This is a genomic window from Xanthomonas sp. NCPPB 3005 (assembly GCF_041228095.2).
Classification (GTDB): Bacteria; Pseudomonadota; Gammaproteobacteria; order Xanthomonadales; family Xanthomonadaceae; genus Xanthomonas_A; species Xanthomonas_A bonasiae.
Genome location: NZ_CP166096.2, coordinates 4,205,900 through 4,317,411 on the forward strand (window position 1 = coordinate 4,205,900; position 111,512 = coordinate 4,317,411).

111 protein-coding genes and 5 tRNA genes (2 of these 116 running past the window's edge) are annotated in these 111,512 nt (G+C 68.0%); 33 read left to right on the plus strand and 83 right to left on the minus strand.

All coding sequences use genetic code 11. The features are described 5' to 3' along the window. On the minus strand, positions 1-286 hold the beginning of the coding sequence (gene cysT / locus AB8810_RS18130) for a sulfate ABC transporter permease subunit CysT (RefSeq protein WP_206258447.1). 575 nt of this gene lie to the left of the window's left edge; the window shows 286 of its 861 coding nt (coding positions 1-286); the start codon lies at positions 284-286; its stop codon lies beyond the left edge, outside the window. 4 nt (positions 287-290) lie between these two features. Then, positions 291-1,313, minus strand: coding sequence for a sulfate ABC transporter substrate-binding protein (locus AB8810_RS18135; RefSeq protein ID WP_369914448.1), 1,023 nt, complete (start codon positions 1,311-1,313; stop codon positions 291-293). A 198-nt stretch (positions 1,314-1,511) separates the two neighbouring features. Between AB8810_RS18135 and kbl the strand changes: the two genes are divergently transcribed. Continuing rightward, complete coding sequence (gene kbl, locus AB8810_RS18140) at positions 1,512-2,714, plus strand: glycine C-acetyltransferase (protein WP_206230645.1); 1,203 nt, start codon at positions 1,512-1,514, stop codon at positions 2,712-2,714. A 2-nt stretch (positions 2,715-2,716) separates the two neighbouring features. Beyond that, a complete protein-coding gene (locus AB8810_RS18145; RefSeq protein WP_191825050.1) occupies positions 2,717-3,109 on the plus strand; it encodes an HNH endonuclease in 393 nt (130 codons plus the stop codon). Here the strand turns inward: AB8810_RS18145 and AB8810_RS18150 are convergent. The 4 genes from AB8810_RS18150 to AB8810_RS18165 all read right to left on the minus strand — a co-directional run bounded on the left by AB8810_RS18150 (position 3,060) and on the right by AB8810_RS18165 (position 7,023). Then, on the minus strand, positions 3,060-3,851 hold the full coding sequence (locus AB8810_RS18150; protein WP_191825096.1) for a pseudouridine synthase: 792 nt from the start codon (positions 3,849-3,851) through the stop codon (positions 3,060-3,062). The two genes, AB8810_RS18145 and AB8810_RS18150, sit on opposite strands and share 50 nt — an antisense overlap. Before the next feature lie 91 nt (positions 3,852-3,942). Continuing rightward, positions 3,943-4,449 carry a hypothetical protein gene (locus tag AB8810_RS18155; protein WP_179570604.1) on the minus strand — a complete coding sequence of 169 codons (507 nt, stop codon included), beginning with the start codon at positions 4,447-4,449 and terminating at the stop codon, positions 3,943-3,945. 292 nt (positions 4,450-4,741) lie between these two features. Further along, a complete protein-coding gene (locus AB8810_RS18160; RefSeq protein WP_145701647.1) occupies positions 4,742-5,836 on the minus strand; it encodes an OmpA family protein in 1,095 nt (364 codons plus the stop codon). Positions 5,837-6,111: 275 nt separating this feature from the next. Further along, positions 6,112-7,023 carry a LysR family transcriptional regulator gene (locus tag AB8810_RS18165; protein ID WP_369914449.1) on the minus strand — a complete coding sequence of 304 codons (912 nt, stop codon included), beginning with the start codon at positions 7,021-7,023 and terminating at the stop codon, positions 6,112-6,114. Between the two features lie 95 nt (positions 7,024-7,118). On the opposite strand from AB8810_RS18165, the gene AB8810_RS18170 reads away from it, so the two are divergent. From AB8810_RS18170 to AB8810_RS18185, 4 genes are read left to right on the plus strand one after another with little or no spacing between them, the layout of a single operon-like run. Next, positions 7,119-8,354: an MFS transporter gene (locus AB8810_RS18170; protein WP_369914450.1), complete on the plus strand. Its 1,236-nt coding sequence runs from the start codon at positions 7,119-7,121 to the stop codon at positions 8,352-8,354. Then, a complete protein-coding gene (locus AB8810_RS18175) occupies positions 8,351-9,616 on the plus strand; it encodes an SGNH/GDSL hydrolase family protein (RefSeq protein ID WP_369914451.1) in 1,266 nt (421 codons plus the stop codon). Before AB8810_RS18170 ends, AB8810_RS18175 begins: the two co-directional genes overlap by 4 nt. A 51-nt stretch (positions 9,617-9,667) precedes the next feature. Next, a complete protein-coding gene (locus tag AB8810_RS18180) occupies positions 9,668-10,702 on the plus strand; it encodes an aldo/keto reductase (RefSeq protein WP_369914452.1) in 1,035 nt (344 codons plus the stop codon). 50 nt (positions 10,703-10,752) lie between these two features. After that, positions 10,753-11,778, plus strand: a complete 1,026-nt coding sequence (locus AB8810_RS18185; RefSeq protein ID WP_369914454.1) for a zinc-binding alcohol dehydrogenase family protein — start codon at positions 10,753-10,755, stop codon at positions 11,776-11,778. 187 nt (positions 11,779-11,965) lie between these two features. On the opposite strand, the gene AB8810_RS18190 is transcribed toward AB8810_RS18185, so the two are convergent. Then, positions 11,966-13,018 (minus strand): hypothetical protein, encoded by a 1,053-nt coding sequence (locus AB8810_RS18190; protein WP_369914455.1) that lies wholly within the window; start codon positions 13,016-13,018, stop codon positions 11,966-11,968. 261 nt (positions 13,019-13,279) lie between these two features. Here AB8810_RS18190 and AB8810_RS18195 point away from each other — a divergent pair, with 261 nt between their 5' ends. Continuing rightward, complete coding sequence (locus AB8810_RS18195) at positions 13,280-15,328, plus strand: FAD-dependent oxidoreductase (RefSeq protein ID WP_369914456.1); 2,049 nt, start codon at positions 13,280-13,282, stop codon at positions 15,326-15,328. Between the two features lie 6 nt (positions 15,329-15,334). Here AB8810_RS18195 and AB8810_RS18200 read toward each other — a convergent pair whose 3' ends face one another. Continuing rightward, a complete protein-coding gene (locus tag AB8810_RS18200) occupies positions 15,335-15,739 on the minus strand; it encodes a Rap1a/Tai family immunity protein (RefSeq protein ID WP_369914458.1) in 405 nt (134 codons plus the stop codon). A gap of 100 nt (positions 15,740-15,839) precedes the next feature. On the opposite strand from AB8810_RS18200, the gene AB8810_RS18205 reads away from it, so the two are divergent. Beyond that, the gene (locus AB8810_RS18205; RefSeq protein WP_369914459.1) at positions 15,840-17,147 is read left to right on the plus strand and encodes an MFS transporter; all 1,308 of its coding nucleotides are present in this window, start codon (positions 15,840-15,842) and stop codon (positions 17,145-17,147) included. Here the strand turns inward: AB8810_RS18205 and AB8810_RS18210 are convergent. Further along, a complete protein-coding gene (locus tag AB8810_RS18210; RefSeq protein WP_369914460.1) occupies positions 17,116-18,237 on the minus strand; it encodes an ROK family protein in 1,122 nt (373 codons plus the stop codon). The genes AB8810_RS18205 and AB8810_RS18210 overlap by 32 nt on opposite strands. 113 nt (positions 18,238-18,350) lie before the next feature. On the opposite strand from AB8810_RS18210, the gene AB8810_RS18215 reads away from it, so the two are divergent. The 6 genes from AB8810_RS18215 (at position 18,351) to AB8810_RS18240 (ending at position 26,158) form a co-directional block, all read left to right on the plus strand. Beyond that, complete coding sequence (locus AB8810_RS18215; RefSeq protein ID WP_369914461.1) at positions 18,351-20,846, plus strand: TonB-dependent receptor; 2,496 nt, start codon at positions 18,351-18,353, stop codon at positions 20,844-20,846. Between the two features lie 2 nt (positions 20,847-20,848). Continuing rightward, the gene (locus tag AB8810_RS18220) at positions 20,849-21,763 is read left to right on the plus strand and encodes a glycerophosphodiester phosphodiesterase family protein (RefSeq protein WP_369914462.1); all 915 of its coding nucleotides are present in this window, start codon (positions 20,849-20,851) and stop codon (positions 21,761-21,763) included. 216 nt (positions 21,764-21,979) lie between these two features. Next, positions 21,980-23,137 (plus strand): glycerophosphodiester phosphodiesterase family protein, encoded by a 1,158-nt coding sequence (locus AB8810_RS18225; RefSeq protein ID WP_369914463.1) that lies wholly within the window; start codon positions 21,980-21,982, stop codon positions 23,135-23,137. A gap of 240 nt (positions 23,138-23,377) precedes the next feature. Continuing rightward, on the plus strand, positions 23,378-24,712 hold the full coding sequence (locus tag AB8810_RS18230; RefSeq protein ID WP_369914464.1) for a hypothetical protein: 1,335 nt from the start codon (positions 23,378-23,380) through the stop codon (positions 24,710-24,712). Positions 24,713-25,009: 297 nt separating this feature from the next. Beyond that, positions 25,010-25,471 carry a cell wall hydrolase gene (locus AB8810_RS18235; RefSeq protein WP_145701667.1) on the plus strand — a complete coding sequence of 154 codons (462 nt, stop codon included), beginning with the start codon at positions 25,010-25,012 and terminating at the stop codon, positions 25,469-25,471. 78 nt (positions 25,472-25,549) lie between these two features. After that, the gene (locus AB8810_RS18240; protein WP_206230659.1) at positions 25,550-26,158 is read left to right on the plus strand and encodes a glutathione binding-like protein; all 609 of its coding nucleotides are present in this window, start codon (positions 25,550-25,552) and stop codon (positions 26,156-26,158) included. 189 nt (positions 26,159-26,347) lie between these two features. Here AB8810_RS18240 and AB8810_RS18245 read toward each other — a convergent pair whose 3' ends face one another. From AB8810_RS18245 to AB8810_RS18275, 7 genes are all read right to left on the minus strand, one after another. Beyond that, positions 26,348-26,908 (minus strand): hypothetical protein, encoded by a 561-nt coding sequence (locus AB8810_RS18245; RefSeq protein ID WP_369914465.1) that lies wholly within the window; start codon positions 26,906-26,908, stop codon positions 26,348-26,350. A 68-nt stretch (positions 26,909-26,976) separates the two neighbouring features. Beyond that, complete coding sequence (gene prpE / locus AB8810_RS18250; protein ID WP_369914466.1) at positions 26,977-28,854, minus strand: propionate--CoA ligase; 1,878 nt, start codon at positions 28,852-28,854, stop codon at positions 26,977-26,979. A gap of 132 nt (positions 28,855-28,986) precedes the next feature. Beyond that, positions 28,987-31,497, minus strand: coding sequence for a prolyl oligopeptidase family serine peptidase (locus tag AB8810_RS18255; protein ID WP_369914467.1), 2,511 nt, complete (start codon positions 31,495-31,497; stop codon positions 28,987-28,989). A 229-nt stretch (positions 31,498-31,726) separates the two neighbouring features. Continuing rightward, positions 31,727-32,458: a DUF4189 domain-containing protein gene (locus AB8810_RS18260; protein ID WP_369914468.1), complete on the minus strand. Its 732-nt coding sequence runs from the start codon at positions 32,456-32,458 to the stop codon at positions 31,727-31,729. Positions 32,459-32,573: 115 nt separating this feature from the next. Continuing rightward, positions 32,574-33,560: a malate dehydrogenase gene (locus tag AB8810_RS18265; RefSeq protein WP_009607498.1), complete on the minus strand. Its 987-nt coding sequence runs from the start codon at positions 33,558-33,560 to the stop codon at positions 32,574-32,576. Positions 33,561-33,593: 33 nt separating this feature from the next. Further along, positions 33,594-33,968 (minus strand): glutaredoxin family protein, encoded by a 375-nt coding sequence (locus AB8810_RS18270; protein ID WP_255432834.1) that lies wholly within the window; start codon positions 33,966-33,968, stop codon positions 33,594-33,596. A 90-nt stretch (positions 33,969-34,058) separates the two neighbouring features. Next, a complete protein-coding gene (locus AB8810_RS18275; RefSeq protein ID WP_179570582.1) occupies positions 34,059-34,553 on the minus strand; it encodes a peptidylprolyl isomerase in 495 nt (164 codons plus the stop codon). Between the two features lie 189 nt (positions 34,554-34,742). Between AB8810_RS18275 and typA the strand changes: the two genes are divergently transcribed. The 3 genes from typA (at position 34,743) to AB8810_RS18290 (ending at position 38,763) form a co-directional block, all read left to right on the plus strand. Then, on the plus strand, positions 34,743-36,572 hold the full coding sequence (typA, locus tag AB8810_RS18280; RefSeq protein ID WP_064538334.1) for a translational GTPase TypA: 1,830 nt from the start codon (positions 34,743-34,745) through the stop codon (positions 36,570-36,572). Between the two features lie 13 nt (positions 36,573-36,585). Beyond that, positions 36,586-37,068 (plus strand): DUF2127 domain-containing protein, encoded by a 483-nt coding sequence (locus AB8810_RS18285; protein WP_191825071.1) that lies wholly within the window; start codon positions 36,586-36,588, stop codon positions 37,066-37,068. Between the two features lie 87 nt (positions 37,069-37,155). Continuing rightward, the gene (locus AB8810_RS18290) at positions 37,156-38,763 is read left to right on the plus strand and encodes an amidase (protein ID WP_369914470.1); all 1,608 of its coding nucleotides are present in this window, start codon (positions 37,156-37,158) and stop codon (positions 38,761-38,763) included. A gap of 220 nt (positions 38,764-38,983) precedes the next feature. Here AB8810_RS18290 and AB8810_RS18295 read toward each other — a convergent pair whose 3' ends face one another. Further along, the gene (locus AB8810_RS18295) at positions 38,984-40,153 is read right to left on the minus strand and encodes a mechanosensitive ion channel family protein (RefSeq protein WP_191825098.1); all 1,170 of its coding nucleotides are present in this window, start codon (positions 40,151-40,153) and stop codon (positions 38,984-38,986) included. A gap of 505 nt (positions 40,154-40,658) precedes the next feature. Further along, positions 40,659-42,056: a class II 3-deoxy-7-phosphoheptulonate synthase gene (locus AB8810_RS18300; protein ID WP_179570579.1), complete on the minus strand. Its 1,398-nt coding sequence runs from the start codon at positions 42,054-42,056 to the stop codon at positions 40,659-40,661. 225 nt (positions 42,057-42,281) lie between these two features. Between AB8810_RS18300 and AB8810_RS18305 the strand changes: the two genes are divergently transcribed. Next, on the plus strand, positions 42,282-44,417 hold the full coding sequence (locus tag AB8810_RS18305; RefSeq protein WP_369914471.1) for a TonB-dependent receptor: 2,136 nt from the start codon (positions 42,282-42,284) through the stop codon (positions 44,415-44,417). Between the two features lie 253 nt (positions 44,418-44,670). Here the strand turns inward: AB8810_RS18305 and AB8810_RS18310 are convergent, their stop codons facing one another. From AB8810_RS18310 to AB8810_RS18570, 53 genes are all read right to left on the minus strand, one after another. Then, positions 44,671-45,183 carry a disulfide bond formation protein B gene (locus tag AB8810_RS18310; RefSeq protein ID WP_191825075.1) on the minus strand — a complete coding sequence of 171 codons (513 nt, stop codon included), beginning with the start codon at positions 45,181-45,183 and terminating at the stop codon, positions 44,671-44,673. 179 nt (positions 45,184-45,362) lie between these two features. Further along, positions 45,363-45,749 (minus strand): 50S ribosomal protein L17, encoded by a 387-nt coding sequence (gene rplQ / locus AB8810_RS18315; RefSeq protein WP_003470628.1) that lies wholly within the window; start codon positions 45,747-45,749, stop codon positions 45,363-45,365. A gap of 292 nt (positions 45,750-46,041) precedes the next feature. Beyond that, on the minus strand, positions 46,042-47,040 hold the full coding sequence (gene rpoA / locus AB8810_RS18320; protein ID WP_003470629.1) for a DNA-directed RNA polymerase subunit alpha: 999 nt from the start codon (positions 47,038-47,040) through the stop codon (positions 46,042-46,044). 50 nt (positions 47,041-47,090) lie between these two features. Next, complete coding sequence (rpsD, locus tag AB8810_RS18325) at positions 47,091-47,720, minus strand: 30S ribosomal protein S4 (RefSeq protein ID WP_010340454.1); 630 nt, start codon at positions 47,718-47,720, stop codon at positions 47,091-47,093. A gap of 14 nt (positions 47,721-47,734) precedes the next feature. After that, positions 47,735-48,127, minus strand: a complete 393-nt coding sequence (gene rpsK, locus AB8810_RS18330) for a 30S ribosomal protein S11 (RefSeq protein ID WP_179570576.1) — start codon at positions 48,125-48,127, stop codon at positions 47,735-47,737. Positions 48,128-48,136: 9 nt separating this feature from the next. Then, on the minus strand, positions 48,137-48,493 hold the full coding sequence (rpsM, locus tag AB8810_RS18335) for a 30S ribosomal protein S13 (protein WP_145701687.1): 357 nt from the start codon (positions 48,491-48,493) through the stop codon (positions 48,137-48,139). A gap of 339 nt (positions 48,494-48,832) precedes the next feature. Continuing rightward, positions 48,833-50,203 (minus strand): preprotein translocase subunit SecY, encoded by a 1,371-nt coding sequence (secY, locus tag AB8810_RS18340; RefSeq protein ID WP_179570575.1) that lies wholly within the window; start codon positions 50,201-50,203, stop codon positions 48,833-48,835. A gap of 7 nt (positions 50,204-50,210) precedes the next feature. After that, positions 50,211-50,654, minus strand: a complete 444-nt coding sequence (gene rplO, locus AB8810_RS18345) for a 50S ribosomal protein L15 (protein ID WP_003470637.1) — start codon at positions 50,652-50,654, stop codon at positions 50,211-50,213. A gap of 6 nt (positions 50,655-50,660) precedes the next feature. Beyond that, positions 50,661-50,852, minus strand: coding sequence for a 50S ribosomal protein L30 (gene rpmD / locus AB8810_RS18350; protein ID WP_005408214.1), 192 nt, complete (start codon positions 50,850-50,852; stop codon positions 50,661-50,663). Next, a complete protein-coding gene (gene rpsE, locus AB8810_RS18355; protein WP_104557639.1) occupies positions 50,845-51,390 on the minus strand; it encodes a 30S ribosomal protein S5 in 546 nt (181 codons plus the stop codon). The genes rpmD and rpsE overlap by 8 nt, the downstream gene beginning before the upstream one ends. 157 nt (positions 51,391-51,547) lie before the next feature. Beyond that, positions 51,548-51,907: a 50S ribosomal protein L18 gene (gene rplR / locus AB8810_RS18360; protein ID WP_003470642.1), complete on the minus strand. Its 360-nt coding sequence runs from the start codon at positions 51,905-51,907 to the stop codon at positions 51,548-51,550. 90 nt (positions 51,908-51,997) lie between these two features. Then, complete coding sequence (gene rplF, locus AB8810_RS18365) at positions 51,998-52,525, minus strand: 50S ribosomal protein L6 (RefSeq protein WP_179570574.1); 528 nt, start codon at positions 52,523-52,525, stop codon at positions 51,998-52,000. A 16-nt stretch (positions 52,526-52,541) separates the two neighbouring features. Further along, positions 52,542-52,940 (minus strand): 30S ribosomal protein S8, encoded by a 399-nt coding sequence (rpsH, locus tag AB8810_RS18370; protein ID WP_003470646.1) that lies wholly within the window; start codon positions 52,938-52,940, stop codon positions 52,542-52,544. 260 nt (positions 52,941-53,200) lie between these two features. Beyond that, complete coding sequence (rpsN, locus tag AB8810_RS18375) at positions 53,201-53,506, minus strand: 30S ribosomal protein S14 (RefSeq protein WP_179570573.1); 306 nt, start codon at positions 53,504-53,506, stop codon at positions 53,201-53,203. Positions 53,507-53,617: 111 nt separating this feature from the next. Then, the gene (rplE, locus tag AB8810_RS18380; protein ID WP_145701692.1) at positions 53,618-54,160 is read right to left on the minus strand and encodes a 50S ribosomal protein L5; all 543 of its coding nucleotides are present in this window, start codon (positions 54,158-54,160) and stop codon (positions 53,618-53,620) included. An 11-nt stretch (positions 54,161-54,171) separates the two neighbouring features. Further along, positions 54,172-54,489: a 50S ribosomal protein L24 gene (gene rplX / locus AB8810_RS18385; protein WP_009607346.1), complete on the minus strand. Its 318-nt coding sequence runs from the start codon at positions 54,487-54,489 to the stop codon at positions 54,172-54,174. A gap of 15 nt (positions 54,490-54,504) precedes the next feature. Further along, on the minus strand, positions 54,505-54,873 hold the full coding sequence (rplN, locus tag AB8810_RS18390; protein WP_003486699.1) for a 50S ribosomal protein L14: 369 nt from the start codon (positions 54,871-54,873) through the stop codon (positions 54,505-54,507). 14 nt (positions 54,874-54,887) lie between these two features. Next, positions 54,888-55,157, minus strand: a complete 270-nt coding sequence (gene rpsQ, locus AB8810_RS18395; RefSeq protein WP_179570572.1) for a 30S ribosomal protein S17 — start codon at positions 55,155-55,157, stop codon at positions 54,888-54,890. An 11-nt stretch (positions 55,158-55,168) separates the two neighbouring features. Beyond that, a complete protein-coding gene (gene rpmC, locus AB8810_RS18400) occupies positions 55,169-55,354 on the minus strand; it encodes a 50S ribosomal protein L29 (RefSeq protein WP_039007513.1) in 186 nt (61 codons plus the stop codon). Further along, a complete protein-coding gene (gene rplP, locus AB8810_RS18405) occupies positions 55,354-55,767 on the minus strand; it encodes a 50S ribosomal protein L16 (protein ID WP_003470657.1) in 414 nt (137 codons plus the stop codon). Before rplP ends, rpmC begins: the two co-directional genes overlap by 1 nt. Before the next feature lie 5 nt (positions 55,768-55,772). After that, positions 55,773-56,507 carry a 30S ribosomal protein S3 gene (rpsC, locus tag AB8810_RS18410; protein WP_003470660.1) on the minus strand — a complete coding sequence of 245 codons (735 nt, stop codon included), beginning with the start codon at positions 56,505-56,507 and terminating at the stop codon, positions 55,773-55,775. 17 nt (positions 56,508-56,524) lie between these two features. Beyond that, the gene (gene rplV / locus AB8810_RS18415; RefSeq protein WP_003470663.1) at positions 56,525-56,860 is read right to left on the minus strand and encodes a 50S ribosomal protein L22; all 336 of its coding nucleotides are present in this window, start codon (positions 56,858-56,860) and stop codon (positions 56,525-56,527) included. Positions 56,861-56,872: 12 nt separating this feature from the next. Continuing rightward, positions 56,873-57,142 carry a 30S ribosomal protein S19 gene (gene rpsS / locus AB8810_RS18420; protein WP_003470666.1) on the minus strand — a complete coding sequence of 90 codons (270 nt, stop codon included), beginning with the start codon at positions 57,140-57,142 and terminating at the stop codon, positions 56,873-56,875. A gap of 6 nt (positions 57,143-57,148) precedes the next feature. After that, complete coding sequence (gene rplB, locus AB8810_RS18425; RefSeq protein ID WP_046979791.1) at positions 57,149-57,976, minus strand: 50S ribosomal protein L2; 828 nt, start codon at positions 57,974-57,976, stop codon at positions 57,149-57,151. 10 nt (positions 57,977-57,986) lie between these two features. Then, positions 57,987-58,286: a 50S ribosomal protein L23 gene (rplW, locus tag AB8810_RS18430; protein WP_003470672.1), complete on the minus strand. Its 300-nt coding sequence runs from the start codon at positions 58,284-58,286 to the stop codon at positions 57,987-57,989. Further along, positions 58,283-58,888 carry a 50S ribosomal protein L4 gene (gene rplD, locus AB8810_RS18435; protein ID WP_047325541.1) on the minus strand — a complete coding sequence of 202 codons (606 nt, stop codon included), beginning with the start codon at positions 58,886-58,888 and terminating at the stop codon, positions 58,283-58,285. The genes rplW and rplD overlap by 4 nt, the downstream gene beginning before the upstream one ends. A 12-nt stretch (positions 58,889-58,900) precedes the next feature. Continuing rightward, positions 58,901-59,551, minus strand: coding sequence for a 50S ribosomal protein L3 (gene rplC, locus AB8810_RS18440; protein ID WP_046979794.1), 651 nt, complete (start codon positions 59,549-59,551; stop codon positions 58,901-58,903). A gap of 11 nt (positions 59,552-59,562) precedes the next feature. Further along, the gene (gene rpsJ / locus AB8810_RS18445) at positions 59,563-59,898 is read right to left on the minus strand and encodes a 30S ribosomal protein S10 (RefSeq protein WP_003470680.1); all 336 of its coding nucleotides are present in this window, start codon (positions 59,896-59,898) and stop codon (positions 59,563-59,565) included. A 488-nt stretch (positions 59,899-60,386) separates the two neighbouring features. Next, positions 60,387-61,577, minus strand: a complete 1,191-nt coding sequence (tuf, locus tag AB8810_RS18450; protein WP_228319180.1) for an elongation factor Tu — start codon at positions 61,575-61,577, stop codon at positions 60,387-60,389. 90 nt (positions 61,578-61,667) lie between these two features. Then, complete coding sequence (fusA, locus tag AB8810_RS18455) at positions 61,668-63,758, minus strand: elongation factor G (RefSeq protein WP_179571227.1); 2,091 nt, start codon at positions 63,756-63,758, stop codon at positions 61,668-61,670. Between the two features lie 140 nt (positions 63,759-63,898). Then, positions 63,899-64,366 carry a 30S ribosomal protein S7 gene (gene rpsG, locus AB8810_RS18460; RefSeq protein ID WP_179571228.1) on the minus strand — a complete coding sequence of 156 codons (468 nt, stop codon included), beginning with the start codon at positions 64,364-64,366 and terminating at the stop codon, positions 63,899-63,901. 14 nt (positions 64,367-64,380) lie between these two features. Further along, positions 64,381-64,755: a 30S ribosomal protein S12 gene (gene rpsL, locus AB8810_RS18465; protein WP_003469157.1), complete on the minus strand. Its 375-nt coding sequence runs from the start codon at positions 64,753-64,755 to the stop codon at positions 64,381-64,383. Between the two features lie 222 nt (positions 64,756-64,977). Next, positions 64,978-69,195, minus strand: a complete 4,218-nt coding sequence (gene rpoC, locus AB8810_RS18470; RefSeq protein WP_179571229.1) for a DNA-directed RNA polymerase subunit beta' — start codon at positions 69,193-69,195, stop codon at positions 64,978-64,980. 89 nt (positions 69,196-69,284) lie between these two features. Further along, complete coding sequence (rpoB, locus tag AB8810_RS18475) at positions 69,285-73,436, minus strand: DNA-directed RNA polymerase subunit beta (RefSeq protein ID WP_369914475.1); 4,152 nt, start codon at positions 73,434-73,436, stop codon at positions 69,285-69,287. A gap of 294 nt (positions 73,437-73,730) precedes the next feature. Continuing rightward, complete coding sequence (gene rplL, locus AB8810_RS18480; RefSeq protein WP_003469142.1) at positions 73,731-74,102, minus strand: 50S ribosomal protein L7/L12; 372 nt, start codon at positions 74,100-74,102, stop codon at positions 73,731-73,733. Between the two features lie 64 nt (positions 74,103-74,166). Next, positions 74,167-74,706: a 50S ribosomal protein L10 gene (rplJ, locus tag AB8810_RS18485; protein WP_064537966.1), complete on the minus strand. Its 540-nt coding sequence runs from the start codon at positions 74,704-74,706 to the stop codon at positions 74,167-74,169. Positions 74,707-75,191: 485 nt separating this feature from the next. Next, a complete protein-coding gene (gene rplA, locus AB8810_RS18490) occupies positions 75,192-75,890 on the minus strand; it encodes a 50S ribosomal protein L1 (protein WP_179571231.1) in 699 nt (232 codons plus the stop codon). A 3-nt stretch (positions 75,891-75,893) separates the two neighbouring features. Beyond that, positions 75,894-76,322, minus strand: coding sequence for a 50S ribosomal protein L11 (rplK, locus tag AB8810_RS18495; RefSeq protein WP_145699993.1), 429 nt, complete (start codon positions 76,320-76,322; stop codon positions 75,894-75,896). 201 nt (positions 76,323-76,523) lie between these two features. Continuing rightward, entirely contained in the window at positions 76,524-77,081 is a 558-nt protein-coding gene (gene nusG, locus AB8810_RS18500; RefSeq protein WP_179571232.1) for a transcription termination/antitermination protein NusG, read from the minus strand. A 13-nt stretch (positions 77,082-77,094) separates the two neighbouring features. After that, positions 77,095-77,508 carry a preprotein translocase subunit SecE gene (gene secE, locus AB8810_RS18505; RefSeq protein WP_179571233.1) on the minus strand — a complete coding sequence of 138 codons (414 nt, stop codon included), beginning with the start codon at positions 77,506-77,508 and terminating at the stop codon, positions 77,095-77,097. A gap of 50 nt (positions 77,509-77,558) precedes the next feature. Next, positions 77,559-77,634, minus strand: a tRNA-Trp gene (locus AB8810_RS18510). 134 nt (positions 77,635-77,768) lie between these two features. After that, positions 77,769-78,959, minus strand: coding sequence for an elongation factor Tu (tuf, locus tag AB8810_RS18515; protein WP_228319180.1), 1,191 nt, complete (start codon positions 78,957-78,959; stop codon positions 77,769-77,771). Positions 78,960-79,004: 45 nt separating this feature from the next. Beyond that, positions 79,005-79,080 (minus strand) — tRNA-Thr (locus tag AB8810_RS18520). 30 nt (positions 79,081-79,110) lie between these two features. Next, positions 79,111-79,184: transfer RNA gene (locus AB8810_RS18525), tRNA-Gly, on the minus strand. 32 nt (positions 79,185-79,216) lie between these two features. Next, positions 79,217-79,302, minus strand: a tRNA-Tyr gene (locus AB8810_RS18530). Positions 79,303-79,470: 168 nt separating this feature from the next. Beyond that, positions 79,471-80,562, minus strand: coding sequence for a redox-regulated ATPase YchF (gene ychF, locus AB8810_RS18535; protein WP_369914478.1), 1,092 nt, complete (start codon positions 80,560-80,562; stop codon positions 79,471-79,473). 80 nt (positions 80,563-80,642) lie between these two features. After that, positions 80,643-81,224: an aminoacyl-tRNA hydrolase gene (gene pth / locus AB8810_RS18540; protein ID WP_191826826.1), complete on the minus strand. Its 582-nt coding sequence runs from the start codon at positions 81,222-81,224 to the stop codon at positions 80,643-80,645. A 54-nt stretch (positions 81,225-81,278) separates the two neighbouring features. Next, positions 81,279-81,926, minus strand: a complete 648-nt coding sequence (locus AB8810_RS18545; protein WP_179568113.1) for a 50S ribosomal protein L25/general stress protein Ctc — start codon at positions 81,924-81,926, stop codon at positions 81,279-81,281. A gap of 168 nt (positions 81,927-82,094) precedes the next feature. After that, positions 82,095-83,054 carry a ribose-phosphate diphosphokinase gene (locus tag AB8810_RS18550; RefSeq protein ID WP_179568115.1) on the minus strand — a complete coding sequence of 320 codons (960 nt, stop codon included), beginning with the start codon at positions 83,052-83,054 and terminating at the stop codon, positions 82,095-82,097. A gap of 148 nt (positions 83,055-83,202) precedes the next feature. Continuing rightward, a tRNA-Gln gene (locus AB8810_RS18555) sits at positions 83,203-83,279 on the minus strand. 14 nt (positions 83,280-83,293) lie between these two features. Beyond that, positions 83,294-84,157 carry a 4-(cytidine 5'-diphospho)-2-C-methyl-D-erythritol kinase gene (gene ispE, locus AB8810_RS18560; protein ID WP_369914479.1) on the minus strand — a complete coding sequence of 288 codons (864 nt, stop codon included), beginning with the start codon at positions 84,155-84,157 and terminating at the stop codon, positions 83,294-83,296. Next, the gene (lolB, locus tag AB8810_RS18565; protein WP_369914480.1) at positions 84,154-84,807 is read right to left on the minus strand and encodes a lipoprotein insertase outer membrane protein LolB; all 654 of its coding nucleotides are present in this window, start codon (positions 84,805-84,807) and stop codon (positions 84,154-84,156) included. The genes ispE and lolB overlap by 4 nt, the downstream gene beginning before the upstream one ends. Then, a complete protein-coding gene (locus AB8810_RS18570; protein ID WP_369914482.1) occupies positions 84,804-86,501 on the minus strand; it encodes a tetratricopeptide repeat protein in 1,698 nt (565 codons plus the stop codon). Before AB8810_RS18570 ends, lolB begins: the two co-directional genes overlap by 4 nt. A gap of 66 nt (positions 86,502-86,567) precedes the next feature. Between AB8810_RS18570 and hemA the strand changes: the two genes are divergently transcribed. The 7 genes from hemA to ppk2 all read left to right on the plus strand — a co-directional run bounded on the left by hemA (position 86,568) and on the right by ppk2 (position 93,296). Next, complete coding sequence (gene hemA / locus AB8810_RS18575; protein ID WP_179568123.1) at positions 86,568-87,851, plus strand: glutamyl-tRNA reductase; 1,284 nt, start codon at positions 86,568-86,570, stop codon at positions 87,849-87,851. Next, entirely contained in the window at positions 87,829-88,914 is a 1,086-nt protein-coding gene (gene prfA, locus AB8810_RS18580) for a peptide chain release factor 1 (RefSeq protein WP_053836197.1), read from the plus strand. Before hemA ends, prfA begins: the two co-directional genes overlap by 23 nt. Positions 88,915-88,963: 49 nt before the next feature. Further along, positions 88,964-90,673: a tetratricopeptide repeat protein gene (locus AB8810_RS18585; RefSeq protein WP_369914483.1), complete on the plus strand. Its 1,710-nt coding sequence runs from the start codon at positions 88,964-88,966 to the stop codon at positions 90,671-90,673. A gap of 254 nt (positions 90,674-90,927) precedes the next feature. Next, positions 90,928-91,554, plus strand: coding sequence for a hypothetical protein (locus tag AB8810_RS18590; RefSeq protein ID WP_369914484.1), 627 nt, complete (start codon positions 90,928-90,930; stop codon positions 91,552-91,554). A gap of 98 nt (positions 91,555-91,652) precedes the next feature. Next, positions 91,653-92,171, plus strand: a complete 519-nt coding sequence (gene moaB / locus AB8810_RS18595; protein ID WP_053841088.1) for a molybdenum cofactor biosynthesis protein B — start codon at positions 91,653-91,655, stop codon at positions 92,169-92,171. Positions 92,172-92,184: 13 nt separating this feature from the next. Continuing rightward, positions 92,185-92,523: a helix-turn-helix domain-containing protein gene (locus AB8810_RS18600; RefSeq protein WP_206230675.1), complete on the plus strand. Its 339-nt coding sequence runs from the start codon at positions 92,185-92,187 to the stop codon at positions 92,521-92,523. Beyond that, positions 92,520-93,296, plus strand: a complete 777-nt coding sequence (gene ppk2 / locus AB8810_RS18605) for a polyphosphate kinase 2 (RefSeq protein WP_369914485.1) — start codon at positions 92,520-92,522, stop codon at positions 93,294-93,296. The genes AB8810_RS18600 and ppk2 overlap by 4 nt, the downstream gene beginning before the upstream one ends. Positions 93,297-93,546: 250 nt before the next feature. On the opposite strand, the gene AB8810_RS18610 is transcribed toward ppk2, so the two are convergent. The 3 genes from AB8810_RS18610 to AB8810_RS18620 are packed head-to-tail and all read right to left on the minus strand — an operon-like array spanning position 93,547 to position 95,719. Further along, the gene (locus AB8810_RS18610) at positions 93,547-93,813 is read right to left on the minus strand and encodes an acylphosphatase (protein WP_369914486.1); all 267 of its coding nucleotides are present in this window, start codon (positions 93,811-93,813) and stop codon (positions 93,547-93,549) included. Further along, on the minus strand, positions 93,813-94,448 hold the full coding sequence (locus tag AB8810_RS18615) for a TlpA family protein disulfide reductase (RefSeq protein ID WP_369914487.1): 636 nt from the start codon (positions 94,446-94,448) through the stop codon (positions 93,813-93,815). Before AB8810_RS18615 ends, AB8810_RS18610 begins: the two co-directional genes overlap by 1 nt. Beyond that, positions 94,445-95,719 (minus strand): YihY family inner membrane protein, encoded by a 1,275-nt coding sequence (locus AB8810_RS18620; protein WP_179568133.1) that lies wholly within the window; start codon positions 95,717-95,719, stop codon positions 94,445-94,447. The genes AB8810_RS18615 and AB8810_RS18620 overlap by 4 nt, the downstream gene beginning before the upstream one ends. 80 nt (positions 95,720-95,799) lie before the next feature. Here AB8810_RS18620 and wrbA point away from each other — a divergent pair, with 80 nt between their 5' ends. The 4 genes from wrbA to AB8810_RS18640 all read left to right on the plus strand — a co-directional run bounded on the left by wrbA (position 95,800) and on the right by AB8810_RS18640 (position 97,812). After that, positions 95,800-96,396, plus strand: coding sequence for an NAD(P)H:quinone oxidoreductase (gene wrbA / locus AB8810_RS18625; protein ID WP_369914488.1), 597 nt, complete (start codon positions 95,800-95,802; stop codon positions 96,394-96,396). After that, complete coding sequence (locus tag AB8810_RS18630) at positions 96,393-96,761, plus strand: DUF2069 domain-containing protein (RefSeq protein WP_369914489.1); 369 nt, start codon at positions 96,393-96,395, stop codon at positions 96,759-96,761. Before wrbA ends, AB8810_RS18630 begins: the two co-directional genes overlap by 4 nt. A gap of 79 nt (positions 96,762-96,840) precedes the next feature. Next, positions 96,841-97,326, plus strand: coding sequence for an asparaginase domain-containing protein (locus AB8810_RS18635; RefSeq protein WP_179568138.1), 486 nt, complete (start codon positions 96,841-96,843; stop codon positions 97,324-97,326). Between the two features lie 6 nt (positions 97,327-97,332). Beyond that, positions 97,333-97,812 carry an aminoacyl-tRNA deacylase gene (locus tag AB8810_RS18640; RefSeq protein ID WP_369914490.1) on the plus strand — a complete coding sequence of 160 codons (480 nt, stop codon included), beginning with the start codon at positions 97,333-97,335 and terminating at the stop codon, positions 97,810-97,812. Positions 97,813-97,818: 6 nt separating this feature from the next. Here AB8810_RS18640 and AB8810_RS18645 read toward each other — a convergent pair whose 3' ends face one another. The 4 genes from AB8810_RS18645 to sufT all read right to left on the minus strand — a co-directional run bounded on the left by AB8810_RS18645 (position 97,819) and on the right by sufT (position 104,016). Beyond that, positions 97,819-99,522 (minus strand): S8 family peptidase, encoded by a 1,704-nt coding sequence (locus AB8810_RS18645; RefSeq protein ID WP_369914491.1) that lies wholly within the window; start codon positions 99,520-99,522, stop codon positions 97,819-97,821. A gap of 386 nt (positions 99,523-99,908) precedes the next feature. Then, positions 99,909-101,672, minus strand: coding sequence for a S8 family peptidase (locus AB8810_RS18650; protein WP_369914492.1), 1,764 nt, complete (start codon positions 101,670-101,672; stop codon positions 99,909-99,911). Between the two features lie 590 nt (positions 101,673-102,262). Continuing rightward, entirely contained in the window at positions 102,263-103,363 is a 1,101-nt protein-coding gene (locus AB8810_RS18655) for a branched-chain amino acid aminotransferase (protein ID WP_179568152.1), read from the minus strand. Positions 103,364-103,464: 101 nt separating this feature from the next. Continuing rightward, on the minus strand, positions 103,465-104,016 hold the full coding sequence (sufT, locus tag AB8810_RS18660; RefSeq protein ID WP_191826810.1) for a putative Fe-S cluster assembly protein SufT: 552 nt from the start codon (positions 104,014-104,016) through the stop codon (positions 103,465-103,467). Between the two features lie 106 nt (positions 104,017-104,122). Here sufT and AB8810_RS18665 point away from each other — a divergent pair, with 106 nt between their 5' ends. Continuing rightward, the gene (locus tag AB8810_RS18665; RefSeq protein WP_179568156.1) at positions 104,123-104,542 is read left to right on the plus strand and encodes a hypothetical protein; all 420 of its coding nucleotides are present in this window, start codon (positions 104,123-104,125) and stop codon (positions 104,540-104,542) included. Positions 104,543-104,643: 101 nt separating this feature from the next. Here the strand turns inward: AB8810_RS18665 and AB8810_RS18670 are convergent, their stop codons facing one another. From AB8810_RS18670 to AB8810_RS18680, 3 genes are read right to left on the minus strand one after another with little or no spacing between them, the layout of a single operon-like run. Beyond that, complete coding sequence (locus AB8810_RS18670; RefSeq protein ID WP_369914493.1) at positions 104,644-106,092, minus strand: NAD(P)(+) transhydrogenase (Re/Si-specific) subunit beta; 1,449 nt, start codon at positions 106,090-106,092, stop codon at positions 104,644-104,646. Then, positions 106,089-106,586 (minus strand): hypothetical protein, encoded by a 498-nt coding sequence (locus tag AB8810_RS18675; protein ID WP_369914494.1) that lies wholly within the window; start codon positions 106,584-106,586, stop codon positions 106,089-106,091. The genes AB8810_RS18670 and AB8810_RS18675 overlap by 4 nt, the downstream gene beginning before the upstream one ends. Further along, positions 106,583-106,882, minus strand: a complete 300-nt coding sequence (locus tag AB8810_RS18680) for an NAD(P) transhydrogenase subunit alpha (protein ID WP_145705660.1) — start codon at positions 106,880-106,882, stop codon at positions 106,583-106,585. The genes AB8810_RS18675 and AB8810_RS18680 overlap by 4 nt, the downstream gene beginning before the upstream one ends. A gap of 169 nt (positions 106,883-107,051) precedes the next feature. Here AB8810_RS18680 and AB8810_RS18685 point away from each other — a divergent pair, with 169 nt between their 5' ends. From AB8810_RS18685 to AB8810_RS18695, 3 genes are read left to right on the plus strand one after another with little or no spacing between them, the layout of a single operon-like run. Further along, a complete protein-coding gene (locus AB8810_RS18685) occupies positions 107,052-107,633 on the plus strand; it encodes an RNA polymerase sigma factor (protein WP_369914495.1) in 582 nt (193 codons plus the stop codon). 38 nt (positions 107,634-107,671) lie between these two features. Then, a complete protein-coding gene (locus AB8810_RS18690; RefSeq protein WP_369916684.1) occupies positions 107,672-108,028 on the plus strand; it encodes a hypothetical protein in 357 nt (118 codons plus the stop codon). A 5-nt stretch (positions 108,029-108,033) separates the two neighbouring features. Continuing rightward, positions 108,034-108,507: a DUF3106 domain-containing protein gene (locus tag AB8810_RS18695; RefSeq protein WP_369914496.1), complete on the plus strand. Its 474-nt coding sequence runs from the start codon at positions 108,034-108,036 to the stop codon at positions 108,505-108,507. A gap of 496 nt (positions 108,508-109,003) precedes the next feature. Here the strand turns inward: AB8810_RS18695 and AB8810_RS18700 are convergent, their stop codons facing one another. Then, entirely contained in the window at positions 109,004-110,083 is a 1,080-nt protein-coding gene (locus tag AB8810_RS18700; protein WP_179568166.1) for an NAD(P) transhydrogenase subunit alpha, read from the minus strand. Between the two features lie 233 nt (positions 110,084-110,316). Continuing rightward, positions 110,317-111,512, minus strand: partial view of a DUF1631 domain-containing protein gene (locus AB8810_RS18705; RefSeq protein WP_369914498.1) — the 3' portion only. 1,135 nt of this gene lie beyond the right edge of the window; 1,196 of the gene's 2,331 nt are visible here — the last part of the coding sequence; its start codon lies beyond the right edge, outside the window — the gene reads right to left on this strand; the stop codon is at positions 110,317-110,319.

Sequence of the window (111,512 nt, forward strand, 5' to 3'; positions counted from 1 at the left end):
AGCGCACGAACACCCAGGCCACCCAGGTGCCCATCACCGCATTGAACGCGGCGGCGGCGAAGGCGGTGCCGAAGCTGACCCGCAGCGCCGACAGCACCCGCGGTTCGCTCCACACCTGCCATACGCCGTGCCAGCCCAGGCCGCTGGTCTTGAGCACCACGCCCAGCAACGGGATCAGCACCACCAGTCCCAGCCAGGTCAGGGTGATGCCCAGGCTCAGGCCGAGCCCGGGAATCACCCTGCGCCGCGACGGAGCGCGCGTGGCCGCGGCGGCATTCACTCCCATCGCGTCACTTGCTCGCCTGGATCTGGTCGAACAGGCCGCCGTCGTTGAAGTGCTCGGCCTGGGCCTTGGCCCAGGAGCCGAACGCCTGGTCGATGGTCACCAGCTGCACCTTCGGCAGGCGCGCGATGTCGGCGCGGTCGGCGTATTCGGGATGGCGCGGGCGGTAGTAGTGCTTGGCCGCGATCTTCTGCCCTTCCGGCGAATACAGGTATTTCAGGTATTCCTCGGCGACGTCGCGGGTACCGTGCTTGTCCACGTTCTTGTCGACCACCGCCACCGACGGCTCGGCCAGGATCGACAGCTTCGGCACCACGATCTCGAACTTGTCCTTGCCCAGTTCCTCCTGCGCCAGGAACGCCTCGTTCTCCCAGGCCAGCAGCACGTCGCCGATGCCGCGCTGGACGAAGGTGGTGGTGGCGCCGCGCGCGCCGGTGTCCAGCACCGGCACGTTGCGGAACAGCGCGCGCATGTAGCCGAGGATGCGCTCGCGGTCGCCCTTGAAGATATGGTCGGCGTAGGCCCAGGCGGCCAGGTAGTTCCAGCGCGCGCCGCCGGAGGTCTTCGGATTCGGGGTGATCACCGACACGCCGGTGCGCAGCAGGTCCGGCCAGTCCTTGATCTTCTTCGGGTTGCCCTTGCGCACCAGGAACACAATGGTGGAGGTGTACGGCGCGCTGTTGTCGGGCAGGCGCTTGGCCCAGCCCGGATCGATCAGCTTGCCCTTGTCGGCGATCGCGTCCACGTCGTAGGCCAGCGCCAGCGTCACCACATCGGCCTCGACACCGTCGATGACCGAGCGCGCCTGCTTGCCGGAACCGCCATGCGAGGTTTCCACCGTCACCTTGTCGCCGCTGTGGGTCTGCTCCCAGTGCTTGGCGAAGGCGGCGTTGTAGTCGCGGTACAGCTCGCGCGTGGGATCGTAGGACACGTTGAGCAGCTGCACGTCGCGCGCGGCGGCGGTGCCGGCGAACGCGCACAGCGCGAGCGCGAGCAGCGGGCTGAATCGGCGCGACAGGAGGCTGGGCATGGACGGATCTCCGGAAGAGGGTCAGGGGGCACGGGCGGTCCGGCCATGCGACCACGGCCAGTGCGCCATGCTGCGCAGCCGCATTGGTCCGGTGAAATGACTTCGCCGTCGATGCTTATGCCATTTTTGCATGACGCCCGCCGACCTTCGCACACGCCGCGTTAAAATCTCCACCTCTCCCGCCTGCGCGTGCCCGTCATGACCGATTCCCGCCTCACCCAGCACTACGCCGACGAACTGGACGCGATCCGCGCGCAGGGCCTGTTCAAGTCCGAACGCATCATCGTCGGCCCGCAGTCGGCCGAGATCGTGCTGGCCGACGGCCGCCGCGTGCTGAACTTCTGCGCCAACAACTACCTGGGCCTGGCCGACCACCCGGCGCTGATCGCCGCGGCCAAGGACGCGCTGGACACCCACGGCTTCGGCATGGCCTCGGTGCGCTTCATCTGCGGCACCCAGGACCTGCACAAGCAACTGGAAGCGCGTATCGCCGAGTTCTTCGGCACCGAGGACACCATCCTCTACGCCGCCTGCTTCGACGCCAACGGCGGCCTGTTCGAGCCGCTGCTCGGCGAGGCCGATGCGATCATTTCCGACGCGCTCAACCATGCCTCGATCATCGACGGCGTGCGCCTGTGCAAGGCCAAGCGCTTCCGCTACGCCAACTGCGACATGGCCGACCTGGAAGCGCAGCTGCAGGCCGCCGACGCGGCCGGCTGCAAGACCAAGCTGATCACCAGCGACGGCGTGTTCTCGATGGACGGCTTCATCGCCCCGCTGGACGAGATCACCGCGCTGGCGAAGCAGTACGGCGCGCTGGTGCATATCGACGAGTGCCACGCCACCGGCTTCCTCGGCGCGACCGGCCGCGGCTCGGCCGAGGTCAAGGGCGTGCTGGACCGGATCGACATCTTCACCGGCACCCTGGGCAAGGCCATGGGCGGCGCGCTGGGCGGCTTCACCACCGGCCGGCGCGAGGTGATCGAACTGCTGCGCCAGCGCTCGCGCCCCTACCTGTTCTCCAATTCGCTGCCGCCGCACGTGGTCGCCGCCGGGATCAAGGCCTTCGCGATGCTGGACGCGGCCGCCGACCTGCGCGCGCAACTGGTCGAGAACACCCGCCACTTCCGCGAGCGCATGGCCGCGGCCGGCTTCGACATCAAGCCCGGCACCCACCCGATCTGCCCGGTGATGCTGTACGACGCGCCGCTGGCGCAGCGCTTCGCCGAGCGGCTGCTGGAGGAAGGCATCTATGCGATCGGCTTCTTCTTCCCGGTGGTGCCCAAGGGGCAGGCGCGGATCCGCACCCAGATCAGCGCTGCGCACACGCGCGCGCAGCTGGACCGGGCGATCGACGCCTTCGTCCGCATCGGCCGCGAGTTGAACGTCATCCCCGCCTGAGCATGCGCACGGTCCTGCGCCAACGGCTGTTGCTGGCGGCGCGGACCGATGCACACGCGCAAGCGCTGGAGGACGGCTGGGAGACGCGCTGCCTGCATTGCCGCCGGCGCCTGCGCCTGCGCGCCGACGGCGAACCGCTCGGGCACAGCACGTTGGAGCACGTGGTGCCGCAGGCCTGGTTCGGCCGCCGCGCGGCAGCGCCGCTATGCGCCCTGGTCGGCGGCGACCCGAACGATGCGCGCAATCTGGCGCTGGCCTGCGCCAGCTGCAACCACACCAAGGGCCGCCATCACGATGCGCGCGGCCCGCAGGATGCGCGCGCCTACGCGGTGGTCGCCGCCCTGCTCAGCGCACGGCTGGCGCGCTGGCGTCCGCTGCCGGCGCCAGCGCCCTGACCTCGGCGGCACTGAGTTCGCGCCAGGCGCCCTTGCCCAGTTCGCCCAGCGCCAGCCCGCCGATCGCCACCCGCACCAGACGCAGCACGCCCAGATCGAGTTCGGCCAGCAGGCGCCGGATCTGCCGGTTGCGGCCCTCGTCCAGTACCACTTCGAGCCAGGCGTGCTTGTCGCCTTGCCGCAGCAGCCGCACCTGCTTGGCGCGCAGCGGCTCGCCGTCGGCGACCACGCCGGCGCACATGCGCGCCAGCAATGCCGCATCGGGCAGCGCATCGACCTGCACGTGATAGGTCTTGTCCGGGCCGCTGGCCGGATCGGCGACCCGCGCCGCCCACTGCGGATCGTTGCAGAACAGCAACAGGCCCTCGCTGGCCTTGTCCAGGCGCCCGACCGGCGCCAGCCAGGGCAATCCGGCGCCGTCGAAACAGCGGTAGACGGTATCGCGGCCGCGCTCGTCCTGCGCGGTGGTGACCAGGCCGCGCGGCTTGTTGAGCATCAGGTACAGGCGCTGCGTGGCGGCCAGCGGAAGGCCATCGAGCGCCAGGCGGTGGCGGCCGCGCAGGATCGGGAATTCGGGATCGGTGACGGTGCGGCCGTCGACCGCGACGCGGCCGGCGGCGATCCAGCGCGCGGCTTCGGTGCGCGAGCACAGGCCGAGCTTGGACAGCGTGCGCGCCAGGCCGTGGCGGGCTTCGCCGGCCGCAGCCGCGCGCGGCGACCGCGGGGCGCTGGCCGCCGGCACCGCGGTGCGCGGCGCGGGGCGGCGGGAACGCGAAGGAGGCTTCACCGCGCGCGCTTCGTACGCAGGCGCGGTCGGCGACCGCGCGCCGCGCTTACTGCTTGTCGACCGGCGCGGCCGCGTCGGGCGCCGGTGCGGCGGCGGGCACTGCGGCTGGCGCCGGACGCGCCTTGACCACGCGCACGCCGCGTGCCTTCATCCAGGCGTCGAACTCTTCGGCGGTCATGCGCTTGCCGTTCTGGCTCATGTCGAAGCGCCACGGGGTGTTGTCGAACGCGGTGGTCGGCTTGTAGGCGGCCGGATCGTTCGGCTTCACCGCGCCGCCGGCCGGCATCGCGTTGGCCAGGCTCTGGCAGCCCTCGGCGCGCAGCCGCAGCAGCACCCGGTCCAGCGACTGGTCGCTGCTGTAGGACTGCGCCAGCACGCCGCTGGGCATGCCCAGCTGCAGGTTGCGCGTGTACAGCTCCGAGGCGATCGGCGCACCGACCGTGGCCGGCAGCGGCAGCGGCTTGGGCAGCACGTCGCCGGAACAATCCGGTGCGGCGTGAGCGGCAGGAATCAAGGCAAGACCAAGCAGGCCGGCCGTAACGATACGCAGCATCGGTTTTTTTCCATTCAGGCGAGACGACGCCGCGAGTGTAGGCAGGGCCAGGCGCAGTTTCAACCGATACCGGCACTGCATGCGCTAAATAATTGGGAAGGCTGAAAAAGTTCAGCTTGGCAGAGAGCTTTTTGCCGCCTTTGTAGGAGCGGCTTCAGCCGCGACATTGGCGTTGCCGGAGAGGAACTGTCGCGGCTGAAGCCGCTCCTACAAAAGCGCGCGAGGTTTTCCGGGCGCACAAAAACAAAGCCCGGCGCGAGGCCGGGCTTTGCTTGAAGCATGAAGCGTCCGATTAGTTCTGGACGTTCAGCTCGGTACGACGGTTCTTCGCACGGCCTTCCGGGTTGTCCGAACCATCCGGGTTGGTGTTCGGCGCAATCGGGCGGCTCTCGCCGTAGCCGATCGGACCGACCAGACGCGAAGCGTCCACGCCGTTCTTGGTCAGGTAGTCATACACGGTGGTCGCACGACGCTCGGACAGCTTCTGGTTGTAAGCGTCGGTACCCTTCGAGTCGGTGTGACCGGCGACCTCGACCTTCAGGTCGGGGTAACGCTTCAGGATCTCGGTGGCTTCGCTCAGGATCGCGATCGCGTCCGGACGCAGGGTCGACTTGTTGAAGTCGAAGTTGACGCCCTTCAGGTCGATCGAGACCGGCACCGGGCAACCGTCCGGACCGATGGTCTGGCCAGGCTGGGAGGTCGGGCACTTGTCGTCGCAGTTGTTGACGCCGTCACCGTCGTCGTCCAGGTCCGCGCAGCTCGGGGCAGCGGTCGGAGCCGGAGCGGCAACCGGAGCCGACGGCGGCGGGCCGAGCGGGATCACGACGCCGACCGAAGCCAGCACGTCGCCGAACCAGTTCTCGGACGGAGCGGCAACGCTCTGGTCGTCGAAGTCAGCGCGGTAGGCCACTTCGGCACGCACGGCAACGCGCTTGTCGAAGGTGGTCTGCAGACCGACGCCGGCCTTGGCGGCAAAGTTGCCGTCCTTGCGCTGGCCCGGGGACACGGCGCCGCCGGTGTCGAACTCTTCTTCCGAACGCTGGTAGCCCAGACCGAACAGCAGGTACGGGTTCCAGCCACGGCCTTCCTGGATGAAGTGGCGACGCAGGTCGAACGAGATGCCGTACTGGCTCCAGTTCAGGTCCTGGTTGGCGTCGAAGTTCGGGTTCTGATAGTTCAGTTCACCGTCGATCGACCAGTTCGGGCTGACGAACTTGCCCAGACCCAGGGTGACGAACGGGGCGTCGTTGGTCAGACGGTCGTTGTCCTGGAAGTTGAAACCGGCCGAACCGGTCAGGTACCAGCGGTCGTCGAATTCCTGTGCGGACGCTGCCTGGGCGACGGCCAGACCGCCCAGCAATGCGGCGGTGAGAATTTTCTTGTTCATTAATACAGCTCCTTGTTTCGGGGATATAGAAACCGATAGGGCATGGTTCAGTACAGATGTCTCGTCACATCCAGACGGCCGTTCCGCACGCCATCGCCGCGCACATTATGCTCGGCATGGTGAAGACCGCGTTAACAGGCACGTAACATGTGAAACCCACGGCCAGACCCTCGGCGCTCGTGGATACACCGTATACAGCTTCATGAAATGATGCAATGCGGTGCTTGGGGCCCTGCCGGCGCTTGTAGACAGTGTGCCGGTCTTGCACGTCCGTCTCACTCCAGGCGCTCCCAGGGCGGCGGATCGGCCAGCTGAACCTGCATGAACTCGACGAAGGCGCGCACCCGCGGCGGCACCAACCGGCGCTGCGGCATCACCGCGTAGATGCCGGTCTCGGCGATCGTGTACTGCGGCAGGACCTGGCGCAGGCGCCCGTGCCGCAGATCCTCCGCCACATGCCAGACCGAATGCAGGGCGATCCCCTGGCCATTCAGCACCGCATCGCGCAGCACTTCGCCGAAGTTGGATTCCAGCGGCCCACCGACCTTGACCGCCACCTCGCCCTCGGCGCCGTGCAGGTGCCAGGTGTCCTGGCGGCCTTCGGCGCCGGTCAGCAGCAGGCAGGCGTGCGCGGCCAGGTCCGCCGGAGTGGCCGGTTCGCCGCGGCGGCGCAGGTAGTCGGGAGCGGCGCACAACACCCGGCGGTTGCCGGCCAGGCGCCGCGCCACCAGGCTGGAATCGCGCAGCGCGCCGATCCGGATCGCCAGGTCGAAGCCCTCGCTGACCAGATCCACCACGTTGTCGCTCAGGTGCACGCTCAGCCGGATGTACGGATACAGGGCCATGAACTGCGGCAGCAGCGGCGACACGTACTGGCGCCCGAACGAGGCCGACATGGTCACCCGCAAGGTGCCGGCGGCGCTGCGGCCGGCTTCGCGCAGGCCGCCGGCCAGCGACTCCAGGTCCTCGACCAGCGCACGGCCCTGTTCGGCCAGCTGCAGGCCTTCGGGCGTGGGATGCAGGCGCCGTGTGGTCCGGTGCAGCAGGCGCACGCCGAGATCGCGCTCGAGCCGCTTCAGCCGCTGGCTGGCGACCGCCACCGACAGGTCCAGACTGCGTGCGGCGGCGCTGATCGACCCCAGGTCGAGCACGCGCAGGAACAGCGCGATGTCGCCGATCCGATCCATTCTCTCGATTCCGTTGAAAGTCACTCAACATATTGCCAGTTTGTGCTGATAAAGCACGGTCATAGGCTGTGGTCCTCCCGCCTTCCGGAACCACCATGCCCCCCTCCCCTTCGCCCGCCACCGCGCCGCCGCCGCGGCTGCCGCTCGCCTTGTTCGCGCTGACCGCCGGCGCGTTCGGCATCGGCACCACCGAGTTCGTGATCATGGGCCTGCTGCTGCAGGTCGCGGCCGACCTGCAGGTCAGTGTGCCCGCGGCCGGGCTGCTGATTTCCGGCTATGCGCTGGGTGTGTTCGTCGGCGCGCCGCTGCTGACCGTGGCCAGCCGGCGCTGGCCGCGCAAGCGCGTGCTGGTGGCGCTGATGCTGGTGTTCACCGCCGGCAACCTGGCCTGCGCGCTGGCGCCGGACTACGCCACGCTGATGGCGGCGCGGGTGGTCACCTCGCTGGCGCACGGCACCTTCTTCGGCGTCGGCGCGGTGGTCGCCACCGGCCTGGTGGCGCCGCAGCGCAAGGCCTCGGCGATCGCCACCATGTTCACCGGACTCACCGTCGCCACCCTGCTGGGGGTGCCGGCCGGCGCCTGGCTGGGCCTGCAGTTCGGCTGGCGCGCGACGTTCTGGGCGGTGGCCGCGATCGGCCTGCTGGCCACCGTGGTGATCGCCGCGCTGGTCCCGGCCAGCGACGACGCCACGCCGGCGCCGCCGCTGCGCGCCGAACTGCACGCAGTCGGTCGCGCGCCGGTGCTGCTCGGGTTGGCGACGACGGTGCTCGGCTATGCCGGCGTGTTCACCGTCTACACCTACATCCAGCCGATCCTGACCCGGGTCACCGGTCTGGCCGACGGCGCGGTGTCGCCGCTGCTGCTGGTGTTCGGGGTGGGCATGATCGTCGGCAACGTGCTCGGCGGGCGCCTGGCCGACCGCCATCCGCGGCAGGCCTTGCCGCTGACCCTGGGCCTGCTGGCGCTGGTGCTGGCGGCGCTGGCCTTCGCGCTGCGCTCGGCGCCGGCGATGGTGCTGTTGGTCGGCCTGCTCGGGGTGGCGGCGTTCGCCACCGTGGCGCCGCTGCAGCTGTGGGTGCTGGGCAAGGCCGGCGACGCCGGACGGCATCTGGCGTCGAGCCTGAACATCGGCGCGTTCAACCTGGGCAATGCGCTGGGCGCCTGGCTCGGCGGACTGGTGATCGGCCACGGCGGCAGCCTGGCGTACTTGCCCTGGGCGGCGGCGCTGGTCACTGCGGCCGGCCTGGCGGTGGCGCTGCTGGCGCTGCGGCTGTCGCCCGCCTCCGAACCTGCGCCGGCGGCGGCCTGCGCCGCGGGCGGTGCGGCATGAGCCGGCGCCTGCACCAGGCCGCGCTGGCCACGGCCTTGCTCGGCGCTGTTGCGTTACCGGCCGGCGCCGCCGAGCGCGACTGGGTCGCGACCTGGCAGGCGAGTCCGCAGCCGCTGTGGGCCGCCGACTTCCCGTTCCCGACCCAGACCCCGTTCAACCTGTGGCGGCAGACCGTGCGCCAGGTGGCGCGGGTCAGCCTGGGCGGCGAGACGGTGCGGGTGGAACTGTCCAACGCCTACGGCCGCGCGCCGTTGCAGATCGGCGCCGCGCACCTGGCGCTGGCCGGCGACGGCGCGGCGATCGTGCCCGGCTCGGACCGCGAGTTGCGCTTCGGCGGACAGCACGCGGTGACCATTCCGCCCGGCGCACCGGTGCTCAGCGATACGGTCGCACTGAGCGTGCCGGACCTGGCCCGGCTCAGCGTCAGCCTGTACCTGCCGCAGCCGACCGCGCCGTCCACCTTCCACTGGGAAGGCTTGCAGAGCGCCTGGCTGGCCGCCGGCGAGCGCACCGCGGATGCGGCGCTGGACGACGCCACGGCGCTGCCGGTGCGACTGTTCGTCAGCGGCATCCAGGTGCGCCGCGCCGACGCCGCCGGCGCGGTGGTGGCGCTGGGCGATTCGATCACCGACGGCGCCGCGTCCACCCCGGGCAGCGACCGGCGCTGGCCGGACCAGCTGGCCACGCGGCTGGCGGCGCAGCGCGTGGCGGTGCTCAACGCCGGGATCTCCGGCGGCCGCGTGCTGCGCGACCGCATGGGCAGCAATGCGCTGGCGCGGCTGGACCGCGACGTGCTGGCGCAACCCGGGGTGCGCACGCTGGTCTTGCTGATCGGCATCAACGACATCAGCTGGTACGCCACGCCGTTCGCGCCGGACGATGCGCCGGTCGCCGCGCAGGAGCTGATCGCCGGCTACCGGCAACTGCTGCAGCGTGCGCAGGCGCGCGGCCTGCGCGTGATCGGCGCCACGCTGACCCCGTTCGAGGGCGCGTTGCCGGACACCCCGATCCGCGGCTACTACAGCGCGGACAAGGAGCGCGTGCGCCAGCAGGTCAATGCGTGGATACGCGATGGCAACGGTTTCGATGCGATCATCGATTTCGACGCCCTGCTCCGCGACCCCGCGCACCCCACCCGCATGCTGCCCGCGTTCGATTCCGGCGACCACCTGCACCCCGGCGATGCCGGCTATGCCGCCATGGCCGAGGCCGCCGCGCGCGTGCTCGGCGAGACGGCCGACACGCACCCCCGCCGCTGCTAAGCCACGCTGATCGCACCTCCCTTCCGTTCCCCCGCATAAGGAATCCTCACCATGGAATACCGTCATCTCGGCGCCTCCGGCTTCAAGGTCCCCGTCCTCAGCTTCGGCACCGGCACCTTCGCCGGTTCGAACGATTTCTTCGCCGCCTGGGGCAATTCGGACGTGGACCAGGCGCGACGCCTGATCGACATCTGCCTGGAGGCCGGGGTCAACCTGTTCGACAGCGCCGACATCTATTCCGGCGGTGCCGCCGAATCGGTGCTGGGCGCGGCGATCAAGGGCCGCCGCGACCAGGTGCTGATCTCGACCAAGGCCACTTTCCGCTTCGACCCCAACGATCCGAACAGCGTCGGCTCCTCGCGCTTCCACCTGCTGCGCGCGGTCGATGCCGCGCTCAAGCGCCTGGACACCGACTACATCGACCTGTTCCAGTTGCACGGCTTCGATGCGAAGACGCCGGTGGAAGAAACCCTGTCCACGCTCGACGACCTGGTCCGTGCCGGCAAGATCCGCTATCTGGGCGTGTCCAATTTCTCCGGCTGGCACCTGATGAAGTCGCTGGCGGTGGCCGACCGCCATGGCTGGTCGCGCTACGTCGCCAATCAGACCTACTACTCGCTGATCGGCCGCGACTACGAGGAAGAACTGATGCCGCTTGGGCTGGACCAGGGCGTCGGCGCGGTGGTGTGGAGCCCGCTGGGCTGGGGCCGGCTGACCGGCAAGCTCCGCCGCGGCCAGCCGCTGCCGGAAAGCAGCCGCCTGCACGACAAGAAGGTCACCGAAGCCGGCCCGCCGGTCGAGGACGAACGCCTGTACCGGGTGATCGACGCGCTCGAGGCGATCGCCGCCGAGACCGGCAAGAGCGTGCCGCAGATCGCGCTGAACTGGCTGCTGCAGCGGCCCACGGTGAGCAGCGTCATCATCGGCGCGCGCAACGAGGAGCAGTTGCGGCAGAACCTGGGCGCGGTCGGCTGGAATCTCGACGCCGCGCAGGTGCAACGGCTGGACGCGGCCAGCGCGGTGGTGCCGCCGTATCCGTACTGGCATCAGCGCGGCTTCGCCGAGCGCAATCCGCGCCCGGTCTGAGTCGAATACGCCGCGCGCCGAAACAACCGCTCCCCACTCCTGGAGACACCATGAAAGCCGTCGCCCTGACCCGTTACCTGCCGATCGACGATCCGCAGTCGCTGTTCGATACAGACCTGCCCCCCCCGCCCGTTCCCACCGGCTTCGACCTGCTGGTGCGGGTCGAAGCGGTGTCGGTCAACCCGGTCGACACCAAGGTGCGCGCCCCCAAGCCGCAGGTGGAAGCACAGCCCAAGGTGCTCGGTTACGACGCCGCCGGCGTGGTCGAGGCGGTCGGCGCCGATGTCGAGGGCTTCGAACCCGGCGACGAGGTCTACTACGCCGGCGACATCAGCCGTTCCGGCAGCAATGCGCAATACCAGTTGGTCGACGCGCGCATCGTCGCGCGCAAGCCGGCGACGCTGGACTTCGCGCAGGCCGCGGCGCTGCCGCTGACCACGCTGACCGCCTGGGAACTGCTGTTCCAGCGCATGCCGTTCGACTTCGACGACGAGCGCAACCGCGGCCGCCGGCTGCTGGTGATCGGCGGCGCCGGCGGCGTCGGCTCGATCGCGATCCAGCTGGCGCGGCACGCCGGCTTCGAGGTCATCGCCACCGCCTCGCGCCAGCAGACCCGCGACTGGTGCCTGCAACTGGGCGCGCAGCACGTGATCGACCACCGCCAGCCGTTGGCGCCGCAGCTGCAGGCGCTGGGCATCGAACAGGTGGATGCGGCGCTGAACCTGGCCGACACCGATCGTTACTGGGACGCGCTCGGCGAACTGGTCGCGCCGCAGGGCCATGTCGGCCTGATCGTGGAACCGGCCGGCGCGCTGCGCATCGGCGATCCGTACAAGGCCAAGTGCATCGGCATCCACTGGGAAATGATGTTCGCGCGGGCGCGCTTCAAGACCGCCGACATGATCGAGCAGCACCGGATCCTGGCGCGCACCGCCAGCCTGATCGACGCCGGCGCGTTGCGCACCACGCTGACCGAGACGCTGGCGCCGATCGATGCGGCCAATCTGCGCGAAGCGCACCGGCGGCTGGAGTCGGGCAGCACCATCGGCAAGCTGGCGCTGGCCGGCTGGGGCTGAACTGCGCCGCCGCGAGCGCCGCGGCGGCGATGGCTGGCGTCGGAACGGCGTCCGCGCCAGCCGTAAAAGGATCGACGGTGGATCTGCCTGCGCAGGTCGCCGGCGGCGATCGCATCGCCGCCGGCGTCCGTGCGCCGTCGCTGCCCCTGGGCGCGGCCGCGGACCGCGTCCGCGCCGGGGTCCGCGCTCATTCGACCGACACGGTGCCCGAGCGCGGGTAGACGCGGTAGATGCGGTTGTTGCTGTTGGAGCGGACCCGGATCTCGTCCCCGGCCACGCCGTCGAGATTGGCGTAACCGACCAGCGTCCACGAACTGCCGAAGCTGCCGGCGCCGTTGATGGTCTGCAGGGTGCCGCTGGCCGGGCGCAGGATCAGCAGGTTGCCGTTGCCGCCCTGCGCCATCGCGACGTCGTTGCCGGCCACGCCGTCCAGGTCGCGCACGCCGTTGTCCAGGGTCGCGTACTGGCTGCCGATCCAGTAGCTGTTCAATGCGCCCGACTTCAGCGAGTAGATCTTCACTTCGCTGGGCAACGCGAGCAGCAGTTCGGCACCGGCGACGCCATTCATGTCGCTGGCGCAGTTGGCGATGTCGGCGCAGATCTTCCAGTTGGGCCCGTTGGTGACCCAGGTCGTGCGCAGCCCTGTATTGCGGCCGTAGACCACCAGGTTGCTGCCGGCTTCCAGCGGAATTTCGGCGCCGGGCAGGCCGTCCATGTCGGCGACGGCGCCGGCGACGACGCGCGAGGCGGTGCCGATGTAGTGGTCGGTGATGCTGCCGTTCCTGGGATAGACGATGCGCAGCAAGGTCGGCGTGGTGATGGCGATCTCGTTGCCGGCGATGGCGTCCACGTCGGCGAATGCGCCGATGTCCCAACTGGTGGTGCCGATATAGATGGCGGCCGTGGTGCGCGCGTAGTGCTTGACGATGGTGAGCTGGTTGCCCTGCTTGAGCACCACCTCCGCGCCGGGCGATCCGTCCACGTCGATGACCGAGGCCAGCGTCCAGGGGGTGTTGCTCAGCGGATAGCGGGTGGCGGCGCTGCCGCTGACGACATTGATTTCGCTGTAGCCGTTGCAGACGGCTTCCAGACTGCCGTTGCCGTCCAGGTCGGCGGTCTGAATCAGTTCCCCGTAATAGGCGGTGGACGTGCTGCACGACTGTGCGAAGACCTGGGAGGGTGCGGCCGCGGCTGCGGCCATGCACAGCGCAAAGCCCATGTTTCGGATCGGATGGCGCATGGGAAACTCCTTTTAGGGGACAGGTTGGCGACGGTCCGGGGTCCTGCCGCATCCGGACCACCGACGATGACGAACGGCGATGGATTCCCCCCTCCGACGCAGCTGGACAAAACCCGTTTCTGGGATTGCGGTCTTGCTGCCCGGCGTCCGCGCCGCGCGCGGGTGCGCCGCTCGGTCGGCGGCCGATCCGCGCGCGCCTCTTGCCGTAGCGCGGGATTCGGGGCAACCTGCGCGCTTCCGTACGCCAGCGTATCCAAAGCCATGTCGCCCGCCTCCGGCCAGCCCGACCCGTCCTCCGCCGCCTATCCGCACCTGTTCGCCCCGCTCGACCTGGGCTTCACCCAGCTGCGCAACCGGGTGCTGATGGGCTCGATGCACACCGGCCTGGAGGATCGCGCGCGCGACTTCCCCAAGCTGGCCGCGTATTTCGCCGAGCGCGCCGCCGGCGGCGCCGGGCTGATCGTCACCGGCGGCTTCGCGCCGAACGTGGTCGGCTGGCTGAAGCCGTTCGGCGGCAAGCTGTCGTGGCCGTGGGAAGTGCGCCCGCACCGGCAGGTGACGCGCGCGGTGCACGACCACGGCGCCAAGATCTGCCTGCAGCTGCTGCATGCCGGGCGCTATGCCTACCACCCGCTGTCGGTGGCGCCGTCGAAGCTGAAGGCGCCGATCAATCCGTTCACGCCGCGCGCCTTGTCCGCCCGCGGGGTCGAGCGCCAGATCGGCGCCTATGCGCGCGCCGCGCGGCTGGCGCGCGAGGCCGGCTACGACGGCGTCGAAGTGATGGGTTCGGAAGGCTATCTGATCAACGAGTTCGTGGCCCCGCGCAGCAATCGCCGCGACGACGCCTGGGGCGGCGACGCGACCAGGCGCATGCGCTTCGCGGTGGAGATCGTGCGCCAGATCCGCGAGGCCTGCGGGCCGGACTTCATCATCATCTACCGGCTGTCGCTGGTGGACCTGGTCGAGGACGGCAGCGACTGGCAGGAGATCGTGGCGCAGGCGCAGGCGATCGAGGCGGCCGGCGCGACGCTGATCAACTCCGGCATCGGCTGGCACGAGGCGCGCGTGCCGACCATCGCCACCTCGGTGCCGCGCGCCGCGTTCGCCGGCGTCACCGCCAAGCTCAAGCCGCACGTGCGGGTGCCGCTGATCGCCACCAACCGCATCAACATGCCCGACGTGGCCGAGCGCATCCTCGCCGGCGGCGGCGCCGACATGGTGTCGCTGGCGCGACCGCTGCTGGCCGATCCGCAATGGCCGAACAAGGCGCGGCGCGGCCAGGCGCAGGCGATCAACACCTGCATCGCCTGCAACCAGGCATGCCTGGACCACGTGTTCGAGAACAAGACCGCCAGTTGCCTGGTCAATCCGCGCGCCGCGGCCGAGACCGAACTGAACTACCTGCCCACGACGGCGCCCCGGCGCGTGGCCGTGGTCGGCGCCGGCCCGGCCGGACTGGCCTGCGCCACGGTAGCGGCCGAACGCGGCCACCGCGTCACCCTGTTCGACAGCGCCGCGGAAATCGGCGGCCAGTTCAACGTGGCCAAGCGCATTCCCGGCAAGGAAGAGTTCCACGAGACGCTGCGCTATTTCCGCCACCAGCTCGAGGCCACCGGCGTGGACGTGCGCCTGCACACCACCGCCGATGCGGCGCTGCTGGCCGGTTTCGACGAGGTGGTGCTGGCCACCGGCATTCTGCCGCGCGCGGTGGATTTCCCCGGCGCCGATCATCCCAACGTGGTCAGCTATCTCGACGTGCTGCAGGGCCGGGTGCAGGCGGCGGACAAGGTCGCGATCATCGGCGCCGGCGGCATCGGGTTCGACGTCGGCGAGTTCCTGGTGCACGCCGGCGTATCGACCGCGCTGGACCCGGCGCGCTGGATGGCCGAATGGGGCGTGGATCCGCAGTTCGAGGCGCGCGGCGCGTTGCGCAAGCCGCAGCCGGAAGCGCCGGCGCGCAAGGTGTGGCTGCTGCAGCGCAGTGCCGGCCGTCCCGGCGCGCGCCTGGGCAAGACCACCGGCTGGATCCACCGCGCCACGCTGAAGGCCAAGGGCGTCACCATGCTCGGCGGGGTCGAGTACCTGGGCATGGACGACACCGGCCTGCGCATCCGCGTGGACGGCACCGAGCAGGTGCTGCCGGTCGGCACCGTGGTGGTCTGCGCCGGCCAGGAGCCGCGCCGCGACCTGCACGATGCGCTGCTGGCGGCCGGTCGCAAGCCGCACCTGATCGGCGGCGCCGACGTCGCCGCGGAACTGGATGCCAAGCGCGCCATCGCCCAGGGCAGCCGCCTGGCGGCGCAGTTGTAGGCGCGCTTACCTGGAGCAGGGAAACGACGCGCGCAACGCCTGGATCACCGCGATCGAGGCGCGCTGCTGCAACTGGGCCGGCGGTAACGCGCTCAGCGCGGTGTACACGCGATCGGCCAGTTCGTGCCGCAGCACGCCGGCCCCGGCGCACCATTGCACGCCTTCAGCGCCGTCGGCGACACCGGCGATGTAGAACTTCGCCGCTTCGCTGGCCTGCTGGCGATGGCGTTCGGCCAGGTGCGGTTCCAGCCCGGAAACGGCATCCGGATCGCCCTTGAGCAGTTGCAGCAAGTGCGTCCCGGATAGTTGATAGACACCGGCGTTCGATGTCTGCGCAGGCGCTGCCAGCACAGGCGTCGCGCCGCCAGCCGACACGCAAAGCGCGAACAGGAACGGGATGCGCAGGGACATGGAAACCTCGGATCGCTCGGGCCGATGCCGCCGATCCTAGCAGGCACCGATCTGCTGGCCCGGACTCGGTGCTGTCGCATCGCGACGCTATAACGCGCAGATGCATCGCACCTCGCCCACACTGCCCTCGCTGCCGCACGCGGCGCTGGCGGCGTATGCCTGCGCGCATTTCGGCAAGAGCCTGCTGTGGTACGCCGGCGAACTGCTGCTGATCTATTCGCTGACCGAACACGCCGGACTGGAGGCAACCGCCGCCGGGCTGGTATTGGCGCTGGGCCTGCTGGTCAGCGCGGCGATCGGCCTCGGCGCCGGCTGGAGCCTGCGCCGGCAGCTGCGTGGGGTGGCAAGCATCGGGCGCCTGCAATGGCTGGGCCTGAGCGCGGCGGCGCTGGCGCTGCTGCTGGTGTTCGCCGCGCCGCTGCTGCCGGCGCCGCTGCGGCTGGGCTACGTGCTGGTGCTCAGCCTGCTGTTCCGCATCGCCTACGCGGTCTGCGACGTGGCACAGAACACCTTGTTGAGCCTGGTGCGTTGGCCGTGGCGCGGCCACGACGGCGCCAGCGCATTGCGCCTGGCCGGCAGCGGCATCGCGGCGCTGCTGATCAGCGTGATCGTTGGCGCGATGCTGGCGCGCGGCGCCGAGGGCGCGGCCTTCGCACTGCAGGCCAGCGCCCTGTTGGCCGCGGTGGCGGCGTCATGCGCCTGGCATCTGCGGCGCACGCTACTGCGTGAGGGCGCATCGCCCGCGGGCGCCATCGCCGACGCACCGACGCGCACCGAGCCGGCGCCGTGCTGGCGCGCGATTCCCTGGCAGCCGCTGCTGCTGATCGTCGCGATCTCGCTGACCCTGCCCGCCTTCACCAAACTGGCGCCGTACGTGGCCGCCTACGGCCTGCTCTCGCCAGGCTGGGGCAGCGCGGTGCTGATCGCCTATGCGCTGGGGTCGGTGCTGGTGCAGCCGCTGGCCGCTCGGCTGGGCCGGCACCATCCGCCGCGGCAACGGCTGGCCTGGCTCGGCGTGGCGCTGCTGCTGAGCGCGCCACTGTTCGCGCTGGCGCTGCCGGCGCAGCCGCAGCTGAGTCTGCTGGCGGCCGCATGCATCGGCGCGATCGGCGGCAGCAGCGGCCAATTGGTCTGGGCGTGGCATGCACAATTGACCACCAAGCGCGCGGTTGCCCAGCACGCGCTGTGCTTCGCCGCATTGGTCGCCAGCGCGCAGCTTGCGCTGGCGGCCGGCATCGCCGTAATCGGACTGCTGCTGGGCGCGGTGGACTACCGCGAGAGCCATTGCCTGCTGTTGCGCTGGGCGATGGCCGCCGGTCCGCTGGCCTGCGGCGCGCTGTGCCTGCTGTTGGCGTTGCTGTCGGGGCGCCGCCCGCTCAGGCGAAGAAGGCTCGCTGCAATGGCATGAGCGCCGCGCCCAGGGTCACCGCGTCGCCCGCGGTACGCGCGATGCGCAGTTCCGGCAGCGGCGGCGCCAGCCCATGCCGGTTGGGCGCACGAGGAATACGGATGCGTTCGATGAGGCGCTCGCCGATCGGCGCCGGCAGGCGCCCGCCGATGACGATCGCCTGCGGATCCAGGGTGTAGGCCAGGTACGCGCACAGCTGCGAGAACGGCGCTTCGGCCAGCGCCAGCCAGGCGTCCACGCCCGGGCTGTGCGGGCCGATGTCGCCCAGCATCTGCTCCACGCCGGCGTAGTCCTGCCCGGCCGCGCGCGCCAGCGCCAGCAATGCATCCAGGTTCGGGTAGGCCATGCCGCCGACGGTCCAGATGCCGCCGAACTCGCCGGCGTTGCCGCGATGGCCGCGGAACAGACGGCCGTCGGCGATGATGCCGCCGCCGAAGCCGTTGGTCAGGTGCAGGTAGGCGAAGTCGCGACAGTCGCGGCCGACCCCGTACAGGCTCTCGGCCACCGCCGCCGCCGCGCCGTCGTTCTCCACCGTGACCGCGCAGCCCAGCGCGTCTTCCAGGATCGGCCCCAGCTCGACCTGGGTCCAGTCCTCCAGCGCCGGTGGCCCGGCCATCTGCTGGCCCTGTCCGGTGAAGAAGGCCGAGACCGCCATGCCCGCGCCGACCACCCGCGCCGGATCCACACCGGTTTCGGCGAACAGTTCCTCGCGGAACCGCAGCAGCTGCGCCAGCACCGGGGCGCGCCGCATGTCGGCCAGGCCGATGCGACGCTGGCCGCGCACCGCGCCGGCGAAATCGACCAGGGCCAGCGCCACTACGTCGCCCATCAGGCCAATGCCGAACGCGTAGGCGTAGTCCGGGGCCAGACGCACATCGACGCTGGGGTTGCCACGGCCTTCGGCGGCGCGCGCGCCGAGCTGCACCATCTTGTCCTGGACGAAGCCCTGCAGCAGGCGTGCAACCGTGGGCTGCGACAGGCCCAGGTCGCGGCTCAGCGCCGCCTGGGTCTGCACCCCTGCCTTGAACACACGGTCGAGCAACTGGCGGCCGCCGGCGCTGACGCGCGGCGGGAAATCGGCATGGAGCATGGGACGACGCGGACCCCCGCAGTGGATGTGCGGCAACGCTAGCATGTGGACACGAAAGTTTCATACATGGTAAATACTATTACCCCCACATACTTTTAATGGGGGAGTTCCATATGCGCACCAACCATCCACACCTGAGCCTGCTCGCGCTGGCGCTGGCTTCCGTTCTCGCCGCCGGCGCCCATGCCGAGGAGCCGCCGCAGGCGCCCGCCGCCGACGCCACCACCACCCTGGATCAGATCGTCGTCACCGGCACCCCGCAGGGCCAGTCGCAGAAGGACGCGCCGTTCGCGATCAGCGTGGTGTCGAAGCAACGCCTGGATCGCGCGGCGCCGAGCAGCAGCGTCGACATGCTGCGCGCCGTGCCCGGTTTCTCGGCCGAGCCCTCCGGCGGCCAGGGCGGCGGCCAGAACCTGTACGTGCGCGGCCTGCCCGCCGGCGGCTGGTACTACGTGCAGTACCAGGAAGACGGCATGACCCTGTTCGACGAACCGCAGGAAAGCTTCTTCAACGTCGATACGCTGTTTTCGCTGGACATGATGACCGAGCGCCTGGAAGTGGTGCGCGGCGGCACCTCGCCGCTGTTCGCGACCAACGCGCCGGGCGGCACGGTCAACGCCATCACCCGCCACGGCACCGCCACGCCCGAGGGTGCGGTGCGCATGACCGTCGGCAGCGACGGCCTGCGCCGCGAGGACGCCTACAGCTCCGGCCCGCTGAGCGAGAACGTGCTGTACAGCATCGGCGGCTACCACCGCAGCGACGACGGCCTGCGCGAGACCGGCTACACCGCCGACAAGGGCGGCCAGTTGCGCGGCAACCTGACCTTCCTGATGGGCGATGCGATCCTCGACGTGGACGCCAAGTACCTCGACGACCGCACCGCGTTCTACAACCCGATCCCGCTGGACGATCCGCGCACGCCCTCGCAGTCGCTGTCTGCGCTGCTCGACCCGCTGGACGGCACCCTGCTGTCCAACGACCTGCGCCGGACCACGGTGCCGACCTTCGACGGCAACCGCCTCGTGTCCCGCAACCTGGACCTGGCCGACGGCATCCACAACAAGGTCAAGCAACTCGGCACCCACCTGGAGTGGAACCTGGACGACGGCCTGACCCTGAACAATCGCATGCGCTTCGTCGATGCCGAGGTGGACTACACCGCGCTGTTCTCCGGCGCCGCACCATCCGACGCCGCCGCCTATCTGTCCACCCAGCTCGGCCGCGCGCGCACCGGCTTCGGCAACCGCGTGGCCCGCGTCGGCTACGTCAGCAGCGGCGACGGCGCCGTCTACGACCCGGCCGGTGCCGACGGCCTGGTGCTGGAAAGCGGCCTGTGGAACGCGCGCACCCACCTGCGCACGCTGTCCGACGATCTGCGCCTGAGCAAGGCATTCGGCGAATCGGCGCTCGGCCAGCACACGCTCACCGCCGGCGTGAACGTGCAGCACTTCGAATACGCCCAGGACCGCCTGCAGAACACCGTGCTGACCACGCTGCAGAACAATGCGCAGCGCCTGGACGTGCTGGCCTACGACGCGGCCGGCAACGTGGTCGGCGCGGTCACCCAGAACGGCTTCGTGCGCTACGGCAACGGCGTCACCCGCGGCTTCGTCAACGGCACCTACCTGTCGCCGTACCTGTGGGACTCGGTGCGCTTCGGCCGCTTCGGCGTGGATGCAGGCGTGCGCTACACCCGCTACAGCGCCGACGGCGGCGTGTACGCCAACACCACGCGCAACCTCGGCGATCCCACCACCCTGGCCGACGACAACGCCGGCGGCCTCAGCGGCGCGTTCAGCGCGCGCGAGGATCGTCGCCATGCCACGCAGTGGACGCTCGGCGCCGAGTTCGCGCTGACCCCGCAGTTGCAGACCTTCGCCCGCTACACCACCTCGCAGCGTCTGCCGCGGCTGCAGAACGTCTACCAGACGCAGAACGCGGCAGTCACCGACATCGACCAGGCCGAGGCCGGCCTGCGCGGCGCCTTCGGCGATACCTTCTCGTTCTCCACCGTCGGTTTCTGGAGCCGCTTCAACGATCTGTCGATCAGCGCGATCGTGCTCGACGCGACCGGTGCGGTGCAGACCCTGGCCCTGGTCGGCCAGACCCAGACCTTCGGCCTGGAGTCGGAGTTCACCTGGCGCCCGTCGGCGTACTTCGGTGTGACCGGCTCGGCGACGCTGCAGGATCCGCAAACCCGCAGCCTGAGCAACGCCACCACCGGCGCCAGCTACGGCGACCTGGACGGCAAGCAGATCTCGCGCATCCCCAAGTTCATCGCCTCGCTCAGCCCGACCCTGTACTTCGATATCGCCGGGCGTCCGCTCGAACTGTCGGCCACCGCCTACCGCATGGGCCAGCGCTACGTCGACTACACCAACGCCACCGCCCTGCCCGCCTACACCACCTACGACCTGGGCCTGTTCGCCCACCTCAGCGACAACCTGGAACTGCAGCTGCATGCGGCCAACGTCGACAACAGCATCGGCCTGACCGAAGGCAACGCGCGGGTGGATACGCTGTCCGGGCAAGGCACCGCCGAGGCGATCTACGCGCGTCCGATCTTCGGCCGCAACTACAACGCATCGCTGACCTGGCGGTGGTGAGCATGCGCTGCCGCAAACTGCTGATGGGCGCGGCGATCTGGCTGCCGCTGATGACGGCGACGGCGACGGACTTGCCGGAGCGCCTGCGCGATCCGCACGGCGATGCGCTGGTGGTGTCGCACCGCGCATGCTGGAAGTTCGCCTCGGAGAACACCCTCGACGGCATCGCCGCGTGCATCGCGCACGGCGTGGACATGGTCGAAGTGGATGTGCGCACCACGCGCGACGGGACGCTGGTGTTGATGCACGACGAGACCGTGGACCGCACCACCGACGGACATGGCGCGGTAGCCGACCTAGACGCGGCGCAGATCGCCGCGTTGCGCGTGCGCAGCCGCGGCGGCGGCCGCACCAGCACCCTGACCGAGCGCCACCCGCCGACGCTGGCGCAGGCGCTGACAACGGCGCGCGGCAAGGTGCTGGTGAACCTGGACGTCAAGGCCGCCGCGCTGGACCAGATCATGGACGTGGTCGAGGCGGCCGGTGCGCAACGCGACGTGCTGTTGAACATCCCGCTGGACGTGCCACCGGCTGCGTTGCAGCGCGCGCACGCGGCCGGCATCGCGCTGCAGGTGCTGTACCTGCAACGCGACACCGCGCTTTCGCCGCAACAGGCGCTGCGCCGCGCCGCCGCGTTGCGTCCGGCGGTGGTGCAGGTGATGTTCGACGACCCGGCTGTGCTGGACATCGCCCAACGCGAACTGGCGCCGCGCACGCGCCTGTTCGTCAACACGATGACCAACGACATCGCCAGCGGCCGGCCGATGCGGCTGTCGGCGAACTACACCGACCAGCGCGCGCTGCGCGATCCGGCCAGCGTCTGGGGCGCGCTGCGCGCGCATGGGGTGAGCATGATCCAGACCGACGAACCAGCGGCACTGCAACGCTATTTGCGCGCATCGGACATGCACCGGTAGCCGTCGTCGATCTCAATCCTCGTGACGCGGCGACAGTCGCAACGCGTCGCGGAGAGCCAAGCCCAAGACGGTCGGCATGGAGCCAGATCACGCCCATGGATGGCGCAGCCGTCGTTCCGAGCGATTCGCCGCGACGGTCGAGCCAACACGGTCGGCCGCCATCGGCGTCATTGCGCCTGTGTCACGTCCATCCATCCACTCCCAACAGGAGAGCACATGAAATCGTCCAAGAAACGCTTCAAACGCCTATCGCTGGTACTGGCCTGCGCCTCGCTGACCGTGTTGTCCGGCCTCGCCTCGGCGGCCAACAACTGGAATCCGCAGCACATCCTCAACGCCATGAAAAGCCCCTACCAGGGCAGCCGCGCCAGCGTCGCGGTGATCGCGCATCGCGGCCTGGTCGGCAACGGCTGCCCGGAAAATTCCACCTGCTCCATCCTCAACACCTACAACAACAACATCGAAGCGATCGAACTGGACGTCAAGCAGTCCTCCGACGGGCAGCCGTGGTTGTTCCACGACCAGAACGCCGGCCGCGTGATCGCCCATTCGCCGGACTTCAACATCTTCCAGCCGGCCAACAATCCGTCCGGCTGGAATCCGGACATCCGCACCATGACCAGCCACGAGCTGGTCAATTCGTTCCTGCGCGACAAGAACTTCGCCAAGACCAACTACCGCCCGGTGCCGCTGGCCAACGCGTTGGATGCCGTGCACCGCAACGCCAATCACATGGTCGTGGTGCTGGACCTGAAGACCCTGGACGCGGTGTCGCGCGCTGCCGACCTGGCCCTCTACCTGGGCATGCAGAACCAGGTGGTACTGAAGTTCAGCGCCTCGCTGCTGCCGCGCACGCCAAGCGACATCACCCGTTACACCAAGGGCGTCGCGTTCGCACCGACTGTCTACGCTGGCGACATGGACCGGCTCGCCGATGGCGGCTATACCGGCCTGTGCGGAACGATCAGCCCCAACACGCCGTTCTGCCGCGTCAATGCGTGGATCGAACAGGCGCGCGGCGAGAAAGGCTTCGCCTGGCTGGAAATCGGCAACAAACAACCGCGCCGCAGCGATCCGACCGGCGAACTGCTGGCCGGCGAGCAGGCCAATCACCGCGCGCTCGGTGCGTTCTCGCCGGTGCCCGAGTACCGACTCGGCAGCCACGACGGCCAGCACTTCGTGCGCAGCAACGGGACCTGCTGCGCGGCGCTGAGCGACTACCTGACGCGCACCAAGTACTTCGGCAACGAAGTCGCCGACGACCGCTCCGACTTCGGCGTGCAGGCGTTGGCCGGCTTCACCAGCATCATCAGCGACGACCCGCTCAGCATTACCCGTTCGCACATTTTCCGGAATACCTCGCGCTACGAGTGATCGCGGCATGATCCGGCCGGGGAGTTCGCTCCCCGGCTTCCCGCTGCACTCTCCACCCAGGAAGCATCCGCTATGCGTCCCGTTCCCCGTCCACGTCCCCGTCACCTGCTTGTCCTGCTCCTCGTCGCCGGCGTGAGCTGGCTCCTGTTGCAACGCGCAGCGACTGCGCAAGGCGCACGCGCCGCCACGGCGCCAGCCGCCGCGCCGGCATCCGCGCATCGCGCTGTCGCCGCGACCGACATGCCGTCCGCGTCACCTTCTTCCACCGACACCGTGCCCGGCCCATCGGCGCGCGAGGTCATCGCCGCGGCGCAGGCGCTACCGGCCGATTTCCAGGCCGACGCGCTGCTGCGCATCGCCGACGCCAAAGACCTGCCGTCGCCGGCCGGCGGCGATCGCCGCGAAGCCGCGCTGCGCCTGGCGCAACAGGCGTCGGTCCTGGCGGAACGCGCGATGCGGCGCATGCCCGGCCTGGCCAGCGCCGGCTATGTCAGCGAAGAGCACGGCGACGAATTGCGCGACACCCGCACCGCCGGCCTGGACCGGCTGTCGCTGCAAACGCGCGCTGCGCGCATCCTGGCGACGTCTCCCGCACAGGCGGCCGCGCTGTTCGCAGCGCTGCCGACGCCGCAGGCCGCCGGCTGCGATGCCGAGCTGATCGACGATCCCAGCCCCACCTACGCGTTGGCGACCGCACTGCAGCCGGGCCAGGCCGCGCCGCAGGCGGCGGCGCTCGCCGAGCGCGTGGACAAGGCGCAACAGGAAACCGACGTGGCGCCGGCACTGAAGATGGTGCTCGCCAGCACGGCGCTGGAGCGCAACGGCCAAGCCCAGGTCGCCGACAGCCTGGTGCGCATGTTCGCGCGCATCCGCGGCAACGATCCGGGCTTCACCGCCACCGAGCTGAGCGTCGCCGCGGACATGCCGCTGCTGCTGCAATGGCTGCAGGACGCGGCACTGCGCGAGCGGCTGCATGCGGCGTACCGCACCTATGTCGCGGCGCATCTGGCGCAGGCGCGTTGCCCGGCGAGCCTGCTCGGCAACCACTGGCTGCTCGAGCAGCGTTTCGTCGCCGAACTGCCGAACGAACGCATCCCGCCGGCACCGCCGGCGGCGCAGGAATCGATCGACGACGAGGCGGTTTCGCTGATCCGCGAAGCCGGCTACAACGTGCGCACGCAACTGCTGCTGCCCGACGCCTCCGCCGCCGACCCGGCGCTGGAAAAAGCCTCCGCCGAATTCCTCGACCAGCTCGACCATGGCGTTCTGCAGCAGACCGCGGCAGGCGATGGCAGCGGCCGCGTGCAGCGTGCACGGCTGCGCGAACTGCTGCGCTATCTGGAATATGCGCCGAGCGGCGCGTCGCGCGATCGCGGCGTCGCGCTGATGGCGTCGTTGCTGTCCGGCCCCTACTACGCGCAGGACCACGACACCTGGTTCGGCGATCTGCGCGTAGTCGCCGGGCAGATGCAGCGCTGGCCCGACCACGCGCAACGGCTCGCGCAGTTGGCCGAGCATCGCGATCCGGTGGTGAAGGTCTACGCGATGCTGATGCAACGCGGCCAGTTTCCCTGAGCCTGGTTGCAGCGGATACACCACGCTTCGATACCTCCGCGCGCGGCGTCACGCGCCGCGCGCACCACACGGATAGTGAACCCTGTCAACAACCGGGGTTCAGTTGCGATTGGGGAAGCGGCGCCTATTGTGCGCGCCACTTCCGATCCGCCCATCTTGGTGGATCCGCCGGCCTCCAGATTGCGCCGGCACCCGGGCGACCCGTGACAGGCCGCCTCCCCATGACGCCAAGCCGCATCGCCTTGCCGCGCCACCCGGTGCAGCCCCGATGACGGCCCATACGGAGCAAGGAGTTATATGAAACTGGCCTGGATACTCTGGCTGTCGCAACTGTTGCCGCAACCCGCCGCCGATTCGCTGTGTCTGAGCACCACCGTCTATCTGGAAGCGCGCGACCAGACGCTGCGCGGCCAGCAGGCGGTCGCCGAGGTGGCGCTGCGGCGCCTGGACAGCGGCCTGTGGGGCAACTCGATGTGCCAGGTGGTCACCGCGCGCAAACAGTTCGCGCCGGGCCTGGTGAAACCCGGCACCGAACTGAAGAACGACGACGCCTGGGCCGATGCGGTCAACGTCGCCTTCGCCGCCGAGCGCAACTGGGCGCTGCCGCAGGGCCAGCGCAAGGAGATCGTGCCCGGCGCCAGCCACTTCGCCGCACATGCGATCGCCAGCCCGAGCTGGCGTAACGCCTACCAGGTGGCGACGATCGGCGATCACACGTTCTACCGCGTGCAGAAGCTGCGGCCGCGCAACGCGTCCTGACCGGCCAGCACGACGCTATCGCCAACCGCACGCAGGGCCGGGTACGCTTCCCGGCCCTTTGTTCGTGCGGAGTCTGCAATGAAACTGTATGCCAAGCCCGGCGCCTGCTCGCTGGCCGACCACATCGCGCTGCGCTGGGCGGAATTGCCGTTCGAACTGGAAGTGCTCGACGCCGCGTCGATGAAGGCACCGGCCTATCTCGCGCTCAATCCCGCCGGCGCGGTGCCCGCGCTGCAGGTGGACGAGTGGGTGCTGACCCAGAACTCGGCGATCCTCAACTACATCGCCGATAGCGCGCCCGCGGCACAGCTGGCCGGCGACGGCAGCGCGCGCAGTCGCGCCGAAGTGCAGCGCTGGCTCGCCTTCCTCAACGCCGACCTGCATCCGGCCTTCCATCCGTTGTTCGGCAGCACGCGCTACCTTGAGGACGCGGCGGTGATCGCGCGCACCCAGGAACACGCGCGCGAACGCCTGCGTACGCTGTACGCGCGCGTGGACGCGCAGCTGGCGACGCAGCAATGGCTCGCCGGCACGCAGCGCTCGATCGCCGATGCGTATCTGTTCGTGACCCTGCGGTGGGCGCAGGCGCTGAAGATCGAACTCGGCGCCAACCTGCAGGACTTCTTCGCGCGCATGGCGGCCGATCCGCAGGTGCAGGCGGCGCTGCAGGCCGAAGGCTTGAATTGAGCAAGCGCAGTCAGAGCGCATCCTGATCTGTCTGCAGACAGACGAAACCTGCAGGAGCGGCTTCAGTCGCGACAGGCGGCACCGGGACATCCTGTCGCGGCTGAAGCCGCTCCTACAACAGCGGACCTTGCTTCCTCGCCATCACACGCCGGCATGTGCGTGCGCACGCCAATTGGCGCTCGATCGCAGCTACCGCCGCTCGTCGTCCAGCGTGTCCTGCAGCCAACGCGCAGCCAGCGCTGGCGACTTGGCCTTGCCGAGCGCGGCGGTGAACTCCGGCAGCAGCGCTTCGAGCGCGGCGGCGTCGCTGCAGCGCTCGATCCGCAACTGCATGAAATAGCCCTTCAGCCCCAGATACTTGCGCACCGCTTCGCTCATCGCGTCGTAAAGGTGCGAATAGCGTTGCGCCGCTTCGTGCGATACCGGCGCATCGCCCGGACTGGCCAGCGGATCGATGGCGCCGGCCGACGTCGCCGCCGCCGGCGGCGTGCTCGATGGCGATATCGATGACGATGCTGCAGGCGCAGGCGAGGCCGACGCATCGCCGCCGCGGGCGATCAGGCCCATCTGCTGCAGCTGCGCCAAGGCGTCTTCCGGCGCATGCAGGCCGGCGACGATCTGCTGCAGCGCGCTGTCGTCCTTGTGCCCATCCACCACCAGCAGGATCGAGCGCAATTGCGCCGGCAACCGGCGCGCGCGGTCCGCGATCTCCTGCCGTCCGGCGTCGGTCTTGGCATAGCGCTCACTCATTCGCCGCCCTCCCCTGTGATTGCGCGTCAGCGGCAGCCGGCGCGCTTGTTGCGCGATGCAGTGGCGCCTCAGCGCGCCAACGCGCGGCGAATCTCGTCGAGCGCGCCCGGATCGTCCAGCGTCGACAGGTCGCCGGGATCGCGCTGCTCGGCCAGCGCCTGCAGCGAACGCCGCAGCAGTTTGCCCGAGCGCGTCTTCGGCAATGCCTGCACCAGATACACCTGCGCCGGCCGCGCCACCGCACCGAGCCGCTCCACCACGCATTGCCGCAGTTGTTCGGCAATGGCGGCGGCGGCATCGGGCGATGCCTGTTGTTTCAGCGTCGCGAAGACCACCGGCACCTGCCCCTTCAGTTCGTCGTGCATGCCGATCACCGCCACCTCGGCCACGTCCGCATGGCCGGCGATGGCCTCTTCGATCTCGCGCGTGCCGAGGCGATGGCCGGCGACGTTGATCACGTCGTCGGTGCGGCCGAGGATGAAGGTATAGCCGTCGTCGTCGCGGATCGCCCAGTCCAGCGAGCTGTACAGCAGTTCCTCGAAATGGCTGAAATAGCTGCGCAGGAAACGCGCATCGTCGTTCCACACCGTGGTCATGCAGCCCGGCGGCAACGGCGGTTCGATCACCAGCACGCCCTTGCGTCCGGCCGGCACTTCGACGCCGTGCGGATCGACGATCTTCATCTTGTAGCCCAGGTTGGGGAACCCCGGCGAACCCGGCTTCACCGGCCGCATCTCCAGCCCCGGCAGCAGGGTCAGCGCCGGCCAGCCGGTCTCGGTCTGCCAGTAGTTGTCGATGACCGGCTTGCCCAGCGCCTCGCCGATCCACAACGCGGTCGGCTCGTCCAGCGGTTCGCCGGCCAGGAACAGGTATTGCAGCGCGCTCAGGTCGTGATCGCGGATGTAGCTGGCCGCATGCTTCTTCAGCACGCGGATCGCGGTCGGCGAGGAGAACATGGTGCGCACCCGGTACTTCTCGCACAGCGCCCACCACACCCCGGGGTCCGGCTGCACCGGCAGGCCTTCGTACAGCAGCGAGGTGCAGCCGGCGATCAGCGGGCCGTACACGTTGTACGAATGGCCGACCGCCCAGCCGACATCGGACGTGGAGAACATCACCTGGCCCGGCGCGCAATCGAACACCGTGCGCATCGACAGCGCCAGCGCCACCGCGTAGCCGCCGACGTCGCGCTGTACGCCCTTGGGCTTGCCGGTGGTGCCGGAGGTGTACAGCAGATAGCTGGGTTCGTTGGATTCCAGCCAGGTCACCGGCACCTGCGCGTCGCCGACCTGCGCGCGCAACTCGGCGTAGTCCACGTCGCGCCCGTCGTTGCGCGGCTGCGCCGGATCCAGCCCGCGCGAGACGATCAGCACCTTCGGCGGCGGTGCGCTGGCTTCCGCGCAGGCGGCATCGACCAGCGGCTTGTAGGGGATGATCTTGCCGCCGCGGCTGCCGGCATCGGCGGCGATCAGCAGCTTCGGCGCCGCATCGTCGATGCGCAGCGCCAGGTTGTGCGCGGCGAAACCACCGAACACCACCGAGTGCACCGCGCCGATGCGCGCGCAGGCCAGCATCGCGAACACCGCCTCGGCCATGTTCGGCATGTAGATGACCACGCGGTCGCCGCGCTGCACGTCCAGACGCAGCAGCACCGCGGCGAAGGCATTGACCTCGGCATGCAGCTGCGCATAGGTGAATTCGCGGGTCTGCCCGGTCTCGCTGGACACCGCCACCAGCGCCAGCTGCGCGGCGCGCTCGGGCAGGTGCCGGTCGACCGCGTTGTGGCACAGGTTGGTCAGGCCGCCGCCGAACCAGCGCCGGAACGGCGGGTGGTCGTATTCTAGGATCGCCTGCGGCGGCCGCTGCCAGTGGATCGCCTTGGCCTGCTCCGCCCAGAACTCCTCCGGCTGCTCGATCGAGCGCCGGTACAGCGTCGCGTAGTCCATGCGGCCCCTCCCAAGGCGATGCACCCACGCCGAGCATAGTCCCTGCGCGTCGCGGGCGTCCTTCCGACCTTGGTCGAAGGGCGCCCGCGACGCCGCGGCGTCACCGGCCTGTGCCGCCGCCGGTGGACTGCCCTACTGCTTTTGCGCTGCCGCCTTCGCCGCCGCCGCACGCGGCGGCGCATTCTTCACGTAGCGGTCGAACCACTCCAGCATCTCGGCCACCACGTCCTCGTTGGACTCGCGCGCGGTGTACCAGTGCGGCTCGAACGGCAGCAGCACCAGCCGCGCGGTGCCGCCGTTGCCGCGGATCGCCTGGAACAGGCGCGGCGCCTGGGTGGTTTCGGTGCCGGGATTGGCGTCGTCCATGCCGTGCACGATCAGCAGCGGCTCGTTGATCTTGTCGGCGTGGAAGAACGCCGAGGCCTGCGCGTAGACCTCCGGCGCGGCCCAGAACGAGCGCCGCTCGTTCTGGAAGCCGAACGGGGTCAGGGTCTTGTTGTAGCTGCCGCTGGTCGCCACGCCGGCGCGGAACAGGTCGGTATGCGCCAGCAGGTTGGCCGCCATCAGCGCGCCATGGCTGTGGCCGGTGACGCCGATCCGCTGCCGGTCGACCACACCCAGTTCCACCGCCTTGTCCACCGCGGCGGTGGCGTTGTCCACCAGTTGCTGCAGATAGGTGTCGTAGGCGGTCTTGGGATCGCCGACGATCGGGAAGGCGGTGTCGTCGATGATCGCGTAGCCGGCCAGCAACAGCAGCTGGTAGGAACTCAGCCGGGTGAAATCGCGCTCGTTGGCGCCGCTGACCTGGCCGGCCTTGGACGGGTCGGCATAGTCCAGCGGATAGGCGTACAGGATCGCCGGCACCCGCGTGCCTTCCTTGTAGCCGGGCGGCGTGTACAGGGTGAACGACAGTTCCACCCCGTCCTTGCGCTTGTAGGTCACCAGCCGCTTCTTGATCTGCCGCACCAGCGGCGTCGGATCGGGGAAGCGGGTGACCGGCGCGATGCTCGAGGCGTAGACCGCTTCGCCCGCCGCCGCATCCGTCTGCGCCTGGCCCAGCGCGCGCAGGTACACGTTGGGCGGATCGGTCGGCGACTGGCGCCAGGTCAGCAGCTTGGTCGTATCGTCGCCGGCGAACCCGGCGAACACCTCGTCGGCGCTGGCATCGCTGCGGAACAGGCGCTCGGTCTTGCCGCTGGCCAGTTCGTAGCGGTCCAGGAACGCGCGGTCGCCGGCCGGCGTGGCGCCCTGCCCGCTCAGGAACAGCGCGCCGCGGTCCTCGTGCAGCACCGCTTCGCCGTTGGCCAGCACGCGCAGTTCCGGGGTGCCGGGATCGGCGTACAGATCGTCGGTGGATAGATCGAACAGCACGCGACCGGGCGTGCCGGGGCGGTCGGCGTCGAGCAGCGTGGTCCGCCGCCAGTGGCGGTTCTCGTCGTATTCGTCCAGCAGCGCCTGCCCGCCCTGGGCGAACCAGGACAGTCCGGCGTAGCGCTGGGTCACCCGCGCCAGTTCGCGCGGCTTGGCGGTGAACGGCGCCGCCAGGGTCAGCAGCTTGTCGCGTGCGGGCACGGTGGCCTTCCAGTCGCCGCCGTCCAGCGCCTCGGCCCAGACCAGCGTGGCCGGCTGGTTGGCCCGCCAGGAATACGCACGCGGGCCGGTCGGCACGCCCTGCACCGGCACCCGGTCGGCGACCGGCAGATCGGCCAGCACGCGCTCGCCGCCAGTGGACAGATCGAGCACCGCCACATCGTGGGCGAAACGCGCATAGGTGGTGACGTAGGAATACGGCCGCTTGAGCCGCTCCACGCGCACATGGCGGCCGTCGGGCGCGCCGTCCACCGCGGTATAGACCGCCGGCGCGCCGACCTTGCTCTGCTTGCCGCTGGCGGCATCGACGGTGAGCAGCTGCGAGGTGGCGTAGTAGGTGAACAGCGCCTCGTCCTCGGGGCTGGACAGCGTGTCGCGCGCCTCGTAGGTGCTGCTCTCGCCCTTGCCCTGGATGGTTTCCTTGACCTCCGGCCCCGGCGGCACCGCCGCCTTGCGCGGCGCCGCACCCAGGTCCTGCGGCACGGTCTTCAGCAGCAGCGTGTCGCTGCCGCCCAGCCACTGGATCTCGCCGCCCAGCACCGGGTTGAGCTGCACGCCGTCGATGCGGCGCACGTTGCCGGTGGCGACGTCGCCCAGCCACAGCTCGACGCGGTCGGCGGCGGTGTTGTTGAAGGCGAAACGGCGCCCGTCCGGCGACCACACCGGCAGCGCCGGACAGGCGCCGGCCGGCAGGGTCACCGCGGTCTGCTTGCCGCTGGCCACGTCGACCAGGCTAAAACCTTCCAGGCAGGCGCGGATGCCGTAACCGTTGGACATGTCGTGGCGGCTGTGGCTGCGCGGCTCCACACGCACCCCGGCCAGCTTCAGATACGGCTCGGCCACGCGTGCGATCGGCGGATACTGGGTGCGCTGCACCAGCAGCAGGGTCTTGCCGGTGGGATCCAGCCGCGGCGACGGATTCAGCGGCGCGCGCATCACCCCCAGCAGCGGCTCCGGCGGTTGCCGATAGCCGCTGTCCGCGGCGTTGGCGGCGAGCGGCAACAGGCTGGCCAGCGCCAGCCCTCCGATCCAGCGGTACGGAGCGCGCGTCATGCTATGTCCCCAAATGAATGGCCGAGGAAACCTAGCACACCCGCAAACCGGCGCGCGCGGGTGCAACGTCATGGCCGGCCGAACGGCGAAGACATGCCGCAGAGGCCGGCTGTCGCGCGCAGTCGTGGAATGGCGATGCAACGGCGACCATCGCCGCCGCGCGAGCGTGGCGCCCCCGACCTAGCTGGTGGCGCGCCAGCCGCTTGTCCGGCGCGGGCCAGCCCGAACACTAGGAAGCGGCCTTGCTGGTCTCGGCCACGATCTCGCACTTGGCCTTCTTGCTCTGCTCGCCAGCGCAGTACTTTTTTGCCGCACGCCGCGCCTGCCAGGCGCTATTGCCCTCGGCTGCGTACAGCTTGCCGTCGTCGCCCAGCGCCATCGCCGCATGCGGCTGCTGATGCACGTAGGCGAAGCATGCCGCCTCGCCACCGCAGGCCTGCAACACGGCCTGGCGGGCATCGCCGCGACGCACGCCGCCGCTGACCGCATAGGCTTTCTGCTGGGTACCGTTGTAGCCCAGCGCATTGAATTGCCAATACACGGCGCGGCCGCCGCTGCCGGCCGAGACGACCACGTCACAGTGGACGCCCGGCTTGGCGAGCTCGCATTGCCGCAGCGCCGCTTCCGCCGTCGAGGCGTAACCGATGACATCTTCGTCCGAGGCAGCAAAATAGAAGTAGTCGTCGTAGAAGCTCACCACCAGGCATGACGGACCGCAGTCGCGCGCGGCGGCCGCCTTGGCTTGGTCGGCATCGCTGTAATTCCATACCGAGCCCATCGCGCGGGTCGCCGGATCCAGCGCGACCGCGCCGGCCAGCCAGGCGCACTGGCTCTGCATCACCGGCTGGTTGTTGTACATGCCGACAACCACGTCCTGGCAGGACTGCCAGGCCTTGGCCGAGCCGGACCACGCCACTCCAGCCGCCAACAACAGCAGCAAGCCCCATATCCGTTGATGCATCGTGCGCTCCATGCTCGTTCCAGGCCGCGCAGTCTAGCGCTGTAGTCGCGCGCGCGTACCCGCAAAAGAAAAACGCCGGGCGAGCCCGGCGTCTTCCGCACCTCGATCGCAGCGATCAGCCCAGCAGGTGCGCCACGCCGCTGCGCTCTTCTTCCAGCTCGGCCAGGGTCTTGTCGATGTACTTCTGGCTGAAGTCGTCGATCGGCAGGTCCTTGACCAGGGTGTACTCGCCGTTCTCGGTGGTCACCGCGAAGCCGAACATCACGCCTTCCGGGATGCCGTAGGAACCGTCGGACGGCACGCCCATGGTCACCCACTTGCCGTTGCTGCCCAGCACCCAGTCGCGCACGTGGTCGATGGCGGCGTTGGCCGCCGAGGCGGCCGAGGACGAGCCGCGCGCCTCGATGATCGCCGCGCCGCGCTTGCCCACGGTCGGGATGAAGGTGCCGGCGTTCCACTCCTGGTCGTTGATCGCCTCGGCGATGGACGCGCCCTCGACGGTGGCGAAACGGTAGTCCGGATACATGGTCGGGCTGTGGTTGCCCCACACCACCAGCTTCTCGATGCCGCCGACCGGCTTGCCGAGCTTGCCGGCCAGCTGGCTCAGCGCGCGGTTGTGGTCCAGGCGCAGCATGGCGGTGAAGTTCTTCGGGTTCAGGTCCGGCGCCGACTTCATCGCGATGTAGGCGTTGGTGTTGGCCGGGTTGCCGACCACCAGCACCTTGACGTTGCGGCTGGCGACCTTGTTCAGCGCCGCGCCCTGCGCGGTGAAGATCTTGGCGTTCTCCAGCAGCAGGTCCTTGCGCTCCATGCCCGGGCCGCGCGGACGCGCGCCGACCAGCAGGGCCACGTCGGCGTCCTTGAACGCCACTTCGGCGTCGTCGGTGCCGACCATGCCGGCCAGCAGCGGGAACGCGCAGTCTTCCAGTTCCATCATCACGCCCTTCAGCGCGGCCTGGGCCTTCTCCATCGGCAGCTCGAGCAGCTGCAGGATCACCGGCTGGTCCTTGCCCAGCATTTCGCCGGAGGCGATACGGAACAGCAGGGCATAGCCGATCTGGCCGGCAGCGCCGGTCACAGCAACACGTACGGGTGTCTTCATGGGGGGTTCCTCTGCTAAAAAAAGGGATAAGAGTCAGTAGACGCGGTAGCCGAGCGGCTGCAGATGCGCGTCCAGGGCGGCGGTGTCGTAGCCGTCGATCACGTGCTGGCCGATCACCGTGATCGGCACGCCTTCGCGGCCCAGCGCGGCGGCGGCCAGGCGGCCTTCCTCCTGCTCCACGTCGAGCACGCGGTAGCGGACCTGGGCGCGTTCGAAATCGGCCTGTTGCCGGCGGCAGTAGCCGCACCAGTCGGCGGCCAGCATGACGATGCCGTCTTCGCCGGTGAGCCTCCGCGGATCGCCGGCCGCCAGCGTTGCCGGCGCCGATGCGGCCTCCGAACTGCGCCACCACGCGTGCACGCCGCCGCCGATTCCGAGCAGCACCATGCACAGCAAAAGGGGACGCATCGTCATCGAGGGTCGGGCGCGGCAATCAACCGGGAAATGTTAGCACGCAGGCCATCGGCGACCGGCCGCCAGGGCCGGTCGCGGCGGCACTCAGGCGTCGAGCAGGCGGTTCCACTCGGCGACGCGGTCGGCCTTGGCCGCCAGCACCGCATCGGTATCGCCTTCGATGGTGATCTTGTTGATCGCATCGCCCTGGGCGACGCTGTCGACCACGTCCAGGCCCTGGGTCACCTTGCCGAACACGGTGTGCTTGCCGTCCAGCCACGGGGTGGCGGTGTGGGTGATGAAGAACTGGCTGCCGTTGGTGCTGGGACCGGCGTTGGCCATCGACAGCACGCCGCGCTCGTGGCGCACGCCGTTGTTGGTCTCGTCCTCGAAACGGTAGCCTGGGCCGCCGCGGCCGGAGCCTTCCGGGCAGCCGCCCTGGATCATGAAGTCGGCGATCACGCGGTGGAAGCTCAGCCCGTCGTAGAAGCCGCGCTTGGCCAGGTTCACGAAGTTGGCCACGGTCAGCGGCGCCTTGTCGGGATACAGCTCGATGGTGATCGGGCCGCGGGCGGTGTCGAAATGGGCGATCAGGGACATGGGATTCCTTGGAAACGGGGGCGTCATTTGGGGCGCATAGGATACACGCCGGCCTGTTTGGCCCGCCTCCGGTGCCGCCGGCAGCGCCACCGCCGCCGCCTGAATCCTGAACCGGCAGGCGCGTCGGGATACAGGTATAATAGGGGGCTTACTCTCCTTCCTTTCTGGCGCCGGTTGGCCCCCTTTCGCATGTCCATCGAAAATCTTCGCAATATCGCCATCGTCGCCCACGTCGATCATGGCAAGACCACCCTCGTCGACTGCCTGCTGAAGCAGTCCGGCACCCTCTCCGAGCGCACGGTGCTGGCCGAGCGCGTGATGGACAGCAACGATCAGGAAAAGGAACGTGGCATCACGATCCTGGCCAAGAACACGGCCATCACCTGGCAGGGCAACCGCATCAACATCGTCGACACCCCCGGACACGCCGACTTCGGCGGCGAAGTGGAGCGCGTGCTGTCGATGGTGGACTCGGTGCTGATCCTGGTCGACGCGATGGACGGGCCGATGCCGCAGACCCGCTTCGTGACCCAGAAGGCCTTCGCGATGGGCTTCAAGCCGATCGTGGTGGTCAACAAGATCGACCGCCCGGGCGCGCGTCCGGACTGGGTGATCGACCAGGTGTTCGACCTGTTCGACAAGCTCGGCGCGACCAACGAGCAGCTCGACTTCCCGATCGTCTACGCCTCGGCGCTGCACGGCTACGCGAGCCTGGACGACAGCGCCCGCGAAGGCGACATGACCCCGCTGTACGAAGCGATCATGAAGCACGTGGCGCCGCCGCAGGTGGATCCGGACGGCCCGTTCCAGATGCGCATCAGCCAGCTGGACTACAACAACTTCGTCGGCCTGATCGGCATCGGCCGCATCCAGCGCGGCAAGGTCAAGAAGAACATGCCGGTCAGCATCGTCGACCGCGAAGGCAAGAAGCGCCAGGGCAAGATCCTGCAGGTGCTGGGCTTCATGGGCCTGGAGCGGGTGGAAGTGGAAGAGGCCGAGGCCGGCGACATCGTCGCCATCTCCGGCGTCGCCGACATGAGCATCTCCGACACCATCTGCGCGCTCGACACCCCGGAAGCGCTGCCGGCGCTGACCGTGGACGAGCCGACCATCTCGATGACCTTCCAGGTCAACAACTCGCCGTTCGCCGGCAGCAAGGAACACAGCGGCGGCAAGTTCATCACCAGCCGCCAGATCCGCGAGCGCCTGGAGCGCGAGACGCTGCACAACGTCGCACTGAAGGTCGAGGAAGGGTCGGACCCGGACAAGTTCCTGGTCTCCGGCCGCGGCGAACTGCACCTGTCGGTGCTGATCGAGAACATGCGCCGCGAAGGCTTCGAGCTGGCGGTGTCGCGTCCGGAAGTCATCGTCAAGGAGATCGACGGCAAGCTGATGGAGCCGGTCGAGCAGCTGGTGGTGGACATCGAAGAGCAGCACCAGGGCGGCGTGATGGAGAAGCTGGGCATCCGCAAGGGCCAGCTGAAGAACATGGAGCCGGACGGCAAGGGCCGCGTGCGCCTTGACTACATGATCCCGGCGCGTGGCCTGATCGGCTTCCAGAACGAGTTCCGCACCCTGACCCAGGGCTCGGGCCTGCTGTTCCACGTGTTCGACCATTACGGCCCGAAGGAACAGGGCGCCATCGCCAAGCGCCAGAACGGCGTGATGATCGCCAACGCCGCCGGTGCCACCCCCGCCTACTCGCTGGGGCCGCTGGAAGAGCGTGGCCGCCTGTTCGCCGCCGAAGGCGACAACGTGTACGAAGGCCAGCTGATCGGTATCCACTCCAAGGACAACGATCTGACCGTCAACGCGATCAAGACCAAGCCGCTGACCAACATGCGCGCTTCGGGCAAGGACGATGCGATCAAGCTGACCCCGGCGATCAAGTACACGCTGGAACAGGCGCTGGACTTCATCGAGGACGACGAGCTGGTCGAAGTCACCCCGAAGGAAATCCGCCTGCGCAAGAAGTTCCTGACCGAAAGCGATCGCAAGCGCGCCGGTCGCGGCGGCTGATCGCCGAGTTCCCGTGGCCAGCAAGAAGGCGTACAACCCGGATCCGCACGCGCATCCGGGCCTGCACCTGATCGCACTGCTGGAGGCCGGCAAAGGCCTGCTCGCGGTGCTCGCGGCCACGGGTCTGGAACTGATGGGCCCGCTGCCGCTGCGCGCGGCGGTGGGCCGGCTGATCGTGCGTTTCAGCCTGGACCCGGAGCACGGCGCGCTGCCGTCGCTGCTCACCATGATCAATCCCGGCGCGGTGCATCTTGCCGCCGCCGGCATGCTCGCCTACGGCGTGCTGCACATCGTCGAAGCCTGGGGCCTGTGGCGCGCCAAGGCCTGGGCGTCGATGCTGGGCTGCATTTCCGCGGCCATCTACCTGCCGTTCGACATCTACGCGATCGTGCGCCATCCCGGCTGGGCCGCGTGGGCGGTGCTGGCGATCAACCTGGCCGTGGTCGGCATCCTGGCCCGCGACCTGATCCGGCGCCGGCGGCGTCCCGCGCACTGAGCGCATGCGGGCAGGCGCCCGCATCGGTTTGCCAATCCCCATAGCGCTGCGTAGCCTCCTGGAGAACGACTCCCCGGGAACCTGCCGATGCGCCTGCTGCCCGTCCTGTTGCTGTGCGGCGCCCTCGCCGGCTGCCGGCATCCCGTCCTGCCCGACACCGCCGGTGCCGCGCCGCCACAAGCCCCAGACGCGTTCGCCCATGCCGAAACCGACATCGCCACGCTGCAGGCGCAGATGGCACGCGGCACGCTCGACAGCGCCGGCCTGACCGCGGCCTACCTGCAACGGATCGATGCGCTGGACCGGCAAGGGCCTGCGCTGCACGCGATCATCGAACGCAATCCGCGCGCCCTGGACGAAGCGCGGCAGCGGGACGCCGAACGCCGCGCCGGGCATCTGCGTGGCCCGCTGCACGGCATCCCGCTGGTGTTGAAGGACAACATCGATGCGCGGCCGATGGCCACCTCGGCCGGCTCGCTGGCGCTGGCCGACTTCCAGCCGCCGCACGACGCGTTCCTGGTGCAGCGCCTGCGCCAGGCCGGCGCGGTGATCCTGGGCAAGAGCAACCTCAGCGAGTGGGCTAACTTCCGCTCCAGCAAGTCCAGTTCCGGCTGGAGCGCGCGCGGCGGGCAGACCCGCAATCCGTACGTGCTCGATCGCAATCCCTGCGGCTCCAGCGCCGGCACCGGCGTAGCCGTGTCGGCCAATCTGGCGGTGGCCGGCATCGGCACCGAGACCGACGGCAGCATCGTCTGCCCGGCCGCGGTGAACGGCCTGGTCGGACTGAAACCGACAGTCGGCCTGGTCAGCCGCGACGGCATCCTCCCGATCTCCGCCAGCCAGGACACGGCCGGACCGATGACCCGCAGCGTCGCCGACGCGGCGACGCTGCTGAGCGTACTGGCCGCGCCCGATCCTGCCGACCCGGCCACCGCCGCGGCACCGCGTCCGCCCGGCTACGACTACACCGCGCACCTGCGCCGCGACGCGCTGCGCGGCGCACGCATCGGCCTGCTGCCCTCACCGCTGACCCAGACCCCGGACATCGCCGCGGCGCAGGCGCGCGCGGTCGCCGCGTTGCGTGCGGCCGGCGCCACCGTGGTCGCTGCGCGGATCCCCACCGCCGGGCAATGGGACGACGCCGAACTGACCGTCTTGCTGACCGAGTTCAAGGCCGGGCTGGAACGCTACCTCGACACGCGCCAGGCGCCGCTGCGCACCTTGGCGCAACTGATCGCGTTCAACCGCGCGCATGCCGAGCGCGAGCTGGCGCACTTCGACCAGGCGCTGTTCGAACAGGCGCAGGCCACCCACGGCCTGGACGACCCGGCCTATCTGGAAGCGCGGGCGAAAGCCAGGCGCCTGGCCGGTCCGGACGGCATCGACGCGGCCCTGCGCGCGCAGCGGCTGGATGCGCTGATCGCGCCGACCACCGGCCGCGCCTGGAAGACCGACCCGCTCCACGGCGACGACTTTCCCGGCGCCAGCTACGGCGCGGCGGCGGTGGCCGGCTATCCCAGCCTGACCGTGCCGATGGGCGCCAGCGACGGCCTGCCGCTGGGCTTGGTGTTCATCGGCGGCGCCTGGAGCGAACCGCGCCTGATCGAACTGGGCTACGCCTACGAACAGCGCAGCCGCGCACGCACGCCGCCGGCGTTCTTGCCGACGCTGCCGCAGGCCACGGAGCATCCGTAAAGCGAATAGCGCCGCAATGGCGCCAACGCGCAACCCATCGACAGACGGTTGGCGAAGAACGCCTTTGTAGGAGCGGCTTCAGCCGCGACCGGGCGTTACCAGGAAAGCCCCGGTCGCGTCTGAAGCCGCTCCTACAGGTTTCAATGAGAATCCATGCGTCACCAACAACGCGTGGACGCTGCAGGCGCCTGCCGCCACGCCGACACGGCGCAACCCAACGCTATGCCGTATCCGGCCTCGGCGCGCCCGGATCCTGCACCGCTGTCGCCGCCGGCGCGCCATCCTCGGCGCCGGGCGAGCGCATCGCCGCCGAGTCGCTGGCCGTCGATGGCGGCCGTGGTGCCGCGCGCGCGGTGTCCGAGGAGATCTCCGCGCGCAGCTTCGGCAAGGCATACGGATGTTCGCGGGTCAGGAAATCGATCATCCGTTCGCGCACGATGCAGCGCAGGTCGAACGCATCGCCGGAATTGCGCGCGCTGACCAGCAGGCGCACCTGGATCGTGCTCTCGCTGGTCTCGGTCACCTGGGTCACGCAGACGCGGCCATCCCACAGCGGCTCGCTCTTGCAGATCCGCTCCAGCTCGGCGCGCAGCTGCGGCATCGGCGTGCGGTAATCCAGCCACAGGAACGCGGTACCGAGCAGGTCGGCGCTGCTGCGCGTCCAGTTCTGGAACGGATTTTCGATGAACCAGGTCAACGGCACCACCATGCGCCGCTCGTCCCAGATCCGCACCACCACGTAGGAACTGCCGATCTCCTCGATGCGGCCCCACTCGCCTTCGACGATGACCACATCGTCGAGCCGGATCGGCTGGGTCAGGGCGATCTGCAGGCCCGCGATCAGGTTGCCGAACACCGGCTTGGCGGCGATACCGGCGACCAGGCCGATGATGCCGGCCGAGGCCAATAGCGTAGTGCCGATCTGCCGCACAGCCGGGAAGGTCAGCAGCACCACCGAGGTGCCGAGCAGGATGATCGTGCCCATCGCCACGCGTGCCAGCACCCGGGTCTGGGTCTGGATGCGCCGCGCGGTCAGATTGTCGGCCACTTCGATCGGATAGCTGCGCAGGATGGCCTTTTCCAGCGCGGCGGCGCCGCGCACCAGCAGCCAGGTCACGCAACCGATCATGCCGATATGCAGCAGGTGCTGCAGGTCGGTCAACGCGCGCTCGTCCAGCGGCGTGGATTCCAGTGCGAAGCTGAGCATCAGCATCGGCAGCAGGAAGGCCATCGGCACGCTGACCACGCGGATGATGCGCGCGCGCCGGTAGTCGCGCCCGCGCATGCGCTGCGCGATGCGCAACAACAGCCACCAGGCGAGGAAGCCGAGCACTACCGCGGCGCCGATCGGCAGCGTGTAAGCGCGCCACGGGATCCAGTCGAGATCCAGATTCAAGATGCGCTCCTTGAAGGGGGGAGGAGTCGCGACAGTGTGGCAAAGCAGGCATGAGCGCAGTGTCGAGCGCTGTGCCGCGGCACGAATCGCGGCACCATCGCCAGGCGTGCGCACGGCGCACATCCGCGACACGCGCATCGCGGGCGAGCGGCGCCCCGTTCCTGGCGCAGTCCACGACCGATGTGCGCGATCGCAGCGTGCGTGCTTCCTGAGCGGCGACAAGCAACTCGCCAACGGCCCGCGGCCGCCGCTGCAGATGGTGCGTCCTCAGTTACGTCCGAAGCTGGATGCGGCAGCCGCGGCGCCTGCCAAGACCCCGAGGCGCCGACATCGCCAACCAGCCCCCCATCGCAGGCCGCGACACGCGCGCTGCAGCTGCATTCGCGGTGTCGGATATCGACGACTTCAAGCGCGCCGACGAGCGCCATCGCCACGACATCGGCACCTGGCGCACGCAGCGCACCAGCAAGCCCGCTGCGGTGACCCAGGGAGCGCGCGGTCAGTCCGTGCTCAACGGCACGCTGCGCCCGTTCTGCTTGCGCACGATCGCCAGCGCGATCTCCAGCGACTGCTCGTAGTTCAGGCGCGGATCCACGCTGGAGCGGTACGCCCGCTCCAGGTCGCGCTCGGTCAGCTCGCGCGCGCCGCCGGTGCATTCGGTGACGTCTTCGCCGGTCAGCTCCAGGTGCACGCCGCCCAACCGCGTGCCGGCCGCAGCGTGGATGTCGAACGACTGCTCCACCTCGCCCAGCACGTTGTCGTAGCGCCGCGTCTTGTAGCCGTTGCTGGTGCTCTCGGTATTGCCGTGCATCGCATCGCACACCCACAGCACGCGGCGGCCGTCGCGCTTCACCGCATCCAGCAGCGGCGGCAGTTTCTGCGCGATCTGTGCCGCGCCCATGCGGTGGATGAAGGTCAACCGGCCCGGTTCGTCTTCGGGGTTGAGCACGTCGATCAGGCGCAGCAACTGGTCCGGCTGCGCCGACGGCCCGACCTTGATCGCGATCGGGTTGCGGATGCCGCGGAAATATTCCACGTGCGCGCCGTCCAGCGCGGCGGTGCGCATGCCGATCCACGGGTAATGCGTGCTCAGGTTGAACCAGCCCCACTGCCGCGGCACTTCGCGGGTCAGCGCCTCCTCGTACGGTAGCAGCAGCGCTTCGTGCGAGGTGTAGAAATCGACCCGGTTGAGGTTGTACAGCTGCGCGCCGGACAGCGTCTCCATGAAGCGCACCGCGTCGCCGATCGAGGCCACCATCTTCTGGTAGTCCTCGGCCAGCGGCGAGTAGCCGACCCAGCTCAGGTTCCAGTACTCGGGATGGTGCAAATCGGCGAAGCCGCCGTCGATCAGCGCGCGCACGAAGTTCATCGTCATCGCCGAACGCGAGTGCGCGGTGATCATCCGCCGCGGATCGGGCACGCGCGCCTGCGCGGTGAACTCCGGGCCGTTGACCACGTCGCCGCGGTAGCTCGGCAGGGTCACGCCGTCGCGGGTCTCGGTATCGGCCGAGCGCGGCTTGGCGTACTGGCCGGCATAGCGGCCGACCCGCACCACCGGCAGGCGCAAGCCGTGCACCAGCACCAGGCTCATCTGCAGCAGCACCTTGAGCCGGTTGGAGATCGTGCCGGACTCGCAATCGCTGAAGTTCTCCGCGCAATCGCCGCCCTGCAGCAGGAACCGCTTGCCTTCCTGCGCTTCGGCCAGCTGCTTCTTCAGCGCGAAGATCTCCCACGAGGTGACCAGCGGCGGCAGATGGCGCAATTCGCCCAGCGTCGCCTCCAGCGCCTGCGCGTCCGGATACACCGGCATCTGCAGCGCGGGTTTGCCGCGCCAGCTTGCGGGCGCCCAGGACGGCGAAGCGGATTCGGGCGGGGCGGCGGGGACGGACAGGTTCATGAAAGGACTCCTTGGCAACCTGCGATGTTCGCAGAGCCAGGCCGCGACGCAAAGCACTGCGTGACGCGGTTGCGCAGCCGTGGCCGCAGCAGCGTGAAGCACATGAACGGCAGGCAAAGCGCACATGCCAGGCATGACTTCCGGCCTACGCCAACGCCACTGCGAAAGCAGAATGTTATTACATAACAAATCTTTTCCTTCCCCTCCCCAGGTCTCGCCTACGCCATGACGCCCCGCCCCCTCTCCGCCGCCATCGCCCTCGTCCTGCTGGCCGCGCCCGGCCTCGCCTTCGCCGCCGATGCGGCTAGCGCCGACACTGGTCCCGAACGCACCACCGACCTGGATGCGGTCACCGTCACCGCCAAGCTGGAAGCGGCGCGCAACGCGCTGTCGCCGGACATCGGCAGCAGCCAGTACGCGATCACCGCCGAGGACATCGAGCGGCTGCCGCTGGGCGCCTCCACCCCGCTCAACCAGGTGCTGCTGCAGGCCCCGGGCGTGGTCCAGGACTCCTATGGCGGCATCCACGTGCGTGGCGACCACGCCAATCTGCAGTACCGCATCAATGGCGTGCTGATCCCCGAGTCCATCTCCGGCTTCGGCCAGAGCCTGGACCCGCGCACGATCAAGAGCATCAAGCTGCTCGATGGCGCGCTGCCGGCGCAGTTCGGCGACCGCACCGCGGCAGTGGTGGACATCACCACCAAGAGCGGCGTGGAACTGGGCAACGGCGGCAGCGTCGGCATCACCGGCGGCTCCTACGGCACGCTCAATCCGAACGCCTCCTGGTGGGGCAGCAGCGGCCGCTGGAGCTGGTTCGTCACCGGCGACTACGAGCAGAACAAGCTCGGCCTGGAGAATCCGGTCAACAGCCGCGACCCCGAGCACGACAAGACCCATCAGGGCAAAGGTTTCGCCGACCTCAGCTACCTGATCGACGAGAACACCCGGCTCAGCCTGCTGGTCGGCTATGCCAACAACCGCTTCCAGATCCCGAACAATCCGGGGCAGACGCCGGCGTACGACTATCTGGGCACCACCGATTTCGATTCCTCCAAGCTTGACGAGAACCAGCGCGAGAACACCCGCTTCGGCACCCTGGTGCTGCAGGGTTCGCTCGGCGCCACCAGCTACCAGCTGTCGGCCGGACAGCGCTACAGCAGCGTCGCGTTCTCGCCCGACGTCGCCGGCGACCTGATCTTCAACGGCGTCGCCTCGCAGGTGGACCGCAGCAACCGCGCCAACACCGTGCAGGCCGACTTCTCCACCCCGCTCGGCGACGCGCACACGCTGCGCTACGGCGTGTACGGCAATTTCGAGCACGCCGTCGCCAGCAACAATTCCTATGTGTTCCCGGCCGACGCCGACGGCAACCAGACCAGCAACACGCCGGTGTTCATCCCCGACGCCAGCCGCTTCCACGCCAGCACCTACGCGGTGTACCTGCAGGACGAATGGAAGATCGGCGACGACTGGACCGTGAACTACGGCGTGCGTGGCGACCGCTACAAGGCGTTCGGCACCACCGAAGGCCAGCTCAGCCCGCGCCTGGGCGTGGTCTGGCAGGCCAGCGCCGACACCACCGTGCACGCCGGCTATGCGCGCTACTTCACCCCGCCGGCCAGCGAACTGATCTCCACCAGCGACATCGCCCTGTACGACGGCACCACCAACCAGCAGTCCACCGCCGGCGGCGCGACCACGCCGCTGAGCGAGCGCAGCGACTATTACGACCTGGGCATCTCGCAGGTGGTCAACGAGCACCTGACCCTGGGCCTGGACACCTACTACCGCAAGGCCGACCGCCTGCAGGACGAAGGCCAGTTCGGCGCCGCCTACGTGTATTCCACGTTCAACTACCGCTACGGCCGCATCCGCGGCGCGGAGTTCAGCGCCGACTACAGCAACGGGCCGGTCACCGCCTACTTCAACGTCGCCTACAGCAAGGCGATGGGCAAGCGGGTCATGACCAGCCTGTACAACTTCGATCCGGACGCGCTGGCCTACGTCTACGACAACTGGATCCACCTGGACCACGACCAGAAGTTCACCTCGTCCGGCGGCATCAGCTACGCGCTCGACGACGCCAGCCGGATCGGCGCCAACTATCTGTTCGGCAGCGGCCTGCGCACCGATACCGACACCGTGCCCAACGGCGGCGAGCTGCCGTCGTACTTCCAGCTGAACCTCAGCGCCGGCCACGACTTCGCGCTCAGCGCGCATCCGCTGCACGCGCAAGTGGCGGTGCTCAACGTGCTCGATCGCGCCTACCAGCTGCGCGACGGCGGCGGCATCGGCGTGTTCGCCCCGCAATGGGCGCCGCGCCGCGGCGTCTACCTGAGCCTGCAGCAGGATTTCTGAGGCAAGTGCGCAGCCAGGCCGCGCCCGCAGGACGGGCCGGCCTGGATGCATGGATGGGTGCGGCGCCGCGATCGTTCGCAGCGGCCGCGCCGCTGCTGCCCGCGGATTCACGTCATCCGTTTACCGTCTGCAGCACCGTGTAGGAGCGGCTTCAGCCGCGACAGAGGCTTACCGATAGTACCTGTCGCGGCTGAAGTCGCTCCTACAGGTGCGCTGCCTCTCAGCCCACGACAAGACGCAGCACGCGGAAACCTCAGTGCAGCGAGCGCCGCCGGGCCTTGAACCCGGCATACAGCGCGAACAGCGCCAGCGCCACGAAACAGATCAGGCACCACATCGGCATCGACAGGCCGAGAAAACGCCAGTCGATATTGCCGCAGTCGCCGGTCCCGGTCAGCACCCGGCGCAGCACTTCGAACGGCCCCATCGTCTCGCGCAGGAAGCTCAGCGGCGGACCGCAGGAGGCCATCGGATCGGGAAACAGCTGCACCGACACGTGCTTGGTGGAAATGCCGGCACCAACGGCCGCGGCCAGGAACGCCAGCACGCCATAGACCTTGCGTCCGCCGCTGCGGGCCGGCCCGTGCAAGGCGCCGAGCAGGAACAGCAGGCCGAGCGCGGCGAACGCGATGCGCTGGAAGATGCACAGCGGACAGGGCTCGATGCCGAGCTGCACCTGCACGTAGATCGCATAGCCCAGCAACCCGGCACAGATCAGAAAGCCGAACAGGAACTGCGCGCGGAAACTCCAGCGTAACGGGTTCATCGGGTCGGGCTCACATGAACAGTTAGTGCATTATCCGCCATCGCCCGCCTCGCCACCATGTGCCGTGCGTCCCTGGGTGCGGCGAACGCGACAGCGCCTGCGCGGCGCAAACCGCCGCCGTCCAGACGCAAAAAAGCCCGGACATGCCGGGCTTCTTGCTGACGCGGTGCGGGCCGGATTTACTCGGCCACTTCCTCGGCGATCGCGGTCGGGCGATCGACCAGCTCGACGTACGCCATCGGCGCGTTGTCGCCGGCGCGGAAGCCGCACTTCAGGATGCGCAGGTAGCCGCCCGGACGCGACTGGTAACGCGGGCCCAGCTCGACGAACAGCTTGCCCACCGCTTCCTTGTCGCGCAGGCGCGAGAAGGCCAGACGGCGATTGGCGACGCCATCGACCTTGGCGATGGTGATCAGCGGCTCGGCGACGCGACGCAGCTCCTTGGCCTTCGGCAGGGTGGTCTTGATCAGCTCGTGCTTGAACAGCGAGGCCGCCATGTTGGAGAACATCGCCTGGCGATGGGCGCTGGTGCGGTTGAACTTGCGGCCGGATTTCTGGTGACGCATGGTCTTGGTTCCTATGGAAAGTTGAAACTGCTGGAGATCGCTGTCGCCGTCCTGGCGTTGAACAATGGACTGCGGATGGTCCGAGCCGGCCGTCCCTGACCGGACAACGCCGCGGGCTTGAAGACCCGTCGGCGTAGTTGTGCAACTGATGCGGCGCGAGGCGCCGCGAAGGCGCCCCTGCTTCCGTCCCTGGCGGTCTTACCCGGGCTCCGTAGAGCCCTGCCCGGCCATCCATGACCGGACTGCAGCGTCCGTGGCCGATGCCGGTGCGGCATCGGCCAGGTGCGGCTGCTTAGCCGAGCATGCCGTGCTGGGCGACGCCGGCCGGCGGCCAGTTCTCCAGCTTCATGCCGAGCGACAGGCCACGCTGGGCCAGCACTTCCTTGATCTCGGTCAGCGACTTCTTGCCGAGGTTCGGGGTCTTGAGCAGCTCCACTTCGGTCTTCTGGATCAGATCGCCGATGTAGTAGATGCTCTCGGCCTTCAGGCAGTTGGCCGAACGCACGGTCAGTTCCAGATCGTCGATCGGACGCAGCAGCACCGGATCCACGCCATTGCTGGCCGGCTTGGCCGCGCCACGGTCGCGATGGGTGAAGTCGCCGAACACCGACAGCTGATCGCTGAGGATGTCGGCGGCGGTGCGCACGGCTTCCTCGGCATCGATCGTGCCGTTGGTCTCGATGTCCAGGACCAGCTTGTCCAGGTCGGTACGCTGCTCGACGCGCGCGGATTCGACCGCGTAGGCGACGCGGCGCACCGGCGAGAACGACGCATCCAGGATCAGGCGACCGATGGTGCGGGTTTCCTCGTCCGGACGGCGACGCGCGGCGGCCGGCTGGTAGCCGAAGCCACGCTCGATCTTCAGACGCATGTTGATCGCCATGTCCTTGGTCAGGTGGCAGATCACGTGGTCGTTGTTGAGGATCTCGACGTTGTGGTCGGTCTTGATGTCGGCGGCAGTGACCGTGCCCGGACCCTGCTTGGACAGCGACAGCGTGGCGCTGTCACCGGTGTGTATGCGGATGGCCACGTCCTTGAGGTTGAGCAGGACATCCAGCACGTCCTCCTGCAGCCCTTCGACCGTGGTGTACTCGTGCAGCACGCCGTCGATCTCGACTTCGGTGATCGCGAAGCCGGGGATCGAGGACAACAGCACGCGACGCAGGGCATTGCCCAGCGTGTGCCCATACCCGCGCTCCAAGGGCTCGATTACGACCTTGGCGCGGTTGTCGGTAAGGCGTTCGATCTGCGGCCCACGGGGGCGCAGAACCTGGTTGGCGGTAACCGTCATGTTGCGGGTTCTCCTGACGAGCCTCCGTTGCCGGAGGCTCTCCAATGTGATTACTTCGAATACAACTCGACGATCAGCGCTTCGTTGATGTCAGCAGGCAGGTCCGCACGATCCGGCACGGCCTTGAAGATGCCGCTGAACTTCTTCGAATCGACCTCGACCCAGGACGGGTTCAGGTCGTGCGTTTCGGCAACGGTCAGCGCTTCCTGCACGCGGAGCTGCTTCTGCGCCTTTTCCGACAGGGCGATCGCGTCGCCGGCCTTGACCTGGTACGAGGCCAGGTTCACCGACTTGCCGTTGACCAGCACGCCACGGTGCGACACCAGCTGGCGCGCGGCCGGGCGGGTGACGGCGAAGCCCATGCGGTAGACGACGTTGTCCAGGCGGGTTTCCAGCAGCTGCAGCAGGTTCTCGCCGGTGTTGCCCTTCTTGGTCGAGGCCTTCTTGTAGTAGTTGCGGAACTGACGCTCCAGCAGACCGTAGATACGCTTGACCTTCTGCTTTTCGCGCAGCTGGGTGGCGTAGTCGGACAGCTTGCCCTTGCGGGCGGTCGCGCCGTGCTGGCCGGGCTTCTGCTCCAGCTTGCACTTGGAGTCCAGCGCACGCGCCGGGCTCTTGAGGGAAAGATCGGCGCCTTCACGGCGCGCGAGCTTACAGGTAGGACCGATATAACGAGCCATTTCTTATCGCTCCTTTAGACGCGACGCTTCTTCGGCGGACGGCACCCGTTGTGCGGGATAGGCGTCACGTCGATGATGTTGGTGATCTTGTATCCGACGTTGTTCAACGAACGGACGGCGGACTCGCGACCCGGACCCGGGCCCTTGATGCGCACTTCCAGCGACTTCACGCCGTAGTCGAGCGCAGCGCGCCCGGCCTTCTCGGCGGCAACCTGCGCCGCGAACGGCGTGGACTTGCGCGAACCGCGGAAACCAGCGCCACCGGAGGTCGCCCAGGACAATGCATTGCCCTGACGGTCGGTGATGGTCACGATGGTGTTGTTGAACGAAGCGTGGACGTGGGCGACGCCGTCGGTGACGACGCGCTTGATCTTCTTCTTGGTTTTTGATGCTGCGGGCTTAGCCATGTCTGTCCCTTACTTCCTGATCGCCTTGCGCGGGCCCTTGCGGGTGCGGGCGTTGGTGCGGGTGCGCTGACCACGCAGCGGCAGGCCACGACGATGACGCAGGCCGCGGTAGCAGCCCAGGTCCATCAGACGCTTGATGGCGATGCCCACTTCGCGACGCAGGTCGCCTTCGACGATGTACTTGCCGACTTCGAGGCGCAGGCGCTCGATTTCCGGCTCGGACAGGTCACGGATCTTGGTGGTCGAGGTCACGCCTGCGGCTTCGCAGACCTTCTTCGAACGGGTACGGCCGATGCCGAAAATGCTTTGCAACCCGACCCAGACGTGCTTCTGGGCTGGCAGGTTGACGCCTGCAATACGCGCCATGACGCGGTTCTCCAACTGAGTGATGGCCCGACGGCGCACTGTGGCGCCATCCGGCAGGATGGATCAAAAAGTGAACTTGTAAGTCTAGCAAGGTCTCGGGTTACATGGAAGCCCGTGGAACCTTTCGGTTCCGCAAGCCCGGCATGGGGAGTGTGCCCATGCTCCGGCGCCGGACGTCGTTGGCCAGGGTGAGGATCCACCTCGGCCGCCCGCGCTACTCCAGCGCAGGACCACCACGTCTCACCCACGCACGAGACCGCTGCATGGGCCGCCCTTCAAGTGGGAAGACTGCGCCCGGGAACCGGGGCGTCTTCACCGAAGGAAGTCAAATTATAGCAATCAACCGCGGGCGAAACCGCCGCCGCGCGAGCCACCCTTGAGGTTGGCCTTCTTCAACAGGCTTTCGTACTGGTGCGACATCAGGTGCGCCTGGATCTGCGCGATGAAGTCCATCACCACCACGACCGCGATCAGCAGCGAGGTGCCGCCGAAGTGGAACGAGGTGCCGAGCTGCGCGCGCATGATTTCCGGCAGCAGGCACACGATCACCAGATACAGCGAACCGGCGGCGGTCAAGCGGGTCAGCACGCCGTCGACGTAGTCGGCGGTGGCCTTGCCCGGACGGATACCCGGGATCAGCGCGCCGGACTTCTTCAGATTGTCCGCGGTTTCCTGCGAGTTGAACACCAGCGCGGTATAGAAGAACGCGAAACCGATGATCAGCGCGGCGAACACGATCATGTGCACCGGCTCGCCCGGGCCCAGCGCATTGGCGATGCGCTGCAGCCAGCTGCCGAAGGTGCTGTTGGAGGCGGCCTGGCCCGACCACATCGACAGCGTCGCCGGGAAGGCGAGGATGCTCGAGGCGAAGATCGGCGGAATCACGCCGGCCATGTTCAGCTTCAGCGGCAGGAACGAGGTCTGGTTCATGTACGCGTTGCGGCCGCCCTGGCGGCGCGCGTAGTTAACCGTGATCCGCCGCTGCCCGCGCTCGACGAACACCACGAACAGGGTGAAGGCAAGGATGGTCAGCACGATCAGCAACAGCGAGATGAAGCTCATGTTGCCGTCGCGGTAGGCTTCCACGGTCTGGATCGACGCCGCCGGCAGGCCGGCGACGATGCCGGCGAAGATGATCAGCGACACGCCGTTGCCGATGCCGCGCTCGGTGACCTGCTCGCCGACCCACATCAGGAAGATGGTGCCGGCAGTCAATGCGATCACCGCGGTGAGCACGAAGCCCATGCCCGGCGCGTACACCACCGGTGCACCGCCCGGTGCGGTCTGGTTCTGCAGCGCCAGCGCGATACTGCCGCCCTGCACCACCGCCAGAAGCACCGCGCCGATGCGCGAATACTGGGTGATCTTGCGTCGGCCAGATTCGCCTTCCTTCTGCATCGCCTTCAGCGACGGGAAGATGTGCGTGGCCAACTGGATCACGATCGATGCCGAGATGTACGGCATCACGTTCAGCGCGAAAATGCTGAAACGGTGCAGGGCGCCGCCCGAGAACATGTTGAACATGTCCACGATGCCGCCGCCCTGCGCCTGCATCAGCGCAAGCATGGCTTCGGGATTGACGCCCGGCACCGGCACATAGCAGCCGATGCGGTAGACGATCAATGCGCCGAGAACGAACAACAGGCGCTGGCGAAGTTCCGTGAACTTGCCAAGCCCGCCGCCGAGGTTACCCATGCCAGCCTGCGCCATCTGCGTGTTACTCCTGCACGCTGCCGCCGGCAGCTTCGATTGCCGCCTTGGCACCGGCGGTCGCGGCGATGCCCTTGAGCACGAACTTCTTGCTCAGCTCGCCCTTGAGGACGACCTTGGCCTTCTTCGCAGTGCTCGGGACCAGCTTCGCAGCGCGCAGCGCGGCGAAATCGATCTCGCCTTCCGGCAGGTTGTCGAGCTGGTAGGACAGCACTTCGGCGGTGTCCTTGGCCATCTTGGAACGGAAGCCGATCTTCGGCAGACGGCGCTGCATGGGGGTCTGGCCGCCTTCGAAGCCGGCCTTGATCTTGCCGCCGCCCTTACGCGCGAACGAACCCTTGTGGCCGCGGCCGCAGGTCTTGCCCAGGCCCGAACCGATACCGCGACCGACGCGGGTGCGCTCGGTGCGCGCGCCTTCGGCGGGCTTCAGATCATTCAGATGCAAAGTCATGGTCGCTTACTCCTCAACCTGGACGAGGTACTGAACCTTGTTGATCAGGCCGCGTACCTGCGGGCTGTCCTTCAGTTCACGCACATCGTTGAGCTTGTTCAGGCCCAGCGCACGCACCGACAGGCGGTGACGCGACTGGGTACCACGAAGGCCGCGCACCAGGCGCACCTTCACCGTCTTGTTGGACTCATTAGCCATGGTTGAGTTCCTCCACCTTCTTGCCGCGCTTGGCCGCAATGCGCGACGGCGACTGCATGTCTTCCAGGCCGCGCAGCGTGGCGCGCACCAAGTTGATCGGGTTGCGCGAACCGACGGCCTTGGCCAGCACGTTCTTGACGCCGACCGCTTCCAGCACGGCGCGCATCGCGCCGCCGGCGATGACGCCGGTACCTTCCGAGGCAGGCATCATGAACACGCGCGCCGCGCCGTGGCCGGACTTCACCGGGTGCCACAGGGTGCCGTTGTTCAGATCGATGTTGAGCATGCCCTTGCGCGCATATTCCATCGACTTCTGGATCGCGACCGGCACTTCGCGCGCCTTGCCGTAACCGAAACCGATCTTGCCGTTGCCGTCGCCGACCACGGTCAGCGCGGTGAAGGTGAACTGGCGACCGCCCTTGACCGTCTTGCTGACGCGGTTGACCGCGACCAGCTTTTCGATCATGCCGTCGTCGACTTTCTCTTCGCGGTTGCGGTCGCGATCACGACCCCGCGGTGCACGCTGTTCTTCAGCCATTGTGTATTCCTTGGTAGTTGAAAGATTTACGGCTTGCATGCCGCTTGTAGTTGTTGACTGGAACCGTGTTCCCCGGACGCGCACACAAGGCGCGCCAGGGTCCGATGCAGCCCGCATCGGCAGGTCGGGCGCGGCGTGGACGCCGCGCCCGCAAGGATCAGAACTGCAGGCCGCCTTCGCGCGCGGCGTCGGCCAGGGCCTTGATGCGGCCGTGGTAGCGGTAGCCCGAGCGGTCGAAAGCGACCTTCTCGATGCCCGCGGCCTTGGCGCGCTCGGCGATCAGCTTGCCGACCTTGACGGCCGCTTCGCTGTTCTTGCCGCTCTTCAGGCCGTCCTTGACGTCGGCCTGCAGGGTGTTCGCCGCAGCGATCACCTTGGAGCCGTCGGCAGTGAAGACCTGCGCGTACAGGTGCTGGCCGGTGCGCAGCACCGACAGGCGCGCGACGCCGAGTTCGCGGATGTGCGCACGGGTCGACTTGGCGCGACGCAGGCGGGCGATGTTCTTGTTGATGGTCATGTCTGTGTCCTACGGAAGCTGAAGGAATCCGGGCGTTTCGTCCGGGAGATCCGGCCATGGATGGCCGGGCTCCCAGCAAAGCGGCCTGGATTACGCCTTCTTGGCTTCCTTGCGAATGATGGCTTCACCGGCGTACTTCACACCCTTGCCCTTATAGGGCTCCGGCGGACGGAAACCGCGGATCTTGGCGGCGACTTCGCCGACGCGCTGCTTGTCGGCGCCCTGCACCACGATCTCGGTCTGAGTCGGGGCGGTCAGGGTGATGCCTTCCGGCGCCTTGAACACGACCGGGTGCGAGAAACCGAGCGCCAGGCTCAGGTCCTTGCCCTGCATCGTGGCGCGGTAGCCGACGCCGACCAGCTCGAGCTTGCGCTCGAAGCCTTCGGACACGCCGTGCACCATGTTCGCCAGGATCGCGCGGACGGTACCGGTGATGGCGATCTGCGACGGGTCGTTCGCCGACAGCGTGGCGACACCGTTTTCCTGCTTGATTTCGACGCCAGCCGGCTTCGGCAGCGACAGGGTGCCCTTCGGGCCCTTGACGCTCACCAGCTCGGACTGGACATTCAGTTCGACGCCCTTCGGGAGGGAAATCGGCTTCTTGGCTACGCGGGACATTTACTTGCTCCTTCCCTTAGGCCACGAAGCACAAGACTTCGCCACCGACGCCGGCCTGACGGGCCTGCGCATCGGTCATGATGCCCTTGGACGTGGAAATGATGGCAACGCCCAGGCCGCCGAGAACCTTCGGCAGTTCGGCCTTACCGCGATACTGACGCAGACCCGAACGGGACACGCGCTTGAGCGTATCGATGACCGGACGGCCCTCGAAGTACTTCAGCACGATTTCCAGCTCGGACTTGTTGTTCTCGATCGGGTTGACGCGCAGGTCGCCGATATAGCCTTCGGCCTTCAGCACTTCTGCGATCGCTACCTTGATCTTGGAGGACGGCATTTTCACCGTCGGCTTGCCAACCGCGGCCGCATTCTTGATGCGGACCAGCAGGTCGGCGATGGGATCAGTCATGCTCATGGTGTCTACCTTTGAGTGCACCGATATCCGCTTTCGCGAAAATCTTGTGATGTGAAGCTGTGGAATGAAGCAGTGATATGCAGCGTGAAACGTCCTGGAGAAGGCCAGGGCCCTACCGCAACCCGCCCTGCCAGGCGCAGGCAAGGAGCGGGATTATACGACAAAAAGTCCGACTTGCGTCGGACTCGTTGACGGAACAGCAAGCGGGCGGGCGACCGCCCTGCCCCGGACTCCGCGAACGGAGCCGGGACCGCCGGTTGTTACCAGCTGGCCTTGCGCAGGCCCGGCACGTCGCCGTTCATCGTCGCCTTGCGCAGCATGTTGCGGCCGAGGCCGAACTTGCGGTACACGGCGCGCGGACGACCGGACAGCTCGCAACGGGTGCGCTGGCGGCTCGGCGACGAATCGCGCGGCAGCTTCTGCAGCTTGACCACCGCGTCGGCCTTCTCGTCGTAGGACGAGCTGTCGGCGGCGATGATCTTCTTCAGCGCGTCGCGCTTGTCGGCGAACTTCTTCGCCAGCTTCTTCCGCTTGATGTCGCGGTTGACCATGGAGGTCTTTGCCATCTGTAAATCCTCGGGATTCGAGATTGGGGATTGGAGATTTGCGGAACCCGGGATGTGGCGGGCGCAGCGCCCTTCCCATCCCGGATCCGAATCACGAATCCCGGCTGTCAATCAGTTACGGAACGGGAACTTGAACGCTTCGAGCAGCGCCTTCGCTTCGGCGTCGGTCTTGGCGGTGGTGGTGATGGCGATATCCATGCCGCGGATCGCATCGACGGCGTCGAAGTCGATTTCCGGGAAGATGATCTGTTCCTTCACGCCCATGTTGAAGTTGCCGCGACCGTCGAACGAGCGACCCGAAACACCGCGGAAGTCGCGCACGCGCGGCAGCGAGATGTTGATCAGGCGATCCAGGAACTCGTACATCTTGGCGCGACGCAGCGTGGTCTTGCAGCCGATCGGCCAGCCATCGCGGATCTTGAACGACGCCACCGAGATACGCGACTTGGTGACGACCGGCTTCTGGCCGGAGACCTTGGCCATGTCGGCCACGGCGTTTTCCAGGATCTTCTTGTTCGTCGCCGCCTCGCCCACGCCCATGTTCAGGGTGACCTTGACCAGCTTCGGCACTTGCATCGGATTGGTGTAACCGAACTTCTTCATCAGAGCCGGTACCACTTCTTCCTTGTAGATCTTTTCGAGACGGGAATTCATTGTGTCATTCCTCAGGCGTCGAGCGCCTCACCGCTGGAGCGGAACACACGCAGTTTGCGTCCATCCTCCAGCACCTTGAAGCCAACGCGCTCGCCCTTGCCCGTTGCCGGGTTGACGATCGCCACGTTGGAGATATGGATCGACGCTTCACGCTCGACCACGCCGCCGGCAACGCCTGCCTGCGGGTTCGGCTTGGTGTGGCGCTTGACGATGTTCGCGTTGGAGACGATCACCCGATCGCCGTCGACGCGGACGATTTCGCCCTGCTTGCCCTTGTCCTTGCCGGTAGTGACGACAACCTGGTCGCCCTTCTTGATACGGTTAGCCATGTGTATGTCCTCCGCTCACAGCACTTCAGGAGCGAGCGAGACGATCTTCATGAACTTCTCGGAACGCAGCTCGCGGGTAACAGGCCCGAAGATGCGCGTGCCGATCGGCTCCTGCTTGTTGTTGAGCAACACCGCAGCGTTGCCGTCGAAGCGGATCAGCGAACCGTCGGGACGACGCACACCCTTGCGGGTACGCACCACGACGGCGTCGTAGACTTCGCCCTTCTTGACCTTGCCGCGCGGGATCGCGTCCTTGACGGTGACCTTGATGATGTCGCCAATGTGCGCGTAGCGGCGCTTGGAGCCGCCGAGCACCTTGATGCACATCACTTCCTTGGCACCGGAGTTGTCGGCGACGTCGAGGTAGCTCTGCATCTGGATCATGATTCAGATCTCCCTTATTCGGCCGAACGGGTGACGATTTCCACCACCCGCCAGTTCTTGGTCTTGGACATCGGCGCAATCTCGGTCACGCGCACGACATCGCCTTCGTTGCAGGCGTTGTCGGCGTCGTGTGCGTGGAGCTTGGTCGAGCGCTTGATGTACTTGCCGTACAACGCATGCTTGACCTGACGCTCCACCAGCACGGTGACGGTCTTGTCCATCTTGTTGCTGACGACGCGGCCTTCGACCGTGCGCAGCGTCTTGCTTTCGTTAGTGTCGCTCATGGCGGCCATCCTTACTTCGTGCTGCCGATCAGGTACTTCACGCGAGCAATCTCGCGGCGCACCCGGCGGGTTTCGTGGGTCTTCGGCAGCTGCCCGGTGACCTGCTGCATGCGCAGGGCGAACTGCTCCTTGCGCAGATCGGTCAGGTGGGCCTTCAGATCGTCAGCCGACTTCTCGCGGAGTTGTTTGATGTCCATCAGCGTACCGTCCGGGTGACGAAGGTGGTGGTCACCGAAAGCTTGGCAGCGGCCAGGCGGAACGCCTCGCGCGCGACATCTTCGCCGACGCCTTCGATTTCATAGATCATGCGACCGGGCTGGATCTGGGCGACCCAGTACTCGACGTTACCCTTACCGGAGCCCATTCGCACTTCGATCGGCTTCTTGGTGATCGGCTTGTCCGGGAACACGCGGATCCACATCTTGCCGCCGCGCTTGACGTAGCGGCTGATCGAGCGGCGCGCCGCTTCGATCTGGCGCGCGGTCAGCTGACCGTGCGCAGTGGCCTTCAGCCCGTACTCGCCGAAGCTGACGGCGTTGCCGCTCCATGCCAGGCCGTCGTTACGGCCCTTGTGCATCTTGCGGTATTTGGTTCGCTTGGGTTGCAACATTGCCGTTACCTCGCTTCACGAGCCGGACGCGACGGACGGTCACCACGGTCGCCGCGATCGTTACGATCGTTGCGCGGGGAATCGTCCTGCTTTTCCTGGCCAACCTGGGAGAAATCGAAGATCTCGCCCTTGTAGATCCACACCTTGATGCCGATGATGCCGTAGGTCGTCTTGGCTTCGGCGAAGCCATAGTCGATGTCGGCACGCAGCGTATGCAGCGGCACGCGGCCCTCGCGGTACCACTCGGAACGGGCGATTTCCGCACCGTTCAAGCGGCCGGCGACGTTGACCTTGATGCCCAGGGCACCCAGGCGCATCGCGTTGCCGACCGAGCGCTTCATCGCGCGGCGGAACATGATGCGACGCTCGAGCTGCTGCGCGATCGACTCGGCGACCAGCTGCGCATCCAGCTCCGGCTTGCGCACTTCGGTGACGTTGATGTGGGCGGGGACGCCCATCATCTCGCTCACTTCCTTGCGCAGCTTCTCGATGTCCTCACCGCGCTTGCCGATCACCACGCCCGGACGGGCGGTGTGGATCGTCACGCGCGCGGTCTTGGCCGGACGCTCGATCAGGATCTTGCTGATGCCCGCCTGCGCCAACTTCTTGCGCAGCATTTCGCGAACCTTGAGGTCGGCTGCCAGGTAACCGGCGAACTCGCCCTTGTTGGCGTACCACTTGGAATTCCAGTCCTTGGAGACACCCAGGCGGATTCCAATCGGATGAACTTTATGACCCATCGTCTTTTCCTTTCCGCTTACTTGGCGGCGCCCACAACCACAGTGATGTGGCTGGTGCGCTTGAGGATGCGGGTACCGCGGCCTTTCGCCCGCGCCATGAAACGCTTCAGGGTCGGACCTTCATCAACCATGATGGTCTTGACCTTCAGCTCGTCGACATCCGCGCCCTGGTTGTTCTCGGCATTGGCGATCGCCGACTCCACCACCTTCTTGATCAGGTGGGCAGCCTTCTTATCCGAGAACTTCAGCAGGTTGACCGCCCGCTCGGCGGAAAGACCGCGCACCTGGTCGGCGACCAGGCGGGCCTTCTGCGGGGAGATGCGCGCAGTGCGCAGGATTGCTTTCGCTTCCATCGTCATCTCTCCTTACCGGCTCGACTTCTTGTCGCCACCGTGACCCTTGAAGGTCCGGGTGACGGCAAATTCGCCGAGCTTGTGGCCGACCATGTTCTCGTTGACCAGCACCGGAACGTGGTTCTTGCCGTTATGCACGGCGATGGTGAAACCCACCATCTCCGGCAGGATCATCGAGCGACGCGACCAGGTCTTGATCGGACGCTTGCTGCCGGCCGCGGCCTCCACCTTCTTGACGAGGTGGTGATCGACGAACGGGCCTTTCTTGAGTGAACGTGCCATGGTCGATTAGCCCCTACGATCGCGGACGATGAATTGTTCGGTGCGCTTGTTATGGCGCGTCTTGTAACCCTTGGTCGGCACACCCCACGGGGTGACCGGATGCGGATTACCCTGACCGGCCTTCGCCTCACCACCACCGTGCGGGTGATCGACGGGGTTCATGGCCGCACCGCGAACGGTCGGACGCACGCCGCGCCAGCGCTTGGCGCCCGCCTTGCCCAGCTTCTCGAGGTTGTGCTCGTCGTTGCCGACTTCGCCGATGGTGGCGCGGCACTCGACCGGCACCTTGCGCATTTCGCCGGAGCGAAGACGCAGGGTGGCGTAGATGCCTTCACGCGCGACCAGCTGCACCGCGGCGCCGGCAGCGCGCGCGATCTGCGCGCCCTTGCCCGGCTTCAGCTCGATGCCGTGCACCGTCGTACCGACCGGGATGTTGCGCAGCGGCAGGGTGTTGCCGGTCTTGATCGGCGCATCCGAACCCGCGATCACCTGGTCGCCGGCCTTCAGGCCCTTCGGCGCGATGATGTAGCGGCGCTCGCCGTCGGCGTAGCACAGCAGGGCGATATGGGCGGTGCGGTTCGGATCGTATTCGATCCGCTCCACGCGCGCCGGAATGCCTTCCTTGTTGCGCTTGAAGTCGATCAGGCGGTAATGCTGCTTGTGGCCACCGCCGACGTGACGGGTGGTGATGCGGCCATGGTGGTTACGACCACCGGACTTGCTCTGCGGCTCCAGCAGCGCGGCATGCGGCGCGCCCTTGTGCAGATCGGGCGTGACCACGCGCACGGCCGAACGACGGCCGGGAGAAGTGGGTTTGAATTTCATCAATGGCATGGGATGGACCTCAGGCCTTGGCCGTTACGTCGATGGACTGGCCTTCGGCCAGACGCACGTACGCCTTGCGCCAATCGCCGCGACGACCGCTGCGCGAACGGAAGGACTTGTTCTTGCCCTTGACGTTCAACACGTTGACCGACTCGACCTTGACGTCGAACAGCTGCTCGACCGCGGCCTTGACATCGGCCTTGGTGGCTTCGCTCGAGATCTCGAAGACGTACTGATTGGAGAGTTCCTGCAGGCGCGCGGTCTTTTCGGAGACACGCGGGGCACGCAGCACGCTGAAGATTTTTTCGTTGCTGCTCATGCCAGCCACTCCTCGACCTTCTTGACCGCATCGGCGGTGATCACGACCGTATCGGCCCCGACCAGCGACACCGGATCCAGGCCCTGCACGTCACGCACTTCCACGTAGGGAAGGTTGCGCGCCGACAGGTACAGATGCTCGGACGCCTCTTCGGTCACGATCAGCGGGCGCTTGCCCACTTCCAGACCCTTCAGCTTCTCGATCAGATCCTTGGTCTTGCTGGCCTCGACGTCGAACGCGTCGACGACCATCAGGCGACCCTGGCGGTTGAGCTCCGAAAGGATCGCGCAGATCGCGGCGCGATACATCTTGCGGTTCACCTTCTGCTCGAAGCTGCGCGGCTTGGCCGCGAAGGTCACGCCGCCGCCAACGAAGATCGGAGCGGTCAGCGCGCCGTGGCGTGCGCCACCGCCCTTCTGCTTCTTCGACTTCTTGGTGGTGCCGTTGACTTCCGAACGCGTCTTCTGCGCCTTGGTGCCGGCGCGGCCGGCGTTGCGATAGGCGACGACGACCTGGTGAACCAGATCCTCGCTGAAATCGCGACCGAACACGGCGTCGGAGACCGAGACCTTGTTGTTGCTACCCGTGATAACGAGTTCCATCGTCATCTCTCCTTATGCCTTGCTAGCCGGACGCACGATCACGTCGCCACCGGCAGCGCCAGGCACAGCGCCGCGAATGGCGATGAGGCCACGCTCGACGTCGACCTTGACCACTTCCAGATTCTGCGTGCTCTGCTGCACCGCGCCCATGTGGCCGGACATCTTCTTGCCCGGGAAAACGCGACCCGGGGTCTGGCGCTGACCCAGCGAACCCGGCGCGCGATGCGACAGCGAGTTACCGTGGGTGGCATCGCCCATGCGGAAGTTGTACCGCTTGATGGTGCCCTGGAAACCCTTACCCTTGGTGACGCCCTGGACGTCGACCTTCTGGCCGACCTCGAAGATGTCCGCCTTGATCTCGCCGCCGATGGCGTAATCGCCCAGCTGCGCGTCTTCAACACGGAACTCCCACAGGCCGCGACCGGCTTCGACCTTCGCCTTGGCGTAGTGGCCGGAGGCAGGCTTGTTGACCAGCGCGGCGCGACGGGCGCCCACGGTGATCTGCACGGCGCTGTAGCCGTCGCTTTCGACGGTCTTGAGCTGGGTGATGCGGTTCGGGGTCGCTTCGATCAGGGTGACCGGGATGGAGCGGCCGTCTTCGGTGAAGACGCGGCTCATGCCGGCCTTGCGGCCCACGAAGCCCAACGAATATTTCTTCGTCATGGTCGTAGTCCTCAGGTCAACTTGATCTGGACATCGACGCCCGCCGCGAGCTCGAGCTTCATCAGCGCGTCCACGGTCTTGTCGTTAGGGCCGATGATGTCGAGCACGCGCTTGTGCGTGCGGGTCTCGTACTGGTCGCGCGCGTCCTTGTCGACGTGCGGAGAAACGAGAATGGTGTAGCGTTCGATCTTGGTCGGCAGCGGGATCGGGCCGCGCACTTGCGCGCCGGTCCGCTTGGCCGTCTCAACGATCTCGCTGGCCGAACGGTCGATCAGACGATGATCGAACGCCTTCAGCCGAATCCGGATCTTCTGATCCGCTTTCTGACCGGTCTTTTGCTCCGCCATGGCGGTGGGTTCCTTCGTTAAAAGAGCGACGGGCAAGGCCTCTGGGATACCTGCCCCGATTATTTCCTGACGTCGTATACCGCCGAGCATCCAGCTGGCGAGGGCCATTCCTCCGCCCAAAAACTGAGGCAGACCAGTTACCCGGCCTGCCCAGACGGAAAAGTATAATGCGCAGATAAAACAACGTCAACAGCGCAAGGCCGTTGATTGCTTAATGCAGCGCGACCTTCCCGGTCTGGCGAACACGAGGGGCATCCTGCCTCTCTTTTCGCGGTGTATCCGGCACCCTACCCAGGAATGCCGAGCCGCGCATTATAGCGGCTGTTTCACCCGCCCGCAACATGTCGCGGCAAGAATTTCATGGCGCCCTTCCCTCCCACAAAACGACGAAGGGCCGGCTTGCGCCGACCCTTCGTTGAACCGCCAGCCGAAGCCGCGGTCGCCACCGGTCGGACGGCCCCTGAAAGGGCCGCCGACATGGGCGGGCATTACTTGATGATCTTGGCCACCACGCCGGCGCCGACGGTACGGCCGCCTTCGCGGATCGCGAAACGCAGGCCTTCGTCCATCGCCACCGGGTTGATCAGCGTGACCACCATCTTCACGTTGTCGCCCGGCATCACCATCTCCACACCTTCCGGCAGCTCGCAGGCGCCGGTGATGTCGGTGGTGCGGAAGTAGAACTGCGGACGGTAACCCTTGAAGAACGGGGTGTGACGGCCGCCTTCGTCCTTCGACAGCACGTAGACTTCGGCCTCGAACTCGGTGTGCGGCTTGATCGAACCCGGCTTGCACAGCACCTGGCCGCGCTCCACGTCGTCACGCTTGGTGCCGCGCAGCAGCAGACCGGCGTTGTCGCCCGCCTGGCCCTGGTCCAGCAGCTTGCGGAACATTTCCACGCCGGTGACCGTGGTCTTCTGCGTGGCGCGGATGCCGACGATTTCGATTTCGTCGCCCACCTTGATCACGCCGCGCTCGATACGGCCGGTCACCACGGTGCCGCGGCCCGAGATCGAGAACACGTCTTCCACCGGCATCAGGAACGGCTTGTCCACGTCGCGCTGCGGCTCCGGGATGAACGAATCCAGCGCTTCCACCAGCTTCAGGATCGACGGCACGCCGATCTCGCTCTGGTCGCCTTCCAGCGCCAGACGCGCCGAACCGTGGATGATCGGGGTGTCGTCGCCCGGGAAGTCGTACTTGCTCAGCAGCTCGCGCACTTCCATCTCGACCAGCTCGAGCAGCTCGGCGTCGTCGACCATGTCGGCCTTGTTCAGGAACACCACGATGTGCGGCACGCCGACCTGGCGCGACAGCAGGATGTGCTCGCGGGTCTGCGGCATCGGGCCGTCAGCGGCCGAGCACACCAGGATCGCGCCGTCCATCTGCGCCGCACCAGTGATCATGTTCTTGACGTAGTCCGCGTGACCCGGGCAATCGACGTGCGCGTAGTGACGGTTCGGGGATTCGTATTCCACGTGCGCGGTCGAGATCGTGATGCCGCGCGCCTTCTCTTCCGGCGCCGCGTCGATCGCGTCGTACGCCTTGAACTCGCCGCCGAAGCGCTCTGCGCCGATCTTGGTCAGCGCCGCGGTCAGCGTGGTCTTGCCGTGGTCGACGTGACCGATGGTGCCGACGTTGACGTGCGGCTTGGTGCGCTCGAACTTACCCTTTGCCATGATGTATTTACCTTGTAATTCGTAATGGGGGACAAGGGAGCGGGATGCGGGACTGGCTATGCCCGCATCCCGAATCCCGTCTCACTGATGTCAGCTTTTCTTGATGACCGATTCGGCGATGTTGGCCGGCGCTTCGGCGTAATGGTCGAATTCCATCGAGAACGTGGCGCGACCCTGCGACATGGAGCGCAGCGTGGTGGCGTAGCCGAACATTTCGCCCAGCGGCACCATCGCGTTGATCACCTTGCCGGACGGACTGTCGTCCTGGCCCTGCAGGATGCCGCGACGACGGCTGACGTCGCCCATCACGTCGCCCAGATAGTCTTCCGGGGTCACCACTTCGACCTTCATGATCGGCTCCAGCAGGACCGGGCTGGCCTTGTTGAAGCCTTCCTTGAAGCCCATCGAGCCGGCGATCTTGAACGCCATTTCCGAGGAGTCGACGTCATGGTACGAGCCGTCGATCAGGCGCACCTTGATGTCCACGATCGGGTAGCCGGCCATCACGCCGTTGGCCACCGCTTCCTGGATGCCCTTGTCCACCGCCGGGATGTATTCCTTCGGCACCACGCCGCCGACGATCGCGTTCTCGAAGGTGTAGCCCAGGCCACGCTCCTGCGGCTCGATCTCGAGCACGACGTGACCGTACTGACCCTTACCGCCGGACTGGCGCACGAACTTGCCTTCCTGCTTGACCGCCTTGCGGATGGTCTCGCGGTAGGCCACCTGCGGCTTGCCGACGTTGGCTTCGACGTTGAACTCGCGCTTCATGCGGTCGACCATGATTTCCAGGTGCAACTCGCCCATGCCGCGGATGATGGTCTGGCCGGATTCTTCGTCGGTGTTGACGCGGAACGAGGGATCTTCCTGGGCCAGACGGCTCAGCGCGATACCCATCTTTTCCTGGTCCGACTTGGTCTTCGGCTCCACCGCCATCGAGATCACCGGCTCCGGGAACACCATGCGCTCCAGGATGATGATGTGGTCCTGCGCACACAGCGTGTCGCCGGTGGTGACGTCCTTCAGGCCCACCGCCGCGGCGATGTCGCCCGCGCGCACTTCCTTGATCTCTTCGCGATTGTTGGAGTGCATCTGCAGGATGCGGCCCACGCGCTCCTTCTTCGACTTGACCGGGTTGTACACCTGGTCGCCGGAGTTCAGCGTGCCGGAGTAGACGCGGAAGAAGGTCAGCGAGCCCACGAACGGATCGGTCATGATCTTGAACGCCAGCGCCGAGAACGGCGCGGTGTCGGTGGCCGGACGGCTGTCTTCCTTGTCGTCCTCGTCGATGCCCTTGACCGGCGGACGGTCGCTGGGCGACGGCAGCAGCTGGATCACGCCGTCGAGCATCGCCTGCACGCCCTTGTTCTTGAACGCGGTGCCGCAGTACACCGGCACCACTTCCACCTTCAGGGTGCGCTCGCGCAGGCCGCTGACGATTTCCTCTTCGGACAGCTCGCCCTCGTTGAGGTACTTGTCCATCAGCTCTTCGTTGGCTTCGGCCGCGGCCTCGACCATGAACGCGCGCGCCTCGACGGCCTTGTCGGCCAGGTTGGCGGGGATCTCGCGGTATTCGAACACGGTGCCCTGTGAGGCGGTATCCCAGTGGACCGCCTTCATCTTGAGCAGGTCGACCACGCCCTCGAAGCCGTCCTCGGCGCCGATCGGCACCTGCATCGGCACCGGGTAGGCACCCAGGCGCGACTTCAGCTGTTCGACCACCTTGTCGAAGTTGGCGCCGGTACGGTCCATCTTGTTGACGAAGGCAAGACGCGGCACCGCGTACTTGTTGGCCTGGCGCCATACGGTCTCGGACTGCGGCTGCACGCCGCCGACCGCGCACAGCACGAACACCGCGCCGTCGAGCACGCGCAGCGAACGCTCGACTTCGATGGTGAAGTCGACGTGCCCGGGGGTGTCGATGATGTTGAAGCGGTGCTGCGGCAGCGACTTGTCCATGCCGCTCCAGAACGCGGTGGTCGCGGCGGAGGTGATGGTGATGCCACGCTCCTGCTCCTGCTCCATCCAGTCCATCGTCGCGGCACCGTCATGCACCTCGCCGATCTTGTGGCTGACGCCGGTGTAGAACAGGATGCGTTCGGAGGTGGTGGTCTTGCCGGCATCGATGTGGGCCATGATGCCGAAGTTGCGGTAACGCTCGATGGGAGTGTTGCGGGCCACAGGGAGCCTCTCAGAATTCTTGGATTGCGGATGGCCGAACGCCGCCTTGCGGCGGCCTTCGGATTTGTGCAGCGCTCAGCGGCGCCGCTAGCAGCACATATAGATTGTGCTGACGGGCCCTGTTTCCAAGGCCCGGAAGGTCACCAGCGGTAATGCGCGAACGCCTTGTTCGCTTCCGCCATGCGGTGGGTTTCTTCACGCTTCTTGATGGCGCCACCACGGTTTTCCGAGGCGTCGACCAGCTCGGCCGCGAGCTTGCGCGGCATCGAGTTCTCGCCGCGCTTGCGCGCCGAGTCGATCAGCCAGCGCATGGCCAGCGCCATGCGACGGGAGGAACGCACCTCGACCGGCACCTGGTACGTGGCACCGCCGACGCGACGCGACTTGACTTCGACCGCCGGAGCGACGTTGTCCAGTGCCTTCTGCACCAGCTCGACCGCGTTCGGGCTTTTCTCGCCGATGACGTCCATTGCGCCATAGACGATCTTTTCGGCGACCGACTTCTTGCCGCTCAGCATCACCATGTTGATGAACCGGGCGATGGTTTCGCTGCCGTGCTTGGGATCCGGCAGGACGGTGCGCTGCGGAGTAGAACCTTTACGAGACATTTGTGTGCTTTCCCTTAGCTCTTCGGACGCTTGGCGCCGTACTTGGAACGACCCTGGCGACGCTTGGCGACGCCGGCGGCATCGAGCGAACCGCGCACGGTGTGGTAGCGCACGCCCGGCAGATCCTTGACGCGACCGCCGCGGATCAGGACCACGGAGTGCTCCTGCAGGTTGTGGCCTTCGCCGCCGATGTAGCTGATGACCTCTTCCTGGTTCGTCAGGCGCACCTTGGCGACCTTACGCAGGGCCGAGTTCGGCTTCTTCGGGGTGGTGGTGTACACGCGCGTGCAGACGCCACGGCGCTGCGGGCACTTGTCAAGCGCCGGGGAGGCGCTCTTGTAGGTGGTCGCCTGCCGCGGCTTGCGGACCAGCTGGTTGATCGTCGCCATCAGTGGATTCTTCTGATTGAGGCCGTGGGGCCTGGATGCGTGAAAACGAAGGCAGGCCGAAGGACGGCCTGCCGAGACAGGAAAGTATAGCGGGCAAGTAAAAGCTCCGTCAACTCAACGGAAACTTAACTTGCTGGTCCCTCCCGGACCGGAACACGGGGCGCGTCCGCTGCGCCCCCTTTCGCTTGGTACGACCGGCCCCGCGCACGGGGCCGATCGGGCTCACTCTTCGCTGCTGGCAGCCGCCGGTGCGGGCGTTTCGACCGCCGGCTCGGCGTTGCCGCCGGACAGGGTCTGCATCTCCGACTCGGTCAGGCCGCTGGAGTTGCGACGGCGCAGGCTGTGGTAGGCCAGGCCGGTGCCGGCCGGGATCAGGCGGCCGACGATCACGTTTTCCTTCAGGCCGCGCAGCGTATCGCTGGTGCCGCGGACCGCCGCCTCGGTGAGAACGCGGGTGGTTTCCTGGAACGACGCCGCCGAGATGAACGACTCGGTGGCCAGCGAGGCCTTGGTGATGCCCAGCAGCACCGGGTCGTACTTGGCCGGCAGTTCGTTGCGGGTCGCCAGGCGGGCATTTTCCTCGATGACGCGCTGGCGCTCGGCCTGCTCGCCGTTGAGGAACTTGCTGTTGCCCTGGTCGGTGATCTCGACCTTGCGCAGCATCTGCCGGGTGATGACCTCGATGTGCTTGTCGTTGATCTTCACGCCCTGCAGGCGATACACGTCCTGGATTTCCTTGACCAGGTAGGCGGCCAGCGGCTCCACGCCGAGCAGGCGCAGGATGTCCTGCGGGCTCGGCTCGCCGTCGACCACGGTCTCGCCCTTGGCCACGTGCTCGCCTTCGAACACGATGATCTGGCGATACTTCGGGATCAGCTCTTCGTGTTCCGAACCATCGGTGTCCTTGATGATCAGGCGCTGCTTGCCCTTGGTGTCCTTGCCGAAGCTGATGATGCCCGAGCGCTCGGCCAGGATCGCGGGATCCTTCGGCTTGCGCGCTTCGAACAGATCGGCCACGCGCGGCAGACCACCGGTGATGTCGCGGGTCTTCGACGCTTCCTGCGGGATCTTGGCGACCACGTCGCCCACGCCCACCGCCGCACCGTCCTGCAGGTTGACGATCGAGCGCGGCGGCAGCAGGTACTGCGCCGGCAGATCGGTGCCCGGGATGGTCAGGTCGTTGCCCTTGCCGTCGACGATGCGCACGATCGGGCGCAGGTCCTTGGCCTGGGTGCCGCGACGCTTCGGATCGGTGATCTCGCGCGAGGCCAGGCCGGTCAGGTCGTCGGTCTTCTCGATGACGGTGACGCCGTCGATGAAGTCGATGAAGCGGATGAAACCGGCCACTTCCGACACGATCGGGTGGTTATGCGGATCCCAGTTGGCGACCGACTGGCCGGCCTTGACCGCGTCACCGTCCTTCGCGGTGATCGTGGCGCCGTAGGCCAGCTTGTAGCGCTCGCGCTCGCGGCCGTGGCCGTCGAGCACGGACAGTTCGCCCGAACGCGACACCGCCACCAGCGAACCGTTGGCGTGCTCGACCGACTTGAGGTTGTTGAACTTGATCGAACCGGTGGTCTTGACCGTGATGTTGTCCACCGCCGCCGCACGCGAGGCCGCGCCGCCGATGTGGAAGGTACGCATGGTCAGCTGGGTACCCGGCTCGCCGATCGACTGCGCGGCGATGACGCCGACCGCTTCGCCGATGTTGACCAGGTGACCGCGCGCCAGGTCGCGGCCGTAGCAGCGGGCGCACACGCCGAACGAGGATTCGCAGGTGATCGTGGAACGCACCTTCAGCGTCTGCACGCCGGCCTCTTCCAGCTTGGCCACCCACTGCTCGTCGAGCAGCGTGTTGCGGGTGACGATCGGGTCCTCGTCGTTGCCCGGCAGGAACACGTCCTCGGCCACCACGCGGCCGAGCACGCGATCCTTCAACGGCTCGACCACGTCGCCGCCTTCCACGATCGGGGTCATGGTCAGGCCGTCGCTGGTGCCGCAATCCGGCTCGGTGATGACCACGTCCTGCGCCACGTCGACCAGACGCCGGGTCAGGTAACCCGAGTTGGCGGTCTTCAGCGCGGTATCGGCCAGACCCTTACGCGCGCCGTGGGTGGAGTTGAAGTACTCCTGCACGTTCAGGCCTTCGCGGAAGTTGGCCTTGATCGGGGTCTCGATGATCGAGCCGTCCGGACGCGCCATCAGGCCGCGCATACCGGCCAGCTGACGGATCTGCGCCTGGCTACCACGCGCGCCGGAGTCGGCCATGATGTACAGGGAGTTCATCGACTTCTGGTCGATGATCTCGCCCTTGGCATTGGTGACCTTCTCGGTACCGATGGTGTCCATCATCGCCTTGGCGATGCGCTCGTTGGTGCGCGACCAGATGTCCACGACCTTGTTGTAGCGCTCGCCGGCGGTGACCAGACCGGACTGGTACTGCTCCTGGATTTCCAGCACTTCCTGCTCGGCTTCGCCGAGGATGCCCTTCTTCTCCGACGGGATCAGCATGTCGTCGATGCCGATCGACACGCCGGCGCGGGTCGCGTAGGCGAAGCCGGTGTACATCAGCTTGTCGGCGAACACGACGCTGTCCTTCAGGCCCAGCTGGCGGTAGCTGGAGTTGATCAGGCGGCTGATGTTCTTCTTGGTCAGCTCGGTGTTGGCCAGCGCGAACGGCAGGCCTTCCGGCAGGATTTCGGCCAGCAGCGCGCGCCCGATCGTGGTGTCCACGATCGAGGTCTTCTTGCTGCGGTTGCCGTCCTCGTCGATCACCGTCTCGGTGATGCGGACCTTGACCTTGGCGTGCAGTTCGACCACGCGGTTGTCGTAGGCGCGCTTCACTTCGGCGATGTTGGCGAACACCATGCCCTCGCCCTTCTTGTTCTCCAGGGCGCGGCTCATGTAGTACAGGCCCAGCACCACGTCCTGCGACGGCACGATGATCGGCTCGCCGTTGGCCGGCGACAGGATGTTGTTGGTGGACATCATCAGCGCGCGCGCTTCCAGCTGCGCTTCCAGCGACAGCGGCACGTGCACGGCCATCTGGTCGCCGTCGAAGTCGGCGTTGAACGCGGTACACACCAGCGGATGCAGCTGGATCGCCTTGCCTTCGATCAGCACCGGCTCGAACGCCTGGATGCCCAGACGGTGCAGGGTCGGCGCACGGTTCAGCAGCACCGGATGCTCGCGGATGACCTCTTCTAGGATGTCCCAGACTTCGGCTTCTTCGCGCTCGACCAGCTTCTTGGCGGCCTTGATGGTGGTGGCCAGGCCGCGACGCTGCAGCTTGGCGAACACGAACGGCTTGAACAGCTCCAGCGCCATCTTCTTCGGCAGGCCGCACTCGTGCAGGCGCAGGGTCGGGCCGACCACGATGACCGAACGGCCGGAGTAGTCGACGCGCTTGCCGAGCAGGTTCTGGCGGAACCGGCCCTGCTTGCCCTTGATCATGTCGGCCAGCGACTTCAGCGGGCGCTTGTTGGTGCCGGTGATGGCACGGCCGCGACGGCCGTTGTCCAGCAGCGCATCCACCGATTCCTGCAGCATGCGCTTTTCGTTGCGCACGATGATGTCCGGCGCGTTGAGCTCGAGCAGGCGGCGCAGGCGGTTGTTGCGGTTGATGACGCGGCGGTACAGGTCGTTCAGGTCGGAGGTCGCGAAGCGGCCGCCGTCCAGCGGCACCAGCGGACGCAGATCCGGCGGCAGCACCGGCAGCACGGTCATCACCATCCACTCCGGTCGGTTGCCCGACTCGAGGAAGGCTTCGACCAGCTTGATGCGCTTGGTCAGACGCTTGAGCTTGGTTTCCGACCCGGTGCCGGCGATCTCTTCGCGCAGGCGGGTCATTTCCGACTGCAGGTCGATCGTGCGCAGCAGCTCGTACACCGCCTCGGCGCCCATCGCGGCGTCGAAGTCGTCGCCGTGCTCCTGGCGCGCGGTGAGGAACTGCTCTTCGGTCAGCAGCTGGCGGCGCTCCAGGGCGGTCAGGCCCGGCTCGGTCACCACGTAGGCTTCGAAGTACAGCACGCGCTCGATGTCGCGCAGGGTCATGTCCAGCATCAGGCCGATGCGCGACGGCAGCGACTTCAGGAACCAGATGTGCGCGACCGGCGAGGCCAGGTCGATGTGGCCCATGCGCTCGCGGCGCACCTTGGCCAGGGTCACTTCGGTGCCGCACTTCTCGCAGACCACGCCACGGTGCTTCATGCGCTTGTACTTGCCGCACAGGCACTCGTAGTCCTTGATCGGGCCGAAGATGGCGGCGCAGAACAGGCCGTCGCGCTCGGGCTTGAAGGTACGGTAGTTGATCGTTTCCGGCTTCTTCACTTCGCCGAAGGACCACGAGCGGATCAGGTCCGGCGAGGCCAGCGCGATCTTGATCGCGTCGAAGTCCAGCGTCTGGCGCTGCTGGTTGAAGAGGTTGAGCAGGTCTTTCATGGTGTTTCTCCGAAAGGAGGAATACGTGTCGATGGGCTGTCAGAGCGCTGCGGCGGCGCGGATGCCGTTGGGCATCCGCGCCTGCGCGATCAGTCTTCCAGTTCCATGTTGATGGCCAGCGAGCGGATTTCCTTCACCAGGACGTTGAAGGATTCCGGCATGCCCGCGACCATCTCGTGCTCGCCGTCGACGATGTTCTTGTACATCTGGTTGCGGCCCTGCACGTCGTCGGACTTCACCGTCAGCATTTCCTGCAGGGTGTAGGCCGCGCCGTAGGCTTCCAGCGCCCAGACTTCCATTTCGCCGAAGCGCTGGCCGCCGAACTGCGCCTTGCCGCCCAGCGGCTGCTGGGTGACGAGCGAGTACGGACCGGTGGAGCGCGCGTGCATCTTGTCGTCGACCAGGTGGTTCAGCTTCAGCATGTGCATGTAGCCGACCGTGGTGTGGCGATCGAACGCCTCGCCGGTGCGGCCGTCGTACAGCTGGGTCTGGCCGCTGATCGGCAGGTCGGCGAGTTCGAGCATGTGCTTGATCTCCGCTTCGGTGGCGCCGTCGAACACCGGGGTGGCCATCGGCACGCCGTCGGTCAGGTTCTTCGACAGGGCCAGCAGCTCGGCGTCGCTGAACTGATCCAGGTCCACGCGGTCCTCGCCCAGCTTCTGGTCGTGGTTGTAGATCTGGGTCAGGAACTTGCGCAGGTCGGCGACCTTGGCCTGGGCCTCGAGCATGTTCTGGATCTTGCGACCCAGGCCCTTGGCGGCCCAGCCCAGATGCACTTCCAGCACCTGGCCGATGTTCATGCGCGACGGCACGCCGAGCGGGTTCAGCACGATGTCCACGGTCTCGCCGTTGGCCATGTACGGCATGTCCTCGATCGGCTGGATCATCGACACGACACCCTTGTTGCCGTGGCGACCGGCCATCTTGTCGCCGGGCTGGATGCGGCGCTTCACCGCCAGGAACACCTTGACCATCTTCAGCACGCCCGGGGCGAGGTCGTCGCCGGCGGTGATCTTGCCGCGCTTGTCGGCGAAGCGACGCTCGAATTCCTTCTCGTGCGCCTGGATCTGCTTCTGCGCACGCTCGATCGCGTCCGACGGCTCCTCGTCCTTCATCCGCAGCGCGAACCAGTCAGACTTCTTCAGCCCGTCCAGGTACGCGTCGGTGACGGTGTCGCCCTTCTTCAGGTTCGGGCCGCCGTTGGCGACCTTGCCGATCAGCTGGGTGCGCAGACGAGCATAGATCGCGCTTTCCAGGATGCGGAACTGGTCGTCGAAGTCCTTCTTGACCCGCTTGATCTCGTTTTCCTCGATCTGGCGGGCGCGCTTGTCCTTCTCGATGCCGTCGCGGGTGAACACCTGCACGTCGATGACGGTGCCGTCCATGCCCGGCGGCACGCGCAGCGAACTGTCCTTCACGTCCGAGGCCTTCTCGCCGAAGATCGCGCGCAGCAGCTTCTCTTCCGGGGTCAGCTGGCTCTCGCCCTTCGGCGTGACCTTGCCGACCATGATGTCGCCGGCACGCACTTCGGCGCCGATGTACACCACGCCCGACTCGTCCAGGCGGTTCAGCGCCTGCTCGGACACGTTCGGGATGTCGGCGGAGATTTCCTCCGGCCCCAGCTTGGTGTCGCGCGCCACGCAGGTCAGCTCTTCGATGTGGATCGTGGTGTAGCGATCCTCTTCCACCACGCGCTCGGAGAGCAGGATGGAGTCTTCGAAGTTGTAGCCGTTCCACGGCATGAACGCGATCAGCATGTTCTGGCCCAGGGCCAGCTCGCCGATGTCGGTCGAGGGGCCGTCGGCCAGCACGTCGCCGCGCGCGATCACGTCGCCCACATTGACCAGCGGACGCTGGTTGATGCAGGTGTTCTGGTTGGAACGCGTGTACTTGATCAGGTTGTAGATGTCGACGCCGGCATCGGTGCCGCCGCCGATCTCTTCCTCGTTGACCTTGACCACGATGCGGCCGGCGTCGATCTGCTCGATCACGCCGCCACGGCGGGCGTTCACGGTCACGCCCGAGTCGCGCGCCACGGCGCGCTCGATGCCGGTACCGACCAGCGGCTTCTGCGCACGCAGCGTCGGCACGGCCTGGCGCTGCATGTTCGCGCCCATCAGTGCGCGGTTGGCGTCATCGTGCTCCAGGAACGGCACCAGCGCCGCCGCGATGGACACGGTCTGCATCGGCGACACGTCCATGAAGTGCACTTCGGCCGGCGGCTTCAGCAGCGACTCGCCCTGGTAACGGCACGGCACGAACTGCTCGGTCAGGCGGCTCTTGGAATCGTGCAGCGCGTTGGCCTGCGCGATCACGTACTCGTTCTCTTCGATCGCCGACAGGTACTCGACGTCGTCGGTGATCTGGCCGTCCACGACCTTCCGGTACGGCGTCTCCAGGAAGCCGTACTGGTTGGTGCGGGCATACACCGCCAGCGAGTTGATCAGGCCGATGTTCGGGCCTTCCGGCGTTTCGATGGTGCAGACGCGGCCGTAGTGGGTCGGATGCACGTCGCGCACTTCGAAGCCGGCGCGCTCGCGGGTCAGGCCGCCCGGGCCCAGCGCGGAAACGCGGCGCTTGTGCGTCACTTCCGACAGCGGGTTGTTCTGGTCCATGAACTGCGACAGCTGCGAGGAGCCGAAGAACTCCTTGATCGCGGCGGCCACCGGCTTGGCGTTGATCAGCTCCTGCGGGGTCAGGCCTTCGGACTCGGCCATCGACAGGCGCTCCTTGACCGCGCGCTCGACGCGGACCAGGCCGACGCGGAACACGTTCTCGGCCATTTCGCCGACCGAACGCACGCGACGGTTGCCCAGGTGATCGATGTCGTCGACCACGCCGCGGCCGTTGCGGATCTCGGTCAGGACCTTGATCACTTCCAGGATGTCGGAGCTGTCGGCATGCTCGGCGACCAGGCGCTTGGACTCTTCGTCGTTGCGCTCGCCGAAGTACTTCTTGTCGTACAGCACCGACTCGCCGGTGACTTCCTTGCGGCCGACACGGCGGTTGAACTTCATGCGGCCGACCGTGGACAGGTCGTAGCGCTCGAAGGTGAAGAACAGGTTGTGGAACAGGTTCTGCGCGGCGTCCTTGGTCGGCGGCTCGCCGGGACGCATCATGCGGTAGATCTCGACCAGCGCTTCCAGCTGGGTCTTGGTCGGATCGATGCGCAGGGTGTTGGACAGGTACGGACCACGATCCAGATCGTTGACCCACAGCGTGCCCACGGCATCGACGCCGGCCTTGCGGAACGCGGTCAGCTGATCTTCGCTGATCTCGTCGTTGGCGCTGGCCAGCAGTTCGCCGGTGGAGGCATCGACCACGTCGTGCGACAGGATGCGGCCGACCAGGTACTCGTCGGGCACGGCCAGCGCGGCGACGCCGGCGGCTTCCAGCTGCTTGACGTGGCGCGCGGTGATGCGCTTGCCGGCCTCGACGATGACCTTGTCGCCATCGGCCAGGTCGAAGTTCAGCGTCTCGCCGCGCAGGCGCTCGGGCACCAGCTCCAGCTGCACGCCTTCCTTGGGGTCGATGTGGAAGGTGTTGATCTCGAAGAACTCGGCCAGCATCTCTTCGTTCGAGTAGCCGAGCGCGCGCAGCAGGATCGACACCGGCAGCTTGCGGCGGCGGTCGATACGGGTGAACAGCGCGTCCTTCGGGTCGAACTCGAAGTCCAGCCAGGAACCGCGGTACGGGATGATGCGGGCGCTGTACAGCAGCTTGCCCGAGCTGTGGGTCTTGCCGCGGTCGTGGTCGAAGAACACGCCCGGCGAACGGTGCAGCTGCGAGACGATGACGCGCTCGGTGCCGTTGACGATGAAGGTGCCGTTGTCGGTCATCAGCGGGATCTCGCCGAGGTAGACCTCCTGCTCCTTCACGTACTTGATGGCCTTGGTCGAGGACTCGCGGTCGTAGATCACCAGGCGCACGGTCACGCGCAGCGGGGCGCCGTAGCTCATGCCGCGCTGGCGGCATTCACGCTCGTCGAACACCGGGTCGCCCAGCTTGTAGCCGACGTACTCCAGGGCCGCGTTGCCGCTGTAGCTGGAGATCGGGAACACCGATTTCAGGGCCGCGTGCAGGCCGTGGTCCGAACGCTTGTTCGGCTCGGTGTTTTCCTGCAGGAATTCGCGGTAGGAATCCACCTGGATCGCCAGCAGGAACGGCACTTCGAGGATCGAGCGCTGCTTGCCGAAATCCTTGCGGATACGCTTCTTTTCGGTGAACGAATAAGACGTCATGAGGTATCACCTTGGCTGTGCGGGCCGCGCGTCCGCGACCCTGAGTGAACATAAATTGTCAGTTGGAAGTCGCTGGTATTGCCGGCACCAGCACGCCTTCTCTTGCTACTTCCAACTACCAACTCGGTAAGGCCGAGATTGGGGATGACGGGATTCGGGATGGGCCACTCGCCCGCCACCGAATCTCCAATGCCGAATCTCTAATCCCGGCTTTGCAACAACGGCCAAAGGCCGGGGACTTGCGTCCCCAGCCTTCGATGCATCACCTGACACGCTGGCGATGCAAGATGCCGATTACTTGATTTCGACGGTCGCGCCGGCGGCCTCGAGATCCTTCTTGAACTTCTCGGAATCTTCCTTCGACACGGCTTCCTTGACGGTCTGCGGAGCACCTTCGACGAGGTCCTTCGCTTCCTTCAGGCCCAGGCCGGTGATGGCGCGGACGGCCTTAATGACTTCGACCTTCTTCTCGCCGACAGCCTTCAGGATGACGTTGAACTCGGTCTGCTCTTCGACCGGGGCGGCAGCAGCGGCCGGGCCGGCAGCGGCGACCGGGGCGGCGGCGGAAACGCCAAACTTCTCTTCGATGGCCTTGACCAGCTCCATCACTTCCATGAGGGTCTTTTCGGCGATTGCGTCGACGATCTGTTCGTTAGACAGGGACATTGTGATTACCTTTGGAATTTTTTTCTGGATGAGGTTCTAGTGAACCGTTTCAGGTGTCGCGAACTTAAGCCGTTTCGGCCGGGGCTTCTTCCGCTGCGGCGGGGGCTTCTTCGCCACCACCGAGCTTGTCGCCCACTGCCTTGACCGCGCGTGCAAACATGCTCGCCGGCTCGGCGAGGACGCGTGCCAGCATGGCCAGCGCCTGCTCGCGGGTCGGCAGCGATGCCAACACCTCGAGGTGAGCGGCCGGATACAGCTGGCCACCCATCGACACGACCTTGGTCTGCAGCTTGTCGTTACCCTTGGCGAATTCCTTGATCAGACGACCGGCAGCGCCGGGTTCTTCCGTCGAGAACGCATACAGCAGCGGACCGACCAGCGCGTCCTGGACGCACTCGTATTCGGTACCGGCAACGGCACGCGCGGCCAGGGTGTTCTTGACAACACGCAAGTACACACCGGTTTCGCGCGCCTTCTTGCGCATCGCGGTCAGCTGGGCGACCGTGATGCCGGCGTACTCGGCAGCAACCAAGGAGTGAGCCTTCGCGGCAACGTCTGCCAGTTCGGCGACGACTTCTTGCTTCTGGGACAGATTGAGAGCCATTGCACTCCTCCGTTAAAGCTGGGCTCCAGGCCGATGGTTCGAGAGTCGCAGGAGCCGTGATGCGCTCTTGCCACTCTCCAATCCCGAATCCCGAATCCCTGCTTCAAACATACTCCGCTCGCGGCTCCTGCCGCTTGCGGTCCTGGGCGGCCTCCATCCTGGATGCCGGGGACGCCGAATGGCATCCCAGTTGGTGGCCGTTCCAGACCTGGAGTGAGCGCGCTCGGGAAATCCCGAACTGGCCTGAACCAGAAAAACTCCAGAAAGGCGGCACCATCTACGCCGGCGCGTCCCCGAGGGGACTGGATTAAGCGATCCCGCTGTACCGACGGCGACTCCTTGCCATATCGAGCTTCCGTGCCCGTCGTCGGTATGCGCCGACCGCGCCTGCGGTCTTTGACGGCTTCGCTCCGGGTTGCCCCTCGGCGACGCCTTCAAAAGGGTGGAACCGGCGGCGCGCCTCGCGGAGCGCCACCGTCTCGCGATTACTTCAGGGACAGCGAAGCCTGATCGACGGTGACGCCCGGACCCATGGTCGAGCTCACCGAGATCTTCTGCAGGTAGGTGCCCTTGGACGTAGCCGGCTTGGCCTTGACCAGGTCCATCAACAGCGCCTGCAGATTGTTCTTCAGCGCATCGTCTTCGAAGCTGGCCTTGCCGATGGTGCAGTGGATGATGCCGGCCTTGTCGGTGCGATAGCGCACCTGACCCGACTTGGCGTTCTTCACCGCTTCGGCCGGATTGGCCGACACGGTGCCGACCTTCGGGTTCGGCATCAGGCCGCGCGGGCCCAGCAGCGTGCCCAACTTGCCGACGACGCGCATCGCGTCCGGGGTGGCGATGACCACGTCGTAGTTCAGGTCGCCGGCCTGCATCTTCTCGGCCAGGTCGTCCATGCCGACGGCTTCGGCGCCAGCGGCCAGGGCTTCGTCAGCCTTGGCGCCGGCCGGGGCGAACACCGCCACGCGCACGCTCTTGCCGGTACCGGCCGGCAGCACGGTGGAACCGCGCACCTGCTGGTCGGACTTCTTGGCATCCACGCCCAGGCGCACGGCCACGTCGACGGCTTCGACGAACTTGGCCTTGCTGGTGGACTTGATGATCTTCAGCGCTTCGTCGATCGAATACGCCTTGCCCGGCTGCACGGCAGCACGGATTGCTTTCTGTCGCTTGGTCTGTGCCATCGCTTAACCCTCCACCGTCAGGCCCATGCTGCGGGCGGAACCCGCAATCGTACGCACCGCCGCTTCCAGCTCGGCTGCAGTCAGGTCGGCTTCCTTCGCCTTGGCGATCTCTTCGAGCTGCTTGCGGGTGACCTTGCCCACCTTTTCGGTGTTCGGGCGCTTGGAACCGGAGGTGACGCCTGCAGCCTTCTTCAACAGCACGCTCGCAGGGGTGCTCTTGGTGATGAAGGTGAAGGTACGGTCCGAATAGGCCGTGATGATGACCGGAGTGGGCAGGCCCGGCTCCAGCTTCTGCGTTGCGGCATTGAACGCCTTGCAGAATTCCATGATGTTCAGGCCGCGCTGACCCAGCGCAGGACCGACCGGCGGCGAGGGATTGGCCTGACCGGCCTTCACCTGCAGCTTGATGTAACCGACTACTTTCTTTGCCATTTCAGTGGTCTCCGGGTGCTAGCGCCCAACTTGCAGGCTCCCCATCGCGACGGGAAAATCACGTGTCCCGCCATCACGTTTGGAGTGCGCAGAAAGCCGCCTTGCGGCGGCTTCCGGTCCTGCCAGGCGGCGAGCCTGGACAGCGAGCCGCGCAGTATAGCAGAGATTTTGGCGTCCGGCGCAGCTGCGCCGGCGCGGGGCTCAGGCCTTCTCGACCTGGCCGAATTCCAGCTCCACCGGGGTGGACCGGCCGAAGATCAGCACCGCGACGCGCAGGCGGCTCTTCTCGTAGTTGACTTCCTCGACCACGCCGTTGAAATCGTTGAACGGACCATCGGTGACGCGGACCATCTGGCCCGGCTCGAACAGCACCTTCGGACGCGGCTTCTCCACGCCATCCTGAACGCGCTGCAGGATCGCATCGGCTTCTTCGTCGCGGATCGGCAGCGGACGATCGGCGGTGCCGCCGATGAACCCCATCACCTTCGGGGTTTCCTTGACCAGGTGCCAGCTTTCGTTGTCGATGCGCGGGATGCCGGCCTCTTCGTGGGTCTCGATCTGCACCAGCACGTAGCCCGGGAAGAACTTGCGCTCGGAACGGCGCTTCTGGCCGGAGCGCATTTCGATCACTTCCTCGGTCGGCACCAGCACGTCACCGAAGCGCTCCTGCATCTCGTCACGCACAATGCGGTCGCGCAGCGCTTGGGCCACGGACTTCTCGAAGCCTGAATAGGCGTGAACGACATACCAACGCTTCACTGCTGCACTCTCCTCAACGACTCACGAACCACTGCATCAGCTTCTGGATCAGGAAATCGAACCCGCCCAACAGCAGACTCAGAATGATCACCACCACGATCACGACCCAGGTGGTGCGGATCGCTTCCTGACGGGTCGGCCAGACCACCTTGCGCAGCTCGAACCGGGACTCGGAGACGAACTCGCGGGACTCGCGCCCCTTGGCGGTCAGCAGGAACACCGCGGCGGCCGCGACCAGGCCAACGATGACCGCCAGGCCACGCAGCGGCCCGGACCAGCTACCCAGCTGCGTCGCACGACTCGGCTCGCCGAACCAGAACCAGACAAACAGGCCCGCAACCACCAGCAAGGCAGCGATGACGTACTTGACGATATCGCCACCGGAGGAAGCGGCGGTGCCTTTGGAATGCTCGATCTTGCTGTTCATCCGACTCTTGCGGCTATGCGACCAAGGTCACTGGATAGGGTGCGGCAGATTGGCACGCCAGGAGGGACTCGAACCCCCAACCTGCGGTTTTGGAGACCGCTGCTCTGCCAATTGAGCTACTGGCGTGTAGTAAGAACGACTGCACTTCCCTTAGACGGCGAAGGCGGACCGAAGGTTCCGGCCCGCCCTTCGCTGAACCCGACGGCCGAAGCCGCCTGCACATCGTCAAACTGCGGCGACCGAAGTCGCCGCAGCGGGCATTACTTGATGATCTTGGCCACCACGCCGGCGCCGACGGTGCGGCCACCTTCGCGGATCGCGAAACGCAGACCTTCGTCCATCGCCACCGGGTTGATCAGCGTGACCACCATCTTCACGTTGTCGCCCGGCATCACCATCTCCACGCCTTCCGGCAGCTCGCAAGCGCCGGTGATGTCGGTGGTGCGGAAGTAGAACTGCGGACGGTAACCCTTGAAGAACGGGGTGTGACGGCCGCCTTCGTCCTTCGACAGCACGTAGACTTCGGCCTCGAACTCGGTGTGCGGCTTGATCGAACCCGGCTTGCACAGCACCTGGCCGCGCTCCACGTCGTCACGCTTGGTGCCGCGCAGCAGCAGACCGGCGTTGTCGCCCGCCTGGCCCTGGTCCAGCAGCTTGCGGAACATTTCCACGCCGGTGACCGTGGTCTTCTGCGTGGCGCGGATGCCGACGATTTCGATTTCGTCGCCCACCTTGATCACGCCGCGCTCGATACGGCCGGTCACCACGGTGCCGCGGCCCGAGATCGAGAACACGTCTTCCACCGGCATCAGGAACGGCTTGTCCACGTCGCGCTGCGGCTCCGGGATGAACGAATCCAGCGCTTCCACCAGCTTCAGGATCGACGGCACGCCGATCTCGCTCTGGTCGCCTTCCAGCGCCAGACGCGCCGAACCGTGGATGATCGGGGTGTCGTCGCCCGGGAAGTCGTACTTGCTCAGCAGCTCGCGCACTTCCATCTCGACCAGCTCGAGCAGCTCGGCGTCGTCGACCATGTCGGCCTTGTTCAGGAACACCACGATGTGCGGCACGCCGACCTGGCGCGACAGCAGGATGTGCTCGCGGGTCTGCGGCATCGGGCCGTCAGCGGCCGAGCACACCAGGATCGCGCCGTCCATCTGCGCCGCACCGGTGATCATGTTCTTGACGTAGTCCGCGTGACCCGGGCAATCGACGTGCGCGTAGTGACGGTTCGGGGATTCGTACTCCACGTGCGCGGTCGAGATCGTGATGCCGCGCGCCTTCTCTTCCGGCGCCGCGTCGATCGCGTCGTACGCCTTGAACTCGCCGCCGAAGCGCTCTGCGCCGATCTTGGTCAGCGCCGCGGTCAGCGTGGTCTTGCCGTGGTCGACGTGACCGATGGTGCCGACGTTGACGTGCGGCTTGGTGCGCTCGAACTTACCCTTGGCCATGGCTGCTTCTTCTCGGTGATCGTAGAAAGATTTGGAGACTGAATATGGTGCTCACGAAAGGAATCGAACCTTCGACCTCCTCCTTACCAAGGAGGTGCTCTACCGACTGAGCTACGTGAGCGTAGTTCTATTGTGACACAAGCGCGTTCAATGGAGCGGGAGACGGGAATCGAACCCGCACCATCAGCTTGGAAGGCTGAGGTTCTACCGTTGAACTACTCCCGCTACGGGATGCCGCACTGCCACAACAAAAAAACTGGTGGAGGGAGGTGGATTCGAACCACCGAAGGCGTAAGCCAGCAGATTTACAGTCTGCCCCCGTTGGCCGCTTGGGTATCCCTCCAGCTACCCGTCCCGACCAGGCCGCAAGGCCGAAATCAGTCCGGGGTGAAACAGCCCGCTATTCTTCCCTGACATCCCTGCCTTGTCAACAGTATTTTGACGCGATGTCGCAGGAAACGCGCACCGCGCGCGCCGCGCCCGTGGCACGGCGCGAACGCGCGCATGCGGGTCAGACGTTGAAGCGGAAATGCAGCACGTCGCCTTCCTGCACGCGGTATTCCTTGCCCTCCAGGCGCAGCCGCCCGGCCTCGCGCGCGCCGGCTTCGCCCTTGTACTTGATGAAGTCGTCGTAGGCGATGGTTTCGGCGCGGATGAAGCCCTTCTCGAAATCGGTGTGGATCACCGCGGCGGCCTGCGGCGCGGTCGACCCGGCCTTCACCGTCCACGCGCGCACTTCCTTGACGCCGGCGGTGAAATAGGTCTGCAGCCCGAGCAGCGAATACGCCGCGCGGATCACCCGGTTCAAGCCCGGCTCGGCCAGGCCCAGGTCGGCCAGGAAGGTGTCGCGGTCGGCGTCGTCCAGCTGCGACAGCTCTTCCTCGATCGCCGCCGACACCGGCACCACCTCGGCGCCCTCGGTGGCGGCGCGCGCGCGCACCGCGTCCAGGTGCGGGTTGTTCTCGAAGCCGTCCTCGAGCACGTTGGCGATGTACATCACCGGCTTGAGCGTGAGCAGGAACAGGTCGCGCACCAGCGCCTTCTCCTCCTCGTCCAGGCCCGCGCTGCGCCCGGCCTTGCCGTCGGCCAGCGCGGCCTGCAGCTTGGCCAGGACCGGCTTCCGCGCGGCCGCGTCCTTGTCGCCGCCCTTGGCGCTGCGCTCGGCGCGGTTCAACGCCTTCTCGACGCTGTCCAGATCGGCCAGGGCCAGCTCGGTATCGATGGTCTCGATGTCCGAGATCGGATCGACCTTGTTGTTGACGTGGATGACGTCGGCGTTCTCGAAGCAACGCACCACGTGGGTGATCGCATCGACCTCGCGGATGTGCGCCAGGAACTTGTTGCCCAGACCCTCGCCGCTGGCCGCGCCGGCGACCAGGCCGGCGATGTCGACGAACTCGACCGCGGTCGGCACGACCTTCTGCGGATTGATGATCTTGGCCAGCTCGCCCAGCCGCGGATCCGGCACCGGCACCACGCCGACGTTGGGCTCGATGGTGCAGAACGGGAAGTTGGCCGCAGCGATGCCCGCCTTGGTCAGCGCATTGAACAGAGTCGACTTGCCGACGTTGGGCAGGCCGACGATGCCGCATTTGATGCCCATGTTTGTAATCCGGGAATGGAGAATCGGGAATAGGGAATCGGAAAAGCATAGCCGCCTTTCCATTCCCCATTCCCCATTCCCTATTTCCCCTGCGTATGCAACCGCTTCATCGCCTCGTTGAAATCGCCCTGCACCGCCAGCGGCAGCACCGCGATGGCGTCGTCGATGGCGCGGTCGATCAGGATCTGGTCGTCCTTGCTCGCACGCCCCAGCACCCAGGGGACGACCTTGTCCTTGTGGCCGGGATGGCCGATGCCGATGCGCAGCCGATGGAAGCCGGCATGCCCGAGCAGGCGGATGGTGTCGCGCAAGCCGTTCTGCCCGCCATGGCCGCCGTCGAACTTGAGCCGCGCCGTGCCCGGCGCCAGATCCAGTTCGTCGTGCGCCAGTAGCGCCTGCGCCGGTTCGATCTTCCAGTAGCGCAACGCGGCGGTCACCGACTTGCCGCTGAGATTCATGAAGGTGGCCGGCTTCAGCAGCCACAGCGCCTGCCCGGCCACATCGACCTTGGCGGTTTCGCCGAACAGCTTGGCGTCCACGCTCCAGCGCGCGCCGGCCCGCTCGGCCAAGTGTTCGACAAAACGAAACCCGGCGTTGTGCCGGGTGTTCGCGTGTTCGGCTCCGGGATTGCCCAGACCGACGATCAGACGCAGACCAGTCATGCCGCAGCATCGCCGCAGCGCCCGGACCCGATGGCCCGGGCGCTGCGCAGGCGATTACTTGCCGTCCTTCTTCGCCGGCTCGGCCGCGGCCGGAGCCTCGGTCGCTTCCGGCTCGGCCTCGATCTGGCCGTGCTTGGCGATGACCACCGCCACGTCGTGCTCCTTGCCCAGCTTCAGCTCGGGCAGCTCGACGCCGGCCGGCAGCTTCAGGTCGGACAGGTGGATCACGTCGCCGACGGACAGCGCGGACAGGTCGACTTCGACGAACTCCGGCAGGTCCTTCGGCAGGCACACGACCTGAATCTCGTTCAGCTCGTGGGTGACGACCACTTCGGCCGACTTGCCGGCCGGCGAGGTGTCCTCGTTGAGGAAGTGCAGCGGCACCGAAGCGTGCAGCGCCTCGTTGTCGTTCACGCGCTGGAAGTCGATGTGCATGATCAGCTGCTTGAACGGGTGGCGCTGCATATCGCGCAGCAGCACCTTCTGGATGTCGCCGTTCAGGCTCAGGCTCAGGATCGACGAATAGAACCAGTCGTTCTGGCTGGCGAGCCAGACTTCGTTGTGGTTGAGCTCGATGTTGACCGGCTTCAGTTCGCCACCGTAGACGATGGCGGGGATCAGGCCGTCGCGACGGAGGCGGCGGCTCGCACCCTTACCCTCGACCTCGCGGCGCTGAACCTTGATTTCATGTGTGGTTGCCATTTGCGTTTACTACCTTGGTTGAATGAACCGCCTCGCGGCGGTTTTGAGGACTCTTCCGCGACCAGAAGAGTCTGTGAAGCCGGGAGTGGGGAATCGGGAATGGGGAATCGGACAAAGCGCGACACTGCGCCGTTGCGATTCCCTATTCCCGATTCCCCATTCCCAGCCTTAATCCACGTACAACGAACTCACCGACTCGCCGAAGGCGATGCGGCGGATGGTTTCGGCCAGCAGCTCGGCGACGCTGAGCTGGCGGATCTTGCTGCAGCCGCGCGCGGCGTCCGACAACGGAATCGTGTCGGTGACGACCAGCTCGTCGAGCTGCGAATTGCTGATGTTGCTGACCGCCGGGCCCGACAGCACCGGATGGGTGCAGTACGCGGCCACCTTCAGCGCGCCCTGCGCCTTCAGCGCGGCGGCCGCGGCGCACAGGGTGCCGGCGGTGTCGACGATGTCGTCGACCAGCACGCAGGTCTTGCCTTCGACGTCGCCGATGATGTTCATCACCGTGGACACGTTGGCGCGCGGGCGGCGCTTGTCGATGATCGCCAGGTCGGCGTCGTCCAGGCGCTTGGCCACGGCGCGGGCGCGGACCACGCCGCCCACGTCAGGCGACACCACGATCAGGTTGTCGGTGCCGTAGGCGCGCCAGATGTCGGCCAGCAGCAGCGGCGAGGCGTAGACGTTGTCGACCGGGATGTCGAAGAAGCCCTGGATCTGGTCGGCGTGCAGGTCCACGGTCAGCACGCGGTCGGCATTGACCGCGGTGAACATCTTCGCCGCGACCTTGGCGGTGATCGGCACGCGCGAGGAACGCATGCGCCGGTCCTGCCGCGAGTAGCCGAAGTACGGCACCACTGCGGTGACGCTGGCGGCGCTGGCGCGCTTGAGCGCGTCGATCAGCACCAGCAGCTCCATCAGGTTTTCCGCGCTGGGCGCGCAGGTCGGCTGGATCACGAACACTTCCTGCCGGCGCACGTTCTCCTCGATCTCCACCTGCACTTCGCCATCGGAGAAGCGCGACACCATCGCCTTGCCCGGACGCACGCCCAGCTCCTTGCAGATGCTCTTGGCAAGCGGCTTGTTGGCATTGCCGGAGAACACCAGCAGGTTACGTTGATCTTGCATGAGGAGTGTCTCGGGCGGCGGCGGCGGAAGAACTGCGAAACGAAGAAACAGCATGAAACTTGTGAAAACCCAGGCGAAGAAGGCTTCTACCTGTTGAACCCCCGCACATGGATGTGCGGGCTCTTGCAGAGGGATCTGCAGACACAATTGGCAGGGGCGGTAGGATTCGAACCTACGAATGCCAGGATCAAAACCTGGTGCCTTGGGCCTCTTGGCGACGCCCCTGCATGAAACTGTTGCTATGCCTCCAGCGCATCGAGCAGCGGCGATCGGGTCACGCCGCCGGCCACCCAGGCGCGCAACCCGTCCGGCAAGGCCGCCAGCGCGCGCACGGCGGCAGCGCGATCGGCGAACTCGACGAAGCACCCGCTCCCCGACCCGGTAAGGCGCGGCGTGCCGATCTGCGCAAGCGCCTGGAACACGGCCTGGATGGCCGGTTCGCGGCGGAGCAGCACCGGCTCGAACGCATTGCCGAGCAGGAAACCTGAAACGAAGTCGGCCATTTTCGCGGGCGCAGCATCCCGCGTCAAATCCGGGGCCTGGAACAGCGCCGCGGTGGGCACGTGAACCGCCGGATCGGCCAGCACGTACCAGGCCGGCGGCAGGCGCAACGGGGTCAGCCGTTCGCCCACCCCTTCGGCCCAGGCATCGCGGCCGCGCACGAATACCGGCACGTCCGCGCCCAGCGTCAGACCCAGGCCGGCCAGCGCATCCTCGTCCAGTCCGGCGCCCCACAGCGCATTCAGCGCGAGCAGCGCGGTCGCCGCGTCGGACGAGCCACCACCGAAACCGCCACCTGCAGGAATGCGCTTTTCGACGCGGATGTTGACACCTTGAGCGATCTTGGCGTGCGTTCGCAGCAGTCGCGCGGCCCGCACCAACAGGTCGTCGGCCTCGGCGACGCCTGCCACGGAGTCGCCGATCCGCGCCACCACGCCGTCGGCGCGCACGCGCAGATGCACGGTGTCGCCCCAATCGAGCAGGCGAAAGACGGTCTGCAGTTCGTGATAGCCGTCGGCGCGGCGGCCGGTGATCTGCAGAAACAGGTTCAGCTTCGCCGGGGCCGGCCACGCCGACCAGCCGCCCTCTTCCACGGCGCTCATGGCGCGGCGAAGTGCCACTGGTCCAGCAACAGGCGCACCTTGGCGTCGCCGTTGCGCGCCTCGATGCGCCGCGGCAGGGCCGGACGGCCGTCGCTGGGCGGGTACCACTCCTGGAACTGGATCTCCCAGCCCATCTGCCGCAGCGTCTGCGGGCGCCCCTCGGCGTCGTAGCTCACCTGCTCGGGTGCGCCCACGTCCGCCGCGACCTGTCCGCGCACCCAATCCGGCAGCAGATTGACCGGAATCTCCCAACCGGTGGCCTCGAGCAGCAGCTGTTGCGCGTCATCGCCGGCGCGCGGACCGCCTTCCAACCCCTCCAGACGGCCTCCCCCGCGCTGGCTGTCGCCGGTCAGGCGCCAGCTCTGCCGGGTCACCGGCGCGCTAAGCTCGATCCGGTACTGGCGCTGCTGCTGCGCCCAGTCGATGCGGCCGCTGCCGCCATTGCGGCCCTTGGTGATCGCCACCCGGCCCTGGAACGACCACTGCGGATGCGCCTGCAGCCATGCGCCGCGGGCCGCTTCGGCCTGGCGCGCGGCCTCGCCGAGCGGTGCGCTCGCGGCCGGCGGCGCCTGCCGCGGCGCCAGCGAAGTACAGCCGGCCAGCACCAGCAGCGCCGTCAGCGCCCATGCCGCGCGCAACGCCGACCTCACGGCGCGACCTTTTCCATCGCCCGCTGCAGCGCGCGATTCTTCGGATCGAGCTTGCGCGCCTCGTCGAAGTATTTCGTGGCTTCGTCGCGCTTGCCCTGTTCCCACAGCACCTGGCCGATGTGCGCGGCGATCTCCGGATCCTTGAACAGGGTCCAGGCGCGGCGCAGCTGCACCAGCGCCTCCTGGGTCTTGCCCAACCGGTACAGCACCCAGCCGTAGCTGTCGATGATCGCGGCGTTGTCCGGATCGGCGGTACGCGCGCGATCGATCAACTGCAGCGCCTCGCGGTAGCGATGGGTGCGGTCGGCCAGGGTGTAGCCGAGCGCATTGAGCGCGGCCACGTTCTCCGGCTCGGTGACCAGGATCTTGCGCAGGTCGGCTTCGGCACGGTCGATGCGGTCGCGCCGCTCCCAGGCCAGGCCGCGCGCGTACAGCAGCGCGTTGTCGTCCGGATAGGCGGCCAGGCCGCGTTCGAACACCTGCAGTTCGCCGGCGTCGTCGCCGCTGCGCTGGCGCAATTCCGCCTCCAACACGTAGGCGTCGCGGCGCGCGGCATCGTCGGCCTCGGCATCGTCCTGCAGCGCGCGCGCCTCGGCGAAGGCCGCATCCTTCTGCCCGAGTTCGTACAGCGCCCCGGCGGTCCGCAGCCGCGCTTCGTTGCGCAACGGGCCGGCCGGCACGCCGCGGTACCAGGTCACCGCTTCCTGATAGCGCTTCAGGAACTCGGCGATCTTGCCGAGCAGCAGGCGCCGCTCCGGATCCGGCTGCGCGGTCTCCTTGCTCAGCTCCGCGTACAGCGCGCTCAGCGCCGCGTTGTCCTGCAGCTTGGCCAGCATCGAAGCGCGCAGGCCGTAGTTCTGGGTGTCCTGCGGACCGAGCGCCAGCACCCGCGCCGCCGCGGCGGTGTCGCCGATCGCGTCGTAGGCGTAGGCCAGCGCGCCGCGCAGTTCCGGATCGCGCGGCGCCTTGGGCTCCACGCCCTGCAGCAGCGCGCGCGCCTGCTCGGTCTTGCCGGCCTGTTGCAGCTGGGTGGCGTGCAGCAGGGCCACCCGCGGCTCCTCCGGGAAACGCTTGACCAGCTGATCGACGATGCGCTCGGCCAGCTTCGGCTGTTCCAGGCGCAGCGCCAGGCGCCCGAACTCCTGCCAGGCCTCGAGCTGGTCGGGGATGGCATTGGCGTCGAGCAGCTGGTCCAGCACCTTGGCCGCGACCTCCGGATCGCGGTTGCCGCTGACCAGCGCCACCAGCGCATAGCGCCAGCCGCGTGCGTCCTTGTCGCGCAGCAGCGCCACCAGCAGGCCGCGCGCCTGGCGCAGATTGCCGTTGCGCAGCGCCAGCGCCGCCTCGGCGCCGCGCATCGGCAGCGACTCCGGCGCGCGCTGACGCCACAGCGCAAGGGCCTGCGCCGCGGCCGCATTGTCGTTGGCGAGCATCGCGATACGGGTCGCACGCTCGGCCAGACCGGCATCGCCGGGCGCCTCGTTCGCCGCCTGCAGGTACCAGTGCGAGGCATCGGCCAGCTGCCCGGCCTGCAGCGCGAATTCGCCGGCCAGCACCGGCGTCAACGAAGACGCCGCGGCGCTCGGCGGCACCTTGGCGACGGCCGTCGGCGCGGCGGCGGGGGCGCCGATGGCCGGCAAAGCGGCGAGCGCCGACAGCAATAGAACGATACGGATGCGAATCAATGCGGGCATCGGGGGCAACCGGGCCGTAAAATGGGGCCCTGAATGGCCAGCAGCTTATCGCAAGCAACTGAACAGATGACGTTGTGGGTGCTCGGATTGAACCACCAGACCGCGCCGGTCGACCTGCGCGAACGGGTGGCGTTCGCCGGCGATGCGCTGCCGCGCGCGCTGCAGTCGCTGCGCGCATTGCCCAACGTCGCCGAGGCCGCCCTGCTGTCCACCTGCAACCGCACCGAGCTGTACGCGATCGCCGACGACGCGCAGAGCCTGGCCGACTGGCTGGATTCGCACGCGGCCGGCCTGCACGGCTATCTGTACCAGCACCAGGATGCCGACGCGGTGCGGCATCTGTTCCGCGTCGCCACCGGGCTGGACTCGATGGTGCTGGGCGAGCCGCAGATCCTCGGCCAGGTGAAAGACGCCTGGGCGCTGGCGCGCGAGCACGGGGCGATGGGCAACCGCCTGGACCGGCTGTTCCAGCAGACCTTCTCGGTGGCCAAGCGCGCGCGCACCGATACCCGGGTCGGCGCCAATCCGGTCTCGGTGGCCTCCACCGCGGTGCGCCTGGCGCAGAACTCCTTCGCCCGGCTCAGCGAATCGACGGTGCTGCTGGTCGGCGCCGGCGAGACCATCGAGCTGGCCGCCAAGCACCTCAGCGAAGGCCGCGTGCGGCGCCTGCTGATCGCCAACCGCACCCTCGCCCACGCCCAGGAGCTGGCCAGCCGGCATGGCGGCGTGGCGCTGCCGCTGAGCGAGCTGGAACGGCATCTGCAGGAAGCCGACGTGGTGTTCTCGGCCACCGCCGCGCGCGAGCCGGTGGTGACCCGGGCGCAGGTCGAGCAGGCGCTGCGCGCGCGCAAGCACAAGCCGATGCTGCTGTTCGATCTGGCCGTGCCGCGCGACATCGAGGCCGGCGTGGCCGAGCTGGCCGATGCCTATCTGTATACCGTGGACGACCTGGAACGTGCGGTCGAGGACAATCGCCGCGGCCGCCGCGAAGCGGCCGAGGCCGCCGAGGCGATCATCGACCTGCAGGTGCTGCGCTACATCGAGACGCTGCAGGCCAGCACCCGCCAGGCGCCGCTCAAGCGCCTGCGCGCACACGGCGACAGCACCCGCGACGACGTGCTGGCCAAGGCGCGGCAGCAGCTGGCCAACGGCAAGCCGGCCGACGAAGTGCTGGAATTCCTCGCCAATACCCTGACCAACCGCCTGCTGCATCCGCCCACCGCGGCGCTGCGCGAGGCGGCGCTGAGCGGCGATGCCGACCTGGCCCGCGCCGCCGAGCGCCTGTTCCCGGAAAAACCGGGCTATTTCCATCCCATTCTGAAGACCGATGACACCGACCCTGCGCCGTAAGCTGGAGGCGCTGGCCGAGCGTCGCGAAGAACTCGAACGCCTGCTGTCCGATCCCGAGGTGGTGAGCGACAACGCGCGCTTCCGCGACTACTCGCGCGAATTCGCGCAGCTGGAGCCGGTCGCCGCCGCACTGGCCGACGAGGCCGCGGCCAAGGCCGACCTGGCCGCGGCCGAGGCGATGCGCGGCGATCCGGAACTGCGCGAGCTGGCCGAAGAGGAGATCGCCGCCGCCCACGCGCGCCTGCTCGCGCTGGACGAACAGCTGGCGCTGCTGCTGGTGCCACGCGATCCGCGCGACGACGGCAACCTGTTCCTGGAAGTGCGCGCCGGCACCGGCGGCGACGAGGCGGCGATCTTCGCCGGCGACCTGTTCCGCATGTACGCGCGTTACGCCGAGCGCCAGGGCTGGAAGGTGGAAGTCGAATCGGACAGCCCCGGCGAGCACGGCGGCTACAAGGAGATCGTGGCGCGCATCGTCGGCCGCGGCGCCTACTCCAAGCTCAAGTTCGAATCCGGCACGCACCGCGTGCAGCGGGTGCCGGCGACCGAGTCGCAGGGCCGCATCCACACCTCGGCGGCGACGGTGGCGATCATCCCCGAAGCCGACGACGTGGAAGAGATCGCGATCAACCCGGCCGACCTGAAGGTGGATACGTTCCGTTCGTCCGGCGCCGGCGGCCAGCACGTCAACAAGACCGAGTCGGCGATCCGCATCACCCACGTGCCGAGCGGGGTGGTGGTCGAATGCCAGACCGAGCGCAGCCAGCACGCCAACCGCGACAAGGCGATGAAGCGGCTGAAGGCGCAGTTGCTCGACGCCGAGCGCAGCAAGCAGGCCGCGGCCGAGGCGCAGGACCGCAAGCTGCAGGTCGGCAGCGGCGACCGCAGCCAGCGCATCCGCACCTACAGCTTCCCGCAGGGCCGCATCACCGACCACCGGGTCGAAGGCCTGACCCTGTACGACCTGCCGAACGTGATCGAAGGCGACCTCGACGCGCTGATCGAGCGGCTGAGCCACGAGCACCAGGTCGACGAACTGGCGCGGCTGAGCGACAGCCCGTGAGCGTGCGCATGCGCCGCGCCGCTGCGCACGCGCCGGCCACCGCGCGCGCGTGAGCGGCAGCGCGCTGGACGCACTGCGCCAGCTGCAGGACGCGGTGCGCCGCGACCCGCAGGACTTCATCGCCTGGGTGATGCTGGCCGACGCCGAACTCGGCGCCGGGGCGATCGCCGCCGGCGAACAGGCCGCCCTGCGCGCGTTGCAGCTGCGCCCGACGCATCCGGAAGCCCTGGCACGGCTGGGCCGCGTCCGCTGGACCCAGGGCCGCCATGCCGAAGCCGCCGCCGCGTTGCGCCAGGCGCTGCAGCACGCGCCGCAACACCCGGGCATCGCCCTGTGGCTGGGCCATGCGCTGGAGGACAACGGCGAAGCCGAAGCCGCCGCGCAGGCCTATGCGCACGCGCATGCGCTGCTGCCGCAGGAACCGTCGATCGCCGCGCACCTGCTGAACTGGCGGCGCAAACTGTGCGATTGGCGCGCGCTGGATGCGCTGTCGCAGCAGGTCCGCGGCGCGGTGCGCCAGGGCCATCCGGCGATCGAACCGTTCGCATTCCTCAACGAGGACGCCACCGCCGCCGAGCAGCTGCACTGCGCGCGCAACCGTGCGCTCGCCTTGGCGCAGACGCTGGCGCCCTTGCCGGCGGCGACGCTGCGCCGCGCCGGCCCCTTGCAGGTCGGCTTCCTGTCCAACGGCTTCGGCGCGCATCCCACCGGGCTGCTGACCGTGGCCTTGTTCGAACGGCTGCGCGCGCACGCCGACCTGCGCGTGCAGCTGTTCGCATTGAACCGCGACGACGGCAGCGCGATCCGCACGCGCCTGCGCGCCGCGGCGCACGCCTGGCACGACGTCGCCGGACAGCCGCACCGGGCGATCGCGCAAGGCATTCGCGCTGCCGGCATCGACATCCTGTTCGACCTGCGCGGCTGGGGCGGCGGCGGTGCGCCGGAAGTGCTGGCACTGCGTCCGGCACCGCTGCAGATCAACTGGCTGGCCTACCCGGGCACGTCCGGCGCGCCGTGGATCGACTACGTCATCGGCGATGCGTTCGCGCTGCCCGGTGCGCTGGCCGCGCACTACAGCGAGCGCGTGCTGCGCCTGCCGCGCGCGTTCCAGCCCTCGGACGACAGCCGCCACGTCGGCGCGCCACCGTCGCGCCGCGACTGCGGGCTGCCCGAGCACGGCACGGTGTTCTGCTGCTTCAACAACAGCTACAAGCTGACCCCGCGCAGCATGGCGCGCATGCTCGCGGTGCTGCGCCAGGTGCCGGACAGCGTGCTGTGGCTGCTGTCCGGGCCCGGCCAGGCCGATGCGCGGCTGCGCGATGCCGCGCGCCGCGCCGAAGTGGATCCGGCGCGGTTGCGCTTCATGCCCAAGCTGGCGCATGCCGACTACCTGGCCCGCTACCGGCATGCCGACCTGTTCCTGGACACGCATCCGTACAACGCGCACACCACCGCCTCCGACGCGCTGTGGGCCGGCTGCCCGCTGCTGACCTGCCCCGGCACGACCTTCGCCGCACGCGTGGCCGGCAGTCTCAACCATCACCTGGGCATGGACGCGATGAACGTCGCCGACGACGATGCCTTCGTCGCCAGGGCGGTGCAGCTGGGCCGCGATCCGGCGGCGCTGCGCGCACTGCGCGACACGCTGCAGCAGCGCCGCGCCAGCGCCGGCCTGTTCGACATGCAGGGCTTCGCTGCGGACTTCGCGGACGTGTTGCGCGATACCGCGCGCCGGCACGGCTGGAGCGGGCCGCAGTAGCCCGCCAATCGCCAGGCCTTGACGGCGCCGACACCTGGCGCGCGGGAACGGAGGCGTTCGCATCCAGACCGAACCTCCCGACAGGTTGCCGGCATCGGCGCTCGCGCTTCTTCAACGCAGCGCGAGCGGCAGCCGACCGCGGCTGACGGCACGCACATCGCCGCACGCTGCCGAACGCCCCCATGCACGAACGCGCTTGACCTGAAGCGCGGTTGAGGTTCGACACTGCGCGCCTTCCGTTCGCGCACGCCCCGATGCCGTCACGCCTGTCGCCCGACCTCACCTCCCCGCACGCACGCAGCGTACTGGTCGCCCACGCCTCGGCACCGGTCTGCGCGACGCTGCTCGCCCGCTTGCACGCCAACCCCGGCGGCGGCCTGCATGCCCTGGCCTGGCTGGAATCGCTGAGCGCCTCGCCAGATCTGCTGTACGCACAATGCTGCGGCGACGACACCACGCAGCTCGGCCGCAGCCTGCACCCGCGCGCGCCGGCGCCGCGACTGACGCTGCACCGTTACCGGCGCATCCGCAGCGGGGTGTCCGATCCGCAGCGCGTGCCCGGCTGCGTCGTGGTGACCAGGCTGGCGACCCGCGATGCCGCGCAGGCGCAACTCCACGCCAGCGCGGCGTTCGCCGCGCTGCAGAACGGCGCGCACGCGCTGCGCGGCTTGATCGCCTCGCACCTGCACCTGTCCGACGACGGCCTCAGCCTGCTCGACTACGCCGAATGGAGCAGCGCCGACGCGCAGCGTCGGGCCTTGCAGCGCGAACCCGAGCGCCTGCCCCTGGCGTCCCATCCCGCGGCCAGCGTGAGCCGTTACCGGCCGCGCGCGCTGACCCTGCCCGGCACCCCGACGCAGCCCGCGCACGCAACCGCCTGAACCGGCATCGCCCTGCTTCTGCGACGGCGCCTGTACGGACGCCGCCGATGCGCGCCGGCAGGCTATACGCCGACCGGGCGAGCCGCTAGGCTTCGGGCATGAGCGCCAAAGCCGATTTCATCGCGTTGAACCTGTGCGTACTGACCGTCTCGGACACGCGCAGCCTGGCCGAAGACAGTTCCGGCGACTACCTGGTGTCGGTGCTCGGCGAGGCCGGCCACCGCCTGTACGCGCGCGAGCTGCTGCCCGACGACCGCTACCGGATGCGCGCGGTGGTCTCGGCGTGGATCGCCGACCCGCAGGTCGACGGCATCCTGGTCACCGGCGGCACCGGCTTCACCGGCCGCGACTCCACCCCCGAGGCGCTGCTGCCGCTGCTGGACAAGCAGATGCCCGGCTTCGGCGAACTGTTCCGCGCGATCAGCTTCGAGGAGATCGGCACCTCCTCGCTGCAGTCGCGCGCCTTCGCCGGCCTGGCCAACGCCACCTTCGTGTTCTGCCTGCCCGGCTCGACCTCGGCCTGCCGCACCGCCTGGGAAAGGATCGTCGCCGCGCAGCTCGACGCGCGCACCCGGCCGTGCAACCTGGCCACGCTGCGCCCACGCTTGAAGGAATGACCTGGAACCGCGCATGCCCTTGGACACCACCTTGCGCCTGCTGGCCAAAGCCAGCGGCATGACCGCCGCGGACATCGCTGCCGCCATCCCGCGCGCCGGCGCCGCCACGGTCAAGGCCTGGCTGGCCGGCGAGAAGATGCCCGGCCGCGACCAGCTCAATGCGTTGGCGCGCGCTTTCGGCGTTCCCGCGGGCGCGCTGCTCGGCGAACTGGCCAGCCAGCTCGACCCGGCCCGCACCCGCGGCGAACACGACCTATTGCAGGCCTATCGCACGCTCGACAGCCGCCAGCAGGGCGCGCTGCTGGAAGTGGCGCGCAGCATGGCCGGCACCCGCACGAGACGCAGCAAATGAGCAAACTCAAGCGCAAGCAGTACCAGGCATTGATGCAACCGCTGCAACTGGAGCTGACGGCGCTGGCGCAAGCGCTGCAGCACAGCGGCGAACGCGTGCTGGTGCTGTTCGAAGGCCGCGACACCGCCGGCAAGGGCGGCGCGATCCAGGCCATCGCCGAACATCTGAATCCGCGCCAATGCCGGGTGGTGGCGCTGCCCAAGCCGACCGACCGCGAAAGCACGCAGTGGTATTTCCAGCGCTACGCCACGCATCTGCCGGCCGCTGGCGAAATGGTGCTGATGGACCGCAGTTGGTACAACCGCGCCGGGGTGGAGCGGGTCATGGGCTATTGCAGCGACGCGCAATACCAGGCCTTCCTGCGCCAGGCGCCGCTGTTCGAGCAATTGCTGGTCGACGACGGCATCCGCCTGTTCAAGTACTGGTTGTGCGTGGACCAGGACCAGCAGGAGAAGCGCTTCGCCGAACGCCTGCACGATCCGCTGAAGGGCTGGAAGCTGTCGCCGGTGGACCTGCAGTCGCGCGCCCAGTACGCCGACTACACCCGTGCCCGCGAGGCGATGCTGGACGCCACCCACCGCGAACAGGCGCCGTGGACGCTGGTCGACTTCAACGACCAGAAGCGCGGCCGCCTGACCCTGATCCGGCATCTGCTCGACCAGTTGCCCGACACCCCGCTGCAGGAGCCGGAACTGGAACTGCCGCCGCTGAAGCACAAACCGCGCAAGGAAAAGTTCGGCGTGTTGCAGCCGATCGCGTCGTATCCGGTTTGAGGCCGGGATTGGGGACTCGGGACTCGGGACTCGGGACTCGATGATGCGGTCCGCGCCCGACGGCGCAATGGTTTCCTGTAGGAGCGGCTTCAGCCGCGACCGGACGCCTCCGCAACGACGCGGCCGGATTGAAACGCCTTCTGCAGCGGCAGGCGGTGGTGTGGGAGGGACTTCAGTCCCGATGCGCTACCGGCAAGGCCTCGTCGGGACTGAAGCCCCTCCCCCGCGAGCCGCCAAGATTTCCGCGATGTCACCCGATCGCGAAGCCCGCCGCCACCGGCTCCGGCCACGGCTCGCGCAGCACCTGCTCGACCCGCGCTGCCGGCGGGCCGTGCCGCAGCCATTCGGCCAGCGCCTCCAGCGCCGCGGCCTCGCCTGCTGCGATGACCTCCACGCTTCCGTCGGCCAGGTTCCGCGCGTGCCCATCCAGCCCCAGCGCCAGCGCGCGTTCGCGGGTGGAGGCGCGGAAATACACGCCCTGCACCCGGCCGGAGACCAGGAAGCGGGCGGCCCCCATCAACCGCCCGCCTTCGCCTGGCCGGCGACCTTGCCGCCGGCCGCGGCGATCGCCGCCTCGATGTCGTGCGCATTGACCGGACCCAGGAACTGCTTGGCGACCTTGCCGTCCGGGGCGATCAGGTAGGTCATCGGCAGTCCGCGCGGGGTCGCGAAATCGGCCGGCGGCGCATAGGTGTCGAGGATCGCCACCGGGTAGGCCACCGGATGTTCCTTCAAGAACGCCTGCATCTCTGCCGGCTCGATGTCCTCGTAGGCCAGGCCCACCACTTCGATGTTGTCGCGCATCACGTGCAACGCCGACAGCTCCGGCATTTCCTTCAGGCACGGTGCGCACCAGGTGGCCCAGAAATTCACCACCACCCACTGCCCGCGATGCGCGGCCAGGTCGTAGTCGCTGCCGTCCACGGCCTTCACCTTCAGCGTCGGCTGCGGCCGGGTTTCCTGCACCACGTTCGCTCCTTCGCCAGCGGCGGGCGCGGTCGGGGCAGTTGGCGCGGCAGGGGCCGCCGGGGCGGCGGGAGCCGCAGGCGCCGGCGCGCCCGGCGCGGCGCCATCGGCGGGCGAAGGATGCCGATCGCAGCCTGCCAGCAGCGCGGCAGCGGCGAACAACGGGAACAGGATGCGCGGGGTCATGCGAGGTCTCCGATATCGGTGTAAAGGTCGCCGACGCGCCGTTTCAGCACGTCGCGCAGCGGCATGCGCAATTCGTCCAGCGCGCGCCACGCCGCCTGCCCCAGCGCGTCGTCGCGGCACGGCAGGTAGGCTTCGGCGATCGGGATGCGCAGCTGGCAGTTTTCGTAGAGTTCGGTCAGCGGCACGTCGGCCAGGTCGCGCGCCAGCAGCCATTCGCCGTGCTCGGCACGGCTGAGCAGGCGGCTGCGTTCCAGTTCGCACAGCAGTTCCTGCACCAGCGAATCGGTCAGCATCGGCTCCAGCTGCAGGATCTGATCCTCGTGCAGGCCGTGGCCGTCCTTGCGCGCCTGCGCGAAGCGCCCGAGCAGGCGCAGCAAGCCGTAGATCTCGTAGCCGGCCGGCAGCCGCATCGATGCCGGCTGGTAGCGGAAGGCGGCGATCGAGGATGCCAGCGAGGCGCCGAGCAGGATCCCGATCCAGCTCAGGTAGGTCCACAGCAGGAAGATCGGCACGAATGCGACCGTGCCGTAGATGCGCTGGTAGGACTGGAAGCTGCCCAGGTACAGGCTCAGCCCCCACTTCACCAGTTCCAGCAGGGCCACCGCCAGCAGCGCGCCGGGCACCGCGTGGCGCAGCTTGACGGTGTGGTGCGGCACCACCCGGTACACCAGGGTGATGCAGACGAATTCGATCAGCACCGGCGCCAGGCCCAGCGCCATCTGCGCCAGCAGCCGGCCCTCGCTGGTGCGGAACAGCGGCAGCGCGAAGAACCGCGCCGACGCCGCCAGCGACGCCGCGGCCAGCAGCGCACCCAGGGTCAGCACCGTCCAGTACACCAGGAAGCGGGTCAGCCGCGGCCGCGCCGAGACCACCCGCCAGATCCGGTTGAAGGTCTGCTCGACGCTGTTCAAGGTGATCAGCAGCGACACCATCAGCGCGATGGTGCCGGCGCTGGTCAGCTGCCCGGCGCTGGCCGAGAACTGGCGCAGATAGGCCTCCACCGAGCGCGCCGCGGCCGGCACGAAGTTGGAGAAGATGTAGTCGCTGAGCTGGTCGCTCCAGCGGTCGAACACCGGAAACGCCGACAGTACACCGAACACCACCATCGCCAGCGGCACCAGCGCGAAGATCGTGGTGTAGGCCAGCGAGGCGGCGGCCTGGAACAGGCGGTCGTCGAGGAAGCGCCGCCACAGGAACCCGGCGAAGCTGCGCATCCGCGCGCGGTCGCGCACCCGCTCCGTCCAGAGATTGACCGTGTCCAAAGGCTGCATCGGGCAAGGGTACCCGATGCGCACGGATGCCGGCATCGCCGATACTGGCGGCCGTTCTGGTGCAAGCAAGCGAGGGCCGCATGGCCGAGATCCTGGTCCTGTACTACAGCCGTGGCGGTTCGGTGGCGCGCCTGGCGCGGCAGATCGCACGCGGCGTCGGCGAAGTGCCCGGCATGGCCGCGCGCCTGCGCACGGTGCCGCCGGTGGCCGCGGTCACCCAGGCCAGCGCGCCGCCGGTGCCCGACAGCGGCGCGCCGTACGTGGACGCCAGCGACCTGCGCGACTGCGTCGGTATCGCGCTGGGCAGCCCGACCCGCTTCGGCAACATGGCCGCGCCGGTCAAGCATTTCATCGACGGGCTCGGCGCCGAATGGGCCAGCGCCACTCTCGCCGGCAAGCCGGCGGCAGTGTTCACCTCCACCGCCTCGCTGCATGGCGGCCAGGAAGCCACGCTGCTGTCGATGCACCTGCCGCTGCTGCACCACGGCTGCGTGATCGTCGGCATTCCCTACACCGAGCCGTTGCTCAGCAGCACGCGCAGCGGCGGCACCCCGTACGGCGCCAGCCACGTCGCCGGCGCCGACGACGATCCGCACCCCAGCGAGGAAGAAGCGCAACTGGCGCGTGCGCTGGGCCGGCGCCTGGCCGGCATCGCGCAACGCCTGGCGGCGCCATGAGCAGCGCCCGCCTGCGTCATGCGCTGGCCGCCACGCTGCTGGCGCTGGCGCTGTTGTACGCAGCCTGGTTCCACGACGACCGCCACCGTCTCGCCGCGCTGCTGGTGTTCGCGCTGCCGCCGCTGCTGCTGGCGATCGGCGTGCTGCGCGGCTCGGCGGTGGCGCGCTTCTGGGCCGGCGTGTTCGGGCTGTTCTGGTTCAGCCACGGGGTGATGGCCGCCTGGAGCCATCCGCCGCAGCGCGCCTACGCCTGGGCCGAACTGCTGCTGGCGCTGCTGGCGATCGGCCTGTCCAGCGCGCCGGGACTGCGCGCGCGTTTCGCCCGCAAGCGCGGCGCCAAGCCGCCCGGCCACGACACGCCCTGAGCGGCCGCCGCCGGCCTGCCGGTATCATGGCGGCCTTGCGCGACCGCGGCCGCGCCCCGTCATGCTCTAGGAACCGGCAATGGAAGAACTCCTGATCGTCACCACCGGCGGCACGATCGACAAGATCTATTTCGACGACAAGTCCGACTACCAGATCGGCGATCCGCAGATCGGCCAGATCCTCAAGGAACTGGGCGTGACCTTCCGCTTCACCGTGATCCCGATCATCCGCAAGGACTCGCTGCACATCACCGACGAAGACCGCGAGCTGATCCGCGCCACCGTCGCCGCGCAGTCCGCGCGCCACGTGCTGCTCACCCACGGCACCGACTCGATGGTGCAGACCGGCAAGGTGCTGCAGACGATCCCTGACAAGACCATCGTGATGACAGGCGCGCTGAACCCGGCGCGGTTCCGCGGCTCCGATGCCGAATTCAACATCGGTTGCGCGGTCGGCGCGGTACAGTCGCTGCCGGCCGGGGTCTACATCGCCATGAACGGGCAGATCTGGGATCCGCAGAAGGTGCGCAAGAACGTGGCCGCGAACCGCTTCGAGCCCGTCTGAGCCGCGATGTCCAAAGCCACCCGCGCAACCAGGGCATTGGACGCGGCCGGCGTCGCCTATCGCCTGCATCCCTACGATTACGAAGCCGAAGCCGAAGCCGGCGCCAAGGGCCTGCAGGCGGCGCAGGCGCTCGGCCTGCCGCCGGCGCGGGTGTTGAAGAGCCTGATGGCGTGGATCGACCACAACGCCGTGTGCGTGGTGGTGCCCTCCGATCGCCGCGTGCAGCTGAAGAAGCTCGCCACGGCCGGCGCCGGCAAATCGGCACGGATGATGGAAGTGGCCGAGGCCGAGCGCCGCACCGGCTACAAGGTCGGCGGCATCAGTCCGCTGGGCCAGCAGCGGCCGGCGCCGGTGCTGGTCGAGCAATCGGCGCTGGCCCCGGGCAGCGTGTGGTTCAACGCCGGGCAGCGCGGCTTGCTGCTGGAAATCGACGCCGAGCGCCTGCTTGACGTATTGCAGGCGCGCGCGTGCGACCTATGCGAGTGAGGTTCCCTAGTAACTGGCGGTCACGCCTACCCCGACCACCGCGGTCACCGCCTTCACCCGCACGTAGTAGGTCCCGGCAGGCAGGTTGAGCGTGCAGCTCTCGGCATTGGCCGTCGCGATCGACCTGCAGCCGTAGACGGTGTCGGTCGGCAGGCCGCCACCGCGCAGATACAGGTCGGCGTTGCCGGTACCGCCGGCCAGGGCCAGCTTCAGCCAGGGCGTGCCGGCCGGCACGGTGACCTGGTAGTACAGCGAGGTCCCCGCCTTGAGCGCCAGGCTGCCCAGCGGCACGCCGCGGACCAGGGTCTGCGCCTTCAGCGTCGCCGCCACCGCCGCGCCGGCATTGACCAGGCCCGCGCCGCAACCCAGCGTGCAGGCCACCGGCAATGCACTGGCGGTCGCCTTCAACCGCGCCTCCAGTTCCGCCGGGGTCAGCGGGTTCAGCGCTGCCGACAGCACCAGGGCGGCCACGCCGGCCACATGCGGCGCCGCCATCGAGGTGCCGCTATAGGATGCGTAGCCGGCCGCGGCCGGCGCCTGGGTGCCGGTGTTGAGCGTGGACAGGATGCCCTGCCCTGGCGCGGCGACATCCACGCCGGCGCCATAGTTGGAGAAGCTGGCGCGCGCGCCGGCGGAGGTGGTCGCGGCCACCGCGATCACGTTCGGGCAGTTGGCCGGCACGCTGCCGGCGACGTTGCCGTTGCTGTTGCCGGCAGCCACCACGACGCTGGTTCCGCGCGCCACGGCGGCGGCGATGGCATTGGCCATCGTCGCCGAACAGGTGCCGCTGGCGCCCAGCGACAGGTTGATCACCTGCGCCGGGGTTGGATTGGCGGGAACGCCGGCGACGCTGCCGCCCGACGCCCAGACGATGGCATCGGCGACATCGGACAGGTAACCGCCGCACTTGCCCAGCGCGCGCACCGGCAGGACCTTGGCATTGAACGCAGTGCCGGCCACGCCGGCGGCGTTGTTGCTGACCGCGGCGATGGTGCCGGTGACGTGGGTGCCATGCCAGCTGGAGGATGCGCCGGGCGTGCCGGCACCGCAGGTATTGGCCGGATAGCCGTCGCCCGGATCGGCCGCATTGGCATCGCGGCCGCCGCCGTCGCCAGCGACCAGCGGGGCGCTGATGAAGTCGTAACCTGGCAGCACGTTCGCGGCCAGGTCCGGATGCGCGGTGATGCCGGTGTCGATCACCGCCACCACGACGCCCTTGCCACTGGCCACGTCCCAGGCGGGGCGCACGTTGATCGCTGCCGAGGTGGTGCCGAACGCCCACTGCTGTGACAGGCCGGGGTCGTTCGGGACCAGCGTCGGCCGCAACAGCAGGTCGACCTCCACGCTCTTCACCGCCGGATCGGCGGCCAGGCGGCGCATCAGCGTCTCGGCCTCGACCCGGTCCAGCGCGCGATCGGCACCGACCACATCGGCGCCGGTCGCCAGGCGCCGCAGCGAGGCCAGGCCGAGCGCGCGGCCGCGCCGCGCCGGCAGGATGCGTGCCGCGTCCGCCAGCGGTGCCGTGCGCGCCGACAGCGCGGGACGGGCGCCGTCGCGGTAGGTGACGATGAAACGCTGCGGATTCGGCGTCGAGGCCAGGCCCTGCAGACCGATCTCGCCGGCGGCGGCAGCGCCTGCGCAGGCCGCCAGCGACAGGATGGAGACGATCGCAGCGCAGCGGGCACGGCGAGACATTGCATGCTTGGACATCGGACTCCCCCCTGTGGCGCATGGCGCAGTCGGCCGTGCCTGGCGCTGGGCGGACGCCACCAAGCGCGCTTGGGCCGCGACGGCATCGCCGCCGCAGCCGGTGAAGACGGTCCTGCATCCTTCATATCGGCGCTGGCTGCAGCCGGCGCAGGGGAACGTGCTGCCAATGTGTCGATCTGTGACAGCAGGCCACCCGTGTTGCGGATTGCAGGAGCAGATCTCCGCGCAGCCGGCGACGGCGATGGACGCCGCGCAACAAAAAACCCCGCGCCGGGGCGCGGGGCTGTCGTATCTGCAGCGTCCAGGGCGTCCTGCCCTGCCGATCCGTTCGGCATTCGCGGCGTACGCGGCGCCGCCGTCCAGGCGAGCGCCGCGCCGCGTGCGGATCAGTAGTTCGCGGTCAGGGTGACGCCCGAGAACGTGCTGTACGCCTTGAGCCGCACGTAGTAGGTGCCGGCGCTGGGCGCGTTGAAGGTGCAGGTCTCGTTGTTGCCGTTGAGATACGGGCGGCACCCATAGGTGCTGTCGGTCGGCGCGCTGCCCAGGCGTACGTACAGGTCGGCATCGCCACTGCCGCCGGAGATGGTGACGGTCAGCGAACTGACGCCGGACGGCACCGTCACGGTGTAGTTCAGCTCCGAGCCGCTGCTGGCGCCGAGCCCGGTGACCGGCACGCCGTCCTGCAGCGTGTTGCCGGTGGGGGGCGTGGTGGTGCCGCCGCCCAGCGCAGCGGTCACCGCGGCATTGGCGTCGAGCAGGCCGGCGCCGCAGCCCTGCGAGCAGGAGAAGCTGGCCGCGGTGCTCTTGATGGTGCTCTCCACCTGCGCCGGGGTCAGCGGGGACGGCGCGACCGACTGCATCAGCGCGACCACGCCGGCCACGTGCGGCGTCGCCATCGAGGTGCCGTTGTAGGACGCGTAGCTGGCATTGCCCGGGGTGGTGGTGCCGTCGTTGAGCGTGGACAGGATGCTCGAGCCCGGCGCGGAGATGTCGATGCCGGTGCCGTAGTTCGAGTAGCTGGCCTTGGCGCGCGAGGAGGTGGTCGCGGCCACCGCGATCACGTTGGCGCAGTTCGCCGGTACCGAGCCGGAGACGTTGGCGGCGCTGTTGCCGGCCGCCACCACCACGGTGGTGCCGCGGCCGACCGCACCGTTGATCGCGTTCTGGTAGGTGGTCGAGCAGGTGCCGCTGCCGCCCAGCGACATGTTGATCACTTCGGCCGGGGTGGTGTTGGCCGGCACGCCGCTGACGGTACCGCCGGAGGCCCAGGTGATCGCGTCGGCGATGTCGGAGGTGTAGCCGCCGCACTTGCCGAGCACGCGCACCGGCAGGATCTTGGCATTGAACGCGGTACCGGCCACGCCGGTGCTGTTGTTGGTCACCGCGGCGATGGTGCCGGCCACGTGGGTGCCGTGCCAGCTGGAATTGGACGCCGGCGAACCGGAGTAGCACTCGTTGGCCGCGGCCCAGTCGCCTTCGTCGGCCGGGTTGCTGTCGCGGCCGTTGCCGTCGCGCGCGTCGGCGGCGACGCTGATGAAATCGTAGCCCGGCAGGACGTTGGCGTTGAGATCGGGGTGGCTGGTGATGCCGGTATCGATCACCGCCACGACCACGCCGTTGCCGGTGGCCTGGTCCCAGGCCGGACGCACGTTGATGCCGGCGGTGGTGGTGCCGAAGGCCCACTGGTTGGACAGGCTGGGATCGTTCGGGGTCAGCGCGATGGTCATGCGCTGGTCGACTTCGACGTACTCGACATTGGGGTCGGCGGCCAGCTGGCGCATCAGCGTCTCGGCCTCGGCGTGGTCGAGCGGCCGGTTGGACTGGATCACTTCCGGGCCGACCGCCAGGCGGCGCAGGCTGGTCAGCCCCAGCGCGCGGCCGTTCTTGGCCGGCATCGCCGCGGCGACCGACTGCAGCGTCGCGCGCAGCGAGGCCGAGGTGGTGGCGGCGGACGTGCTGGCGACGCCGACGGGGGCGGCATCGCGGGTCTTGACGATGAAACGTTGCACGGTCGGCTCGGCGTTCAGGCCGGAGAGGTTGACGTCGCCGGCGAATGCCGGGGTCGCCAGCAACAGCGAAGTCAATGCGGACGCTCCCAGCACGATCAGCCAAGGACGCTGGCGCGAACCACGTTGCGAAATTTCGGACATTCGGAACTTCCTTTTCGTTGATTGCCACCTGACGGCGATTTTTCGCGCTGCGGAGGCCTAAACAGGCACTGAATCCGAGTGCAGCGCGACTCCCAGGCCGGCCCCCTGTTGCCAGCCGTTCATCGGACGCTATCCCAATACAGACGCGTATGGACCAACTTTTGATCGTCCAAAATTCATAAGCGTGACGGTTGTCAACATAAAGACGGGCTGCGCTTTATCTTTTTGCGACACGAAGGCAATGACGATGACCCGAGAAGACAGTCCCGGGACATTTTTGCGCGGCGCGGGCGTGGTCACGCGCCAATGCAGACAGCGGCCCATCCGTAGAAGCAGGTGCGCCGGACGGCGGCAGGGCCAGCGAACGCCCTGCGCAGCGGTAGTGCAGGGTCAAGGCGCGCATTGCATTGGGGACGTCGCGGCGATGCGCGGCCGCACGCGCCGGGCGGTGTGCCGGGGCGGGCCTGACGGGCCGCCCGTGGCATCCCCGGGAACGGACGACGTCCCCGGGGATCGAAGCTGGGCGCAGCCTGCGCCACGCCCAGCTCGGCGCCCGCCAGCAGTGCCGGCGGGCGGGAGAACGCCTGGACTCAGCCCAGCCGCAACAGCCAGCCGTGGCGGTCGGCCACGCGGCCGTACTGGATGTCGGTCAGTTCCTGGCGCAGCGACAGGGTCACCGGGCCGGCCGGTGCGGTCAGGTCGCCGACCTCGAAATCCTTGCCCTTCAGCTGCCCGATCGGGGTCACCACCGCGGCGGTGCCGCAGGCGAAGACCTCGGCGATCGCACCGGAAGCCACGCCGTCGCGCCATTCGTCGATGGTCACCTGGCGCTCGACCACCTGCATGCCGCGATCGCGCGCCAACTGCAGGATGCTGTCGCGGGTGATGCCCTCGAGGATGCTGCCGGACAGCGCAGGGGTGACCAGGCTGCCGTCGCGCATCACCAGGAACACGTTCATGCCGCCCAGCTCTTCCAGGTACTTGCCCTCGACCGGGTCCAGGAACAGCACCTGCGAGCAGCCCTGCGCCTGCGCCTGCTGCTGCGGCAGCAGCGAGGCGGCGTAGTTGCCGCCGCACTTGGCCGCGCCGGTGCCGCCCTTGGCCGCGCGCGCGTAGTCGGTGGACAGCCAGATCGCCACCGGCGCCACGCCCTTGGCGAAGTAGGCGCCGGCCGGGCTGGCGATGACGTAGTAGCCGGCCTTCTGCGCCGCGCGCACCCCCAGGAACGCCTCGTTGGCGATCATGAACGGACGGAAGTACAGGCTGGTCTCCGGCGCCGACGGCACCCACGCGGCATCGACCGCGATCAGCTGGCGCAGCGATTCGACGAACAGCTCCACCGGCAGCTCCGGCAGCGCCAGGCGCTGCGCCGAGCGCTGCAGGCGCTTGCCGTTGGCGTCAGGGCGGAAGGTCCAGATCGAACCGTCGGCATGGCGATAGGCCTTGATGCCCTCGAAGATCTCCTGCCCGTAGTGCAGCACCGAGGCGGCCGGATCCAGCGCCAGCGGGCCGTAGGCGCGCACCTGGGCGTCGTGCCAGCCCTGCTCGCGGTCCCATTCGATGGCGACCATGTGGTCGGTGAAGTAGTTGCCGAAGCCCGGCGCGGCAAGGATCTGCGCGCGCGCGTCGGCGCTGCGTGCGGTGGTGGACGGGATCAGGCGGAACTGCGAAGACGGCTCGGTAGCGGACACCGGGGTTTCCTGTGGTAGTCGAGGGACGGCCGTGCCGCTGCATCATCGAAGCGCAGCGGCGGCGCCTTGTCCCGGCCCCAGGTCGCGCAGTCGCGCGCGGGTCAGAGCATGCCGGTTTCGAGGCGGGCGGCCTCGGACATCATATGCCGGCCCCACGGCGGATCGAACACCAGTTCGACATCGGCCTCGGCGATGGTCGGGATCAGCTCCAGCTTGCTGCGCACGTCGTCGACCAGGATGTCGCCCATGCCGCAGCCCGGCGCGGTCAGCGTCATCTTCACCTCGACCATGCGCTGGCCGTCCTCGCGCGGCTGCATGTCGACTTCGTAGACCAGGCCCAGGTCGACGATGTTGAACGGGATCTCCGGATCGAAGCAGGTGCGCAGCTGTTGCCAGATCAGCGCCTCGACCTGCTCGTCGCCGGCGCCTTCCGGCAGGTCCAGGCCCGGCGGCGGTTCCTTGCCGATCGCGTCGCCGTCCTTGCCGGCGATGCGGAACAGGTTGCCTTCCACGAACACCGTATAGCTGCCGCCCAGCGCCTGGGTGATGTAGCCGTAGCTGCCGGCCGGCAGGGTGACCGCGTCGCCTTGCGGCACCATCACCGCCGCGCAATCGCGTTCGAATTGGACAGGTTCGCTGCTGCGTGAGTACATGGGGGCGATATGGGGGCTGGCCCCGCCGGTGCAAGTCGTCCAGTTTATCCGAGTGCGCGGCGAACGCGGCGAAGGGTATCCTGTACGGATTCTCCGGGAACATCGCATGCCGCCCTCTTCCACGCCGGCCAGGACTTCGCACTGGCTATGGCCCTTGCTGCTCTGCCTGGGCTGTTTCACCGCCCTGATCGCCTGGATGCTGGTCGCGCTGAGCCTGGGCCACCAATCCGGCTGGATGGCGGTGCTGGTGGCGCTGGAGGTCGCGTGGATGCTGCGCCTGGGCACGCTGCCGCGCGGCAAGCTGCGCATCGCCGTGGCGGTGCTCGCCACCGCGCTGGTGATCGTCGCCGCCAACTGGGGCATCGCCGCCGCGCATGTGGGCGCCGGGCTGGGCCTGGATACCTGGGATTCGTCGCTGAAACTGGGCGCGCGCTACGCCTGGACGCTGACCGTGCTGGCCAACCGCCCCGGCGACGTGCTGTGGCTGGGCATCGGCCTGGTCGTGGCCTATTTCAGCGCGCGCTGAAGGCAATGGTCGCGGCTGAAGCCGCTCCTACAGTGTTCCCGCAAGCCCTGTAGTAGCTTCAGCCGCGACAGCATCCATGGGCGCCGATCGCCGGCGCCGGTTCAATGCCCGCCGTCGAGCGCCTTCAATTCGCTGACCAGCGCGCCGGCCGCCTCGGCGCCGTCGCCGTACAGCATGCGCGTGTTGTCGGCGTAGAACAGCGCGTTCTCGATTCCGGCAAAGCCGGTGCCCTTGCCGCGCTTGATCACCACGACGTTCTTGGAATTGACCACGTCCAGGATCGGCATGCCGTAGATCGGGCTGGCCGGATCGGTCTTGGCGACCGGGTTGACCACGTCGTTGGCGCCGATCACCAGCGACACGTCGGTGCTAGGGAATTCGGGATTGATGTCGTCCATGTCGGCGATCAGGTCGTACGGCACGCCGGCCTCGGCCAGCAGCACGTTCATGTGCCCGGGCATGCGTCCGGCCACCGGATGGATCGCGAACTTGACCTTGACCCCGCGCTCGATCAGCCGCTGCGCCAGCTCCCAGATCTTGTGCTGCGCCTGCGCCACCGCCATGCCGTAGCCGGGCACGATCACCACGCGTTCGGCGTAGGCCATCATCGCCGCCACGTCGCCGGCCTCGATCGGCTTCTGCGCGCCGCTGATCTCCTGCGCCTGGCCGCCGCCGCCGAAGTTGGAGAACAGCACGCCGCTGATCGGCCGGTTCATCGCCTTGGCCATCAGCCGGGTCAACAGGATGCCGGCCGCGCCGACCATCATGCCGGCGATGATCAGCGCCTCGTTGCCGAGCACGTAGCCTTCGAACGCGACCGCCAGGCCGGTGAAGGCGTTGTACAGCGAGATCACCACCGGCATGTCGGCGCCGCCGATCGGCAGCGTCATCAGCACGCCCAGCGCCAGCGCCACCGCGAAGAAGGCGACGATCGCCACCGGGCTGAGCCCGATCGCGGCCCAGGCGCCCAGGCCCAGCATCGCCACGAACACCAGCAGGTTGAATGCCTGCTGCCCGGGGAAGGTGACGCGCTTGTCCAGCCGCCCGTCGAGCTTGGCCCAGGCGATGACCGAACCGGACAGCGAGATCGCGCCGATCGCCGAGCCGACGATGGCCAGCGCCAGCGTGGTCGCATCGGGCTGGCGCGCGGCCAGCGCGGCGATCGCGCTCTCGCTCCAGTGCGAGGTGTCGCGGTGCGCCAGGAACGAGAAGCGCAGCAGTTCCACCGCGCCGATCGCCGCGGCCGAGCCGCCGCCCATGCCGTTGTACAGCGCGACCATCTGCGGCATGTCGGTGATGACGACCTTCTTGGCCGAGATCCACGCCGCGCCGGTGCCGATCACGATCGCCAGCAGGATCAGGGTCAGGTTGTGCAGGCCGGGCAGCAGGAACGTCGCCGCGGTCGCCAGCAGCATGCCGAAGCCGGCCCAATGGATGCCGCTGCGCGCGGTCTTGGGCGAGGCCATGCGCTGCAGGCCGAGCAGGAACAGGGTGGCGGCCACCAGGTAGCTGGCCTTCACCAGCCAGGACAGTGCTTCGGCGGTGCTCATGCGGGTTCCCCTGCCAGCGGCGCCGCGGCATCCGGCTGACGATCCAGGCGATGGTGCTCGAACATCTCGATCGCGGTCTTCAGCAGCCCCACCATGCCCAGGCCGAACGCGACCAGGCCCAGCGACAGCTGGTTCAGCGCGGTGGTGCTGGCCAGGTAGGCGCCGACCAGACCGATCACGACCGGCAGCAGCGCCTCGATCGACAGCAGCCACAGCATCAGCCGGCCTTTGCGCGGGTCCTGCCAGACCCGGTGAGAGATCTTGTTCTGGGTGCGGGTGGGGTCCTGCAGCGAGGACAGACCCACGCCCACGCCGGCGTAGAGCAAGGCGTAGTTCCAGTCGTCGAACATGCCGACCATGCCGGCGAACAGCGGCTTGACCGCGTAGACCGCGGCCACGACCAGCGCCGGATACTGCAGGTAGCTCAACAGTTGGAACCAGACCCTGGCGCCCTGCGGGCGCGCCGCGACCAGCGCCGGCTGCGCGGCGCTCATGGCTTGTCCCCCGGCTTCTTGGAACTCTTGAACATCTCCAGCATGCGCTCGGTGACCACGTAGCCGCCGGCGGCGTTGCCGGCGCCGAGCAGCACCGCGAGGAAGCCCACCGCCTTCTCCAGCGTGGTGTCGGCATGGCCGAGCACCACCATCGCGCCGATCAGCACGATGCCGTGGATGAAGTTGGAACCGGACATCAGCGGGGTGTGCAGGATCACCGGCACCCGCGAGATGATCACATGCCCGGCGATGGCCGCCAGCATGAAGATGTACAAGGCCACGAAACCGTCGCTCATTCCGCTTCTCCCGGGCGCCGCGCCCGACCGCCGCAATCATAACCGGGTGCTGAATCGGTGGGCGATGGCTGTCTGCGGCGGCAAGCGGCGGCGAACCGGGCCGGCGCCAGGTCAACCCCGGCGGCGGCAACGCGTTATCCACGGTATCCCCGCGCCAGGAAGCTAAGCTGTGCTGGTGAGCACGCCCGCCCTCGATCCCCCGACGACCGACCTCGACAGCGACGCCGCCGCGCGTCCGCTGCCGGCGTCGCTGGACGCGTTCCTGGCCGAGATCGGCCCGCGCGCGTTCCGCTTCGCCGAGGCCGGCCTGCGCCAGCGCGAGGATGCGCTGGATGCCGTGCAGGACGCGATGATCAAGCTGCTCGCCTACCGCGAGCGGCCGGCGCAGGAATGGACCCCGCTGTTCTGGAGCATCCTGCGCCGGCGCATCATCGACCTGCAGCGCCGCCGCGGCTTCCGCCTGCGCTTCTGGGCGCCGGCCAGCGAGTACGGCGAGGACAGCCAGCCGGACTGGGCCGACGAAGGCCCGACGCCGGCGCAGCGCCACGAGCAGCGGCAGACGCATGCGCGCCTGGTCACGGCGTTGCGCGCGCTGCCGGCGCGGCAGCGCGAAGCCTTCACCCTGCGCGTGCTCGAGGAGCTGGACGTGGCCACCACCGCACGCGCGATGGGCTGCTCCGAAGGCTCGGTCAAGACCCATCTGTCGCGCGCCCGCGAGGCGTTGCAGAAACTTCTGGAGGACGTCCGGTGAAACCCGACACCACACATTCGGCCGCGTTCGACGCGCAGATGCGCCGCGCGCACCAGGCCTCGCTGCAGGCGTTGCCGGCACCGACCCTGGCGCGACTGCGCGCCGCCCGCCACGCCGCCAGCCACCCCCACGCCGCGCCGGCGCGACGCTGGGGCTGGCTGCTGGCGGCGGCCCCGGCCCTGCTCGGCGCCACCTTCGGCATGCATCTGCTGCTGCGCCCGGCGCTGCCCGTCGCGGTCCAGGCGACGAGCGTCGCCGGCGTTCCCGCCGCGGCCGCGGTGTCCGCGAGCGTCGCCGCGCAAGGCGACGGCGACGACGCCGTGGCCGGCCTGCTCGACGAAAACCCCGACCTGTACCTGTGGCTGGGTTCCGATACTTCGCTGGCGATGGAATGAACACGATGAACCGCCTGATCCGCATGTCCCTGGCGCTGGCCCTGCTGGCCGCGGCCACCCCGCTGGCGACGTTCGCCGCGCCGCCACCGCCGGCGGATACCGACGCCGATGCGGGTCCGCCGCTGCCGGACTGGGAGCACCTGAGCGCGCAGCAGCGCGAGCTGCTGATCGCGCCGATGCGCCAGCGCTGGAACGATGCGCCGCAGCAGCGGCGCAGGATGTTCGAGCACGCGCAGCGCTGGCAGAGCATGACCCCCGAGCAGCGCGAACGCGCGCGCAAGGGCGCGCGCCGCTACGAAGACATGACGCCGCAGCAGCGCGAAGAGGCGCGGGTCCTGTTCGAACGCATGCGGGCGCTGCCGCCGGAGCAACGCAAGGCGCTGCGCGATCGCTGGGAAGCGATGACCCCGCAGCAGCGCGATGCCTGGATCAAGGCCAACGCCAGCCCGGACACCAGGCCTGTGCCGGGTTCCAGGTGACCGACCCGTAAGCGCGTCGAGGCGGCGGCGCTTTTCTATCGCTGTCTAAACGCTGCAGTCGCGACTGGGGAACGGTCTGCAGCATCGATCGCGACGCGGCCGCCGGTCGAATCCGTCGCGACGCAACGCCAGGCTGCGTCGCACCACCGTCAGAGGCGGAAATGCGCCGGCATTGCTCGGAGACTTTGCAGGGGTGGGCGCGCTTCCCGGCGGCCATCGAGCGATCATTCGGGACTGGCGACATCGGTAGTGCCCGTCGCGACTGAAGTCGCTCCCACAGTTGGCTCGCGCAGCTCGCCCACCGCCTGCAACTTGCGGCTGGCCGTTGCCTCATTGGGGCCGGCACGATGCGGGGCTGGCCGTTGCCTCATTGGGGCCGGCACGATGCGGGGAATGTCGGGAGACAACGCTCTGGCAGCGCCGGCGCCTGTCGCATCGGCGCGCGGCGTCGGTGCCGGCCGCCGTGTCAGGCGCGGCACGCGGCCGACAGCACCGATCAACCGGTCCAGCGCGTCTTGGCCAGCAACTCGTCGTCCCAGTCGTAGGCGATCGCGCCGTCCTTCAGGAACAGCGCGACGAAGTTGTAGACGTTGCGCGCATACATCTCGCTGGCGTGCACGGCGCCCATGCTGGCCAGGTCGAGCGGGCCGGCGACGACCACGCCGGCATGCTCGATGGTGTCGCCGGGGCGGGTCAGTTCGCAGTTGCCGCCGGTCTCGGCAGCCAGGTCCACCACCACGCTGCCCGGCTTCATGCCCTCGACCATCGCCGTGCTGAGGATCTTCGGTGCCGGCCGCCCGGGTACCGCGGCGGTGCAGACCACCACGTCGATGCCTTTCAGGTGCTCGGCCAGGCGCCGCTGCTGCTCGGCGCGCTCCTCCTCGGTCAGCTGCCGCGCATAGCCGCCCTCGCCCGCCGCGCTGACCCCTAGGTCGAGGAACTTGCCGCCCAGCGATTCGATCTGCTCGCGCGTCTCCGGACGCACGTCGAAGCCTTCGACCTGCGCACCCAGGCGCTTGGCGGTGGCGATGGCCTGCAGGCCGGCGACGCCGGCGCCGACGATCAGCACCTTGGACGGACGGATGGTGCCGGCGGCGGTGGTCAGCATCGGGAAGAAGCGCGGCGCCAGCTGCGCGGCGATCAGGGTCGCCTTGTAGCCGGCCATGCCGGCCTGCGAGCTGAGCACGTCCATCGCCTGGGCGCGGGTGGTGCGCGGCAGCCGTTCCAGCGGGAAGGCGACCAATTGCCGCGCCTGCATCGCCTCGGCGCGCGCCGGGTCGGCCTGCGGCTGCAGGATGCCGACCACGCCGGCGGCGGGCTTGAGCTGGTTCAGCGCGACGACCGGCAGCGGCTGCACGCACAGCACCAGGTCGGCCTGCGCCGGGGTCGCGGCATCGGCGAGCTGCGCGCCTGCTGCGAGATAGGCCGCATCGACGAAGCCGGCGGACACGCCGGCGCCGGGTTCGACATGCACCTGCGCGCCGAGCGCGACCAGCTTCTTCACCGTCTCCGGCGTCGCCGCCACGCGGCGTTCGCCGTGCGCCGATTCCTTCACCACCAGCACCTGCACTGCCATGCGATTCCCCGTGCGTTGCCCGCCCTAGTCGGCGCCGATGCTACAGGGTCCGCGCGGCGATGGCAGCGCCGGGCGAGCGGTTCGCAGGCGGTTTTTGTAGGAGCGGCTTCAGCCGCGACGGCATTCCCGGGAACGCCCGGTCGCGGCTGAAGCCGCTCCTACAAGGGCATGCACCGCGCGCAGAGCCTGAGAAGGCGGCGAGACAGAATCCATCCGCCTCGCGCCAACGGCCCTCAATGCAGCGTCGCGTTCTGCGGGTCGAGCCGGTCGATGACGCCCTGCATCGCGCTGTCGAACGCGCCATCGTTGATATGGCTGCGCAGCCGGCCCAGCCGCACCATCACCGCCAGTTCCTCCGGCGAGGCCACGCAGAAGCGCACGCCGCGGCGGTTGACGAACAGCAGCCGCGCCGAGATCGGGCTCACCCACGACAGCTTGCCGGTCTGCACCTTGCCGTCGCGGTCGATGAAATCCAGCCAGGTGCCGATCGCCATCTTGCGGAAGCGGTCGGCATCGGCGTTGTCGAAGTCGTCCACGGTTTCCGGCGTGGTCAGTTCCACCGGCTGCGCCTCCTGCACCGGCGGTTGCGGCAGCGTCACCTGCGGCAGTTCCGGCAGCGGGCGCTCCAGTTCCGGGCGCAGTTCGGCGACCGCCTGCAGCGTGTCGTGCAGCACGTTGATTGCCGAAGCGGCGGCCTCGGCATGCAGGCCGACGCTGGCGAAGACCTTGGTCAGCGGTCCCTGCCAGGCCTGCAGCCAGGGCTTGCCGACGATGTGCCGCTGCGCCTCGGCCGCTTCCTCGAGCAGGCCGTCGGCCAGCGCCAGCGCGTCGCGCACGCCGGCGCCGTCCTCGCCCTCGCGCAGCACCGCCATGGTCAGATGGTGCTGCCACGGCTGGTGCAGGAAGTCGTCCAGCGCCCGCGGCAGCTGCCGGCCCTGCAAGCGCGCCTGCAGTTCCGCCTCGGCGCGCTGCCGCGCCAGTTCCAGCTTTTCCTGGCCGCGCTGGGTCTCGGCGGCGCGGCGCTCGGCGATCTCGATGCGGCGCCGGTGCTGGGCCAGGAACTCGCGGAATTCCTCTTCCAGGGTCAGGAAGATCGCCAGGTTCTCGTTGAACTCGGCGACCAGCCGCTCGATGATCTCCTCGACCTTGCCCATCAGCACGCGCTCGGCCGGGCTCTCGCCGGTATTGCCTTCGCAGGCCTCGGCCAGCGAGTTGAGCAGGCGCCGCGCCGGGTGGGTCTTCTGCACGAACATGCGCCGGTCCAGCAGCGCGACCTTGACGAACGGCACCACCAGCCGCCCGATCAGCTCGCGCGAGCGCCCTTCCAGGTCGCGTTCGTCGAGCATCACGTCGAACAGCATGCCGACCAGGTCGATCGCGTCCTCGTCGACCGGATCCAGCCGCGCATGCGCCGGATCCACGCCGAACT

Excerpts from the sequence above, each read along its gene's own strand:
- AB8810_RS18135 (WP_369914448.1), bottom strand. The coding sequence starts at position 1,313 with ATGCCCAGCCTCCTGTCGCGCCGATTCAGCCCGCTGCTCGCGCTCGCG.
- kbl (WP_206230645.1), top strand. The coding sequence starts at position 1,512 with ATGACCGATTCCCGCCTCACCCAGCACTACGCCGACGAACTGGACGCG.
- AB8810_RS18145 (WP_191825050.1), top strand. The coding sequence starts at position 2,717 with ATGCGCACGGTCCTGCGCCAACGGCTGTTGCTGGCGGCGCGGACCGAT.
- AB8810_RS18155 (WP_179570604.1), bottom strand. The coding sequence starts at position 4,449 with ATGCTGCGTATCGTTACGGCCGGCCTGCTTGGTCTTGCCTTGATTCCT.
- AB8810_RS18160 (WP_145701647.1), bottom strand. The coding sequence starts at position 5,836 with ATGAACAAGAAAATTCTCACCGCCGCATTGCTGGGCGGTCTGGCCGTC.
- AB8810_RS18165 (WP_369914449.1), bottom strand. The coding sequence starts at position 7,023 with ATGGATCGGATCGGCGACATCGCGCTGTTCCTGCGCGTGCTCGACCTG.
- AB8810_RS18170 (WP_369914450.1), top strand. The coding sequence starts at position 7,119 with ATGCCCCCCTCCCCTTCGCCCGCCACCGCGCCGCCGCCGCGGCTGCCG.
- AB8810_RS18175 (WP_369914451.1), top strand. The coding sequence starts at position 8,351 with ATGAGCCGGCGCCTGCACCAGGCCGCGCTGGCCACGGCCTTGCTCGGC.
- AB8810_RS18180 (WP_369914452.1), top strand. The coding sequence starts at position 9,668 with ATGGAATACCGTCATCTCGGCGCCTCCGGCTTCAAGGTCCCCGTCCTC.
- AB8810_RS18185 (WP_369914454.1), top strand. The coding sequence starts at position 10,753 with ATGAAAGCCGTCGCCCTGACCCGTTACCTGCCGATCGACGATCCGCAG.
- AB8810_RS18190 (WP_369914455.1), bottom strand. The coding sequence starts at position 13,018 with ATGCGCCATCCGATCCGAAACATGGGCTTTGCGCTGTGCATGGCCGCA.
- AB8810_RS18195 (WP_369914456.1), top strand. The coding sequence starts at position 13,280 with ATGTCGCCCGCCTCCGGCCAGCCCGACCCGTCCTCCGCCGCCTATCCG.
- AB8810_RS18200 (WP_369914458.1), bottom strand. The coding sequence starts at position 15,739 with ATGTCCCTGCGCATCCCGTTCCTGTTCGCGCTTTGCGTGTCGGCTGGC.
- AB8810_RS18205 (WP_369914459.1), top strand. The coding sequence starts at position 15,840 with ATGCATCGCACCTCGCCCACACTGCCCTCGCTGCCGCACGCGGCGCTG.
- AB8810_RS18210 (WP_369914460.1), bottom strand. The coding sequence starts at position 18,237 with ATGCTCCATGCCGATTTCCCGCCGCGCGTCAGCGCCGGCGGCCGCCAG.
- AB8810_RS18215 (WP_369914461.1), top strand. The coding sequence starts at position 18,351 with ATGCGCACCAACCATCCACACCTGAGCCTGCTCGCGCTGGCGCTGGCT.
- AB8810_RS18220 (WP_369914462.1), top strand. The coding sequence starts at position 20,849 with ATGCGCTGCCGCAAACTGCTGATGGGCGCGGCGATCTGGCTGCCGCTG.
- AB8810_RS18225 (WP_369914463.1), top strand. The coding sequence starts at position 21,980 with ATGAAATCGTCCAAGAAACGCTTCAAACGCCTATCGCTGGTACTGGCC.
- AB8810_RS18230 (WP_369914464.1), top strand. The coding sequence starts at position 23,378 with ATGCCGTCCGCGTCACCTTCTTCCACCGACACCGTGCCCGGCCCATCG.
- AB8810_RS18235 (WP_145701667.1), top strand. The coding sequence starts at position 25,010 with ATGAAACTGGCCTGGATACTCTGGCTGTCGCAACTGTTGCCGCAACCC.
- AB8810_RS18240 (WP_206230659.1), top strand. The coding sequence starts at position 25,550 with ATGAAACTGTATGCCAAGCCCGGCGCCTGCTCGCTGGCCGACCACATC.
- AB8810_RS18245 (WP_369914465.1), bottom strand. The coding sequence starts at position 26,908 with ATGAGTGAGCGCTATGCCAAGACCGACGCCGGACGGCAGGAGATCGCG.
- prpE (WP_369914466.1), bottom strand. The coding sequence starts at position 28,854 with ATGGACTACGCGACGCTGTACCGGCGCTCGATCGAGCAGCCGGAGGAG.
- AB8810_RS18255 (WP_369914467.1), bottom strand. The coding sequence starts at position 31,497 with ATGACGCGCGCTCCGTACCGCTGGATCGGAGGGCTGGCGCTGGCCAGC.
- AB8810_RS18260 (WP_369914468.1), bottom strand. The coding sequence starts at position 32,458 with ATGCATCAACGGATATGGGGCTTGCTGCTGTTGTTGGCGGCTGGAGTG.
- AB8810_RS18265 (WP_009607498.1), bottom strand. The coding sequence starts at position 33,560 with ATGAAGACACCCGTACGTGTTGCTGTGACCGGCGCTGCCGGCCAGATC.
- AB8810_RS18270 (WP_255432834.1), bottom strand. The coding sequence starts at position 33,968 with ATGCGTCCCCTTTTGCTGTGCATGGTGCTGCTCGGAATCGGCGGCGGC.
- AB8810_RS18275 (WP_179570582.1), bottom strand. The coding sequence starts at position 34,553 with ATGTCCCTGATCGCCCATTTCGACACCGCCCGCGGCCCGATCACCATC.
- typA (WP_064538334.1), top strand. The coding sequence starts at position 34,743 with ATGTCCATCGAAAATCTTCGCAATATCGCCATCGTCGCCCACGTCGAT.
- AB8810_RS18290 (WP_369914470.1), top strand. The coding sequence starts at position 37,156 with ATGCGCCTGCTGCCCGTCCTGTTGCTGTGCGGCGCCCTCGCCGGCTGC.
- AB8810_RS18300 (WP_179570579.1), bottom strand. The coding sequence starts at position 42,056 with ATGAACCTGTCCGTCCCCGCCGCCCCGCCCGAATCCGCTTCGCCGTCC.
- AB8810_RS18305 (WP_369914471.1), top strand. The coding sequence starts at position 42,282 with ATGACGCCCCGCCCCCTCTCCGCCGCCATCGCCCTCGTCCTGCTGGCC.
- AB8810_RS18310 (WP_191825075.1), bottom strand. The coding sequence starts at position 45,183 with ATGAACCCGTTACGCTGGAGTTTCCGCGCGCAGTTCCTGTTCGGCTTT.
- rplQ (WP_003470628.1), bottom strand. The coding sequence starts at position 45,749 with ATGCGTCACCAGAAATCCGGCCGCAAGTTCAACCGCACCAGCGCCCAT.
- rpoA (WP_003470629.1), bottom strand. The coding sequence starts at position 47,040 with ATGACGGTTACCGCCAACCAGGTTCTGCGCCCCCGTGGGCCGCAGATC.
- rpsD (WP_010340454.1), bottom strand. The coding sequence starts at position 47,720 with ATGGCTCGTTATATCGGTCCTACCTGTAAGCTCGCGCGCCGTGAAGGC.
- rpsK (WP_179570576.1), bottom strand. The coding sequence starts at position 48,127 with ATGGCTAAGCCCGCAGCATCAAAAACCAAGAAGAAGATCAAGCGCGTC.
- rpsM (WP_145701687.1), bottom strand. The coding sequence starts at position 48,493 with ATGGCGCGTATTGCAGGCGTCAACCTGCCAGCCCAGAAGCACGTCTGG.
- secY (WP_179570575.1), bottom strand. The coding sequence starts at position 50,203 with ATGGCGCAGGCTGGCATGGGTAACCTCGGCGGCGGGCTTGGCAAGTTC.
- rplO (WP_003470637.1), bottom strand. The coding sequence starts at position 50,654 with ATGACTTTGCATCTGAATGATCTGAAGCCCGCCGAAGGCGCGCGCACC.
- rpmD (WP_005408214.1), bottom strand. The coding sequence starts at position 50,852 with ATGGCTAATGAGTCCAACAAGACGGTGAAGGTGCGCCTGGTGCGCGGC.
- rpsE (WP_104557639.1), bottom strand. The coding sequence starts at position 51,390 with ATGGCTGAAGAACAGCGTGCACCGCGGGGTCGTGATCGCGACCGCAAC.
- rplR (WP_003470642.1), bottom strand. The coding sequence starts at position 51,907 with ATGACCATCAACAAGAACATCGCCCGCCTGCGTCGCGCCAAGTCGACC.
- rplF (WP_179570574.1), bottom strand. The coding sequence starts at position 52,525 with ATGTCCCGCGTAGCCAAGAAGCCGATTTCCCTCCCGAAGGGCGTCGAA.
- rpsH (WP_003470646.1), bottom strand. The coding sequence starts at position 52,940 with ATGAGCATGACTGATCCCATCGCCGACCTGCTGGTCCGCATCAAGAAT.
- rpsN (WP_179570573.1), bottom strand. The coding sequence starts at position 53,506 with ATGGCAAAGACCTCCATGGTCAACCGCGACATCAAGCGGAAGAAGCTG.
- rplE (WP_145701692.1), bottom strand. The coding sequence starts at position 54,160 with ATGAATTCCCGTCTCGAAAAGATCTACAAGGAAGAAGTGGTACCGGCT.
- rplX (WP_009607346.1), bottom strand. The coding sequence starts at position 54,489 with ATGGCTAACCGTATCAAGAAGGGCGACCAGGTTGTCGTCACTACCGGC.
- rplN (WP_003486699.1), bottom strand. The coding sequence starts at position 54,873 with ATGATCCAGATGCAGAGCTACCTCGACGTCGCCGACAACTCCGGTGCC.
- rpsQ (WP_179570572.1), bottom strand. The coding sequence starts at position 55,157 with ATGAGCGACACTAACGAAAGCAAGACGCTGCGCACGGTCGAAGGCCGC.
- rpmC (WP_039007513.1), bottom strand. The coding sequence starts at position 55,354 with ATGGACATCAAACAACTCCGCGAGAAGTCGGCTGACGATCTGAAGGCC.
- rplP (WP_003470657.1), bottom strand. The coding sequence starts at position 55,767 with ATGTTGCAACCCAAGCGAACCAAATACCGCAAGATGCACAAGGGCCGT.
- rpsC (WP_003470660.1), bottom strand. The coding sequence starts at position 56,507 with ATGGGTCATAAAGTTCATCCGATTGGAATCCGCCTGGGTGTCTCCAAG.
- rplV (WP_003470663.1), bottom strand. The coding sequence starts at position 56,860 with ATGGAAGCGAAAGCAATCCTGCGCACTGCGCGCATCTCCCCGCAGAAG.
- rpsS (WP_003470666.1), bottom strand. The coding sequence starts at position 57,142 with ATGGCACGTTCACTCAAGAAAGGCCCGTTCGTCGATCACCACCTCGTC.
- rplB (WP_046979791.1), bottom strand. The coding sequence starts at position 57,976 with ATGCCATTGATGAAATTCAAACCCACTTCTCCCGGCCGTCGTTCGGCC.
- rplW (WP_003470672.1), bottom strand. The coding sequence starts at position 58,286 with ATGAGCAGCAACGAAAAAATCTTCAGCGTGCTGCGTGCCCCGCGTGTC.
- rplD (WP_047325541.1), bottom strand. The coding sequence starts at position 58,888 with ATGGAACTCGTTATCACGGGTAGCAACAACAAGGTCTCGGTCTCCGAC.
- rplC (WP_046979794.1), bottom strand. The coding sequence starts at position 59,551 with ATGACGAAGAAATATTCGTTGGGCTTCGTGGGCCGCAAGGCCGGCATG.
- rpsJ (WP_003470680.1), bottom strand. The coding sequence starts at position 59,898 with ATGGCGGAGCAAAAGACCGGTCAGAAAGCGGATCAGAAGATCCGGATT.
- tuf (WP_228319180.1), bottom strand. The coding sequence starts at position 61,577 with ATGGCAAAGGGTAAGTTCGAGCGCACCAAGCCGCACGTCAACGTCGGC.
- rpsG (WP_179571228.1), bottom strand. The coding sequence starts at position 64,366 with ATGTCTCGTAAAGGTTCTACTCCGCAGCGCACCGTCCTGCCGGATCCC.
- rpsL (WP_003469157.1), bottom strand. The coding sequence starts at position 64,755 with ATGGCGACGATCAACCAGCTGGTCCGCAAGCCGCGGCAGGCGACCACC.
- rpoC (WP_179571229.1), bottom strand. The coding sequence starts at position 69,195 with ATGAAAGACCTGCTCAACCTCTTCAACCAGCAGCGCCAGACGCTGGAC.
- rpoB (WP_369914475.1), bottom strand. The coding sequence starts at position 73,436 with ATGACGTCTTATTCGTTCACCGAAAAGAAGCGTATCCGCAAGGATTTC.
- rplL (WP_003469142.1), bottom strand. The coding sequence starts at position 74,102 with ATGTCCCTGTCTAACGAACAGATCGTCGACGCAATCGCCGAAAAGACC.
- rplJ (WP_064537966.1), bottom strand. The coding sequence starts at position 74,706 with ATGGCTCTCAATCTGTCCCAGAAGCAAGAAGTCGTCGCCGAACTGGCA.
- rplA (WP_179571231.1), bottom strand. The coding sequence starts at position 75,890 with ATGGCACAGACCAAGCGACAGAAAGCAATCCGTGCTGCCGTGCAGCCG.
- rplK (WP_145699993.1), bottom strand. The coding sequence starts at position 76,322 with ATGGCAAAGAAAGTAGTCGGTTACATCAAGCTGCAGGTGAAGGCCGGT.
- secE (WP_179571233.1), bottom strand. The coding sequence starts at position 77,508 with ATGAACAGCAAGATCGAGCATTCCAAAGGCACCGCCGCTTCCTCCGGT.
- tuf (WP_228319180.1), bottom strand. The coding sequence starts at position 78,959 with ATGGCCAAGGGTAAGTTCGAGCGCACCAAGCCGCACGTCAACGTCGGC.
- ychF (WP_369914478.1), bottom strand. The coding sequence starts at position 80,562 with ATGGGCATCAAATGCGGCATCGTCGGCCTGCCCAACGTCGGCAAGTCG.
- pth (WP_191826826.1), bottom strand. The coding sequence starts at position 81,224 with ATGACTGGTCTGCGTCTGATCGTCGGTCTGGGCAATCCCGGAGCCGAA.
- AB8810_RS18545 (WP_179568113.1), bottom strand. The coding sequence starts at position 81,926 with ATGGCAACCACACATGAAATCAAGGTTCAGCGCCGCGAGGTCGAGGGT.
- AB8810_RS18550 (WP_179568115.1), bottom strand. The coding sequence starts at position 83,054 with ATGCAAGATCAACGTAACCTGCTGGTGTTCTCCGGCAATGCCAACAAG.
- ispE (WP_369914479.1), bottom strand. The coding sequence starts at position 84,157 with ATGAGCGCCGTGGAAGAGGGCGGCTGGTCGGCGTGGCCGGCCCCGGCG.
- AB8810_RS18570 (WP_369914482.1), bottom strand. The coding sequence starts at position 86,501 with ATGCCCGCATTGATTCGCATCCGTATCGTTCTATTGCTGTCGGCGCTC.
- hemA (WP_179568123.1), top strand. The coding sequence starts at position 86,568 with ATGACGTTGTGGGTGCTCGGATTGAACCACCAGACCGCGCCGGTCGAC.
- prfA (WP_053836197.1), top strand. The coding sequence starts at position 87,829 with ATGACACCGACCCTGCGCCGTAAGCTGGAGGCGCTGGCCGAGCGTCGC.
- AB8810_RS18590 (WP_369914484.1), top strand. The coding sequence starts at position 90,928 with ATGCCGTCACGCCTGTCGCCCGACCTCACCTCCCCGCACGCACGCAGC.
- moaB (WP_053841088.1), top strand. The coding sequence starts at position 91,653 with ATGAGCGCCAAAGCCGATTTCATCGCGTTGAACCTGTGCGTACTGACC.
- AB8810_RS18600 (WP_206230675.1), top strand. The coding sequence starts at position 92,185 with ATGCCCTTGGACACCACCTTGCGCCTGCTGGCCAAAGCCAGCGGCATG.
- ppk2 (WP_369914485.1), top strand. The coding sequence starts at position 92,520 with ATGAGCAAACTCAAGCGCAAGCAGTACCAGGCATTGATGCAACCGCTG.
- AB8810_RS18610 (WP_369914486.1), bottom strand. The coding sequence starts at position 93,813 with ATGGGGGCCGCCCGCTTCCTGGTCTCCGGCCGGGTGCAGGGCGTGTAT.
- AB8810_RS18615 (WP_369914487.1), bottom strand. The coding sequence starts at position 94,448 with ATGACCCCGCGCATCCTGTTCCCGTTGTTCGCCGCTGCCGCGCTGCTG.
- AB8810_RS18620 (WP_179568133.1), bottom strand. The coding sequence starts at position 95,719 with ATGCAGCCTTTGGACACGGTCAATCTCTGGACGGAGCGGGTGCGCGAC.
- wrbA (WP_369914488.1), top strand. The coding sequence starts at position 95,800 with ATGGCCGAGATCCTGGTCCTGTACTACAGCCGTGGCGGTTCGGTGGCG.
- AB8810_RS18630 (WP_369914489.1), top strand. The coding sequence starts at position 96,393 with ATGAGCAGCGCCCGCCTGCGTCATGCGCTGGCCGCCACGCTGCTGGCG.
- AB8810_RS18635 (WP_179568138.1), top strand. The coding sequence starts at position 96,841 with ATGGAAGAACTCCTGATCGTCACCACCGGCGGCACGATCGACAAGATC.
- AB8810_RS18640 (WP_369914490.1), top strand. The coding sequence starts at position 97,333 with ATGTCCAAAGCCACCCGCGCAACCAGGGCATTGGACGCGGCCGGCGTC.
- AB8810_RS18645 (WP_369914491.1), bottom strand. The coding sequence starts at position 99,522 with ATGTCCAAGCATGCAATGTCTCGCCGTGCCCGCTGCGCTGCGATCGTC.
- AB8810_RS18650 (WP_369914492.1), bottom strand. The coding sequence starts at position 101,672 with ATGTCCGAAATTTCGCAACGTGGTTCGCGCCAGCGTCCTTGGCTGATC.
- sufT (WP_191826810.1), bottom strand. The coding sequence starts at position 104,016 with ATGTACTCACGCAGCAGCGAACCTGTCCAATTCGAACGCGATTGCGCG.
- AB8810_RS18665 (WP_179568156.1), top strand. The coding sequence starts at position 104,123 with ATGCCGCCCTCTTCCACGCCGGCCAGGACTTCGCACTGGCTATGGCCC.
- AB8810_RS18670 (WP_369914493.1), bottom strand. The coding sequence starts at position 106,092 with ATGAGCACCGCCGAAGCACTGTCCTGGCTGGTGAAGGCCAGCTACCTG.
- AB8810_RS18675 (WP_369914494.1), bottom strand. The coding sequence starts at position 106,586 with ATGAGCGCCGCGCAGCCGGCGCTGGTCGCGGCGCGCCCGCAGGGCGCC.
- AB8810_RS18680 (WP_145705660.1), bottom strand. The coding sequence starts at position 106,882 with ATGAGCGACGGTTTCGTGGCCTTGTACATCTTCATGCTGGCGGCCATC.
- AB8810_RS18690 (WP_369916684.1), top strand. The coding sequence starts at position 107,672 with ATGCGCCGCGCGCACCAGGCCTCGCTGCAGGCGTTGCCGGCACCGACC.
- AB8810_RS18695 (WP_369914496.1), top strand. The coding sequence starts at position 108,034 with ATGAACCGCCTGATCCGCATGTCCCTGGCGCTGGCCCTGCTGGCCGCG.
- AB8810_RS18700 (WP_179568166.1), bottom strand. The coding sequence starts at position 110,083 with ATGGCAGTGCAGGTGCTGGTGGTGAAGGAATCGGCGCACGGCGAACGC.